General features: G+C 38.5%; 105 protein-coding genes, 3 tRNA genes and 4 pseudogenes (1 of these 112 running past the window's edge). 49 read left to right on the plus strand and 63 right to left on the minus strand.

The features are described 5' to 3' along the window. Positions 1-2,562, minus strand: a 2,562-nt coding sequence (locus B9T25_RS00005) for a CshA/CshB family fibrillar adhesin-related protein (RefSeq protein WP_213032981.1), incomplete at its 3' end; no start/stop codon positions are given. A gap of 473 nt (positions 2,563-3,035) precedes the next feature. After that, positions 3,036-3,417 (minus strand): annotated as a pseudogene (locus B9T25_RS14605) (IS5/IS1182 family transposase); the annotation flags it as partial. A 333-nt stretch (positions 3,418-3,750) separates the two neighbouring features. On the opposite strand from B9T25_RS14605, the gene mutS reads away from it, so the two are divergent. From mutS to B9T25_RS00030, 4 genes are all read left to right on the plus strand, one after another. Next, positions 3,751-6,342: a DNA mismatch repair protein MutS gene (gene mutS, locus B9T25_RS00015; RefSeq protein ID WP_086187006.1), complete on the plus strand. Its 2,592-nt coding sequence runs from the start codon at positions 3,751-3,753 to the stop codon at positions 6,340-6,342. Positions 6,343-6,547: 205 nt separating this feature from the next. Next, positions 6,548-6,871: a ferredoxin FdxA gene (gene fdxA, locus B9T25_RS00020; RefSeq protein ID WP_004651686.1), complete on the plus strand. Its 324-nt coding sequence runs from the start codon at positions 6,548-6,550 to the stop codon at positions 6,869-6,871. Positions 6,872-7,015: 144 nt separating this feature from the next. Continuing rightward, positions 7,016-7,720: a D-Ala-D-Ala carboxypeptidase family metallohydrolase gene (locus B9T25_RS00025; protein WP_086186480.1), complete on the plus strand. Its 705-nt coding sequence runs from the start codon at positions 7,016-7,018 to the stop codon at positions 7,718-7,720. A gap of 136 nt (positions 7,721-7,856) precedes the next feature. Further along, positions 7,857-8,522: an O-methyltransferase gene (locus B9T25_RS00030; RefSeq protein ID WP_086186481.1), complete on the plus strand. Its 666-nt coding sequence runs from the start codon at positions 7,857-7,859 to the stop codon at positions 8,520-8,522. A gap of 143 nt (positions 8,523-8,665) precedes the next feature. Here B9T25_RS00030 and B9T25_RS00035 read toward each other — a convergent pair whose 3' ends face one another. The 8 genes from B9T25_RS00035 to B9T25_RS00070 all read right to left on the minus strand — a co-directional run bounded on the left by B9T25_RS00035 (position 8,666) and on the right by B9T25_RS00070 (position 14,397). Continuing rightward, positions 8,666-9,508 (minus strand): universal stress protein, encoded by an 843-nt coding sequence (locus tag B9T25_RS00035; RefSeq protein WP_086186482.1) that lies wholly within the window; start codon positions 9,506-9,508, stop codon positions 8,666-8,668. Positions 9,509-9,642: 134 nt separating this feature from the next. Further along, positions 9,643-10,260: an acyltransferase gene (locus B9T25_RS00040; RefSeq protein WP_086186483.1), complete on the minus strand. Its 618-nt coding sequence runs from the start codon at positions 10,258-10,260 to the stop codon at positions 9,643-9,645. Then, entirely contained in the window at positions 10,253-10,852 is a 600-nt protein-coding gene (locus B9T25_RS00045) for an IMPACT family protein (protein ID WP_086186484.1), read from the minus strand. The genes B9T25_RS00040 and B9T25_RS00045 overlap by 8 nt, the downstream gene beginning before the upstream one ends. Positions 10,853-10,991: 139 nt before the next feature. Further along, positions 10,992-11,738: an LPS export ABC transporter ATP-binding protein gene (gene lptB / locus B9T25_RS00050; RefSeq protein WP_086186485.1), complete on the minus strand. Its 747-nt coding sequence runs from the start codon at positions 11,736-11,738 to the stop codon at positions 10,992-10,994. After that, positions 11,738-12,304: a lipopolysaccharide transport periplasmic protein LptA gene (gene lptA / locus B9T25_RS00055; protein WP_086186486.1), complete on the minus strand. Its 567-nt coding sequence runs from the start codon at positions 12,302-12,304 to the stop codon at positions 11,738-11,740. The genes lptB and lptA overlap by 1 nt, the downstream gene beginning before the upstream one ends. Next, on the minus strand, positions 12,288-12,836 hold the full coding sequence (gene lptC, locus B9T25_RS00060) for an LPS export ABC transporter periplasmic protein LptC (RefSeq protein ID WP_086186487.1): 549 nt from the start codon (positions 12,834-12,836) through the stop codon (positions 12,288-12,290). Before lptC ends, lptA begins: the two co-directional genes overlap by 17 nt. A gap of 40 nt (positions 12,837-12,876) precedes the next feature. Then, entirely contained in the window at positions 12,877-13,416 is a 540-nt protein-coding gene (locus B9T25_RS00065) for a KdsC family phosphatase (RefSeq protein WP_086186488.1), read from the minus strand. 3 nt (positions 13,417-13,419) lie between these two features. Beyond that, positions 13,420-14,397, minus strand: a complete 978-nt coding sequence (locus B9T25_RS00070) for a KpsF/GutQ family sugar-phosphate isomerase (RefSeq protein WP_086186489.1) — start codon at positions 14,395-14,397, stop codon at positions 13,420-13,422. Between the two features lie 214 nt (positions 14,398-14,611). Between B9T25_RS00070 and cysS the strand changes: the two genes are divergently transcribed. From cysS to B9T25_RS00090, 4 genes are all read left to right on the plus strand, one after another. Next, positions 14,612-16,033 (plus strand): cysteine--tRNA ligase, encoded by a 1,422-nt coding sequence (gene cysS / locus B9T25_RS00075; RefSeq protein WP_086186490.1) that lies wholly within the window; start codon positions 14,612-14,614, stop codon positions 16,031-16,033. 64 nt (positions 16,034-16,097) lie between these two features. Then, positions 16,098-16,173: transfer RNA gene (locus B9T25_RS00080), tRNA-Gly, on the plus strand. A 366-nt stretch (positions 16,174-16,539) separates the two neighbouring features. Next, positions 16,540-16,989, plus strand: coding sequence for a universal stress protein (locus B9T25_RS00085; RefSeq protein ID WP_086186491.1), 450 nt, complete (start codon positions 16,540-16,542; stop codon positions 16,987-16,989). A gap of 221 nt (positions 16,990-17,210) precedes the next feature. Continuing rightward, positions 17,211-17,597: a carboxymuconolactone decarboxylase family protein gene (locus tag B9T25_RS00090; protein ID WP_086183395.1), complete on the plus strand. Its 387-nt coding sequence runs from the start codon at positions 17,211-17,213 to the stop codon at positions 17,595-17,597. Between the two features lie 62 nt (positions 17,598-17,659). Here the strand turns inward: B9T25_RS00090 and B9T25_RS00095 are convergent, their stop codons facing one another. From B9T25_RS00095 to B9T25_RS00155, 13 genes are all read right to left on the minus strand, one after another. Then, positions 17,660-18,319, minus strand: coding sequence for an ATP-binding cassette domain-containing protein (locus B9T25_RS00095; RefSeq protein ID WP_086186492.1), 660 nt, complete (start codon positions 18,317-18,319; stop codon positions 17,660-17,662). 1 nt (position 18,320) lies between these two features. Next, positions 18,321-19,004, minus strand: coding sequence for a molybdate ABC transporter permease subunit (gene modB / locus B9T25_RS00100; protein WP_086186493.1), 684 nt, complete (start codon positions 19,002-19,004; stop codon positions 18,321-18,323). A gap of 45 nt (positions 19,005-19,049) precedes the next feature. After that, entirely contained in the window at positions 19,050-19,811 is a 762-nt protein-coding gene (gene modA / locus B9T25_RS00105; RefSeq protein WP_086187007.1) for a molybdate ABC transporter substrate-binding protein, read from the minus strand. Positions 19,812-19,824: 13 nt separating this feature from the next. After that, a complete protein-coding gene (locus B9T25_RS00110) occupies positions 19,825-21,066 on the minus strand; it encodes a molybdopterin molybdotransferase MoeA (protein ID WP_086186494.1) in 1,242 nt (413 codons plus the stop codon). Continuing rightward, complete coding sequence (gene moaCB / locus B9T25_RS00115; protein WP_086186495.1) at positions 21,063-21,986, minus strand: bifunctional molybdenum cofactor biosynthesis protein MoaC/MoaB; 924 nt, start codon at positions 21,984-21,986, stop codon at positions 21,063-21,065. The genes B9T25_RS00110 and moaCB overlap by 4 nt, the downstream gene beginning before the upstream one ends. Before the next feature lie 78 nt (positions 21,987-22,064). After that, a complete protein-coding gene (locus B9T25_RS00120) occupies positions 22,065-22,577 on the minus strand; it encodes a molybdenum cofactor biosynthesis protein MoaE (RefSeq protein ID WP_086186496.1) in 513 nt (170 codons plus the stop codon). Between the two features lie 2 nt (positions 22,578-22,579). Then, positions 22,580-22,831: a MoaD/ThiS family protein gene (locus B9T25_RS00125; RefSeq protein WP_086186497.1), complete on the minus strand. Its 252-nt coding sequence runs from the start codon at positions 22,829-22,831 to the stop codon at positions 22,580-22,582. 1 nt (position 22,832) lies between these two features. Further along, the gene (gene moaA, locus B9T25_RS00130) at positions 22,833-23,885 is read right to left on the minus strand and encodes a GTP 3',8-cyclase MoaA (RefSeq protein WP_086186498.1); all 1,053 of its coding nucleotides are present in this window, start codon (positions 23,883-23,885) and stop codon (positions 22,833-22,835) included. A 133-nt stretch (positions 23,886-24,018) separates the two neighbouring features. Further along, complete coding sequence (gene mobA, locus B9T25_RS00135) at positions 24,019-24,645, minus strand: molybdenum cofactor guanylyltransferase (protein WP_086186499.1); 627 nt, start codon at positions 24,643-24,645, stop codon at positions 24,019-24,021. Then, positions 24,642-27,422: a nitrate reductase gene (locus B9T25_RS00140; RefSeq protein WP_086186500.1), complete on the minus strand. Its 2,781-nt coding sequence runs from the start codon at positions 27,420-27,422 to the stop codon at positions 24,642-24,644. The genes mobA and B9T25_RS00140 overlap by 4 nt, the downstream gene beginning before the upstream one ends. 294 nt (positions 27,423-27,716) lie before the next feature. Further along, entirely contained in the window at positions 27,717-29,336 is a 1,620-nt protein-coding gene (gene nirD / locus B9T25_RS00145) for a nitrite reductase small subunit NirD (protein WP_086186501.1), read from the minus strand. A 26-nt stretch (positions 29,337-29,362) separates the two neighbouring features. Next, positions 29,363-31,909, minus strand: a complete 2,547-nt coding sequence (nirB, locus tag B9T25_RS00150) for a nitrite reductase large subunit NirB (RefSeq protein ID WP_086186502.1) — start codon at positions 31,907-31,909, stop codon at positions 29,363-29,365. Positions 31,910-31,944: 35 nt separating this feature from the next. Then, the gene (locus B9T25_RS00155; RefSeq protein ID WP_086186503.1) at positions 31,945-33,297 is read right to left on the minus strand and encodes an MFS transporter; all 1,353 of its coding nucleotides are present in this window, start codon (positions 33,295-33,297) and stop codon (positions 31,945-31,947) included. A gap of 451 nt (positions 33,298-33,748) precedes the next feature. On the opposite strand from B9T25_RS00155, the gene B9T25_RS00160 reads away from it, so the two are divergent. The 3 genes from B9T25_RS00160 to B9T25_RS00170 all read left to right on the plus strand — a co-directional run bounded on the left by B9T25_RS00160 (position 33,749) and on the right by B9T25_RS00170 (position 37,587). Then, on the plus strand, positions 33,749-34,336 hold the full coding sequence (locus B9T25_RS00160; protein WP_086186504.1) for an ANTAR domain-containing response regulator: 588 nt from the start codon (positions 33,749-33,751) through the stop codon (positions 34,334-34,336). 3 nt (positions 34,337-34,339) lie between these two features. Continuing rightward, a complete protein-coding gene (locus B9T25_RS00165; RefSeq protein WP_086186505.1) occupies positions 34,340-35,335 on the plus strand; it encodes an ABC transporter substrate-binding protein in 996 nt (331 codons plus the stop codon). 176 nt (positions 35,336-35,511) lie between these two features. After that, positions 35,512-37,587, plus strand: coding sequence for a TonB-dependent receptor plug domain-containing protein (locus tag B9T25_RS00170; protein ID WP_086186506.1), 2,076 nt, complete (start codon positions 35,512-35,514; stop codon positions 37,585-37,587). 244 nt (positions 37,588-37,831) lie between these two features. On the opposite strand, the gene B9T25_RS00175 is transcribed toward B9T25_RS00170, so the two are convergent. Next, positions 37,832-38,101 (minus strand): hypothetical protein, encoded by a 270-nt coding sequence (locus tag B9T25_RS00175; RefSeq protein ID WP_086186507.1) that lies wholly within the window; start codon positions 38,099-38,101, stop codon positions 37,832-37,834. Between the two features lie 570 nt (positions 38,102-38,671). Here B9T25_RS00175 and mdh point away from each other — a divergent pair. Further along, positions 38,672-39,886 carry an iron-dependent methanol dehydrogenase gene (gene mdh / locus B9T25_RS00180; protein WP_086186508.1) on the plus strand — a complete coding sequence of 405 codons (1,215 nt, stop codon included), beginning with the start codon at positions 38,672-38,674 and terminating at the stop codon, positions 39,884-39,886. A gap of 157 nt (positions 39,887-40,043) precedes the next feature. Further along, the gene (locus B9T25_RS00185; RefSeq protein ID WP_086186509.1) at positions 40,044-41,012 is read left to right on the plus strand and encodes an alpha/beta hydrolase; all 969 of its coding nucleotides are present in this window, start codon (positions 40,044-40,046) and stop codon (positions 41,010-41,012) included. A 22-nt stretch (positions 41,013-41,034) separates the two neighbouring features. On the opposite strand, the gene B9T25_RS00190 is transcribed toward B9T25_RS00185, so the two are convergent. Next, positions 41,035-42,216, minus strand: coding sequence for a transcriptional regulator (locus B9T25_RS00190; protein ID WP_086186510.1), 1,182 nt, complete (start codon positions 42,214-42,216; stop codon positions 41,035-41,037). A 203-nt stretch (positions 42,217-42,419) separates the two neighbouring features. Between B9T25_RS00190 and B9T25_RS00195 the strand changes: the two genes are divergently transcribed. From B9T25_RS00195 to B9T25_RS00205, 3 genes are all read left to right on the plus strand, one after another. Beyond that, on the plus strand, positions 42,420-43,931 hold the full coding sequence (locus B9T25_RS00195) for an aldehyde dehydrogenase family protein (RefSeq protein WP_086186511.1): 1,512 nt from the start codon (positions 42,420-42,422) through the stop codon (positions 43,929-43,931). Between the two features lie 279 nt (positions 43,932-44,210). After that, entirely contained in the window at positions 44,211-44,930 is a 720-nt protein-coding gene (locus B9T25_RS00200; protein WP_086186512.1) for a glutamine amidotransferase, read from the plus strand. A gap of 60 nt (positions 44,931-44,990) precedes the next feature. Then, positions 44,991-45,611, plus strand: a complete 621-nt coding sequence (locus tag B9T25_RS00205) for a LysE family transporter (RefSeq protein ID WP_086186513.1) — start codon at positions 44,991-44,993, stop codon at positions 45,609-45,611. Between the two features lie 67 nt (positions 45,612-45,678). Here B9T25_RS00205 and B9T25_RS00210 read toward each other — a convergent pair whose 3' ends face one another. Beyond that, entirely contained in the window at positions 45,679-46,263 is a 585-nt protein-coding gene (locus tag B9T25_RS00210) for a YceI family protein (RefSeq protein WP_086186514.1), read from the minus strand. Positions 46,264-46,588: 325 nt separating this feature from the next. Between B9T25_RS00210 and B9T25_RS00215 the strand changes: the two genes are divergently transcribed. After that, a complete protein-coding gene (locus tag B9T25_RS00215; RefSeq protein ID WP_086186515.1) occupies positions 46,589-46,996 on the plus strand; it encodes an OsmC family protein in 408 nt (135 codons plus the stop codon). 60 nt (positions 46,997-47,056) lie between these two features. Here B9T25_RS00215 and B9T25_RS00220 read toward each other — a convergent pair whose 3' ends face one another. Next, positions 47,057-47,272 carry a hypothetical protein gene (locus tag B9T25_RS00220; protein WP_004651640.1) on the minus strand — a complete coding sequence of 72 codons (216 nt, stop codon included), beginning with the start codon at positions 47,270-47,272 and terminating at the stop codon, positions 47,057-47,059. 164 nt (positions 47,273-47,436) lie between these two features. Beyond that, positions 47,437-49,425, minus strand: coding sequence for a transketolase (tkt, locus tag B9T25_RS00225; RefSeq protein WP_086186516.1), 1,989 nt, complete (start codon positions 49,423-49,425; stop codon positions 47,437-47,439). An 851-nt stretch (positions 49,426-50,276) separates the two neighbouring features. Between tkt and metK the strand changes: the two genes are divergently transcribed. Then, positions 50,277-51,443 carry a methionine adenosyltransferase gene (metK, locus tag B9T25_RS00230; protein ID WP_004651638.1) on the plus strand — a complete coding sequence of 389 codons (1,167 nt, stop codon included), beginning with the start codon at positions 50,277-50,279 and terminating at the stop codon, positions 51,441-51,443. 55 nt (positions 51,444-51,498) lie between these two features. Here the strand turns inward: metK and B9T25_RS00235 are convergent, their stop codons facing one another. Beyond that, positions 51,499-51,744, minus strand: a complete 246-nt coding sequence (locus tag B9T25_RS00235; RefSeq protein WP_086186517.1) for a hypothetical protein — start codon at positions 51,742-51,744, stop codon at positions 51,499-51,501. 321 nt (positions 51,745-52,065) lie between these two features. On the opposite strand from B9T25_RS00235, the gene B9T25_RS00240 reads away from it, so the two are divergent. Continuing rightward, a complete protein-coding gene (locus tag B9T25_RS00240; RefSeq protein WP_086187008.1) occupies positions 52,066-52,254 on the plus strand; it encodes a hypothetical protein in 189 nt (62 codons plus the stop codon). Here the strand turns inward: B9T25_RS00240 and B9T25_RS00245 are convergent. After that, positions 52,251-52,886: a LysE family transporter gene (locus B9T25_RS00245; RefSeq protein WP_086186518.1), complete on the minus strand. Its 636-nt coding sequence runs from the start codon at positions 52,884-52,886 to the stop codon at positions 52,251-52,253. The two genes, B9T25_RS00240 and B9T25_RS00245, sit on opposite strands and share 4 nt — an antisense overlap. A 145-nt stretch (positions 52,887-53,031) precedes the next feature. Beyond that, entirely contained in the window at positions 53,032-53,610 is a 579-nt protein-coding gene (locus tag B9T25_RS00250; protein WP_086186519.1) for an FxsA family protein, read from the minus strand. Between the two features lie 122 nt (positions 53,611-53,732). On the opposite strand from B9T25_RS00250, the gene ruvC reads away from it, so the two are divergent. Further along, the gene (gene ruvC / locus B9T25_RS00255; protein ID WP_086186520.1) at positions 53,733-54,278 is read left to right on the plus strand and encodes a crossover junction endodeoxyribonuclease RuvC; all 546 of its coding nucleotides are present in this window, start codon (positions 53,733-53,735) and stop codon (positions 54,276-54,278) included. Here the strand turns inward: ruvC and B9T25_RS00260 are convergent, their stop codons facing one another. Further along, positions 54,279-54,617: a hypothetical protein gene (locus B9T25_RS00260; protein ID WP_171262686.1), complete on the minus strand. Its 339-nt coding sequence runs from the start codon at positions 54,615-54,617 to the stop codon at positions 54,279-54,281. 430 nt (positions 54,618-55,047) lie between these two features. Next, on the minus strand, positions 55,048-56,538 hold the full coding sequence (locus tag B9T25_RS00265; RefSeq protein WP_086186522.1) for an NAD(P)H-hydrate dehydratase: 1,491 nt from the start codon (positions 56,536-56,538) through the stop codon (positions 55,048-55,050). Positions 56,539-56,560: 22 nt separating this feature from the next. Here B9T25_RS00265 and queG point away from each other — a divergent pair, with 22 nt between their 5' ends. After that, on the plus strand, positions 56,561-57,655 hold the full coding sequence (queG, locus tag B9T25_RS00270) for a tRNA epoxyqueuosine(34) reductase QueG (protein WP_086186523.1): 1,095 nt from the start codon (positions 56,561-56,563) through the stop codon (positions 57,653-57,655). A gap of 302 nt (positions 57,656-57,957) precedes the next feature. After that, on the plus strand, positions 57,958-58,947 hold the full coding sequence (gene bioB / locus B9T25_RS00275; RefSeq protein WP_086186524.1) for a biotin synthase BioB: 990 nt from the start codon (positions 57,958-57,960) through the stop codon (positions 58,945-58,947). A 58-nt stretch (positions 58,948-59,005) separates the two neighbouring features. On the opposite strand, the gene B9T25_RS00280 is transcribed toward bioB, so the two are convergent. The 3 genes from B9T25_RS00280 to B9T25_RS14490 all read right to left on the minus strand — a co-directional run bounded on the left by B9T25_RS00280 (position 59,006) and on the right by B9T25_RS14490 (position 60,764). After that, the gene (locus B9T25_RS00280) at positions 59,006-59,230 is read right to left on the minus strand and encodes a hypothetical protein (protein WP_086186525.1); all 225 of its coding nucleotides are present in this window, start codon (positions 59,228-59,230) and stop codon (positions 59,006-59,008) included. A gap of 952 nt (positions 59,231-60,182) precedes the next feature. Further along, positions 60,183-60,259, minus strand: a tRNA-Ile gene (locus B9T25_RS00290). Positions 60,260-60,623: 364 nt separating this feature from the next. Then, positions 60,624-60,764, minus strand: a complete 141-nt coding sequence (locus B9T25_RS14490; protein WP_171262687.1) for a hypothetical protein — start codon at positions 60,762-60,764, stop codon at positions 60,624-60,626. Between the two features lie 310 nt (positions 60,765-61,074). On the opposite strand from B9T25_RS14490, the gene B9T25_RS00295 reads away from it, so the two are divergent. Both B9T25_RS00295 and B9T25_RS00300 read left to right on the plus strand, forming a co-directional pair. After that, the gene (locus B9T25_RS00295) at positions 61,075-61,638 is read left to right on the plus strand and encodes a 1-acyl-sn-glycerol-3-phosphate acyltransferase (protein ID WP_086186527.1); all 564 of its coding nucleotides are present in this window, start codon (positions 61,075-61,077) and stop codon (positions 61,636-61,638) included. Positions 61,639-61,751: 113 nt separating this feature from the next. Continuing rightward, a complete protein-coding gene (locus B9T25_RS00300) occupies positions 61,752-62,501 on the plus strand; it encodes a YebC/PmpR family DNA-binding transcriptional regulator (protein WP_086186528.1) in 750 nt (249 codons plus the stop codon). A 117-nt stretch (positions 62,502-62,618) separates the two neighbouring features. On the opposite strand, the gene B9T25_RS00305 is transcribed toward B9T25_RS00300, so the two are convergent. Both B9T25_RS00305 and B9T25_RS00310 read right to left on the minus strand, forming a co-directional pair. Further along, entirely contained in the window at positions 62,619-63,089 is a 471-nt protein-coding gene (locus B9T25_RS00305) for an Lrp/AsnC family transcriptional regulator (RefSeq protein WP_086186529.1), read from the minus strand. Positions 63,090-63,427: 338 nt separating this feature from the next. Continuing rightward, entirely contained in the window at positions 63,428-64,192 is a 765-nt protein-coding gene (locus tag B9T25_RS00310; RefSeq protein ID WP_086186530.1) for a glutathione S-transferase family protein, read from the minus strand. 552 nt (positions 64,193-64,744) lie between these two features. Between B9T25_RS00310 and ychF the strand changes: the two genes are divergently transcribed. Further along, complete coding sequence (gene ychF / locus B9T25_RS00315) at positions 64,745-65,836, plus strand: redox-regulated ATPase YchF (protein ID WP_086186531.1); 1,092 nt, start codon at positions 64,745-64,747, stop codon at positions 65,834-65,836. A gap of 58 nt (positions 65,837-65,894) precedes the next feature. Here ychF and B9T25_RS00320 read toward each other — a convergent pair whose 3' ends face one another. Further along, positions 65,895-66,434 (minus strand): DUF962 domain-containing protein, encoded by a 540-nt coding sequence (locus B9T25_RS00320; RefSeq protein WP_086186532.1) that lies wholly within the window; start codon positions 66,432-66,434, stop codon positions 65,895-65,897. 95 nt (positions 66,435-66,529) lie between these two features. Here B9T25_RS00320 and B9T25_RS00325 point away from each other — a divergent pair, with 95 nt between their 5' ends. After that, on the plus strand, positions 66,530-67,228 hold the full coding sequence (locus tag B9T25_RS00325) for a Crp/Fnr family transcriptional regulator (RefSeq protein WP_086186533.1): 699 nt from the start codon (positions 66,530-66,532) through the stop codon (positions 67,226-67,228). 96 nt (positions 67,229-67,324) lie between these two features. Here B9T25_RS00325 and B9T25_RS00330 read toward each other — a convergent pair whose 3' ends face one another. The 3 genes from B9T25_RS00330 to B9T25_RS00340 form a co-directional block, all read right to left on the minus strand. Then, positions 67,325-69,547, minus strand: a complete 2,223-nt coding sequence (locus tag B9T25_RS00330; RefSeq protein WP_086186534.1) for a TonB-dependent receptor — start codon at positions 69,545-69,547, stop codon at positions 67,325-67,327. A gap of 351 nt (positions 69,548-69,898) precedes the next feature. Then, on the minus strand, positions 69,899-70,051 hold the full coding sequence (locus B9T25_RS14495) for a hypothetical protein (protein ID WP_171262688.1): 153 nt from the start codon (positions 70,049-70,051) through the stop codon (positions 69,899-69,901). 239 nt (positions 70,052-70,290) lie between these two features. Then, positions 70,291-70,773: a hypothetical protein gene (locus tag B9T25_RS00340; protein WP_086186536.1), complete on the minus strand. Its 483-nt coding sequence runs from the start codon at positions 70,771-70,773 to the stop codon at positions 70,291-70,293. A 97-nt stretch (positions 70,774-70,870) separates the two neighbouring features. Between B9T25_RS00340 and B9T25_RS00345 the strand changes: the two genes are divergently transcribed. From B9T25_RS00345 to dapC, 5 genes are all read left to right on the plus strand, one after another. Then, positions 70,871-71,626: an AzlC family ABC transporter permease gene (locus tag B9T25_RS00345; protein WP_086186537.1), complete on the plus strand. Its 756-nt coding sequence runs from the start codon at positions 70,871-70,873 to the stop codon at positions 71,624-71,626. Continuing rightward, entirely contained in the window at positions 71,616-71,963 is a 348-nt protein-coding gene (ygaH, locus tag B9T25_RS00350; RefSeq protein WP_086186538.1) for an L-valine transporter subunit YgaH, read from the plus strand. Before B9T25_RS00345 ends, ygaH begins: the two co-directional genes overlap by 11 nt. Positions 71,964-72,126: 163 nt before the next feature. Continuing rightward, positions 72,127-73,332: a formate-dependent phosphoribosylglycinamide formyltransferase gene (gene purT / locus B9T25_RS00355; protein ID WP_086186539.1), complete on the plus strand. Its 1,206-nt coding sequence runs from the start codon at positions 72,127-72,129 to the stop codon at positions 73,330-73,332. A gap of 29 nt (positions 73,333-73,361) precedes the next feature. Beyond that, positions 73,362-76,028, plus strand: a complete 2,667-nt coding sequence (gene glnD, locus B9T25_RS00360; protein WP_086186540.1) for a [protein-PII] uridylyltransferase — start codon at positions 73,362-73,364, stop codon at positions 76,026-76,028. A gap of 24 nt (positions 76,029-76,052) precedes the next feature. Next, on the plus strand, positions 76,053-77,222 hold the full coding sequence (gene dapC / locus B9T25_RS00365; protein WP_086186541.1) for a succinyldiaminopimelate transaminase: 1,170 nt from the start codon (positions 76,053-76,055) through the stop codon (positions 77,220-77,222). 88 nt (positions 77,223-77,310) lie between these two features. On the opposite strand, the gene B9T25_RS00370 is transcribed toward dapC, so the two are convergent. From B9T25_RS00370 to msrB, 4 genes are all read right to left on the minus strand, one after another. Further along, the gene (locus B9T25_RS00370) at positions 77,311-77,940 is read right to left on the minus strand and encodes a LysE family translocator (RefSeq protein ID WP_086186542.1); all 630 of its coding nucleotides are present in this window, start codon (positions 77,938-77,940) and stop codon (positions 77,311-77,313) included. 340 nt (positions 77,941-78,280) lie between these two features. Then, positions 78,281-79,138, minus strand: a complete 858-nt coding sequence (locus B9T25_RS00375) for an AraC family transcriptional regulator (protein WP_213032982.1) — start codon at positions 79,136-79,138, stop codon at positions 78,281-78,283. Between the two features lie 6 nt (positions 79,139-79,144). Next, complete coding sequence (locus B9T25_RS00380; protein WP_086186543.1) at positions 79,145-79,627, minus strand: glutathione peroxidase; 483 nt, start codon at positions 79,625-79,627, stop codon at positions 79,145-79,147. Next, positions 79,624-80,043: a peptide-methionine (R)-S-oxide reductase MsrB gene (gene msrB / locus B9T25_RS00385; RefSeq protein ID WP_086186544.1), complete on the minus strand. Its 420-nt coding sequence runs from the start codon at positions 80,041-80,043 to the stop codon at positions 79,624-79,626. Before msrB ends, B9T25_RS00380 begins: the two co-directional genes overlap by 4 nt. Positions 80,044-80,193: 150 nt before the next feature. On the opposite strand from msrB, the gene B9T25_RS00390 reads away from it, so the two are divergent. Together B9T25_RS00390 and B9T25_RS00395 are read left to right on the plus strand one after the other, a co-directional pair. Beyond that, a complete protein-coding gene (locus B9T25_RS00390; protein ID WP_086186545.1) occupies positions 80,194-81,429 on the plus strand; it encodes a pyridoxal phosphate-dependent aminotransferase in 1,236 nt (411 codons plus the stop codon). A 272-nt stretch (positions 81,430-81,701) separates the two neighbouring features. Next, positions 81,702-82,880 carry a YbfB/YjiJ family MFS transporter gene (locus B9T25_RS00395; RefSeq protein WP_086186546.1) on the plus strand — a complete coding sequence of 393 codons (1,179 nt, stop codon included), beginning with the start codon at positions 81,702-81,704 and terminating at the stop codon, positions 82,878-82,880. Between the two features lie 14 nt (positions 82,881-82,894). On the opposite strand, the gene B9T25_RS00400 is transcribed toward B9T25_RS00395, so the two are convergent. The 4 genes and pseudogenes from B9T25_RS00400 to icd all read right to left on the minus strand — a co-directional run bounded on the left by B9T25_RS00400 (position 82,895) and on the right by icd (position 85,664). Beyond that, complete coding sequence (locus tag B9T25_RS00400) at positions 82,895-83,455, minus strand: M23 family metallopeptidase (protein ID WP_416202343.1); 561 nt, start codon at positions 83,453-83,455, stop codon at positions 82,895-82,897. Positions 83,456-83,829: 374 nt separating this feature from the next. Further along, positions 83,830-83,988: pseudogene (locus B9T25_RS14610) on the minus strand (IS982 family transposase); the annotation flags it as partial. Between the two features lie 7 nt (positions 83,989-83,995). Further along, positions 83,996-84,289 carry a DUF4124 domain-containing protein gene (locus B9T25_RS00410; protein WP_086186547.1) on the minus strand — a complete coding sequence of 98 codons (294 nt, stop codon included), beginning with the start codon at positions 84,287-84,289 and terminating at the stop codon, positions 83,996-83,998. 121 nt (positions 84,290-84,410) lie between these two features. Continuing rightward, the gene (gene icd / locus B9T25_RS00415) at positions 84,411-85,664 is read right to left on the minus strand and encodes an NADP-dependent isocitrate dehydrogenase (protein ID WP_086186548.1); all 1,254 of its coding nucleotides are present in this window, start codon (positions 85,662-85,664) and stop codon (positions 84,411-84,413) included. 195 nt (positions 85,665-85,859) lie between these two features. Here icd and B9T25_RS00420 point away from each other — a divergent pair, with 195 nt between their 5' ends. After that, positions 85,860-86,684, plus strand: coding sequence for an rRNA large subunit pseudouridine synthase E (locus B9T25_RS00420; protein WP_086186549.1), 825 nt, complete (start codon positions 85,860-85,862; stop codon positions 86,682-86,684). Between the two features lie 98 nt (positions 86,685-86,782). On the opposite strand, the gene B9T25_RS00425 is transcribed toward B9T25_RS00420, so the two are convergent. After that, complete coding sequence (locus B9T25_RS00425; protein WP_086186550.1) at positions 86,783-89,014, minus strand: NADP-dependent isocitrate dehydrogenase; 2,232 nt, start codon at positions 89,012-89,014, stop codon at positions 86,783-86,785. A gap of 814 nt (positions 89,015-89,828) precedes the next feature. Beyond that, a complete protein-coding gene (locus tag B9T25_RS00430) occupies positions 89,829-91,532 on the minus strand; it encodes a M61 family metallopeptidase (protein WP_086186551.1) in 1,704 nt (567 codons plus the stop codon). A 181-nt stretch (positions 91,533-91,713) separates the two neighbouring features. On the opposite strand from B9T25_RS00430, the gene B9T25_RS00435 reads away from it, so the two are divergent. The 3 genes and pseudogenes from B9T25_RS00435 (at position 91,714) to slyD (ending at position 95,048) form a co-directional block, all read left to right on the plus strand. Then, positions 91,714-93,024 (plus strand): D-alanyl-D-alanine carboxypeptidase PBP6B, encoded by a 1,311-nt coding sequence (locus B9T25_RS00435; RefSeq protein WP_086186552.1) that lies wholly within the window; start codon positions 91,714-91,716, stop codon positions 93,022-93,024. Between the two features lie 120 nt (positions 93,025-93,144). Beyond that, positions 93,145-94,431 (plus strand): annotated as a pseudogene (locus B9T25_RS00440) (NAD(P)/FAD-dependent oxidoreductase). A 134-nt stretch (positions 94,432-94,565) separates the two neighbouring features. Further along, positions 94,566-95,048, plus strand: a complete 483-nt coding sequence (gene slyD / locus B9T25_RS00445) for a peptidylprolyl isomerase (protein ID WP_074943109.1) — start codon at positions 94,566-94,568, stop codon at positions 95,046-95,048. Positions 95,049-95,501: 453 nt separating this feature from the next. Here the strand turns inward: slyD and rnk are convergent, their stop codons facing one another. From rnk to B9T25_RS00460, 3 genes are all read right to left on the minus strand, one after another. Beyond that, positions 95,502-95,906, minus strand: a complete 405-nt coding sequence (gene rnk / locus B9T25_RS00450) for a nucleoside diphosphate kinase regulator (protein WP_086186553.1) — start codon at positions 95,904-95,906, stop codon at positions 95,502-95,504. Between the two features lie 165 nt (positions 95,907-96,071). Continuing rightward, positions 96,072-97,325, minus strand: coding sequence for a serine hydroxymethyltransferase (gene glyA, locus B9T25_RS00455; RefSeq protein WP_086186554.1), 1,254 nt, complete (start codon positions 97,323-97,325; stop codon positions 96,072-96,074). A gap of 153 nt (positions 97,326-97,478) precedes the next feature. Further along, complete coding sequence (locus B9T25_RS00460; protein ID WP_086186555.1) at positions 97,479-98,702, minus strand: alpha/beta fold hydrolase; 1,224 nt, start codon at positions 98,700-98,702, stop codon at positions 97,479-97,481. 646 nt (positions 98,703-99,348) lie between these two features. Here B9T25_RS00460 and B9T25_RS00465 point away from each other — a divergent pair. From B9T25_RS00465 to B9T25_RS00480, 3 genes are all read left to right on the plus strand, one after another. Next, positions 99,349-100,047 (plus strand): putative quorum-sensing-regulated virulence factor, encoded by a 699-nt coding sequence (locus B9T25_RS00465; protein WP_086186556.1) that lies wholly within the window; start codon positions 99,349-99,351, stop codon positions 100,045-100,047. Positions 100,048-100,135: 88 nt separating this feature from the next. Beyond that, on the plus strand, positions 100,136-100,774 hold the full coding sequence (locus B9T25_RS00470) for a hypothetical protein (RefSeq protein ID WP_086186557.1): 639 nt from the start codon (positions 100,136-100,138) through the stop codon (positions 100,772-100,774). A gap of 589 nt (positions 100,775-101,363) precedes the next feature. Further along, complete coding sequence (locus B9T25_RS00480; RefSeq protein ID WP_086186559.1) at positions 101,364-101,714, plus strand: hypothetical protein; 351 nt, start codon at positions 101,364-101,366, stop codon at positions 101,712-101,714. Between the two features lie 175 nt (positions 101,715-101,889). On the opposite strand, the gene B9T25_RS00485 is transcribed toward B9T25_RS00480, so the two are convergent. Both B9T25_RS00485 and B9T25_RS00490 read right to left on the minus strand, forming a co-directional pair. Beyond that, on the minus strand, positions 101,890-102,108 hold the full coding sequence (locus B9T25_RS00485) for a hypothetical protein (RefSeq protein WP_086186560.1): 219 nt from the start codon (positions 102,106-102,108) through the stop codon (positions 101,890-101,892). Between the two features lie 544 nt (positions 102,109-102,652). Further along, positions 102,653-102,728, minus strand: a tRNA-Arg gene (locus B9T25_RS00490). Between the two features lie 188 nt (positions 102,729-102,916). On the opposite strand from B9T25_RS00490, the gene B9T25_RS00495 reads away from it, so the two are divergent. The 9 genes and pseudogenes from B9T25_RS00495 (at position 102,917) to B9T25_RS00535 (ending at position 111,076) form a co-directional block, all read left to right on the plus strand. After that, positions 102,917-103,852: an ABC transporter ATP-binding protein gene (locus B9T25_RS00495; RefSeq protein WP_086164161.1), complete on the plus strand. Its 936-nt coding sequence runs from the start codon at positions 102,917-102,919 to the stop codon at positions 103,850-103,852. Then, positions 103,849-104,622: an ABC transporter permease gene (locus B9T25_RS00500; RefSeq protein ID WP_086186561.1), complete on the plus strand. Its 774-nt coding sequence runs from the start codon at positions 103,849-103,851 to the stop codon at positions 104,620-104,622. Before B9T25_RS00495 ends, B9T25_RS00500 begins: the two co-directional genes overlap by 4 nt. Then, positions 104,622-105,437, plus strand: a complete 816-nt coding sequence (gene queF, locus B9T25_RS00505) for an NADPH-dependent 7-cyano-7-deazaguanine reductase QueF (protein ID WP_086186562.1) — start codon at positions 104,622-104,624, stop codon at positions 105,435-105,437. Before B9T25_RS00500 ends, queF begins: the two co-directional genes overlap by 1 nt. A 26-nt stretch (positions 105,438-105,463) precedes the next feature. After that, complete coding sequence (locus B9T25_RS00510) at positions 105,464-106,114, plus strand: hypothetical protein (RefSeq protein ID WP_086186563.1); 651 nt, start codon at positions 105,464-105,466, stop codon at positions 106,112-106,114. A gap of 226 nt (positions 106,115-106,340) precedes the next feature. Then, positions 106,341-106,599 (plus strand): annotated as a pseudogene (locus B9T25_RS00515) (FtsW/RodA/SpoVE family cell cycle protein); the annotation flags it as partial. Between the two features lie 21 nt (positions 106,600-106,620). Further along, a complete protein-coding gene (mltB, locus tag B9T25_RS00520; protein WP_086186564.1) occupies positions 106,621-107,622 on the plus strand; it encodes a lytic murein transglycosylase B in 1,002 nt (333 codons plus the stop codon). 286 nt (positions 107,623-107,908) lie between these two features. Further along, the gene (locus B9T25_RS00525) at positions 107,909-108,517 is read left to right on the plus strand and encodes a septal ring lytic transglycosylase RlpA family protein (RefSeq protein ID WP_086186565.1); all 609 of its coding nucleotides are present in this window, start codon (positions 107,909-107,911) and stop codon (positions 108,515-108,517) included. A gap of 134 nt (positions 108,518-108,651) precedes the next feature. Beyond that, on the plus strand, positions 108,652-110,466 hold the full coding sequence (locus tag B9T25_RS00530) for an amidohydrolase (RefSeq protein WP_228146833.1): 1,815 nt from the start codon (positions 108,652-108,654) through the stop codon (positions 110,464-110,466). Between the two features lie 154 nt (positions 110,467-110,620). Then, positions 110,621-111,076, plus strand: coding sequence for a DUF962 domain-containing protein (locus tag B9T25_RS00535; protein ID WP_086186566.1), 456 nt, complete (start codon positions 110,621-110,623; stop codon positions 111,074-111,076). Between the two features lie 152 nt (positions 111,077-111,228). Here B9T25_RS00535 and B9T25_RS00540 read toward each other — a convergent pair whose 3' ends face one another. The 6 genes from B9T25_RS00540 to rpsB all read right to left on the minus strand — a co-directional run. Further along, entirely contained in the window at positions 111,229-111,546 is a 318-nt protein-coding gene (locus B9T25_RS00540) for an AzlD domain-containing protein (protein ID WP_086186567.1), read from the minus strand. 1 nt (position 111,547) lies between these two features. Beyond that, complete coding sequence (locus B9T25_RS00545; RefSeq protein ID WP_086186568.1) at positions 111,548-112,258, minus strand: AzlC family ABC transporter permease; 711 nt, start codon at positions 112,256-112,258, stop codon at positions 111,548-111,550. 96 nt (positions 112,259-112,354) lie between these two features. Next, positions 112,355-113,191 (minus strand): AraC family transcriptional regulator, encoded by an 837-nt coding sequence (locus B9T25_RS00550; protein WP_086186569.1) that lies wholly within the window; start codon positions 113,189-113,191, stop codon positions 112,355-112,357. A gap of 75 nt (positions 113,192-113,266) precedes the next feature. Continuing rightward, positions 113,267-113,797 carry a DUF3465 domain-containing protein gene (locus B9T25_RS00555; protein ID WP_086187012.1) on the minus strand — a complete coding sequence of 177 codons (531 nt, stop codon included), beginning with the start codon at positions 113,795-113,797 and terminating at the stop codon, positions 113,267-113,269. Between the two features lie 95 nt (positions 113,798-113,892). Continuing rightward, positions 113,893-114,768 carry a translation elongation factor Ts gene (gene tsf, locus B9T25_RS00560; RefSeq protein WP_086164172.1) on the minus strand — a complete coding sequence of 292 codons (876 nt, stop codon included), beginning with the start codon at positions 114,766-114,768 and terminating at the stop codon, positions 113,893-113,895. A gap of 140 nt (positions 114,769-114,908) precedes the next feature. Next, positions 114,909-115,343, minus strand: partial view of a 30S ribosomal protein S2 gene (gene rpsB, locus B9T25_RS00565; protein WP_086186570.1) — the 3' portion only. Its footprint extends 318 nt past the window's final position; 435 of the gene's 753 nt are visible here — the last part of the coding sequence; its start codon lies off the right edge, out of view; the stop codon is at positions 114,909-114,911.

The following is a 115,343-nucleotide window of genomic DNA, read 5'->3' on the forward strand; positions in this document are numbered from 1 at the left end:
CACCACGTTCACTGTGAAGTCGAGGTTGTCACCTACTTTCGCAGCCGTCGCAGTCGTGGATTTATTTACATCTACCGCTGGTTTTGTCACGGGTGTCGTGGTTGTACATGTCGTACAGCTTGGCGTATCTCCACCCGATGCCGTGACATTGTTCACCACATTGTTCACTGCATCTGCACCCACCAACGCTTTATACGTCACGCTATAGCTGCCAGGCACTTGGCCTTTTGGTGCAGTAATGCTGATTGATTTGCCTGAGCCAGTAATCGCCCAACCGCTTGGTGCTGTACCGCTCACATACGTTAAGCCTTGACCTAAAGTATCGTTCAAGGTCAGTACATCTGTGGTTTGTGAATTACTCACCACCACGTTCACTGTGAAGTCGAGGTTGTCACCTACTTTCGCAGCCGTCGCAGTCGTGGATTTATTTACATCTACCGCTGGTTTTGTCACGGGTGTCGTGGTTGTACATGTCGTACAGCTTGGCGTATCTCCACCCGATGCCGTGACATTGTTCACCACATTGTTCACTGCATCTGCACCCACCAACGCTTTATACGTCACGCTATAGCTGCCAGGCACTTGGCCTTTTGGTGCAGTAATGCTGATTGATTTGCCTGAGCCAGTAATCGCCCAACCGCTTGGTGCTGTACCGCTCACATACGTTAAGCCTTGACCTAAAGTATCGTTCAAGGTCAGTACATCAGTCGTTTGTGAATTACTCACAACCACATTCACTGTGAAGTCGAGGTTTTCACCGACTTTCGCAGTTGTCGCAGTCGTGGATTTATTGACATCTACCGCTGGTTTTTTAACAGGAACATCTACAGTCGCACAATACCCCGTAGCCACTAGACATGAGGCAGATGGTGTTTCCGGTGTATCTTTATCAGGATCACTACCACCACCTACACTGGCATAGTTCTTAAATACTGTTGTAGGATTAGTTACTGCTTCACGCGGTACATTTACTGGCAATACTATAACTGAGGCGCTTGATGGCTTTAAAACTGTACTATTTATACAAGTAATCAATTGTGTACTATTTACAGTGCATGCCCATCCATTACTGGTATGCGTATCCGTCCATTTTGCAGTTAAGCCCGTAGGTAATTGATCTAAAACAGTAATAGCACCTTCCGTATCCTCATCACCTTTATTGGTTACAGTCAGCGTATATTCTGCATCACTCTGATTAATGATCCAGCCATCTACACCAGCATTATTTGTTTTGGCAATATGAAGCTTAGGTGCACCAATAGTTAATTTACTGTCTTCAACTTCACCATCATCTGCTTTTCCTGTTGGTGACTGAGTTTCAGTAGCATTAGATGCAATACGCAAACGAATAAAAGATGCCCCAGCCTTTACATCACTTGGAATAATCCAATTTAATGTTGTTTGACTACCACTACAGGTAGATGCAGCTCTTTCTCCACTATCAAACGTTCCATTTTTATTAAAATCAATCCAGCCTGCAACCGTGCCACCACCTTTACATGAGAAAGTTGCCTGATAAGGTTTATTTTTATTTACTGTACTTATGTGTTTGTAATTACCTGATGCTTCCCAGAGTTGCCATGCATCTTCATCATTCACTCCATTTGTGTCATCACCTGTTGCATCCGGACTAAAAAGCGCACCAGGTTCAACATCTGGACCTTTAGATCCCAAATAAAGCGTATGCTCAGGAGAAAGAACAGACACATTATCTGATAGTTTAGAAGCAGATGTCAGCGGACTCCCCGTGATCATCATACTGTCTACAACATGCATAGCAACATTATAGGATGCAGGCGCATCACTGAAATCGGCATATGGTACGACCAGACCAATGGCCATTGCGGTTTTTCCGCCACCTTTGAGCTTAAAGCTCATCGTCTGAGTACCAGATAGCGTTGTAAATTTTAGAAATGTGACCGCAGACTGCTTTGCATCAGATTGAGTTGTAGTAATCTTGAGTGTTTTACCACCAGGGGATGTCGTAGTAGCTAGGCTATAACTTGAAGCCAGAGAAGCAGTGTTTACAAATTTATCAATGAGATACCACTCTCCCCGACCTGTACCTTCAAAAGACTCATTCAAAGCCATCGATTCGGCATCAGCAATAACAAAACCTTGCGCGCTAAAAGGATTTCCACCTACTGTCGACACACAAGTAACATCAAAATTAACAGCAGCACCATTATTAGTATTAACAACCCCTGAGATCAGCTGATTTGACCCAGCATTTCCAGCAATATTATACAAATAATCTAGACGATCACCTTGACTATAGGTTCCTGATTTATAGCTTGTTATTGGATTAACAACATTATTAATGGTACATATAACATCTAAATTCTGAGTAGCAGAAACAGCTATAGATGCTGAACTTCTACTTCCATTTTGGATATTTACACCAGGGGTACCATTAGCTTCACCACCCCATGTGAGCCATAATATTTCATTTTTATATTTCCCAGTTCCTCCTGTTGCATATGCAGCAGCTAAGGTTGTTTGGGATAAACCATAAAGTGTAAAAATACACAAATAAACAATAAACCTTGAGATTCTGTTCATAACTTGTTTTTTTAAGATGCAGTTGTTTTAAATGATATGCAAAAAATGTAATTAATGTGTATATATTTTGTTTTTTGTATATATTTCGTATATTAGCTAAATAATATCATTCAACAATATTTACATAATTATAGATAAACCATTTATTATTAATAAATAATTTATTTACCCCACAATAAAAACTCAAAAATATTATTTATCTTATTTAATAAAACTAAACAACAAACATTCCTGTTCAAATAATATGTAAATAGCAATACTAAAAACCACATATAAAAGAAATAATTCCGAGTAACTAATGCATAACACCATTTACGCTTATTCTACCTATTAGAATATTCGACCTTGTTGCACAAAAATTTTAACCTTACCACCTAAATTACTAAAATTTAAGATAAAACTTAATCATAAAGTCTGCCCAACTCCGTAACTTTATTCAGTACAGCAATCCGCGTATAGACCTCATTGACTTAGCTTTGAGACTTTCTCAAAGTTAATTTATTCCAATACTTTAATACAATGTATCTTAGTTTCAACCAAACTTAGTCGATGATAGCCTGACCATTTTGTCCATAAGATTCTACCTAAATGTTTAATTGTGCTGAGTAATTCATTTTGGTCTTGGGAAAGTAGTTTTAAATCCTTTCAAAGCTTTATATTTTATCTTAGAAGAAGAACAGCATAAGCCTGTCGACATATTTTATGTATCATAAGAAGTCCACCCACATAGACAGAATCAATCTGTTCATCCCGTGGAGTTTTATCAAGTAAACCGCCCAAGACACGGATCATCACCAACATTGTTTGTAGTGAGCTGAACTGCAGTATTTCAGCATCTATACCAATATTCAGTTTTATCTTTATCACCCAATTTTATTTTCTCAATCGCTTTTGCACTCAGCGCTTTTTTTTCAAGCGTATAAGTGTTTATCATGATTCTTCTCATTCTGCTTCGATAAGCATTTTGTTAATATAGGTATAGCTTATCTTTATTATGCAATTACACTCGCATAAGACCTACACTAAAGCCTATACCAACACACATAAAAGTATAGGTTTAGATAGAATCAGAATGGATTGAATCGGAACAAACTCAATCTTCCAGATTTTAAAAAATCTTTTAAACTTAAAGGCTTTATTAAATTGAACCCAGAAAATCTAACCCCTGATCTATCTACACTCACACCAATGATGCAGCAGTATTTAACGATAAAAATGCAGCATCCACACTCACTCATGTTTTATCGTATGGGTGACTTTTATGAATTATTTTTTGACGATGCACATAAAGCAGCAAAATTACTGGGTATTACCCTGACCCATCGTGGTAAAGCCAATGGCGAGCCTATTCCTATGGCAGGTGTGCCTTATCATGCTGCTGAAGGATATTTAGCACGTCTGGTAAAGAAAGGAGAAACCGTTGTTATTTGTGAACAACTTGGTGAAGTAACAGGAAAAGGCCCTGTTGAGCGTGGCGTCGTGCGAATTATCACTCCTGGCACACTGACCGACGATGCTTTATTAAATAGTCATCAATCCTCTAATTTAGTTGCGCTTTGTCTTCAACAGAATCAAATTGGTATTGCACTGCTCGATTTAAGTGCAGGTATTTTTAAAGTCCAACAACAAAATTTTCAACAAGAACAACTTGCCATTGAACTGTCTCGCTTAATGCCAAGTGAAATTTTGGTTGATGAAGATATTGTCGATCCAAACATTATTGAACAAATTAAAAAACAATTGGACTGCCCTGTTACAAAACGTCCCAATGTTGATTTCAACTTAAATAATGCGCAAAAAACATTATGTGATCAGTTTTCTGTATCTACACTTTCTGGTTTTGGAATTGATCATTTACCGCTTGCCAAAGCCTCTGCAGCAGCGCTGATTCATTATGCCAAAGAAACGCAAAAAACGGCTTTACCACACATTCGCTCAATTCAGTTAGAACAAAGCAGTGACTTTATTGCACTTGACCCAGTGACACGTCGTAATCTAGAACTGGTCGAACCTTTATTTGAACATGGCACATCACTATTCCAACTTATTAATGACTGTCAAACAGCCATGGGCAGTCGTTTGCTCAGCCGTACCATCATGCAGCCGTTACGAGATACCAAATTACTGGATGCTCGACTAGATGCCACTGCATCTATGCTCAACGGTTATCACGAATCGCCTATTCGCTTAGTGCTTAAAGACATTAGCGATATTGAACGTGTGCTTAGCCGTGTTGCCTTAGGCAGTGCGCGTCCACGTGATTTGGTACAACTACGACAAGCCTGTGCACAAATCCCGTTCTTACGCCATGCCATTCAACCCATTACGCAGGTACATCAATCTGGCTTAATTCAGCAGTTAGATCATGAATTAGGCGATTTTAAGGGACTATACCAACGCTTGATGTCCGCCATTGTTGAACATCCACCAGTATTACTTCGTGATGGCAATGTAATTGCAGAAGGATTTGATAGTGAACTCGATGAACTGCGTAAAATTCGCGATCATGCAGGTCAGTTCCTTATTGACTTAGAAATCCAAGAACGTCAAAACACAGGCGTTTCAACGCTTAAAATTGGTTACAATCGAGTTAGTGGTTACTATATTGAACTGACTCGCGCTCAGGCAGAGCAAGCACCAGACCATTACATTCGTCGCCAAACTTTAAAAAATGCTGAACGCTATATCACCCCAGAATTGAAATCTTTTGAAGATAAAGTGTTATCGAGTGAATCTCGTGCCCTTGCACGTGAAAAAATGTTGTTTGAAATGCTGTTGGATGAATTACGACAAGATATTGGCAATTTACAAATGATGAGTAGCGCAATTGCACAAATTGATATGCTGGCTAACTTTGCCCATCAAGCACGTTTACGCAATTGGTCTCGTCCTGAATTTAGCCCTGAAATTGGGGTGAAAATTATTGCGGGTCGACACCCTGTGGTGGAAGCCATAAGTAAAACTGCATTTACGCCAAACGACACCAGTTTAGATTTCAATCACCGCATGGCGATTGTGACTGGACCGAATATGGGCGGTAAATCTACCTTTATGCGCCAGACAGCACTGATTAGTTTATTGGCTTATTGCGGATGTTATGTTCCTGCCAAATCTGCAATTTTAGGTCCTATTGATCGTGTTTTCACTCGTATTGGTTCTGCCGATGATTTATCCACGGGTAAATCGACCTTTATGGTTGAAATGACTGAAACGTCTCAAATCCTACATCATGCAACCAACCAATCTTTAGTGTTAATGGATGAAGTTGGGCGTGGCACCAGTACCTATGATGGCTTATCTTTGGCATGGGCATGTGTGCTTGACCTCAGCAAACGGATTAAATGTCTGTGTTTATTTGCCACGCATTATTTTGAACTCACTGAACTTGGCAAAGAATCAGGCATTGATAACTACCATGTCACAGCCAAAGAATTAAATGGCAATTTAATTTTATTACATAAAGTTCAACATGGCCCTGCCAGTCAAAGTCATGGCTTACAAGTCGCCAAATTGGCTGGTATTCCTGCCAGTGTGATTAAAGAAGCACAAAATCGTTTAAAGATTTTAGAAAAACAGCAACACCTACAACTCAATAAAGCCGTGCAAAATGATTTATTCAGTGTCGCGGATGAACCCACTATTGAAATCATTGAACGTATAGTAGAAGTTGAGAAAGATCTGCCCGTACTCAACATCTTAAGAACTTTAGATGTCGACAGCCTTTCACCACGTGAAGCATTACAGCAAATTTATGCTTTAAAAGATGCTTTAGAAGCATAATTTAAGACTATTTTGTATATGACAAAGGCTCCCGAATAGGAGTCTTTGTCATTTACTTCTTATATTTAGTCATATATTCAGTTTTTATTAGAATAAACAGCCCTGCATATAACAAATATCAATAAAAGCAATTGTTACTTGCATGCTTTTTTGCCTAAAATACAGCAAGAGTAATTAGAACCATATATTTTAGGTAGCTGTCGCCATGACCTTTGTTGTCACTGAAAATTGTATTAAATGTAAATACCAAGACTGCGTAGAAGTTTGTCCAGTGGATTGTTTCTACGAAGGTCCAAATTTCCTCGTCATTAATCCTGATGAATGTATTGACTGCGCTTTATGCGAACCTGAATGTCCTGCTAACGCTATTTTCTCTGAAGATGAGTTACCAGAAGGTCAAGAAGTCTTTATTGAACTCAATACTGAACTTTCACAAAAATGGCCAAATATTACACAAATTGGCGACCAACCTGCTGACCGTGAAGAATGGAATGGTAAAGCTGACAAGTTACAATACTTGGAAAAATAACAGTTTTTTTAGACTAAAAAAAAGATCAGCAATTGCTGGTCTTTTTTTATACCTAAAACACACATTTGATTGCAATATTTTCAAATTTTACCCTTCAAATTAGATTAAAATAGAAGGAGTGTTTATAAATATTTGATTTCTATAATGAAGAATTTTCTAAAGGGATTACTAGGCTTAAGCTTAGTTCCACTTGTCATGATTGGATGTACCACATCTCATCAAAAAACACCCGGTGGGAAACGGATCTTCATTCCACAAGAACGTATTATTATTGAACGTCCAATTCCACCTAAAACCGTTCCTTATGCTTATAATGCATGGGTTGCTATAGGCAATAATTTACGCCAAGTACGTGAATATGAAACCTTTCTTGAACGTAATGGGGTTGGCAATATCATTCCCAGTTTTGAACTTATGCGTACCGCACGTGATTGGCAAAAATGTGCTCGTTCCCAATATATGGTTCCAAACCAAGAATTATGGAATAACCAAATTTCAACTTTGCGCGTATTTAAATATTTAGTAGCAGCAAAAGTATTAACTGAATTTGAAGTGACATCCGTTTACCGAGATTTACCACTGAATCAATGTGCTGGCGGTGCAAATTCATCACGTCACTTATTTAATTCTGCTATCGATTTTCGCATTGGTCCTGCATATCCTCAAGCTGAAGATTATGCATTTATTGAAAATACCAAATTTAAATTATGTCAATTTTGGGCACAACACGGTCAAAGTTTAAATATGGGACTTGGACTATATGCTTCAGGTCAAATCCATATTGACACCCAAGGTTATCGAACTTGGGGGCCTGACCTTTCACGTTATTCATCCATGTGTAATTACTAAAAAAGTCGACTCAAATAAAAAAGAGATATCCAAGATCTCTTTTTTATTGCTTATGTCCTAATAAATCGTAAACGAAAAATTGCACTCTGAATAGAAAAGTTTAAAATGCTTGCATCGCAACCATGGTGACAAAACTATGCAACAAATGTGGACAGAGATTGATGCCTACATCGATTCACATTTAATTCCAGAAGACCCTATTCTTCTACAAACTTTAAAAAACACTGAAGATAAAGGTTTTCCAGATCACCTTGCCGTTGCCCCGAATCAAGGCATGCTGCTGCAAATGCTCATTCAAATGAACAACTGTAAGCGCGTACTGGAACTCGGTACTTTTGCGGCTTATAGCACAATGTGGCTTGCTCGTGCCTTACCTAAAGATGGTTATATCTTAACGATTGAAGGGCGAGATACTCATGCAGCTTTGGCGCAAGAAAATATTGATCATGCGAAACTCGCACCAACCGTTGAACTTAAAGTTGGACGTGCTGCAGATATCTTAAAAGCATTGCCTGATGACTTTGAACCTTTCGATTTCATCTTTATCGATGCCGACAAGCAAAGTTACCCAGAATATTTAGAGTTAAGCTTAAACTTATCTCATTCAGGAACCATTATTGTGCTAGATAATGTGATCCGTGCAGGCGACATCATCAATTCTGACAATCACAAACCAAGTATTGAAGGTATTCGTGACATGTTTCTCGCTTTACAAAACCATCCTCGAATTTTATCTTCTACTGCCCTACAAACAGTCGGAAGTAAGGGACATGATGGCTTCGCTTTAGCAATAGTGAAATAATTTGACACACAGATCAAAAAACCATCTTCCTGTTTTTTTATTTATTTATTATAGACTTACAAACACTATCCATATAGTTATCCACAAGTTATGCGGATAACTATATGCAATTATTGGTCGCTGCCTTTAAAAGCTTATTTTATCTATTTTACGACCAACAATGGGACAGTTGAATTTCGGAATATACTGGTTGCCACACTTCCTAAAAAGAATTGACGAATTTTACTATGACTAAATGCTCCGAGTACAATCAACTGTATTCCATGTTCATTTTGATATTCAAGTATATTTTCAGACACATCGCCATAACGGTATTCCATCACCACCTCAAGCCCAGCAGCGCTTAAATATTGTGCAGGTTCATTCAATACTTCTGGATGATCCCCAACATACAGTAAATGACATTGTAACAATTTTAATAAATCACTTTGTGCTACGCGCTTCATTAAATTGACACAAGTAGGTGAATATTCATAAGCAAAAATAAAACGTGTGGGTGGTTTAAAATTTTCCCCGACGGTCATAACAGTACAGTTTACACCTCGAATGAAGTTTTCAACATTACTTCCAATAGGCTTATTCCGTTCTGCAGCACGTTCACCGACTCGACCAATAATCGCGATATCGTCTTCTTTAACCACATGAAAACTTTGCTCTAAAAAATCACCTTTTTCTTGAATATGCGAGGCAGTTATATTGTACTTTTGCTGAATCATTTCAGAAATATGATTGAGCAAATTATTGCTATAATCGAGTGCGAGTTCACTTTGTTTTTGTTCAAGTTCTGCCAGTTCTTTCAATAACATTGCATTACTTTCAAAACCAATCACCCCACTAATTTCCCCCAAATGATAACTTGCAGGGTAATAGTCTAAAACCTGTAATAACACCAATTCACGTTGTGTCTGCTTCGCAACCCATGCTGCGGCTTCAGCAACCGCATTCACGCATGGGGAAGAATCAATACATGCGATTACACGTTTCATTTTCGCCTCGCTTTTCGCCAATGAAGGCTTTAAGTCTATTTGTTATTTTTAACTTAGCATAACTATTCATGACTTTGCATGCTTTTATGTAATCAAAATGATGCTAGGTATAAATCTTAATTTTATGAAGATTTTTAATCACGATAGCGAATAAATTTTGCAGGGTTACCTGCCACAATGGCAGATTTTTCAATATTTTTGGTCACCATACTGTTCATTCCAACAACAGCATGTGCATGAATCGTCACGCCATCCTTAACTCCTACATGTGCGCCCAACCAAACATCCTGACCAATCTCGATACCTTGTGAGCGAACAGGTTGTTGATAAATGGGCTGCTCAAGTTCCATACCATGATCAAAAGCATATAAATGGCAATACGCTGCGATACGGACTTGATCATGCAGTTTAATGCCCATGCGCCCTCCATCAAGAATACAGTGATGGTTAATCGCAACTTCGTTACCGATTTCTAAAGGTCCATGCAAGGTACAGTCTGCGGCAATAAAAGTATTGTCCCCAATAATAATTTTACGTCCAGGTTCTGCAAAAATATGTGCCAGTGGTGAAATAAAACAATTCTCACCAATTTCTATCGTTTCCATTTGCATTAAATACGCTTGGTATTCTTTTTGCCATGCTTCAGCCCAACCACGATTTTTAGGTTTTAATGACCAATACAACCATGGCATATAATTCAAACGATGTTTGTGCTGTTCACGATATTTCAACAATAGATCTTGTTCAGTCATGCTGTGGCTCTTCTAGCATTTTTAATTGTTCACGACCACGTGTCACATCTTGAATTTTTAATGACAAGGGCTCAATTTGATGGATTTGTAGCATAGCTATAATGCATACACCTGTTGCGGTATAGTCTTGCTGAAATTCTATGTGTTGTTGATTCAGTTCGTATTGAAAGATTGCCCATTCATTAAACTGGCAGCTAAAGCTGACTTTTTTCTTTTCAATCAGCTCAATTTTTTCAGTCAGCAATAAACACTGTCCAGCAGAGCCGCCATAGGCCCGAACTAAGCCGCCCGTGCCCAGTTTGACGCCACCATACCAACGATTGACCAAAATCAAAATATTGCTTAATTCATTTCCTTCAATCGTTGCGAGAATGGGCCTGCCGGCAGTTCCTGATGGTTCACCATCGTCATTAAAGCGGATATTATTGCCAATTTTCCATGCCCAACATTGATGTGTGGTACTAACATCCTTGCTGATTTCTAAAAAGTCTTTGACGTCTTGTTCATTTGCTACAGGAACAGCAATGGCTTGAAAGCGACTTTTTTTAATCTCTTCTTCAAAACTAACTTGTGAGGCAATTGTAAATGGCATAAATCTTAAGTTAATAACAACAGCACGGCAGTATAGCCTGTTTTTAGCGATTTTTAGCTACAAAAAACCGCCTATGAAAAGACGGGTTTTTAAAAGTTATTTTTGTATATGAATTTACAGCATGCTTATAAGGGTTTGATTAAACAGTAAAATCATCACCCAAATAAACTTGGCGCACAGTTTCATTTTCTAAAATTTCTTGTGGTGTTCCTTCAGCAATCACGGCACCCTCACTGACAATATAAGCGCGTTCACAGATAGCCAAAGTTTCTCGTACATTATGATCGGTAATGAGAACTCCAATACCTCGATCCTTTAAGGTGCGAATGATATCTTTAATATCTCCAACAGAAATAGGATCTACCCCAGCGAAAGGTTCATCAAGCAACATAAACTTAGGATCAGCAGCCAACGCACGAGCAATTTCCGCACGGCGACGCTCACCACCAGAGACACTCATACCCAATGAATCTTTAATATGAGTAATTTTAAAATCAGCTAATAATTCATTTAAGCGTTGCTGACGCTGCTGTTTATTTAAATCTTTACGTATTTCTAAAATAGCCATAATATTTTCAGAAATGGTTAGTTTTCTAAAAATCGAGGCTTCCTGCGGTAAATAACCAATACCTTTACGGGCACGCTCATGCATGGCTAAATCAGACAAATCAAGATCATCTAAATGAATCTCGCCTTTGTCCATACGAACTAGACCAACCACCATATAGAAACTTGTGGTTTTACCTGCACCATTTGGCCCAAGTAACCCAACAATCTGCCCACTTTGCATTTGAAAAGAAACATCTTTAACCACCCATCTTTTACTATAGTTTTTTGCAAGATGTTTAATACAAAGCGTTTGTGGTTGATTGAGCAATTGATCCATTAATCACGTGCTCCTGGGAAAGATTTTGCACCCGATGGTGGAATCACAATTTGAACACGACCTGAAGATGAACCAGAGCTATTTGGCGTACCTGTAGCTTCTACATCGCCTTTATTCATACTATATTTCAACGTATTACCACGAATACTCGCACCATTTTGTTGCAACAATGCACTGCCAGATAAGGTAATAATGCCAGTTTCAGCATTATAAATAATCTTTTGTGCCTGCCCTTTGGCTAAGCCCTTATTCACATCTACTTGTTGTTGAAACTTAGCAGGACGTCCTGTCGCAGTAATCGTACTGATTTCTTTTTTTGCATTTAAATTTGCCACAATGGAATCTGCTTGTAATTTCATTGTGCCTTGTTCAATAATGACATTACCTGTGTAAGTGGTAATACCAGTTTTTTCATTATATGTTGCGCGGTCAGCGACCAATGAAATGGGTTGATTTCGGTCAGCAGGAATTGCCAATGCAGTTGCCGATGATAATACAACCAAACCGACTAAAGCTGCTTGCTTAAACAAGGTTTTAGAAAATGTAAGCTTAAGATTTTGGTTCATATTTTCCTCGAATATTAAAAAATTCGTATTGACCGTTATTAAAATTGGCTTTCAAACCTTGGCTCACAAATTCAGCTTGTGGAGATTGCACAATTACTTGTTTATTGGTTTCAATTTCTCGAGTTTTAGGATATCCCGTTAACTCTGTGGTTTTGAACTGCATTTTGCCTTGTTGCATCAGCTTAACCGCCAACACATCACCTGACAAAACAATGCGTTCATTATCGTCATAACCATTCGCAACTTTGGCATAAAAAGTGGCATCTACAGCACTATCTTTATACATTGAAGCATTCAGATTTATGAATTTTGATGTTTGTTTTTGCATGTCTTGTTCAAGACGATCGACTTGAGCACGCACATACAAATGACCATTATCATCAGTTTGAGTCAGATTAATTTTTTCAGCGGAATAGGTCATACTCCTTGCTGAATCAACCTCAAGTTTATTACCCTTACCGCTGTAATAGTAGTAACCACCACTTATAGCTGCAATTGCTATAGCAGTTACGTATAAAACTTTTGTATCCATAAGTGTGGTCTTAACTCAAATTAAATGAATTACTTAACTATTAATGTGGGACAGAGGTATATTTTTCAAGGAAAATTTCATACGCCCCTTTGGCCATCAAAATCATATCGCAAATTTCACGTACTGCACCACGACCACCCATAGCCTGAGTCACAAGGTCTGCACGACGACGTACTTCCACATGACCATTTGGAACAGTGACTTTCATGCCCGCAATCGCAAATGCTGAAAGGTCTGGCCAATCATCACCCATATATAAACAGTCTTCTGGTGCAATATTCAATTGTGCACATGCTTCGCGTAATGCGGTACCTTTGTCTTCACGACCTTGAAAAACCAAGTCCACACCTAAATCGGACATCCGCTTTTCAACAATATTACTTTTACGTCCAGTGATGATAATGACTTTAACACCTGCTTGTTGCACAAGTTTCATGCCTAAACCATCACGGATATCAAATGATTTAATTTCATCACCTGTATTGGTGAGTGTTACAAAACCATCACTTAAAATACCATCGACATCAAGAACTAAAGCTTCAACATGACGCGCTTGTTCCAATAAAATATAAGATGCCATTTATTAATTTACCCCAGCTTGAATCAAGTCATGCATACTAATTACACCAATGACCTGATTTACCTCATCAACAACAACAAATTGATTGATTTTCTTTTCATTCATGCGCTCTAAAGCTTCAACAGCACGTGCTTCTTGCGAAATCGTTAAAGGATTCTTCATCATCACTTCTGAAACAACCATATTGACATCAAAACCTTGCTGCTTATCAATTAAACGACGTAAATCTCCGTCAGTAAAAATACCCAGTAGAACATTATTTTGATCCACAATTGTGGTTAAACCTAGACGTTTATTTGAAATTTCGTATAAAACTTGGTTCATTGGTGTATCTGGAGATACTTTCGGTAATTCATCACCTGTATGCATCAAGTGTTTAACATGGAGTAACAGGCGTTTACCCAAAGCTCCCGCTGGATGTGACATCGCAAAGTCATCCGCAGTAAAACCGCGAGCATCCAGTAAAGCAACAGCCAATGCATCCCCTAAAACTAAGGTTGCAGTGGTGCTTGAGGTTGGCGCTAAACCCAGTGGACAAGCTTCTTGGATATCACCCAAAGTGAGAGCCACATCTGCATTTTGCGGCATTGGCCCTTTGTCATCACCACTAATGGTAATTAATGGTACTTCAAGATGCTTAATCAAAGGCATCAGCATCATAATTTCATCACTCTTACCTGAGTTTGAAATAGCGATTAATACATCACCGTGTACCAACATGCCTAAGTCTCCATGCCCTGCTTCACCCGGATGCATAAAGAATGATGGCGTACCTGTTGAAGCAAAAGTTGCTGCCATTTTACGACCAATATGCCCCGACTTACCCATTCCCGTAATGACTAAACGCCCTCGACAATGCAAAATAATTTCACAAGCACGGCTAAAACGTTCGTCAATTTGCGTCGCTAATATTTCTAGGGCTTTTTCTTCTATACGCAAAGTTTCTAATGCAACTTTTTGGAAGTCTATTTGGTTCGGCATATGTTTTGGGTTCAAAGTAGGTTTACCTTAACTCTATTTAAAGAGTGACTCTAATCAAGCAAAAATAATTTTCGCAATTTTATCATATCTATGCAAATCGCACGTTTCTAAATGTACAACTTTTCACAAGCCTATAAAAAAAACGCATAAAACTTTATGAAAAATAATGCTTAGGTTAAGATGAGCTATCTTTTATTTAGCATTTTGAAGACCTATGCAACCATTTGTTCTATATAACTCAGAGCAACGTAAAAAAGTTGAATTTGTTCCGCGTGTTGAAGGACATATTGATATGTATGTTTGTGGTATGACCGTGTATGACTATTGTCATATTGGACATGCTCGAGTCATGGTTGCATTTGACTACATTATTCGCTTCTTGCGCAGTCAAGGTTGGAACGTTAAATACGTTCGTAATATTACCGACATTGACGATAAAATTATTAAGCGTGCCAATGAAAATGGTGAAAGCATTACGGCATTAACTGACCGTTTTATTCAAGCAATGAATGATGATGCTGAAAACTTAGGCTGTTTAGCGCCAGATCAAGCGCCACGTGCCACTGACTATATTGATCAAATGCAAAGCATGATTGGTAATTTAGTCAATAAAGGTACGGCTTATCCTTCAAGTAATGGCGATGTTTATTTCCAAGTGGAAAAATTTGCCAAATACGGTCGTTTATCTGGTCGTAAACTTGAAGATATGCAAGCAGGCGCTTCTGAACGTGTCGATGTCGAAGTTGAAAAAAAACATCCCTTTGACTTTGTTCTTTGGAAACATGCCAAAGAAAATGAACCTTCTTGGGCTTCACCGTGGGGCAATGGTCGTCCGGGTTGGCATATTGAATGTTCTGCTATGTCAACCTGCTGCCTAGGCAACCATTTTGATATTCATGGTGGTGGTTCAGACCTGATGTTCCCACATCATGAAAATGAAATTGCGCAATCTGAAGCCTCTACAGATGAACAATATGTCAATTATTGGATGCATGTCGGCTTCATCAATTCCGATGGCGAGAAAATGTCGAAGTCTTTAGGCAATTTCTTTACCATTCGTGATGTGATGGAAAAATTCCATCCTGAAGTGATTCGTTACTTTATTGTGTCTTCACATTATCGTAGCCCTGTGAATTTTTCAGATGCAGCGTTAAAAGAAGCAAAAAATACCCTTTCTCGTTTTTATCATTCATTTAAAGCGTATCAACAAAGCTACGGTGAAAAAACCACTGAAGCTTTAGATGAAACTTTGGTTGAACGCTTTAATGCTGCTATGCGTGATGACTTTAATACATCCGAAGCCATTGCTGTATTGTTTGAAATCAACAAAGAATTGAATCGTGCAGTAAAAGATGAAAATACTGAACAGGCAACTGTTTACTATTCAACATTACGGCACCTCACCAATATTCTTGGTCTGGTTCAATACAATGTAGATGAATTCTTAAAGTCTGATATTGGTCAAGAAGCACTCGAATTAACAGCTGAGCAAATTGAAGATTTAATTCAACAACGTGTTGATGCAAAAAAAGCCAAAGAATTTGCTAAAGCCGATGAAATTCGTCAATCTTTGCTTGATCAAGGCATTGTTTTGGAAGATACCCGTCAAGGTACAATTTGGCGTCGTGCTGATTAATTAATCAATCAACTTTATAGAGAGTTGACAGCATTATAAAACCCTCTATAATGCACACCATAAAGCGGGAATAGCTCAGTTGGTAGAGCATAACCTTGCCAAGGTTGGGGTCGAGAGTTCGAGTCTCTTTTCCCGCTCCAAAATACGAAAAAGCCCTTATCATTGATAAGGGCTTTTTTTATATCAATATTTTTATAATTTTAGATCTACACGGCTCTCTATTGTTCAGCTTAAATTTCTTACATGACCAAACGGTGACTACCTAAAACTTTTAATTTAGGGCTCAGTTTGTAAATCACCTATCTTTAAAATAAATAACCTAGCGACTGAAAATATTCAAAAAATCAAAAATTTTATCCATCATCTCAAAATAAATTAGAAAATATTTATTCATACGATGAGTCTGATTAAAGCAAAAAGATATACTTTTATCCTTTTTTATCACTGCATGTTCACTATGTTAATCTTGAGATAGATAACGAATCTTGAAATAAGAGGAACGTGTCATGAATTACCAACACATTCTATTCGCTGTGGATGACTCCCCGCTTGCCATTGCGACAGCTGAACAAGTTATTATTTTAGCTAAAGCATTAAGTAGCAAAGTAACGATAGCTAGCGTTGTGGTGCTAGACCCTTTAACCAGTGTTAGTTTTTATAAAAATGTACCAGGGATAACGGATTATTATCTGGCAGCCAAAGCTCATGCCAAAAACATTTTGGCTGAGCTAAGTCAAAAATTCATTCATCACGGTATTGAAACAGATACTCAAATCCTCAGCAGCCTCTCCCCAAGTGATGGTATCTCTAAACTTGCTGATGAATTAAATATCGACTTAATCGTGGTCGGTTCACATGGTCGTACGGGTTTAAAAAAAGCGTTTATTGGCAGTGTTGCACAAGACATACTAACTTCCAGTCATGTTCCCGTACTTGTGATGAAACACACACAATAGAATGTTTTATGAGCTACTACTCAGCCCACTTTATGTGGGCTGGTTTTTTATTTTTAATCTAGAGTAACTTCAACCGACACCACTCAAAAAATATTTTATTCTTTTTAACTGTCGTTTCAAAATAATTTCAATCAAATTACGACCATAAACTAATTCACATTGAAGTCATTGAGGCATAAACTTTGATCGCTCCTTTTTATCGACATTACAAGAGTAAAAATATGTCACAACAAGATTTTGAAAATGGTTTAAAAGTTCGTACAGAAGTTATGGGTGAGTCTTTCGTGAAACGCGCACAAGATAATACAGTGCCTTTTACTCAGCCCCTACAAGACTGGATTAATGAGCATGCTTGGGGTTCGACTTGGCAACGTGAAGGTGTTCTGCCCCGTAAATACCGCTCACTCATTACCATTGCTTTTTTAACTGCACAAAAAAGCCCAACAGAACTTAAAGGTCATGTTCGTGGTGCATTAAATAACGGCGCGACAGTCGAAGAAATTCAAGAAGTACTACTTCATAGCTTGCCTTACTGCGGTGCTCCTGCAACTCAAGAAGCCTTTCGTGCTGCACTTGAAGTCATTAATGAATATCAAAAATCTGAATAATATAGTCTGAAATACATAGAAATAGTTTAAGCCTAATGCTTAGGCTATTTCCCTTGCCATAATTAAACCATTTTAAGGTTTTGCTTCCGCTGTAATTGCCCTTGATTGATTTGCAGAATATCTGCTTCTAAATATGCCAATTCTTGCTCATGATGCGTCACATAAATCATCGGCAAATCTAGCTCATCTTTAATTCGCTTTAAAAATGGTAAAATTTGTTGCTTTAGGTTTGTATCTAAACCCGTTAAAGGTTCATCAAGCAATAATAAATTCGGTGAAGATAATAAAGCACGGCCAATCGAAACACGCTGAGCCTCTCCACCTGAAAGTTGCTGCGCCTTTCTTTGAATAAGCGGGTTTAATTCAAGTAACTCAACAATTTCATCAAACTGAAATTTCCGTTCAGACTGCGGAATTAATTTTTCTGCATAACATAAATTTTGCTGCACATTCATATGCGGAAAAAGCAGCGCATTCTGAAAAATTAACGCAATTTTTCGTTGGTGCATAGGCACATGAATTTTTTGCTGACTATTGAATAAAATCTGCTGATTAAACTGAATTTCCCCATATGTTGGGTTTAATAAGCCCACAATGTTTTTTAAAAGGGTACTTTTACCGCAGCCAGATACACCGACAATTCCTAAAAGTTGCTGCTGCATTTCCAGTTCAACATTCAACATAAACTCAGCATATTGATATTGAAAATTACACTTCAACATTTCATACCCCCATTTTCCGCTGATACCGTTGTAGAATAAAATAATTCGCAATTAATGCTGAAAATGCCAAAAATAATGACAAAGTAACCAATCGCATTGCCATCTCTTCTCCATTCGGTTGTTGCAACAATGAATAAATTGCAACCGGAATGGTACGGGTTTCATCTGGAATATTGCCGACAAAAGTAATTGTTGCGCCAAACTCGCCTAAACTGCGGCTAAAACATAAAATACTGCCGATCACTATTCCGGGAATCGCCAAGGGTAAGTTAATACTCAAAAATACTTTCCACGGCGCTGCGCCTAATGAACCGGCAATTTGTTCTAATTGTTGATTCATCAACTGAAATGATAAACGGATGGGTTGTACCATCAACGGAAATGCCACAATCATGGACGCTAAAACAGCGCCTTTCCAGTTAAATGCCAGTTGAATACCCAGCGCATTTAAATATTTACCAATCAATCCCTGATTTCCAAATAGAACTAAAAGCAAATAGCCTAGAACGACGGGAGGCAAAACCATCGGTAGTTGCAATAGGGCTTCAACAATAAATTTTAACCGAAATTCATGGCGTGCGAGTAACCATGCCAATGCAACCGCAAAAGGCAAGCAAAACAATGTGGCAAAGCCTGCAACTTTGGCAGACAAATAAAGTGCACTAAGTTCCTCTGGACTGAACATGCTCACTCCCCATTCATTTACTTAGTCACGTGTTTAGTCATTTACTTAGGGTTTCACACTAAAACCATATTTTTGAAAGATCGTTTTGGCTTGAGCACTGTTTTTCACAAACTGTTCAAATTGAATGGCTTCTTTATTTTTTTCACCTTGTTTAGTCAATGCCAGCGGATAAACAATTGGACTATGTGATTGACTTGGGAAAGTTCCAATAATTTTAACTTTTTGACTAATTAAAGCATCAGTTTTATACACGATTCCGACTTCACATTCTCCTCGTTCGACAAAGGCTAGCGCTGAACGTACATCATCTGTACCGACAATTCGACCTTTTAAAGAGTCTAACCAATTCAATTTCACTAGGCTTTGTTTAGCATATTTCCCCACAGGGACGGATTCCATTTGCCCTGTACATAAATGCCCTTTAAACGATTGAGCAAAGTTAAAATTTGCCTGTGCTTTAAACGGAATATTTAAATTTTTCGGACTAATGGCAACCAGTTGATTAAATAATAAAGGACGAACTGAAGCTGAACTCACAGCGTCCTTTTGCACTAAATAATTCATCCAGTCTTGATCTGCCGAGAAGAACACATCACTACTGGCACCAGCTTGCACTTGTTTCGCCAAAGCTGAGGATGCCCCAAATACAGGAACAATTTTCGTTTGTGGGTGCTGCACTTGATAAATATTGGCAATATCGGTGATGGCATTGGTCAGACTTGCCGCAGCATATACTTTTACCGTTCCCGCTTGTGTTGCAGAAATAGAGACCATCATACACATGGATAAAAACAGGGATTTTTTCATCATCATTTCCTCATTAGCCAACAAATAGACCTTGCACAATTTGACCTTCAAGCATTGTTTGTCCCGCAGGTATTCTCACTAAGCAATTGGCTTGCATTAAATTACTGAGCATATGCGACTGTTGCTTAGATAGGCTTTTCACTTTGAGAATAGACTGGTCAAAACTCGCTGACATCCTTAAAAAGCGTTCTCGAGCATCCATTTTTACATCATGTATGAGTACTGCACTAAACCAGTTGGGTGGCTGCTTTTGTCCTTGCAAGGCAGTCAGCAAAGTCGAAGTATAAATTTGCATCCCCATATAAACAGCCGCGGGATTACCCGGTAAACCGAGTAAACAACAAGCTGAATGATCTTCTCTTTGTAAAGTGGCAAAGAAGATGGGTTTACCCGGTTTTTGTTTGACTTTCCAAAAAATTTGCTCAAAACCTAAATTTAACGTGACGGGTCGAATAAAATCATAATCTCCAACCGATACACCACCTGTGGTTAAAATAAGATCATAACTTTTAGATAATGTTTGAATTAATGCTTTAACCGCATGTTCGGTATCTGCCACATGGAAAATTTCGACCTGTTGAGACTGCTGCTGAAACCATGCTTGAATTAAAGGTGCATTGGCATCAAAAATTTTACCCGATGCAAAATCCTCCACTGAAGCCGCCACCTCATCGCCCGTAATCACCACAGCAACTTTCGGATACTTAAAAACGTTGACCTTTTGAACGCCCGCCATACTCAAAGATGCTATTGCACCTACAGAGAGTTGCTGTCCTGAACTTGCCAGTAAGTCACCCACAGCAATTTCTTCACCGATATTCCGAATATCAGCATGAGCTTTTAAACTTTCTGTAATTTCAATGTTGGATGAATCTATGATTTTGACTATTTCTTGACGCGCAACGGTCGTTGTACCAAAAGGAATTTTGGCACCGGTGAAAATCCGAACCGCCTGTCCCTGTATTAACTGCAATTCGGAGTCATGACCTGCCTGAATTTCTCCCACCAATGCAAATGAGCTATTCGGCTCAATTGTCGATTGTGCACAAATAGCATAACCATCCACTGCACTTTGGGAAAATAAAGGCAGATTAATACTTGAATAAACATCTTCTGCTAAATAGCAATTTAGAGCCTGATTTAACTTGAGGCTTTCAGTCGCTAAAACTTGAGCTTTATCTAAGATTAAATCCAAAGCCTGATCAACTGTAATCAAGCCCTGTTCTGCTCCACATGCTGACACGATGTTATTCATTGATAACCGCCTTGATGCGGAATATTTTTTTGCACATCAAATAAATGTACCAAGGCAGGAAGTATCGCAATCAAGGATTCTTGTGCGCCTTGTCGACTGCCCGGTAAAGTTATCACCAAGCTATGATCGATATAACCCGCGACCCCTCGACTTAAAGCCGCATAAGGCGTCCGTTTTTGTCCGAAACTACGTGAGGCTTCCATCAAGCCCGGAATTTCACGTTTTAATAAAGGCTGAATAGTTTCTACAGTTAAATCTTTAGGCCCTAAGCCTGTCCCCCCCACAGTTAAGATCAGAGGATAATGATTTTTTTGCTGTTCAATCAGCACCAATAATTGTTCAGGACTGTCTGGAATCACTTGGTAAGCAATATTTGAAAAATTAGCTTCTTGTAAAATTTCTAAGACATTTTGCCCTGCTGTATCTGGTTTCTTGCCTGCTGCCACAGTATCGGATAGCACAATAATAGATGCAGACATGCTGTCTTTTAATGCGCGAGTAAAGTGTGACTTTCCACCTTTTTTCTTGTGTAATTTACATTGATCCAAAGATAAATCTTCAGGTTCACAATGTGGTTTCAACATGTCATAAAGCGTTAAACCCGCAAGACTGACCGCAGTCAACGCTTCCATTTCTACGCCCGTCGGCCCAATGGTTTCTACCGTGGCAATAATTTCGACATAATTTTCAAACAGTTCAAAGTCCACATCAGCACGATAAATCGGCAATGGATGACACAGCGGAATCAGCTCATCGGTACGTTTTGCCGCTAAAATTCCCGCAATCCGTGCAGTTTTAAGTGCATCGCCTTTTTCAGTATTGCCGTTACGTAATAATTCAATGCAATGTGGCGGTGCATGCAGAATGCCTGTTGCCACTGCAGTACGATAACTCTCTGCTTTCATCCCAACATTTTTCATTGCATGTACCTATCATTCATTTTTACAGTAAAATTAAGTTTTAAAACTTCAATAAAGATTTAAGAAATCATTTTCAATTTAGTGATGACAATGTTGACCATGTTCAGTTTTTTGAACTGCATGATGATCTGAATGCGTTTCAGCCACGTCATCTTTACGAATACAACAGCCTTCTACATACTGACTACTGCCGTCCATATAAAATTCCTCTTTCCAAACAGGAACTTCATGTTTAACCCGCTCTACTGCTTCTTCACAGGCGGCAAAGGCTTCACGACGATGGGCTGCATAAGCAATCGCAATAATGGCTTTTTCACCAATATCTAAAGCACCAATTCGGTGAATCACCCGTACATAGGACACATTATATTTGGCTTGAATTTCCTGCTCTATTTGGCGAATCATTTTTTCCGACACCGGTGCATAAGCGGTATATTTCAGTGCCTTAACCGCTTTACCTTCATGATGATTACGCACCGTACCAATAAAAACACCAACACCGCCACATTTAGGAAAATGCTGAATCTGATCAAAGCTTTCTAGCGTTAAAGCAGTCTCTTGAATCCGTGAAAATTGTTTCAATGCATCCATTTTCAACCTCCTGCCACGGGTGAAAGTAGCACCAAAGTACTATCCGAATTCAGCTGAGTTTGACGTGAAATAATGTCTTCACCCACTGCACAGGCACAGCGCTCGATCATGGCAAAAGCAGCTGGATAGGCTTGCCCAACTTGAACCAAGACATCCGTGATTGTACTGTTTAGACTGCATATGATTTCTAAATTTTGCGGTAACTGTCGCTCTACCGCACCAAAGGCTTCAATTTTGATTTTGATCTGTGACATCTTAACCTCCAAGCATATGCATGCTAATTTTTCGACTGCTTTTAGCTAAGTTTTGACTGTTCAAGCGCTGTTCTATGGCGTGAAAACCTTGTTCTTTGTTCCAGATATAGCTAGATAAAGCACCATTTAAGCTCACCTCACTCAAAGGTTCAGATGAAGCAAGTGCTTTAATTTCAGATTTAAGATTCAAACCTTGAGGTGCAAATAAACAATTATAAAACTCACCCTGTGCGGTTAAGCGTACCCGATCACAAGTTCCGCAAAATGAATTGGTAATGGTGGAAATAATGCCAATCGGATGACCATTAATCAGATATTGTCGGGCTGGATTTGAAGTTGCCTGAGCTGAATCATGCGCTTGCGTGGTCACTGCAAATTCAGTGGCTAAAGTGGCTAAAATTTGTTGCTCACTGACCACATGCTCAGTTGACCATTTTCGATCACCATCGAGTGGCATAAATTCAATAAAACGTAAGATAATTTGCTGCTGAACTGACCAACGCGCCAAAGGCAAAATTTGATTATCATTTATACCGTTCATTAATACAGTATTAATTTTTATTGGTAAGCTTACCGCTTGAGCGGTACGAATTCCGTCCAGTACGGGTGCTAAATCTTTTTGAGTCAGTTGTTTAAATTGAGCAGCATCCAAACTGTCTAAGCTAATATTCAGGTCATCCAAACCTGCTTGTTTTAAGTCATGTGCATATTGTTTGAGATAATGTGCATTGGTGGTCATGGAAATACGCTTTAGCCCGAGCTTCTTTAAGCTTTGTAGTCGTGCAACAAAATGTACCACGCCCTGACGCATAAGTGGCTCGCCACCGGTAATACGAATAAACTCAATACCACGGCGCACCATAAAGTCACAAAATTGATAAAGTTCCTCAAAGCTGAGTAAATCGTGTTTTTTCATCCATTCTGGATGTTCAGGCATACAATAGACACACTTAAAATTACAGCGATCAGTCACTGAAATGCGCAGTTTGCGCTTACCGCGACCAAATTGATCGACAAATAACGCCTTGGTTTTAAGCTCTGTCATCATATTCATGTTGAACATCCATCTTCAGGCATTTTGTGGTCACTGCACATATAGTGTGCATAAGTTTTGAATCGCCCAATCTTGTTATTATTAGATTTGCAATAAGTGTTCCAACTTCGTGCCAAAGGCGAAATATTAAACTTTAATGTAGAAACTTAATCTGTTGGTGCTGTTGCAGCTCATCTGGTGAATTAATACTGTGAAAAAATAGGGCATGATTGGTAAAGTGTGCCACTTGAGCGTGCAAATCTGCAAAACAGTGCTTCAAACTGCGCTGTTTTTGCTCAAGGTGATGTGTAAAGCTAACTAAACTGCTGCGTTTAACCAAGCAAAATGGGTACAGTGCTGTGCCATTGATTTCTACATAAGCGACTTCTGCCAAACTATTTTTGGCTAAGGCCAAATGCAATTTCAATACGACTCTTGCTGGAATGTAGGTCACATCGCAGGGTACGAACAGCACATAATCTGCCTGTACATGTGACCATGCACTTTTCATCCCCATGAGTGGGCCTAAAAAGCCATTTTCATCATCCTGATAGCAATGAATGTTGGGAATCATTTTTTGATAAATTGAATCATCCCGATGGCTGTTGATCCATACTTGTGCAACATCGGTTTTAAGCTGTTGATGAATCTTGATCAGTTGAATTTGATCATCAAATTTTTGTAGTAATTTATTCAGGCCATTCATCCGCCGTGCCTGTCCGCCAGCCAAAATCACCAAGTCCGTATCGGGATAAATTGAATTTTTAACGCTATTGTTCATTCAACCGCCTCCATTTGACAGGCTTTGATCAAGCCACGAATTTCAGGTAAACATGAACCACAATTGCCCCCAGCTTTTAAACATACCGTGACTTGCTTTTCGTCAGTAATATTTTTGCTTTTAATAGTTTCAATAATACGGTTCTTACCGACTTTAAAACAACTACAAACCAATGGTCCTTCATTATTGACCATCGACATCGGCTGCCCTGCAAGTAAGGCTTTACGGTGCATGGCACTTAATCGTTCACGTTTAAATAGACTTGCCACCCAATCACGATCTGGCAATAACGCTTGAGGTGCAATATATAAACTCGCAATCAAATGACCATCTTTCAGCACCACACTATGACTGATATGTGCAGTTTGATCTTCAATATTGAGCCATTCAAAACTTTCATCCTGAAACGGTAATAATTCTTTTAAATGTTCAGTAATGTAAGGGAATTTTTTACGATCTGCCACTTCATATCGCGTGGCTTTGACGGTCATAATTTTAGTCCACCACACGGTGTCTTCAATTGAAGATTGCACAATTTTTTCAAAGCCTTGACGCACATAAAACACACCCTGCCATTGGCTATAAAATGGATGGATGATCACTGGCGTATGTTTAAACTCAGGCTCACCTGAAATGGCATCGACAACAGGATTCACCACTTTACCAATGCGGGCATCGGACGCCACTTGGTCATTCCAGTGAATTGGTGCAAAGACTTGTCCACGGCGAATATTATCACTGACTGTCGCGCGTAATACGCAATTGCCCCATTTCGATTTTACTTCAACCAATTCACCCTCTTTAACACCATATTTCAAAGCATCTTGTGGATGAATTTCACAATATGGCTCTGCACGATGGGTACTTAAATTGGCAGATAAACCAGTACGGCTCATGGTGTGCCATTGGTCACGAATCCGTCCAGTATTTAAGACCAAAGGAAATTCTTTACACACTGAATTGACGGGATTGATTGCCGTAATGGCAATAAATTTAGCTTTAGCATCAGCATGGCTAAATTGCCCCTGAGAATACAGTCGTGCCACCACGCCCTCTGGCTGCTGTTTAGTCCATACTGGCCATTGAACAGGTTTCAGTTCGTCATATTCACTTGCCGTTAAATCCGTTAAACCGTTTAAATTAAAATAACGAAAGTTCGGTGTTTCACTGCGCTGTGCTAGATCTGAATTTTGCTCTGATGATAATCGTGCATGCTCTAAGAAAATGTCATGGCTATTTTTAAAATCAAAACCATCAAACCCTAATTTTTTTGCCACCTGACTAATGGCCCACCAGTCCGCCTTAGCCTGACTTGGCTGCGCTAAAAAGGCACGTTGTCTGGAAATACGACGCTCAGAATTGGTGACTGTACCCTCTTTTTCGCCCCAACCTAGTGCAGGTAATAAGACATCAGCATATTGCGTAGTGTCGGTATCGATACAAATATCAGAGACCACCACAAATTCACATTGCTCTAAAGCACGTTTCACCTGATCAGCATCGGGTAAACTGACCACAGGGTTGGTTGCCATAATCCAAATGGCTTTAATTTTGCCACTTTCAACCGCATGAAATAAATCAACTGCTTTAAAGCCAGCTTGCTTGGCAATATGGGGACTGTGCCAAAAGTTTTGCACCAATTGTTGATGGTTTTCATTTTCCAGTTCTAAATGCGCTGCCAACATATTTGCCAGCCCACCTACTTCACGCCCGCCCATGGCATTGGGTTGTCCTGTCATCGAAAATGGTGCGGCACCCAATTTGCCTATTTTTCCAGTCAATAAATGGCAGTTGGTAATACTATTGGCTTTATTGACCCCTTGCGAAGATTGATTTACCCCCATCGAAAACAGCGTCATCACTTTTGAGGTATTGGCGAATTTTTCATAGAAAGTTTGCAATTTTTCGACAGAAATCCCTGTACGTGTCGCCACATCGTTAATACGAGACTCACTTTCACTCTGTGCCAATGCTTGCGCTAAACCTTGGGTATGTTCAGCAATAAATGCTTGATCGACATGACCATTTTTCGACAGATATTGTAATAAACCATTAAATAACGCGACATCTTGTCCCGGCAAAATGGGTAAATGTAAGTCTGCTGCTTCACAGGTACTGGTAAAACGCGGATCAACCACGACCACAAACAAGTCCCGCTGCTCTTTGGCCTTCATGATGCGTTGATACAATACGGGATGACACCATGCAGTATTTGAACCCACCAACACCACCATATCGGTATGTTCAAAATCTTCATAGCTTGCAGGGACAATATCTTCCCCAAAAGCACGTTTATGTGCCGCAACTGCCGATGACATACAAAGCCGTGAATTGGTGTCTATATTGGCTGTTCCGAGATAACCTTTGACGAATTTATTCACCACATAATAGTCTTCGGTCAACAACTGACCTGAAACATAAAAGCCAATGCTGTCACGACCATATTGATCAATACATTGTTGAAATTTATTGGCAATGCTCGAAATAGCCGTGTCCCAAGTTGCCACTTGACGATTTGCCTTGCGCCCCATCATCGGCTCAAGCACACGGGTTTCTAAACCCAAAGTATCTGCCAAATTGCTGCCTTTAATACACAACTTGCCGTAATTCGAAGGATGGTTAATATCCCCTTCAACAGTAACTTTCTGACCTAACGCTGTCTCCTGTACGGTTGCAGTCACACCGCAACCCACACCACAATAAGGACAGGTGGTATTTGTCGTTTTCGTCAATAATTCTGTGGAGCTATGCAGTTCCATTACAGGGATACTATTCATTTCTGCTTTGCTCCTAAATGATATAAATTCACTTGAATGTTACTTTTAATTGTCCAAGTTATTTAAAAATCTTTGGAATCCACGAAAACATCAACTATCTAGAGGTGGCATGGATGCCACCGTTTTACTGCGTTACAAGGATGTAACGTCAGTAAAACAAAGATTTTCTTACCTTGCGCCGTAATACGGCTCATCTTGCAAAAGTAAGGCAAATGCCTACGCAAATTCAATTAAATCATTTCGGTCATTGAGGCATTGCTAAAATTTAAGCACGCCTCAATGACCATATTTAAATCAACCTGCTTGTTTTAATGCAAAATCTTTACCAAATAACAATTTATTGCGAATCGAAGAAATAGGCGTTTTATCAGCAATTAATTCTGCATACCATGCACCATCTTCAGTATCACCAAACAGTACTGCACCAATCACTTTATCTTGTTGAATAATAATACGTTTATAAATATGACGTTTTTCATCATTCAAAATAATATCTTCATAATCATCAGCCGGTTCAAAGTTACCTGCGGAAAACACATCACAACCACTGACTTTGAGTTGTGTCGGAACGGTCGGTGCTTTAAAGGTTAAGCTACCATGTTCAGCCAAATGTGAAGCACAAATGAATGCTTGCCCCCACAGTGGTTCAACCAACCCAAAGGTTTGGTTACGATGTTCAATACATTCACCCACAGCATAAATACTTGGGTCAAAAGTTTGCATAGTGTCATTCACCATCACGCCACGGTTACAACGCAAACCAGCGCTTTGTGCCAGTGCCATATTTGGACGAATCCCGACCGCAAAAACCACCAGATCAGCTTCTAACTCCGTACCATCTTTAAGTTTGATTTGTGTTACGTGACCATCTTCGCCAATGAGTTGTTCTGTATTGGCTTGAGTAATGATCTTGATGCCCTTCGCTTCAATGCTTTGTCTTAACAAGACGCTGGCACGACTATCCAATTGACGTTCCATAATGCGATCCATCAAATGCAATACGGTGACATTCATGCCACGTTGTTTTAATCCATAAGCCGCTTCAAGCCCGAGTAATCCACCACCGATCACCACCGCATTTTTCTTGTTTTTACAGTATTCCAGCATGGTGTTGACGTCATAAATATCACGAAAACTCAGTACACCTTTTAAGTCTGAACCTTGAATCGGTGGAATAAATGGTTTAGAGCCTGTGGCAAGAATCAATCGGTCATAATCGACCACTATGCCTTTTTCTGTATAGACTTGCTTACGCGGACGGTCAATTTTCACCGCAGCATCACCTGCAATAAAGTGAATCCCTTTTTCGCTATACCATGCATGCGGATGCAGCATAATATCTTCAATGCTTTTATCACCAGACAACACTGGCGAAAGCATAATACGATTGTAGTTACCCCAAGGTTCCTCACCAATCACTGTCACTTCATAACGATCTGGCGCCATATCCAGTAAATCTTCAAGACAGCGCATCCCTGCTAAACCATTCCCAACCAAGACCAATTTCATCTTTTCTTGCGAAGTACCATTATTGGTAATATAGGTTTTTTGTGCGGTCGGGCTAACAAAAACACGACCATTTTCAATTTTGCTTGGAAATACCAACAGTTTTTGGTTTTTGTCTTCCAAACAACGCCCTGTGGCTAAACTAAAATGTTGTTTATAGATTGGAGAAGCCACCACACGCTCGCCTTGTAAATCACCCAAAATCCCACGTGACATGACAAAGGCTTGGCTGAAAGGATCTTGATTACTTAAGGCGTAAACACGTTTTTCATGACCGACACGGAACAATGCTATTTGTTGATCTTCAACAATCGCTCCAACACCTGTGTTTGGCGTAATGTCATCTAGACTACAAATTTCAATCCAGTCTAATTCCTGTGTTAAGTTCACTTCTTTTAAAATCGTCATATTTATTCTCCTTTATTCACAAATGCTTAGGCTTCAACTACAGGAATACGGATTGGATCACGTTCCACTGTGGTTTTCGGGCGAATTTGCCCACGTTCAGCAGCAAACTGAATATGCGGATCATTCTGTTGTTCAGCTTTTGCATTAATAAAGGTGATAAAACGTTTACGCACTTCAGGATCTTCAATTGCAGTACGCCATTCGTCTTGATAAGTCCCGACAACATGATCCATACGGCGTTCTAACTCAGTCGCAAGTCCTAAAGAATCTTCAACCACCACGGCTTTAAGATAGTCCAAACCACCTTCTAGATTGTCACGCCATACCGAAGTACGTTGCAGACGATCTGCTGTTTGAATATAGAGCATATAGAATCGGTCGATATAACGAATTAAAGTTTCAGTATCAAGGTCAGATGCAAGCAGTTCAGCATGACGTGGTTTCATCCCACCATTACCGCAAACATACATATTCCAGCCTTTTTCAGTGGCAATGACACCAACATCTTTGCTTTGCGCTTCGGCACATTCACGGGTACAACCAGATACCGCCATTTTGAGTTTGTGTGGAGAACGTAAACCCTTGTAGCGATTTTCAAGGAAGATGGCTAGACCCATTGAATCATCAACACCATAACGGCACCACGTGCTACCAACACACGATTTAACAGTACGTAAAGATTTACCGTAAGCATGACCCGATTCAAAACCGGCATTAATCAGTTTTTCCCAAATTTCAGGCAATTGATGCACTTGTGCACCAAATAAATCAATACGTTGCCCACCGGTGATTTTGGTATATAAACCATAATCTTTCGCAACCTGACCGATGGTGATTAAACCTTCAGGAGTAATTTCACCCCCGGCAATACGTGGCACGATCGAGTAAGAACCATCTTTTTGAATGTTGCCAAGATAATAATCATTACTGTCTTGAAGACCTGCATGACTTGGTTTGAGTACAAAATCATTCCAGCAAGAGGCCAAAATATTGGCTGCGGTTGGTTTACAGATATCACAACCTAAACCATGACCATGCTGCCCAATCAAATCATCAAACGTTTTAATTTCATTAACACGAACCAAGTGATACAGCTCTTGGCGTGAATAGGCAAAGTGCTCACATAAATGGTTGTTGACGGTTACACCTTGACGTTGTAATTCAGATTTTAGAACCTGAGTCACAAGTGCTGCACAACCACCACAAGCGGTTGCTGCTTTGGTGCATTTTTTCAGTGCGCCGAGCGATGTTGAACCATCACAAATCGCTTGGCAGATATCCGCTTTAGAGACGTTATTACATGAACAAATGGTTGCGCTGTCAGGCAATAAATCGACACCGCTGCCACCCGATTTCGCTGAAGATTGTTCAAAGCCCGGCATAATCAAGCTTTCTGGTTGTTCTGGAACAGCCAGCCCATTGAGCATCATTTGTAATAAGTCGTTATATTCTTTGGCACAACCGACCAGAACAGCACCCAATAACTTGGTTTTGTCGCTATTGACCACAATCTTTTTATAGACCATGGCCGCTTCATCTGCGTAAAAATAGCTCAGTGCATTTGGGGTCATGGCATGTGCATCACCGACCGATGCAACATCAACCCCCATCAGTTTAAGTTTGGTGCTCATATCTGCACCAGCAAACTCGTTACAGCTCTGATCCATGACATGCTTTGCAGCAATACGTGCCATGTCATAGCCTGGTGCGACTAGACCATAAATTTTATTTTGCCAAAGGGCACATTCACCAATTGCATAAATGTCTGTATTTGAAGTTTGGCAGTAATCATTAATCACGATTCCGCCACGTTCACCAATCGCCAGTCCACTTTGACGCGCCAACTCATCTCGTGGGCGAATACCCGCAGAAAATAAGACAATATCGGTTTCAAGTTCAGAGCCATCGCCAAACTTCATCACATGCGTGGTAGCACTCCCCGCTTCAATACATTGCGTAGCTTTTTGGGTATGAACTTTTACGCCTAAATTTTCGATTTTTGCGCGTAAAACCTTACCGCCCAAATCATCAATTTGAACCGCCATTAAACGGGGTGCAAATTCCACCACATGGGTTTCAAGATTTAAATCACATAACGCTTTGGCAGCTTCAAGACCCAGTAAACCACCACCAATCACCACACCCGTTTTTGCATTTAAGCTTGCAGCACGAATAGCATCTAAGTCTTCAATGGTACGATAGACAAAACAGTTTTCACGCTCATTACCCGGAATTGGAGGAACAAAAGCATATGAACCTGTCGCCAATACCAATTTGTCATAACCAATCACATCACCATGATTGGTGGTGATGGTTTTATTTAAAGTATCAACTTCAGTCGCTTTGGTATCTAAGCGTAGATCAATTCCATAAGCATCAGCAAAGTCTGAACGGCAAAGGGTGAGATCTTTGGCTGATTTCCCTGAGAAATATTCAGTTAAATGGACGCGGTCATAGGCTAAACGAGGCTCTTCCGCCAGAATGGTGATTTCAACCTCATCACCTGCATGCTCTAATACAGATTCAATGAATTTGTGCCCAACCATGCCATGACCAATCATTACCAATTTCATATATTTTCTCCTCAATTCCTTTTTAACCATTCAGCTTATTGTTGCGCTTCAGCCATACTGTTACGTTCAAATACGGCATCTTCATACAACTTTTGCTCTTTTTCTTTATGTTCCACCGAGAAACGAATCATCAGAACAAAACTCGCTGCAATCACAACCAATCCACCTAAGAACATGAGACAAGTTTGAATATCGAGCATACCTTTAAGTAAGAAACCTGCTGCGACCGCTCCCACGTTGCCACCTGCCCCAATGATGCCTGCGACACCACCTAAAGCATCACGATCAATAAATGGAACCAGTGCATATGTCGCACCACATGCCATATGGGTAAAGAGTGCGAATACGGTCATGACCAAAATTGCCAGAACTGCGGTATTCATTTGTGAGAATAAGATTAAGAACAAACCTTCCATCAGGATCATGCCGAACAGTACTTTGGTACGCCCATCTAGACCCTTTGTAGTTGCGACTTTGTCTGAGACAATTCCGCCTAAAGCACGAGCAAACAGTGCCAACAAACCAAAGATCCCTGCTGCCAAACCTGCTTCTTTTAATCCAAAACTAAAGTGTTCGACGTAGTACATCGCTACGATGTTATGAATAAAGATTTCGATGCCAAAACATGCAGCATAAGCACCAAATAAGATCCAAACACGGTAGTTCCGTGCAGCGTGCATGAGAATTGCCATACCGCCTTTTTTATCGCTACCGACCTGAATCCCTTGTGCACGAAGTTCTTTAAAGTTGCCTTGTGGACAGTCTTGAGTGAATTTCCAATACATTGCACCGACAATCAGCATCATCATGCCTGGTACAATCAGTGCAATTCTCCAGCCCATCGCTTGTTCAACACCAAACATCACCAAGGCTGCAAGCATTAACGGCATCAACGCTTGTGTTGCACCACCACCTGCATTACCCCAACCTGCTGAGGCAGCATTGGCAGTTCCCACTACATTTGGTGCAAACATAATGCTGGTGTGATATTGAGTAATCACAAAGCTGGCACCAATTGCACCAATGAGTAAGCGGAAGAATAGAAAGGACTCATAGCTGTTGGCAGACGCTACCCCAAAGACTGGAATGCTGCCGATAATCAATAAAGCAGTATAGGTTTTGCGTGGGCCATATTTATCACACAACGGTCCAACAATCAGACGAACCAAAATGGTAATTGCGACCGCTGCAATGTTAATGTTAGCAATTTGGTCTTTGGTTAAATGGAACTCACCGGCAATCACTGGCATCAGTGGCGCACAAGCAAACCATGCAAAGAAGCAGACAAAAAAAGCAAGCCAACTCATATGGAAGGCTCTCATTGCTGTGCTACTAAAATCAAAAATATTTATTTTTGTTGCTTTTCTAGCATTTAAATTTGAAGACATAGCCCTCTCCTTCCTGAACTGAACGTATTGGGTTATCTGCTATGCGGATTGCTGCATACCAGATTCGATTCAGAACGGACATCGTTGGCCGTCTTACAAATTTTTTAGAGTCTTCTTTGACTCAAAATGAATTATGCAATGACCATGCCAATATCTTTTAAAATACTTTAACCACATGTTTTTAATTTATTTTTATATTTAATCTGTCATTTTTCATCACCAACAGTCCATTCCATTTTTCATCTTAATAACAACAGATCGAATCATAAGGCTTCTTCTTGTGCTTCCTTGTGGCGCATTTTTGCATCAAGACAGTGCACAATTAAATAACACACTCATTTTATGTATGATTTTTATTGAATTATTATAATTTTTAAAACCTTGGCATTCTAATTGCTTTAGATTTTAAATAACTTTTCTTTCAGGTTTTACCTGATGATATTTGACCAATATGCCAAAACTCAAAATCGCACTCATTGATGACAATCAAGAACGTGCCAATTATATAAAAGCATCCCTGATCGAACATCATTTCGATGTGGTCGCCTGCCTCACGATCGATCATTTAAATATGTTCCGTTTAGAACAATTACATGCCGATGTGATTTTATTGGATATGGACCACCCACACCGCGACATTATAGAAAGCTGTGTCAGCCAGTTCGATTTACCCACGGTTCTATTTACCAAAAACAGCCATAAAGACACCATCAAAAGTGCCATAAATGCAGGTGTAACCGCTTATATTGTGGACGGCATTGACCCAACTAAACTAGAAAGTATTTTAGAAATTTCAATTGAACAATTTAAAAAACATAAAAAATTACTGGGTGATTTAGAAGACACCAAAAATAAATTAGCAGACCGTAAAGATATGGAAAAAGCCAAAGTTTTACTCATGCAATTGCATACTTTAACTGAAGATCAAGCATTTCAACTGTTGCGAAAAAATGCCATGAGCCATCGCATGACGATGGGCGAAATGGCACGCCGTTTATTAGATGCTCAACAACTGTTACAGAACCAACTGAAGGATTAAGCCATGACAGATTTAGAAAAAACTCAAATCCAAATCGGCTACATTCCTCTACTCGATTGTGTTGCTATTCTTTGGGCAAAGCAGCGTGGTTTTTTTGATGAAGTTGGGTTAGATGTATCTCTGGTCAAGGAAGCCTCTTGGGCAAGTTTAAGAGACCGACTGGCGTTTGGCTTTTTAGATGCTGCACATTGTCTGTCTGCCATGCTTCCTGCCGCAGCTTTGGGTGAAGACCAACTCGGCATTCCCTTACAAACCGCTTTAGTCTTAAGCCAAAATCGTGCATTTATTAGTTTGAGCCAGAAATTATGCTTTGACCTCAATATTACGACACAAGATAGTATGCAAGAATCAGCACAAAAAATAGTGTCTGCTCTACTGGAACAAAAACCCATTCAATTGGCACATGTGTTTAAACAGTCAATTCACCATTATTGCTTAAGAGAATGGTTAGCACTGGTCAATTTTGATGTCGCACAAAACATAAAATTGGTGACGCTACCACCACCCTATATGGTTGAAGCTTTAAGCAATCATGTGATTGACGGTTTCTGTGTGGGTGAACCTTGGAATACTCAAGGTGAGCTATTCGGTATTAGCCAAATTGTGGCATCTAGCCAAGAAATTATACCAAAAGTTGCAGATAAAGTTTTGGCAGTCACCGTTGATTGGGCGTTCCAGCATCCCCATACACACCGCGCATTAACCCAAGCCATTCAAAAATCACAACAAGAACTGAAATATTTAGATGACTACGCTGAAGTTTGGCAAATGCTGATTGACTTTAATATTGTTCAATTCCAATGTTCTAACACCGTTCATGTACAAAAATTCCATTCTATTCAAAATATTATCCGTAATTTTGTAGATGAATCATCAGAACCTAAAATTGAAGATTTTAAATGGCTGATTCAACAAATGGTGAAATGGGACAAACTCAGTATCAGTAAAACACATCTCGAAAAAATGAGCCAAAACTGTATTTTATCTTTTCAAGCTTAAAATTTTAGCATTACCTTAGTGCGATTAATCACCACAACGTATTGTGGGTTAAATGATTCATTTTGAGCATATTTACCCATAAAAATTACGTTTTATCTTTGGTTTCGCCATTTTCCACAAATTTTCTTCACATTTGTACGTTATCTTACGCAAAATTACATACGGAACATCGAATAATGAAACGCATACAAGCGCGTTGGAAATTAAGTGCATTAAGTTGTGCATTATTCACATTTATGTCCCCAACATGGGCTGCTGATCGTATTACAGAGACAACAACAGACAGCGTGCCCACTCAAACCCCTCCAGTACAAACATTGGCAACGTTAAAATTTGCAGCCACACCCAATACAGCGAAAGATCCCGACATCAGTGCAGTGGCGAAAACCATTGTCACACGTGAGGAAATGCTGCAATTTGGTGATCAATCAGTCAATGATGCTTTACGTCGCGCCGCGGGTTTTCAAATACCAACACCCGGACAAGGTCCACGAGGTGGCGGTGGTGCCTCAGGTATGCGTTTTCGTGGTGGCGGTGCACCGGTATTTTTAATTAATGGTGAAGCGGTTCAAGGTGGTCCACGTGGTGGAATGTCTATTATTGATAGCTTAACCCCCGACATGATTGAACGAATTGAAATTACCAAACAACCGAGCGTGGCTCAAGCCTCTGTAGCATCTTCTGCAGTGATTAATATTATTTTAAAACAACCCTTAGATAATACTCGTTTAAGCGCTAATGCCCGTGTCGGATATGGTTTAGCAAAATCAGATCAAAAAGAAGAAGAACGTAAAAATTTTAGCGTTCAACTCGATGGTCGTGATAGTCCATGGTTATATAGTCTTTCTGCCAATCAAATGTGGAATGACACCACCTCTGTCACCCAGACCCAAACCAGCACCCAAGCACGGGAACAAAAACGAATTACGGAACGTAAGTCGCAAATGTTGTCACCACGCCTTGAATATGAATTAGATGATCAACAAAAATTGGTTGCTGAATTATTCTATCGTAACAATGAAAGTGATGGTGTCCGTGGCGACCAAGTTCAAAATGATAAAAATGACAGTACTCGTTTAAACACGCGTTATGAGCGTAAAGACCAAGGTAATTCAGATAAGATCCGTCTTTCGGTCGAACAACAGAATGAAACTGAATCGACCCAATCGTCCCTATTGAACACATATACAAATGAACGCATCAATGAATACGGGATTGGCTATGATGGTGTTCGCAAGTTCAATGAAACTCGTCAACTGAAATTTGGTCTAGATACGCATGCTAATGAACTCGACAGCAATGTGAGTCAAAGTTTAGATGAACAACTCTACGCGCTCTATGCTGAAGGCAGTTGGAAGTTTACAGACCGACAAACTGTGACTTTAGGTGCTCGTCAAGAATGGATTGAGCGTTCAGGTTTAGTTGAATATAGCGACGGTCACTTAAGCCCTGTCTTGGCGCACCGTTTTGACTTTAATGATACGTGGTCGTTACAAACCAATATTAGCCAAGCCTTCCGCAGCCCTAAAACAGATCGTTTACTGCCCACCGTTTCGGTTTCTACCGATAGCGATGCGGGTAGCCTCAACAACCCCGATCGTGGCGGTAATCCTAATTTACGTCCTGAAAAAATTACCGCATTTGAGTCCACTTTGGGCTATAACCTGCCATCAGGTGGTATCAATATCACGGCATATCAACGTGAAATTGAGGATTACATTGAAAAAGTTATTCGTCAGGAAGGTTCACGTTTTGTAGAGCGCCCACAAAACCAAGATAATGCAACCACGTATGGGGTTGAAATTTCGGGTCGCTACGCCTTAAAACAAACCAAACAGGGACATTCATTGATGTTAAATGGACAACTCTCTACGGTACGCGCCAAAGTTGAAGATGAAAACCATCAACAACGTCTCGTCAGTGATGTTGCGCCCTATACTGCAAGTACAGGCTTATCTTATAACTATCAGCCTTGGCGTCTTGCAACTAGCATCAATCTAAACTATGTGCCTGAATTTACCCGTGCTTTAGATAATCAACCCTATGATCGTACCAGCAATGAGCGAGTGAATATGGATATCAGCATCACCAAACGCTTTACCGATGGTTGGGCGACCACGCTCCACACACGGAATATATTAAGTACAGATTATAAAGAGCGCTTAACCTATCAAACTGATGGCAGTCTGTATGAGTCACGAATCAATCAAGCGATTCCAAGTGTTTTAATCAGTCTAGAAAAGAAATTCTAAACATCAAAACCGGTGTGAATGCACCGGTTTTTTCTCATTAATACATGTGTATTTTTAATGCTGTTTTAAGAAGAATGGATGGTGAGATTTAATTTAAAAAACCTCAAATGAATAGGCTTCATTTTACTAAAAATAAATTGATACTTGTGTATTGGATAGAATATTTATTTAACTTAAAACATGGCTGATTAATGCAAGAAACTGATGACTTCATCTGAGATAAAATATGTATTTATTATTTCATTTACAATTTTTTAAGTAAGCTTGCAATACGTAAGGTATGTTGCTTATTGCCTTTTTGTTCCATGACTTTATGTTCTACCCACCATAAATATTCAAAAATTTCAGACTCACTTGAATGATCACGAATCATTTTAAAAATTCTTGGCAAATAATCTTCATACTCATCTCGCATTGAAGGATTGCGGCTAATGCCTAAAGGATCCCATTCATTGAGTAAAACTTTATGTATTCCATGCAATAATATTGCATCTTTATTATGTGCAACTTTCATACAACCCCTGACCAATTTAATATAAAAACCATATATATGGGATATTATTTATACTATAAATTATGCTTGATCCATTTAAAATATGTACCTATATTACATCTTCAAATTTTCTATTATCTCTAAAGCAATGATTTTTAAATCATCAATCCCTCTAAAAAATCTATTTTTATAAAATATAATTCTAGTCCCTCGTTTTTTAATCGTTCATTTTGATCAAAATTGAGTTGGTATAAGGATAACATAAAAATAAAGTGAGCTTTTAAAACAGTAATAATAAATTGATTCTTTTCTATTCTGCACTCGAAGCATGAGGTGTTTGTTTTCATTCACTTGGCATATTGATCACACTTAAAATCAATGAAAACTATCCTGATAAATAGCAACATTCATTTACAACATCAGGTTTATAAATGTGTATTTATTCACGGACTTATCATTTAAAAACATATTTAAAATCAATCTTTATTAATGGTAGGTGTTTGGTAGGTAGGATTATTTGACTGTTCATTTGATACTCAATTTACGGTGAGGGTCACCGATAACATAATGAATGGTAGAAGGAATCGCACCATGGCTTTTAAAAATATTGCAGATCAAACCAACGGTTTTTATATTCCTTGTGTTTCTCTTTTTGGTCCAGGTTGTGCCAAAGAAATTGGTGCTAAAGCACAGAATTTAGGTGCAAAAAAAGCGCTCATTGTTACAGATGCAGGGCTTTTAAAATTTGGGGTTGCTGACACCATTGCTGCCTACTTAAAAGAAGCTGGCGTTGATTGCCACATTTTCTCAGGTGCAGAACCTAACCCAACCGATATTAATGTACACAATGGTGTTCAAGCCTATAACGACAATGGTTGTGACTTTATTGTGTCTTTAGGTGGCGGTTCATCACATGACTGTGCAAAAGGTGTTGGTTTGGTTACTGCTGGTGGCGGTCATATTCGTGACTATGAAGGCATTGATAAAAGTACCGTTGCAATGACACCGCTCATTGCCATCAATACTACGGCGGGTACAGCATCTGAAATGACACGTTTCTGTATTATCACCAATACTGACACCCATGTAAAAATGGCGATAGTCGATTGGCGTTGTACTCCACTCATTGCTATTGATGATCCTAAGCTTATGGTCGCAAAACCAGCAGCACTGACAGCAGCAACAGGTATGGATGCACTGACTCATGCCGTTGAAGCCTATGTATCAACTGCTGCAACACCAATTACTGATGCTTGTGCAGAAAAAGCCATTACCATGATTAGCGAATGGCTCAGCCCTGCTGTAGCCAACGGTGAAAACCTTGAAGCACGTGATGCAATGAGCTATGCGCAATACCTGGCTGGAATGGCATTCAACAATGCATCTTTAGGTTATGTACATGCCATGGCACACCAATTAGGTGGTTTCTACAATCTGCCTCACGGCGTATGTAATGCCATTTTACTTCCGCATGTATGTGAATTTAACCTCATTGCTTGTCCTGATCGTTATGCCAAAATTGCACAACTAATGGGTGTAAACACGAAAGGATTGACCGTAACAGAAGCAGCTTATGCAGCAATTGATGCCATTCGTGAATTATCAGCATCGATTGGTATTCCTTCAAGTTTGTCGGAACTAGGCGTAAAAGAGCAAGACCTTGGTGTTATGTCTGAAAATGCACAAAAAGATGCCTGCATGCTAACCAACCCACGTAAAGCAACGCATGCTCAAGTGGTGAATATTTTTAAAGCAGCATTAAAGGCAAACGCTCAAGTGGTAGATATTTTTAAAGCTGCGGTGTAAGTTTTCTCTCATTGCTTGAGTTACACATTTAACAACCTATATTCCCTCTTTGCTCAAGCCTAAGAATATAGGTTGTTTTTCATCTTATTTTCATTTGACAAATTAAGACTCATCATGAAGGATAATAGAAAATTGATAATTCAAAATGAGCAGAATAATGACAAAACAAATTACCGAACCACTTTATCAACTTGATGTACTGGGTTCAGGTTATGAACAAGCCACCTTAAATTTCCCTGACGATTATGAAGGACAAATCACCGCAACCTTAGTCCGAAAAAAAGCAGAACAATCTACATCAAAAGCCGTTTTATATATTCATGGTTTTATCGATTATTTTTTTCAAACCGAAATGGCAGAACAATTTAACCAACACGATTTCGACTTTTACGCACTCGACTTACGTAAATACGGTCGCTCTCATCTGCCCCATCAAAAATATTATAACGTGCGTGACATTGCTGAATATAATGCCGAAATCACGCAAGCACTAGATATCATTGCTGAGGAAGGACACAATGCCGTACTGCTATGTGGGCATTCTACTGGTGGATTAACCACAACCTTATATGCAGCACATCACCCTGATCATCCATTAATTAAAGCACTTTGGGTGAATAGTCCCTTTTACGACTTCAATATGCATCCGATCAAGAAAAAATTAGGCATTCCAAATTTAAGTCGTGTGGGTAAAATTTGCCCCGATTTAAAATTTCCAAGTGAACTGAATAAATGGTATGTGGCAAGTTTGCACAAAAGTATGCATGGCGAATGGGACTTTAATCTGGAATGGAAGCAGCCGACTTATCCAATGGTTCGACTTAGTTTTGTACGGACAATTTTTGAAGCACAAAAGGAAATTCATCAGGGTGTAAAACTGAATATCCCTGCTTTGGTGATGCATTCACATCAAACCAAAAACCCGAAAAAATGGCATAAAGATGCACAAACTAGCGATGTGATTTTAAATGTAAAACACATTGAAAAATATGCCAAAAAAATTAAAGGTGATGTTACTGTCAGCAAAATACACAATGGCTTACATGACTTGGTTTTATCTGAAAAATCTGTACGTGAAAATGTTTATCAACAACTGTTTGCATGGCTAAAACAAAAAGGCCTATAAATTAAATTTGTCCTTTTAAGGGTTAATTATCTTTATATTTCAGTAAGGTTTGATGCACAGGATGCGTTTTTGGCATAAGTTCAATTAAACGCTCCACCGCATCAATCGCTTCTGGGAAACGAGCAACATGTTTAAGCAGCACATCGGTTTCATTGGCTTTAAAAATAGCATCACTTAAACGTGACTCTAAACAATCACGCCATGCACACAAAAAAGGACTTTCCGTTTTTGCCAAGAACACGCCTGTACACAGTTTTAAAGCAGAATCGATATAGCCTGCATCTAATGATTGTTCCGTAAGTAAAAAATCAGCTTCTACGTGAGCCAGTAAACGATAAGGTCTAGACCCCAGCATGCCGCCTAAAATATCGCGTAATTGTGACATTTCCGCCTTTAAAGTGCCCATACTGACTTTTCTTTCACCATACAAAGCCTGATGCAGTGTATCTAAACTTAGACCTTGAGGGCATAGCGCTAAAATCGTTAAAATTTCAATTTGACGCGGTGTTAACACCAAAACTTTACCATTAAACAATATTTGTGGCACAGCAAAAGCGCGAATAAACAATTGTTGTTTTTGATGTTCTAGTAAAGCCGATTGAATAATCGCTGCACAGCGTTCAGCAGCAAGTAAGCCCAAACTATTATGCTTTTGCCATAGCGTTGATAAATCAATCACGCCTAAAACTTGTTTCGAATAGGGATCAATAATCGGGGCGGCATAACAGACCCAATCATGAATGGAGGACATAAAATGTTCATTGGAAAATACACAGCTAGATTGCTGGGTTTTTAACGACAAAGCCAAAGCATTGGTGCCCACCAACTCTTCTCGCCATTGTCCTCCTTCAATAAAATGCACACTCTCTGCTGCACTTTGCATTTGTGGGCTTGAAGCCGTCCAAATAATGGTACTGCCAATATCCCCAACTGCCAGTACCATTGAGGACTGCTCAGCAATATGCTTTAAATCTTGGGCACAATGGCGCAGTGCATGTTCCAAAGCAGTAGGATAACTTTCTTTTTGTAAATGGATTAATGGTGCGGCGGAACGATCCTTTGGAATTTCGGCAGAGGTTGAACGTTGCCAAGAACTGACAATACTTTCTCCTAACTGTTCGGCATGCAATGGAGACAGGCTGTTACTTTGTCTAAACTGATCAATTTCCTGTCTTTTTTGCATTAAATTCTGTTTTGTCATCATTCCTTATTCTCTCAACAATTCATGATTTACATCCACTGTAATAGCTATTCTTTTATGATTGCTAAGAAAGATTGTAAACCTTCTTGTCTCCAACCTTTTTCCAACCTTGTACAGAGTATGCTAATCAAATAATGTGCAAAAGTACCTTATACCAAAGCTGTAGATGCAGCTTTAAACACTAAAATAAGCAAAGGAAGATACATATGCGTTACGTCGATCCTAATCAATCTGGTTCAAAAGTTCAATTTAAAACCCAATATGAAAACTTCATTGGCGGCCAATGGGTAGCACCAGTAAAAGGTGAATACTTTGACAATATCTCTCCTGTTGACGGTAAAGTATTTACCAAAATTCCACGCTCAAGTGTTGAAGATATTGAACTTGCACTAGATGCTGCACATAACGCCAAAGCACAATGGAACAAATCTTCTGCTACAACGCGTTCCAATATACTGTTAAAAATTGCAGATCGTTTAGAAGCCAATTTAGAACTTTTAGCTGTGGCTGAAACTTGGGACAATGGTAAACCTGTACGTGAAACCTTAGCTGCTGACATTCCTTTAGCTATTGACCATTTCCGCTACTTTGCAGGCTGTATCCGTGCACAAGAAGGCGGTATTTCAGAAATTGATGAAGATACTATTGCTTACCATTTCCACGAGCCTTTAGGTGTCGTCGGGCAAATTATTCCGTGGAACTTCCCTATTTTAATGGCGACTTGGAAACTTGCGCCAGCATTGGCTGCAGGCAACTGTGTTGTTTTAAAACCTGCTGAACAAACACCTGCCAGTATTCTTGTTCTGGTCGAACTCATTCAAGATTTACTCCCTGCTGGCGTATTAAATATCGTGAATGGTTACGGTGTTGAAGTGGGTCGTCCACTGGCAACCAATCCACGTATTGCCAAAATTGCATTTACCGGCTCAACCGCAGTTGGTCAGCAAATTATGCAATATGCGACTGAAAACATCATTCCTGTAACGCTTGAATTGGGTGGTAAATCTCCAAATATCTTCTTTGAAGATATTATGGATAAAGATGACGAATTCCTAGATAAAGCACTCGAAGGTTTTTCAATGTTCGCCTTAAACCAAGGTGAAGTTTGTACTTGCCCTTCACGTGCACTGGTTCAAGAAAGCATTGCCGATAAATTCCTTGAAATGGCGGTTGAACGGGTAAAACGCATTAAAACTGGACATCCACTGGATACCGATACCATGATTGGTGCTCAGGCTTCTCAAGAGCAACAAGAGAAAATTTTAGGTTGTATCGCAACAGGTCGTGCTGAAGGCGCTCAAGTACTTACAGGTGGTGGTGACCGTCAGGAAGTAGGTCAAGGTTTCTATATTGAACCGACCATCTTTAAAGGCGATAACAGCATGAAAATCTTCCAAGAAGAAATTTTTGGTCCTGTACTTTCAGTGGCAACCTTCAAAGATTATGATGAAGCGATTAAAATTGCCAATGACACCATTTATGGTTTAGGTGCAGGTGTTTGGTCACGTTCTACACATACTGCTTACCGTGCTGGTCGTGCAATTCAAGCTGGTCGCGTATGGACTAACTGCTACCATATTTACCCTGCTCATGCCGCATTTGGTGGTTATAAAAAATCTGGGATTGGTCGTGAAAACCACAAAATGATGCTCGATCATTACCAACAAACCAAGAACTTACTGGTGAGTTATTCAACTAAGGCAATGGGTTTCTTTTAAAATCATATTGATCAAGTGCCAAAAAGCGGACTTCGGTTCGCTTTTTTCATTTTATGACTCATCCTAAAAAGGAGGAATTTTAGCGAATGAAAGATGATCATTTAATTTTAAAAATTGGTCTTATTTTCTCTCTCCCTAACCCACCCTAGACAGAATGAACTGCTATTTTTCAGCTCAAATCTGAAACTGCAAAATATTCATCAAACTATTTACATTAAAATCTTCATTTTTCTTTTCATTCAAGTTAGATTTCTATTATTCCCAATTTTTTGAAAAATTATGACAACAACATCTCCAGACTTTCCAGACACCATTTATGCCATTCAACATCTTGTCTTTGAAGATTTAGGTGCACTTGAAGATGTCTTTTATCAATTAGGCTATCGGGTACGTTATTTTGAAGCGGGTGTAGATGACTTAACAAAAGCATTTCAGCATAAGGGCTTAACCATTATTTTAGGCGGGCCAATCGGTGTTTATGAGTCAGATGACTACCCTTTCCTGCAAAAAGAAATAGACTTACTTAAAGATCGTTTGAAGCAAAATTTACCCACGATCGGGATTTGTTTAGGTGCTCAACTGATTGCACATGCCTTGGGTGCTAAGGTTTATGCAGGACATCAAAAGGAAATTGGTTGGAGTACGCTCAAGATCTCTAATCTTGAAAACAATCTACTTTCAACATTAAGAGATACCCCAGTCCTACATTGGCACGGTGATACCTTTGATTTACCTGAAAATGCAACTTTATTAGCCAGTTCCGATCTGTATCCCAATCAGGCATTTTCTATTGGTAAAAATATTCTCGCATTACAATTTCATCTAGAAGTTGCAGCGGAAAGCTTGGAAAAATGGTTGATTGGTCATACCTGTGAATTACGACATGCCAATATCGACATTACAGCGCTTCGAGCAGATAACCAGCAGTATGCCTCTGCGTTAGAACACGTTTCAGCTAAAATCATTCAACAGTATTTAATGCAAATTTTAGCAAAATAAACTGTACAATTACCGTATTCATCTTTATAAAAGTGTCATCTACCACAATAAGACCAAACGATGACACTTTTCCTTGGTATTGCCCTTATTCATTTCTTTGCTCTGCTAAGTCCGGGGCCAGATTTTTTCTTTGTCAGCCAAAGTGCAATTCGTCAATCTAGATCACATGCTATGTTTGCAGCCTTAGGTATCTCCTTGAGCATTTTGGTCTGGGCTATTTGTGCTATTAGTGGCTTACATTTCCTGTTCCAAAAAATTGCATGGTTACAGCAAGCACTGGTGATTTTAGGTGGGCTTTACCTTTTTTATCTGGGAATACAATTATTAAAATCAGCTTTTAATCAACAACCATCGGTACAACAACTTTCAACAGCTATACCAAAATCCAAGATCACTTTATTATTACAAGGCTTTTTCACCAATATGGCGAACCCTAAAGCATTGGTCTATTTTAGTAGTGTCTTTTCCTTGGCCATTAATGCAGACATGCCTTTAACCACTCAAAGCTCATTACTTGCTTTAATCTGGCTTGAAAGCTTAATTTGGTTTGCCTTGGTCGCTTATTTATTTTCATGGCATAAAATGAATGCGGCCTACCAACGTTTAAGTAAATGGATTGACGGGATGACTGGCGGGATTTTTATTAGTTTTGGCTGTTTTTTAATTTTAAATCGTGATTAAAATATTTAGTGACTATCAAAAAGCACCATACTAATGGTGCTTTTTTATTTTTTAATACAGCTTAAGCTTATTTTGTTGCAGGAACTGAAGCTTCTGTGGTGATATTTACCGTAATTTTATCACCAACATTTGGAACATATGCACCAATACCAAATGCTGAACGATCAAATGATGTTGTTGCATTAAAACCAATGGTTGGTAATTTGCTCATTGGGTGAACGGCTTGTTTGTTTAACACAGCATCTAAAACTACAGGTTTAGTGATCCCTTTTACCGTTAAATCACCGGTGATTTTGAAGTGTTTTTTATCTTTAGTTTCTACTTTGGTACTCTTAAAGGTAATGTTTGGATATTTAGCGGCATTAAACCAAGCTTCTTGTTGAAATTCTTTATCTAAAGCTGGCACATTACTATTTATGCTACTTAAAGGAATCGTAACATTGACTGACGAATTGGCAGGTTTTTCATTATCTATGTTAATTGTACCTTGAATGTCAGTAAAGTTCGCAGATGGTGTAGAAAACCCAAAATGATTCCAAGAAAATACAGTTGCTGTATGGGTTGGATCAATTTGATATGCAACGGGTTTTGCCAACGACAAAGTTGCAACTGATGCTACAGCCAAACCTAAAGTTATTGCTTTAAAATTCATGTGTTTTTATCTCGCTTCGGAATGATTGTTAGTGTATAGGTTTCCCATCTTAATTCACTGATATAGATAAAACGATATGTTGCAAGAATAGAACAATCACTTTATTTTAGTTTTAAAAGCATAAAAATCCAAAATAAAACACAAACAAGACATTGATAATAATAGATAAATATTTTTATTATTTATTTTTTAGCGATATAGAAGCCTTATTTTTCAATCTTTTATTCATCATTTGAAAATGATTTAATACAAAAAACAAACAGTATGAACACGATATAAGGCATTGTATAACAATATCTATTTCAAAAAATAAGCTGTAATTCTAATGATCCATAGTACACAAGCTCAAAGTACAACCACACCATATCGCGTTACACTTACCGATCCATCAGGTCATCTCTGGTATGTCGATGAACCCACATCAAAAGGTGGACAAGATAGTGCCCCAAACCCAATACAACTTTTACTTTCGGCTTTAGGGGCTTGTACGACGGTCACTTTGCAAATGTATGCAGATCACAAAGACATTCAACTAGAACATGTACAGGTAGATTTGGCTTTAAATCCAAATGCAGAACAAGAAGCAGGCCAAAACAATATTGCGCGTAAAATTACCCTAAAAGGTAATTTCACTGAAGATCAACATAAACGATTATTGAAAGTTGCTGAAAATTGTCCTGTCCACAAATTATTGACTTCAAATATTCAGATTCAGACTGAATTAACTACTTAGAAATGTGCTATCTCAAATAATAAAAGCCCCTAAAGGGGCTTTTTAAAGATGCTTAATCTTTTATAACTTCTCAACCAACACACGATCAATCTGCTTAAGACCCGTATGTTTTTCATGGTTTTGTCGACGAACTTTGATGACTTTCTCTTCATCTAAGTCTTTCAACATCAACACGACTGCCATCATGGATTCAAGTGGAATGTCTTGACCAATCCACTTCTGCTCGCCAGCGTCCATTAGGGTGATTTCGTCATTAATCTGGTTATAAAGGCTCATATTTTCCTCACTTATGCTGAATAAATGCCATCTCAAAATGAATACTCAATGAATGGCATCACTATATACTGATTCGTACAAACTACTAGAACAATATCGTTAAAAATTCATCTCAATAAAAACGCTCCAATCTGGAGCGTTTTTAACAAACTCAATTTTTTCGATTAAGCAGTGATTTCTTTTACCGCTGCAACAACCGCATCAGTGGTAATACCAAAGTGTTGGTACAAGTCTTTTGCAGGTGCAGATTCGCCATATGTAGTCATACCAATCACACGACCATCAAGACCTACAAATTTCCACCAGTAATCGACATGCGCAGCTTCAACAGCAACACGCGCACGGATGTTAGCAGGAAGAACGGCTTCACGGTAAGCCGCATCTTGTTTAACAAATTCTTCAGCACACGGCATAGAAACAACACGCACACCTTCAAGCTGTGCATAAGCTTCCATCGCCAATGAAACTTCAGAACCCGTTGCAATGATGATTGCTTTTAATTCGCCTTTTTCTTTAGCCAATACATAACCACCTTTCGCTACGTTCTCAATTTGAACTTGAGTACGTGCTTGGAACGGCAAGTTTTGACGAGAGAAGATTAACGCAGTTGGACCATCAGCACGAATTAATGCAGATTTCCAAGAAATTGCAGCTTCAACTGTGTCACATGGACGCCATGTATTTAAGTTTGGCGTACCGCGTAAAGAGGCAATTTGTTCTACAGGTTGATGTGTAGGACCATCTTCACCTAGACCAATTGAGTCATGTGTATACACATGAATCACACGTTGTTTCATCAATGCAGACATACGAACTGCATTGCGCGCATATTCCATGAACATTAGGAATGTTGCTACGTAAGGAATGAAGCCACCATGAAGTGCAACACCATTGGCAATGGCAGTCATACCGAATTCACGAACACCGTAATGCACGTAGTTACCCGCAGGATTGTCCTGAACACCTACACAACCTTTCCAAAGGGTCAGGTTAGAACCAGCCAAGTCAGCAGAACCACCTAAAATTTCAGGAAGCAATGGACCAAAGGCTTGAAGTGCATTTTGACTGGCTTTACGTGTTGCAATCGTTTCAGCTTTTGCATTCACTTCAGCAATATAAGCATCTGCTTGAGCAACAAAATTAGCAGGTAAATCACCACTTACACGACGTTTAAGTTCAGCAGCTTCTGTTGGATATTTTGCAGCATAGGCAGCAAAAACATCATTCCAAGCAGCTTCAGATTTCGCACCTTTGTCTTTGGCATCCCACGCTGCATAGATATCGGCAGGAATAACAAACGCTTCTTCAGTCCAGCCTAAAGCTTGACGCGTTAATGCAATTTCGTCATTACCTAAAGGTGCACCGTGGCAGTCTTCTTTACCTTGTTTATTTGGTGAACCTAAACCAATAATCGTTTTACACATGATTAATGTTGGTTTTACAATTTCAGCTTTTGCTTCCAAAGTTGCAGCACGTAATGCATCAGCATCATGCCCATCAACTTTAAGCACTTGCCAACCGTAAGCCAAGAAACGTTGTTCTGTATCGTCAGAGAACCAACCTTCTACTTCGCCATCAATTGAAATGCCATTGTCATCATAATAAGCAACCAGTTTGCCTAGACCTAAAGTCCCTGCCAATGAACATGCTTCATGAGAAACACCTTCCATTAAACAACCATCACCCAAGAAACAGTAAGTGAAGTGGTCTACAACCTGAATGCCATCTTTGTTAAATTGAGCTGCTAAGGTTTTTTCAGCCAGCGCAAAACCAACTGCATTTGCAATACCCTGACCTAAAGGGCCAGTTGTGGTTTCAATACCTGGTGCATAACCTAATTCTGGATGACCCGGAGTTTTTGAATGCAACTGACGGAATTGTTGTAAATCTGCAATTGAAAGATCATAACCCGTTAAATGTAACAATGCATATTGAAGCATTGAGCCATGACCATTAGACAATACAAAACGGTCACGGTTCGGCCATTGTGGGTTTGTTGGATTGTGATTTAAAAAGTCACGCCATACCACATCAGCGATATCTGCCATCCCCATTGGAGCACCTGGATGTCCTGAATTTGCTTTTTGCACAGCATCCATTGCCAATACACGAATTGCATTTGCAATACGACGTTCATTAAGCGGGGTTGTCATAGGTCAGAGTCCAACTAAATCGTTTAAAGAAGATGATGAATAGGAAAATTCAAAGTTGTGCGTATTGTCTTAAAAAAACAGCAAGGGGTAAAGCCTAATAGTCAACATTTCAACATTTATTCGTGACTAGACATATTTTAATGCAGACAGAGCTCAATTTCACAACAGTTTTAAATATTTAACGGGTGAGCAAAAGCTTTGATTTATTTAATTTAAGACTGATAAATAATATTTTAACAATAAGCCACCTGATTTTTTTGTCAGTAAAAATATTGCTCAAAGCTTTTCCTCATCACAAGAATTATTTTGCACTTAGCTATTAATTAGTGAATTTTCATCAAATGCAGTCGTCAACTTAAGTTTCTCTTATGCTGGAATTGACTGATGAATACTCAAAAAGACACAAAAGCTGAATAAAATTCACTTTAGAGGAAATTAACTGAAAAACTCCATACCTTTTACTTTATCCTATCTATCTCATCTTATGGATTAGATATAATGGCTAGAATCTTTAGATAAGAACCAAACCACCTATTAAAAAACCAATAGAATCATGATATTTATCAATAAATACTAACAGCATGATTTATTAAAAATGCTCAACAAAAGTATTTATTCTAAAACAAATATTGTTTGCTGTACTTATTAAATATTTTCTTGATAAAATTTTGCGCCCCGGAATACTGGCTTTAAAATGCAATTTTTCCTGCTTATCAGTTTTTTAGATGCATATATCAATTAAAAAGTCGTGAAATTGAAATAATTTCAGTCATTTTGGTCGTGTAGAACTAGTCCAAAAGTCTAACTCGATGTAACATATCGGGTCTTTAAAATTAACTGTGATAGGACTTATGCGCGAGTACGCTGTATTTACCTCGGAATCTGTAAGCGAAGGTCATCCAGATAAAATGGCTGACCAAATCAGTGACGCTATTTTGGATGCAATCTTAACAGAAGACCCATTTGCACGGGTTGCTTGTGAAACGCTTGTCAAAACAGGTGCTGTAGTACTTGCGGGTGAAATCACAACAACAGCGAATGTTGACTTTGAAGCGATTGTACGTCAAACCGTAAATGGCATTGGCTATCATCATTCTGACCTCGGTTTTGATGGGACAACCTGTGCTGTCATCAACATGATTGGTAAACAATCTCCTGAAATTGCTCAGGGTGTTGACCGTCAAAAACCTGAAGATCAAGGTGCTGGCGACCAAGGTTTAATGTTTGGTTATGCAAGCCGTGAAACTGACGTTTTAATGCCTGCTCCTATTTCTTATGCACATCGCTTAATGGAAAAACAAGCTGAACTACGCCGTAATGGTCGTTTACCTTGGTTACGTCCAGATGCTAAAAGTCAGGTGACTTTTGCCTATGAGAATGGCATGCCTGTTCGTTTAGATGCGGTTGTATTGTCTACCCAACACGATCCTGAAATTACTCAAGCAGCTTTAAAAGAAGCAGTGATTGAAGAAATTGTGAAAAAAGTGATTCCTGCTGAAATGTTCCATGCAGGCACTAAATTCCACATCAACCCGACAGGGATGTTTGTGATTGGCGGTCCTGTAGGTGACTGCGGTTTAACGGGTCGTAAAATTATTGTCGATACTTACGGTGGTATGGCACGTCACGGTGGTGGTGCTTTCTCTGGTAAAGATCCATCTAAAGTTGACCGTTCTGCTGCCTATGCGGGTCGTTATGTTGCAAAAAATATTGTTGCAGCAGGTCTTGCTGATAAATGTGAAATTCAAGTGTCTTATGCTATTGGTGTGGCTGAGCCAACTTCAATTTCAATCAATACTTTTAATACAGCTAAGGTTTCTGAAGAACTGATTATTCAATTGGTTCGTGAACATTTTGACTTACGTCCATACGGTATTACCCGCATGTTAGACCTAATTCAACCAATGTATAAGCAAACTGCTGCCTATGGCCACTTTGGCCGCGAAGGTTCAGACACTGCATTTACTTGGGAAAAAACAGATAAAGTGGAAGCGCTTAAAGCATCTGCTGGACTGTAATTTTGCAATAAAAAAAAGCCCACATCATGTGGGCTTTTTTTTATTGCAAAAATATTCATTGCTTATTTCCCTCCCCTTCTTGTAAAACAGATAATAATGAAATTTGAACTGGTGTCTCTTGATGATCCTGTAAATAAACATGGACGACTTTAAAGACAATTACTGCTGCTAAGCAAGTTAAACTACAAAAAATCCAGAAGCCATACGGACTTCTAATATTATGTGAACCACAATTTGTACATTCTTTATCAGTGGATTCAACAACCCGATTACAACAAGCACAATGGTATTGATATAGCATAGGGGGTGCTCCTACATTACGCATTTTTGTTTTTATATTTCCATCATGATGCATGATGATATGCAATATTCATACAATATATGTGAGTCTATCTATGGATACAATACTGTTTATCCATACCCCAAATAGCCTTTGAGAATATTTTTCCAAATTTCCGATATAAACTCTTTATTTATATTAAAAAACATAGCTACATAGCAAACTTATATGACATTGTTTGTAACATAATGGAATAAATCAAAATTTAAAAATTAACGTGGTAAAACCCACATTCTCTTTATCTTTTTGGTTAAAATAACAAGCAATGAGCTTGAGTTTATAATCATGCAACTGATTAAAAAAGGTGGTTTACGCGAACGTGCAAACCGTAGCCGCAGTTACAAAGGTTCAGAAAATACTGAAACCACATTAAAACCAAATCGTTACTCTCAAGTTAAAAAGAATGAGGAAGTAGCGACGGTTACTCCCCCACCTATTCAAATAACGGATAACGCTACACAACAGAACTAGAGCAGCGCCAACACGTCATACCACAACCAAAGGGCAAAAATCAGGAATAATCCACCTGAAATAATATCGATACAATGGCCTGAGCGCTGATATGCCCGTTTAATTTTAGGCATGGATAAAATCAGCATTAACCCTGTAAACACGATAAAAGTCTGAACTGGAATAATCAGCGCCAACTGGGCTTTTAAATGACCCGATGCGGCAGAACTTAAAGCTAAAGAGAATACGCTGCTAAAATAAAGCAGTGTTTTAGGGTTAGCTAAATTGGTCATCAACCCCAACAAAAAATAATTTTTCGTATCTAATACAGTCACTTTTACGTCTTCATGAGCTAAGCTTTGCTTACGCTGTTTCAAACCACCATTTAACATTGCCCAGCCCATACGTGCCAAAAACAATCCCCCGACCAACATTAAAATTTGTTGTATCCATGGAAACTGTTCGATCAGCACAGTAAAGCCAAGCAGCGTTAAGACCACCCAAACCACAATACCGACTGAAATACCCAAAATAATTTTTAACGTAGTCGCCCTTGAAGTTGATGCTGAGCTTTTAGCAATCAATAAAATATCAGGGCCAGGGCTCAGTTGTACAATAAAATGGAGGGTGCAAATGGTCAAAAGCAAGGACATAGAAATACGGAAGAGTTTTTTAAAAGCATATTATATCGGTTGTTCAATTTTTTGCATGCCCCTACCCTAGATTCGGCCGATAAAAATAAGGACAATAAAAAAGCCGAATTATCATAATTCGGCTTATAAAAAGAGATAGATAAATTTATTTATTTACGTCTTTCATTTCAATTGTTTTAGCATCAGGTGTGATTTCACGTGCTTCACCATCAATAATGTTCGAATCCTGACGTTGTGAACCACCTTGTTGCTGCATATCTTGCATTTGGCGCATTAAGTCTGCAAATGGGCTTTGACCTTGAGCACCGCCACCCATACCATTCATATCGCCCATCATGCCACCCATCATTTTATCCATCATGGCTTGCTGACGTTTTGCCATCGTTTTCATCATGGCATTTTTAAAAATATTTTGAACACTTGGAATCAAAATTAATACAGCTAAAACATCGGTAATCAAACCGGGAATAAGCAAGAAAAATCCTGCTAAAATTTTTGGCAGATTTGAAGTTAACGTAGGATCACCTGTCATTTGTCCCATACGCATTTGCTGCATCTGAGGCATTAAACCTACCGAATATTTACGAATCAAGTTCATACCCATAAAAAAGGCAGCAATAAACCAGAAAAATACGTACCACATACTGCCGACGAGGTCACCCACGCCAATCCAGACAAATACTTCTAGAATTAAGCCAGCCAAAACAATAAGAAATAATTTCATAAAAATTAATCTAATCCCAACAAAATAAATAGGGTGCAATATTCAAGTGCTCAATCAGGATCAAGCTTTTTTGATACGCTTATGTAACAATATGGGCATTATTCTATTTTTAAAGTCTTTCTATGTCATTAATTATTGGTATCGATCCGGGTTCTCGCTTAACTGGCTACGGTATTATCGAAAAAAATGGGCAAAAATTGACTTTTGTAGATGCAGGAACCATTCGCACCGAAACACCAGAAATGCCTGAACGCTTGAAACGAATTTTTGCTGGGATTGAACGTATTGTTAAATTTCATGGTCCAACGGAAGCTGCGGTCGAACAAGTATTTATGGCACAAAATCCCGACTCTGCTCTTAAACTGGGGCAAGCTCGTGGTGCAGCCATTGCCGCTTTAGTCAATTCTGACGTGCAAGTGGCTGAATATACTGCTCGGCAAATCAAACAATCTGTTGTCGGTTATGGTGCCGCAGATAAAGACCAAGTTCAAATGATGGTGATGCGTATTTTGAATTTAAGTATTAAACCACAACAAGATGCTGCCGATGCTTTAGCCGCTGCAATTTGTCATGCGCATGCTTCAGGCAGTATGAGTAAAATGGCCGTGTTAAATGCTTTAGGCGGCATGGCACGTGGTCGCAGTCGTTCTAGTAGTAGAAGACGTTAACTAACTATTTTGAAGATAAGGCGCAAAATCTTTGCGCATTTCTCGAAGTGACGGTTGTTTGGGATAAGTAAAAGTAACCCTGCGCCCAAAGTTTCTCATATTCTTTTTCTGTTTGGGATCAATTCGGATTAAAACCAATTCATCTGGCTGATGACCATCACTCACTTCACAAATCATAATGCTTTGGCTTTTTTCAATCACCTGATATTGATTAAACTCTTTCTGCACAATTTCCTTAAAAGATATTTTGCTTGAGCTTGCATTCGCACGTTGGGTATAAATCACCAGAAAAATACAAAATACGACAACTATCGCCACGACCCAATATTTATCCATCATTTTCACCTTATATTAAACTTCTTTCGTAAGTCATTTTTTGATCAATACAAATATTTCGTAAAGCAAAATTAAAAATAAATTTTAGCAGGTATTGGATTCATGAGTGTGGCATGAATGCCACACGTTTCCCATCCTTGCACTGCATTTTAAAGCAGTGCTTAAAACCAGCTCAGGATGTCGTGTATGGGGAACAAAAGGTTTTCCTTGCGGACTCAAAATATATTTTGAGATCTTCATTTTGATCTTTCAAAAGTAGCGATAACGCCTACGCAAAGATATAAAAATTAAATTAATAAAATGAGGCCATGCTGATTTTAAATAATTAAAAATTGAACATTTTTGATTTATACAAGGTAGCTATTTTTTATAACAATTACCTTTAATACCATATCTTCAATGCGATAAAACTTAGATGATGAACTTGATGGCTTTATTCATTATCATGCCGCATATTAACCACATGATAAACGGCTTCATTCATATGATGTGCCTGCAACCCACGCATCCCTTTTGCAGCCAACCAATCACCTGCCAAAGCATGTAGCGTCACAATTTCATGTAAATGGATTTGATTACCCCATTGTGCTTTTAAGCTTGCAATCATCCCTGCCAATACATCCCCCATCCCACCTGTTCCCATCCCAGCATTGCCCGCAGTACAAATCCAGAGTTGATCTTCTAAAATAAGACTTCCCGAACCTTTCAGCACCCACTGCCCTGCATACTTTTCTTTTAATGCATGAATAGCTGCCATTCGATCATTTTCTATGTCTTGAATAGAGCAGTTTAACAACTTTGCGGCTTCACCGGGATGCGGTGTTAGATATGAATCTGCTTTTATTAATTCAGGATGATCGGCTAAAAACCAAAGTGCATCTGCATCTAATACGGCATGCAAATCGTCAGTAGCATTTATTTTCGGGAACCATTTGAAATATTGTTGTTCTGACCACGAATCACGTCCTAAACCCATACCAAAACTGACAGCATTAACATGATCAAGTAAATGCTGAATCTCAGCTTCAGTCAAAACATTAATATCACGCAGCATAATATTCGGTGTACGCGCTAAAATAGCCGTGTGATGTTTCTCATGGCAGACAATGGTCACTTTACCTGCACCTGCACTAAAGGCCGCTTCGGCAGCCATCATCACTGCACCGCCCATATCGGCATGCCCACCCACCACAAGTACATGACCATAACTGCCTTTATGACCAAAAGCCTCACGTTGCGGCAGTGTAATTGCCGTTTTAGAAAGTTGCGCGAGTGGTTTTAATGTTGCATCTGTAGGAATTAGGGAAATGACCTCCATCTGACCTGCAAACTCTTTCCCTTGCCCTGTAAACAATCCTGCTTTTAGACCCAAAACGGAATAGCAATAATCGGCTTTAATCGCACAAGGTAAGGGCTGCCCAGTATTGGCGTGTAAGCCACTCGGAATATCAACAGCTATTTTCAAGCCAGTTTGAGCATTGATGCTTTGAATAATCCGCTGCCAATCTAAGCTCAATTCACGGTTTAAACCAATACCAAATAACGCATCGATATAACAGTCATATTGTTTTTGAAATTCGAAACCAGCATAAATCTTGATTTCTGCATTTACAGCTTCTTGATAAGCCGTATGTAAATCGGTTGATGCCCCTAATTCAGCTGTATAAATTTCCACATCAAAACCAAATTGTTTTAAATATTTTGCAGTTAAATAACCATCACCCGCATTATTACCCGGCCCACAACACACAGTAATATGTTGTATTTGACGTTGTTTTAAAATAGGAAATAAACGCTGCGTAATCATCCAAGCAACTTGCTGCATCAAGGCATAAGAACTGTTTTGTTTGGCAAACCAACGTTGCTCCCATGCTTGAATACTTTGGCTATGATAAACAGGGCTATGGTAAACTTGTTGATGCATTGTTCTTCCCTTCTTATAAATTATGGCTTCATCTACAGCGTCACAAAAAATTCCTTTAGATCAAAATGATCCTGAGGCACTCAAAGTATGGATTAAAGCGCAAGCTTTGGAATTAGGCTTTAGTGATTGTGTCATTGCCAAACCAGATGCTCAAGAAGAATTGCCACGCTTTAAGGAATATTTAAAACGTGGTTATCATGGTGATATGAAATTTTTGGAAGAAAATTTAGAAAAACGTGCTGATCCAACCTTGCTGGTTCCCGGCACCAAAAGCATTATTTGCGTACGAATGAACTATTTGGTGGAAACACCTAAACCTCGCTATGTCCCAGATGAACCTAATTTAGCCATTATCGCGCGCTATGCCCGTGGTCGGGATTATCACAAAGTCATGCGTGGTCGTTTAAAAACATTAGCCAGCAAAATTCGTGAAAAAGTGGGTGATTTTGAATCACGTCCCTTTGCCGATTCGGCACCAATATTTGAAAAGTCTTTAGCAGAAAATGCAGGTATGGGCTGGACAGGTAAACACACCTTATTGATTCACAAAAAATCTGGTTCATTTTTTGTATTGGGTGAATTATTTACTTCACTTGAGCTACCTTTTGACTCCCCCACAACCAAACATTGTGGTTCTTGCACGGCTTGTATCGACATTTGCCCAACACAAGCCATTGTTGAGCCTTATATGCTTGATGCACGTAAATGTATTGCTTATTTAACCATTGAATATCAGGGCATTATTCCCGAAGAATTACGCCGTGGTATTGGTAATCGTGTATTTGGTTGTGATGACTGTCAGCTGATTTGTCCGTGGAATAGTTTTGCGAAGAAAGCCACGATTGAAGATTTTAATCCAAGACATGATTTAGATCAGAGTAATTTACTGGATTTATGGCATTGGGATGAGCCCACCTTTTTAGCCAATACTGAAGGTAGTCCACTACGACGCACGGGTTATCAAAGTTTTATGCGTAACATTGCGATTGGTTTAGGTAATGCCCCTTTTTCTAATGAAATTATTGCAACATTGCAACAAACACGTGAACAATATGATGAGATTGTGCAAGTCCATATTGATTGGGCAATTCAAGAACAATTGAGCAAATCCTGTTAAACTTAAAGCAAAATAAATGACGTTTTTTTCATTTTTGGATTTTTTAGATATTAGCAAAGTTTCAACTGTAGAAAAAAAATAGTGTCCAGTTCACAACAACTTTTCAAATAACACTAAAAAAACATTGTGACTATATTTACAATAAACAACATTACTTTGTAACTAAATTATCAATCTCATAATTTACAATATTTACAAAAACCAATCGATAGATACTATAATATTTGGTTTTTTATGCCTTTAGATTTCATATAAATTAGGTATGATAAATAATAAATAATGATGATTATGGATTTTCACCAATGAATGTACGCAATGACTGGTCACGCGAAGAAATTCAGGCTTTATATAATCAGCCCTTTTTAAATTTAATTTTTGAAGCACAGCGCATTCATCGTGAACATTTTGATCCAAATACTATTCAAGTGAGCACACTGCTTTCAATCAAAACAGGTAAATGTCCTGAAGATTGCAAATATTGCTCACAGTCAGCTCGTTACGATTCAAAACTTGAAGCTGAAAAACGTATTGCTGTAGATAAAGTTATTCAAGAAGCAAAAGAAGCATTAGCTTCTGGTTCTTCACGTTTCTGTATGGGTGCTGCTTGGCGTAATCCACACGAACGTGATATGCCTTATGTATTAGAAATGGTCAGCGAAGTTAAAGCATTGGGCTTAGAAACTTGTATGACCTTAGGCATGCTGAATCAATCACAAGCTGAACGCTTAAATGAAGCAGGACTAGATTATTACAATCACAACCTAGACACATCACGTGAATACTACTCAAACATTATCACTACACGTACTTTTGATGACCGTTTAAATACCTTAGATTTTGTCCGTCAAGCTGGTATGAAAGTGTGTAGTGGCGGAATTGTTGGTTTAGGCGAAACCCAACAAGATCGTATTGGACTATTGCATGAACTGGCAACTTTAGCCATTCATCCTGAATCTGTGCCTATCAATATGTTGGTTCCAATTGAAGGTACGCCACTTGCTGATGTTGAAAAACTGGATGTAACAGAATGGATTCGTACGATTGCTGTTGCACGTATTATTATGCCAAAAAGTTATATTCGCCTTTCTGCTGGACGTGAGTCTTTATCTGATTCTGATCAAGCCTTAGCATTTATGGCAGGTGCGAACTCTCTTTTCTCTGGTGAAAAGTTGTTAACAACTCCAAATGCAGGTGAAGGCAGAGATAAACAATTATTTGATAAATTAGGTTTAGTTGCTGAAAAAGCCAAGCCATGCCTTCAAGAATTATCTGTAGATGCAATGGCAAGTTAAGTTATTCATTTTAGCCGTTTGTAAAAAAGCCCTTTATGGGCTTTTTTATTTGCTTCAATTATTCTGCAAAGTTATGTGCCGTAATTAAAATACCATAGCTTGCATTCAAATAATCCCCCACTCGAATACCGTCGCTCCCATTGACATGATACACCACCAACTCTTGCGTAATCGCATCATAAGTGAACGAATCAAAACTATCTTGATGATGGCATAACCACATCAATGTATCTGGCAAATATTCATCTACAATATAAGTTTGCGCTTTAAAATCTTTGTTCATTGGCATCATTTCTATCTTGTTGCGGTAAGATTATTGCTTTTACGTTATAAAAGGCTTTGTTGCACAAAGTGACCATAAGCAATTTATTCAATTCTATAATTTTCAAATGACGAAGCCAACGCCTAAAACCGACCATACAATCAATTGCTGTGAGTACAATTAAGAATTTAAAAATTGTGAGAATCTGACTATTTAATTTTTTGATTCCCATAGCGACAGATATGCCAAAGCACGAGGCAAGCAAGCTCAGAAAAAGTATTCAAATGCAGCATTTCAATAATTTTAATATTTAAAATCCTAAAAACAAATAAAATAATGTTGTCCAACTAAAAATTAAAAATATTAAAGAGCAATCACATACAACCTTACTTGTTTATTATTACTATTTTTTGTTTCCTAAAAACCAGAAAGTGAGCTTAAAGCCCACTTTCTATCACTATAAATTAAAGTTATTTATTGACCCTGCTTTTTCTTCATTCCCAATGTTCCCCTATTTCTTCCATGTGCTCATGTTTATAAACATCGAAACAAAACAATCTTAGTAGTAATTGAAACATCTTCTAAATTTCCTTCTGCTTGTTTTTTAAATTATGCTTACTAAAAATACATTTCATCCTAAAATGTATCATATGATTAAAAAATCACCTTTATTTATTACCATATTTTTTAAATAACGCAAACAACCTTTACAATAATTATTATAGTAATTTGTAAAATCAAAGCGCATTTTAATACTAAAGTGTGAGTTAGTTATTATTCTACATTGGTGAGATTCGAGAAGTGATAAGATTTATGAGATAAATATTTGAGTAGATTCGTTAAAATCCATTCAGTGCAGAATGAAAAATAAAATAGTGTAAAATAAGCCAAAAACTCACACTTATATAGCACCTTATACATTCAGATATTAAAAAACCACTTACGATTAGTACACGTAAGTGGTTGTTTTATATGGTGGGCCCACCCTGACTTGAACAGGGGACCAACGGATTATGAGTCCGCTGCTCTAACCAACTGAGCTATAGGCCCTTATAAACTGAATTTGTTATATATCAACAAGTTCAAGCGAGGCAATACTAACGAAAATTACTTCAAAAAACAAGCATTTTTGTTTCCACTTGCACAGTAACACAACAATTATTTCACACTTTTATTTTGACGCTTATCTTTTAATCAAGTCTTAAGAGCATCCCCAATATTAACCTTGATATTTTTGATATTAATGCAGAAAATTCATTGTATTCAATAGATCATAAATAGCAACATATCTACCCGAATATTGAAATTAGCCGCTGACAAAGCAATTATTAATTTATACCTATAAAGTCTAAATAAAATCATTCAACGACAATGTAAAATATAATGCTTTAAAAATAAAAGTAGAAAAATAATTTTAAAATAATTTAAATTTTCGCCTGCTATAAGAAGCAAAGTTACGTGCTTTACGAGATTCCACACAAATTTCGATCAAAGACCATACAACCACCAACATAAACAGCCCCAAAGCCCATAGAAAAGCTGAAAAATACATCATTCTTTTCCTTCCTTATTAAACATATGCCAAAGTGGAACAACTTGTTCAGAAGCCCTCATCTTAGACAAAAGTCTAATAGGTATTTTTTAATCTGAATAGGCATTTTAAGTCAAAATTAGGTCTTAATTTATATCATCTTATTTATTTTAAATATTAATTAACGCCCATTTATATATAAAAACAATGAATACAGCCATTTCACCAATACATAGACAAATGTATTTATTTGTCATTTTAAGCTTATATGCTCTTGACTCTAAATCAGAACAAGCAGAAATTAGCCCACTTTGATATTATCTAATTTCTTTCTATGCTAAAAAAATTTATTGGTGAATCTGCATTTAAAATTGCAGGATGGAACTACCATATAGAGCCAGATGTGCTTGAAAATAAACAAGTGATTGTTGGTTTTGAACATACGTCTATGCTAGATGCAGTTCTGTCTCTGGCTCTGTTCCAAATTTTTGATATGAAAATTCACACCCTCATTAAAAAAGAATTATTTAAAGGGCCAATGAAACCATTATTAGAAGCGCTTGGAGGAATTGCAGTCGATCGTAAATCCAATCAAGATATTGTTGCGCTTATGGTCGAGCATTTTCAAAAAAATGAAAAATTCAACTTGGTTATTGCCCCAGAAGCCACTCGCGCAAAAGCAGGTGAAGCTCGACGTCCGATTCGTACAGGTTTTTGGCATATTGCTAAAGCAGCGGGTGTACCTATTGTTTTAATGTATGCCAATTCAAAAACCAAACAAGGTGGAATCTTAGGAAAAATATACCCAACCGAGATCAACCATGACTTAGCGTTACTAAAACAGCTTTATAAAGATAAGGTTGGTTTAGACATTATTATTCCTGAAGCTAAAAACTAAGTTCTATTTGTTTAAAAACTCAAAAGCTAGCCCTTTCTAAGAAAAAACAGCTTATGGTAGAATTTAGCACATTCGATTAGGCATAAAGCCAATCTACAAGGAGCATATTTCGCATGGCGGGTCATTCCAAGTGGGCTAACATTAAGCATCGCAAAGCAAAACAAGATGCTAGCCGTGGTAAAGTTTTTACCAAATATATTCGTGAATTAACCACAGCTGCAAAACTCGGTGGCCCAGATGCAGGAAGTAACCCTCGTCTACGTGCTGTTGTTGAAAAAGCATTATCTGTAAACATGACACGTGATGTGATTAACCGTGCCGTTCAACGCGGTGCTGGTGGTGAAGATAACGACGATTTAAAAGAAGTTACCTACGAAGGTTATGGCGTTGGTGGTGTTGCAGTATTGGTTGAAACCATGACTGATAATCTAAACCGTACTGTGCCTGATGTTCGTCACTGTTTTTCCAAAACCAATGGTAATTTAGGTACAGCGGGTTCGGTTGCATATCTATTTACTAAACGTGGTGAAATTACTTTTGAAGATGTTTCTTTAGAAGATAAAATTATGGACGTTGCCTTAGAAGCTGGTGCTGAAGATATCGAAGTCGGTGAAAATGAAATCTTAGTCATTACTACACCTGAATCTTTTGGTGATGTTCAAGATGCTTTAACTGCTGCAGGATTAAAATCTGATAATGCTGAAGTGGTAATGAGCCCGTCAACCAAAGCTGAAATCACGGACATTGATCAAGCAAAAATGATCTTAAAAATGATTGATATGTTTGAAGACCTAGATGATGTTCAGAACGTTTATACCAACGTTGAATTCTCAGATGAAGTTTTAGAACAATTGGATGCTTAATCCTAGAAGTTCATTTTAAACTGCTTATAAAAACGCACGAATACGTGCGTTTTTATATTTCATATCATATAGGACATTTAAAACCATCTAAGGTTTGTCATCCCAACCCGTTAAATTTTATAGTTTGCTTAGTAAACCACTACAGTTAAAAACTTTATATTCTTTAATCACAAAACTAGAATGTAGCGCCACAACGTGTTCAATTTTACCAATGCGTTTGAGTAAAATTTCACTGTAATTTTCCATATCTCGCGCAATCACTTCCACAATAAAGTCTGCGGACTGTCCTGTGACTAAAAAAGCACTGATCACTTCTGGAATATTTTCTAGTTCTTCCAAAAACTTGGCAAAAATATCCGTATCATGTCGGCTTAAAGAAACTTGTAATAATACATGTAGGCTAAAACCTAGCTTTTGATAATTCAAATCCCGCTTCAACCCAGACATTATATTATTTTCAATCAAGTGCTTAATTCGACGATGCACTGAACTTACAGAAAGATTAATACGTTCAGAAAGCTCATTTAGATTAAGATCTTCATGCGTTAAAATTTCAAGAATTTGTTTATCAAAACGATCCAGTTCCATCATAAGCTCCACGATGTTTATATATTTGAGATAATGGAAAATATTTTAAGTAAAAATAAACGCTTAAACTCAATATCTCGATTACATATGAGAAATTAAGGTGATTGATATCTATTTGTAATTATTTACTTGAAATTAGAAAAAATAAAGGATTTTTGAAATTATTTTTCACCTTTTATTTCCTCAGTAAAAATATTTCTAACCTATTGGAGTTTAATGTTTTTAATATTTCATATTTTTATAGATTATTAAGATAATTTTTCACACATTAGCATTGTAAGTTTTACTTATACTTATTAATAAAATACGTACCAATGTACGTATTTTATCTTGCAATGTTAAACGCCACGCCAGTCAACACGAGCATTACGCTCAGTTTGATAAATACGTAATACATATTGCCCTAAAGGTAAATTAGTCAAAAAGGTCTTATATTGTAGAAATTCATCTGACAAATTTTCACCATGTTCTTTTTCCCATGGCGTACCCGTAATTTCTAAAATTGGCGCCAACATTGAACACACTGCAATATCTGCCAAACCCAGGCGTTCACCAACAAAATAACGTCCATGATTTTCAATTAGACGCTGATTTAAAACATCAACCAAAACATCCATACGTTGTTTTGACTCAGCCACTTTATCCGAATTAAGTTGATAACCTTTTGAAAGTATTGCTTTCATAATGGGTTTTGAATATTTTTCAAATTGACGTAAATAGCCTTTTTCACCAATCATAATATCAAGCGATTCTGCACTTTCAGTTAAAGTGTGCGCTAACCCCCAACGTCGCACATGCATGCCAAGCTCTGTCGCTTGCTCATTAATCTCTAGCGCTAAATCACGCTGCTGTAAATCAGAACGTAGCAAAGAATGTTCTGGATAAATCTGATCTAAATACAATGCAATTTTGGTCGAGTCCGCAATCCAACGATCTTGGTCACGTAAAATAGGTAACCGATTTTGCCCTGTTTTTAATTGTACAAAAGCACGATGCACACCAGGGATTAAATTATGTGCAACATAGTCTAACTCTTTATGATCGAGCAACCAGCGAGCTTTCTCACAAAAATGAGATAAAGGAAACTGGTATAAAGTTCGCATAAATTCTCCGCATTTATTTTTAGTTCTGGTCGTAAATACAACCATCAACATTAGTCGAATACTTTAGTCACCCTACCCAAGAAATACAATGTACTTTTTATTCAAAAATAAACACATAGAACTCTATACTACTTTAATTATTTTTGTCTGCATGATCATCAAAGCAAATAAAACAATCTATTAAAGTGCAAATAAGAGCATCAATAAAATCAAATTATTTTGATTTTTAAATATTTAATATCGTCAGATTGATTCAAAACCTCACACTTTATATCTTAAACATCATTTTTCATAAGCCTTACAAAAGTAAGGATTTATTCAATCCAATGACTTAATACAAATTACATGAGCGGTGATTGTGACTTTAATTATTTGAGTGATATTGCTACAAATAATTGCATGCAAGCTTGCCGACCAACTAGATAAACGCAAAGTTTAAGCCCAATTGCATTTCAGTTGTTTTCAATAAACATGAAAGCCATGACCTGACTTTGTCATGGCTTTCATGTAAAATCAGCCACAATTTTTAAATCATACGTTGTGAGTCATTTCATGGGTTTTAATTGCGGTATTGTCGGCTTGCCGAACGTGGGTAAATCTACACTTTTCAATGCATTGACTAAAGCTGCCATTGCTGCAGAAAACTTCCCGTTCTGTACCATCGAACCCAATACAGGGATTGTTCCTGTACCTGATCCACGTTTAGACAAATTGACTGCGATTGTAAAACCACAACGTGTTATTCCAACATCTATGGAATTTGTTGATATTGCCGGTTTAGTTGCAGGCGCGTCTAAAGGTGAAGGCTTGGGTAACCAATTCCTTGCCAATATCCGTGAAACAGATGCTATTGCTCACGTTGTGCGTTGTTTTGAAGATGAAAACGTGATTCATGTGAATGGTAAAATTGACCCGCTAGATGACATTGCCACCATCAATACTGAACTTGCACTTGCTGACCTTGAAGCGGTTGCCAAAGCCATCACTCGTTTATCAAAATCTGCAAAAAGTGGTGACAAAGAAGCGATTGCAGTCAAAGCGATTTTGGAAAAAATCCAACCTTTACTTGACGAAGGTAAACCAGCACGTGCAGCTGACCTTGATGATGACGAACGTAAGTTGGTTCGCGGTTTTGGTTTAATGACTTTAAAACCAACCATGTACATTGCTAACGTTGCTGAAGATGGTTTTGAAAACAACCCACACTTAGATGCTGTTAAAAAATTAGCGGCTGAAGAAAATGCTATTGTGGTTCCACTTTGTAACCAGATTGAAGCCGAAATTTCTTTACTTGAAGATGAAGACCGCGCGGAGTTCCTCGAAGCAATGGGCATGGAAGAACCGGGTTTGAACGTGGTGATTCGTGCAGGTTATTCGCTCCTTGGCTTACAAACTTATTTCACTGCGGGTGTACAAGAAGTTCGCGCTTGGACAGTTAAAATCGGTGCTACTGCACCTCAAGCGGCAGGTGTAATTCACACTGACTTTGAAAAAGGCTTTATTCGTGCTGAATGTGTAGCCTATGATGATTTCATACAATACAACGGCGAAGCTGGCGCGAAAGAAGCAGGCAAATGGCGTTTAGAAGGTAAAACTTACGTAGTTCAAGACGGCGACGTTTTACACTTCCGTTTTAATGTATAAGTAGTACCTAATATAAAAAAGCCCCGATTTAAATCGGGGCTTTTTTATGGCTATTTAATTAATTCGGTGTGATGGAAATGGGTTTGCTATCCATTTCAGCACGTAGTACATGGGCATGATCTAACATACGTTGTTCTAGCTCCTTACGAAAACCTAGCATGAACACCATCTCTGCCAAAACAAATAATGGGCCGATAGCTAAACCAATAATATCATCCATAAAGGCAGGTTTTTTCTTTTCATAGAAATGTCCCACAAACTGAAATAACCAGCCCACGACAAAAATCCCAACACTTAAGCTTAACCAAGCCATCAATTCAAGATGAGCAATTTTTAAAGCCAAAGGATACGCAGCAAACAAAACAATCAACATGATAAAGGCGAAAATACGGTCTAAACTAAAATAGTAAATAGTGGTTACCACAATAAGCCCTAAAGCCAGTGTTAACTCCATACCTGATAGTACAAACCCTGCTCTTTCGGTTAAACATAAAATTGCAAATACAATTAAAGGAATACCAATAAAATGGGTCAAAATATTTTTGTGGTCTAAGTGATATGCTGCATACTGACTAAGTAACTGTTCTAATTTGGTCATGTGATTCTTCCTTGTTACACTATGCTTCCACTATATAAAAATATGAAAGATCAAGTTGTCGGCTAAATGACAACTCACAGCAAAAAGGAATTTATGTGTTTAAAGCAAAGGATATTGATCATTTAGAAAATAATGCGTGGTTTTCTCAACTACCACCTATATTCAAAGCATTTATTTTGAGCCATGCTGTTCAACAAAATTTTGACAAAGAACAAGCCATTTTCCATTCGGGCGATGCTTTTAATGGTCTTTATGCTGTTTTAGATGGCTCTGTCCGCTTAGGCTATATTGATATTGAAGGTAAAGAGTCGGTGGCTGCAATTGTGGAACCGATTATGTGGTTTGGTGAAATATCTTTAGTCGACTCCCAGCCTCGCTCGCACAATGCCATCGCCATTCAAAAAAGTTTAATTTTGCATATTCCAAGTGGCGCAATTCAAAAACTACTCAAAGAACAGCCCATTTTCTGGTATCACATTGCGCAATTAACCAGTCAAAAATTGCGTTTTGCTTTCTTAGAACTAATTTCAATTCAAACTCAAACGTTAAAGCAGCGTTTAGCCCAACGCCTGATGTTTATTTTAAATGGTTATGGTAGCCATCTCATGATTGAAAAAAACACCATTCATTTATCTCAGGAACAATTGGCGCAGATGCTGACGTGCTCTAGACAAACGGTAAATCAGGAGTTACAGACTTTGGAAAAGAAAAATATTTTACGTCTCTCTTTTCGGAAAATTGAAATCTTAAACCTTGCAGAATTGCATCGTATTGCCCATGTTGTTGCTGAATAAAATACACATTAAATATGCCTTTTAACCAAACATAAAAAGCCACCTTAATTAGTAAGATGGCCGGATGCTGATTTAAACATGCTTTAACATTGTAGCTTAAAACTCATAATTCACACGCAGTAAAGCACTTCGTGGAGTACCCGGCATTGAACTTGAACGCCAGTATTCTTTATCGGTTAAATTGGTTAAGGCTAAAGTGACATTCCAAGGATTTGCGCTATAACCAATGGCAGCATCTGCTCGGTTAAAACCTTTTAGTTTCTTGGTATTTTCTACATCACTCCATGAATCGCCAACCTTGGTCACGCCAATTTCAGCATACCATTGCTCTGTAGGTAAATAACGGACAAAAAGATTTCCTGTTTGCTTGGCTGTTTCTTTTAAACGATTGCCCACCAGCTCAGGTTTTTCTTTATTTTGTTTAACAGTCGCATCCAAGAAACCATAACCACCACGGACGTAGACATTGTCCAATACGCGACCAATAAAGCTAAACTCTGCACCGCGTGACTGATGCTCACCACCGACAGCCCAAACATCGGGTTCTTTATCCACATCTGGACGATAACGAATATTATGTTTACGAATATCATAGATCGAAAACTGCGTCGTTAAGCGTTCATCCATCCAATCACTTTTAAGCCCAATTTCATATTGGTCACTGTATTGCGGTTCAGCATCGAAGGTATTTAAATTCTGTGAAGCGCTGATAACGCTCACCCCCATTTGACCACCAAATGGTGCAAAACTTTTACTATAAGATGCATATACACTTTGTGATTCAACAGGTTGCCAAACAACTCCAACATTTGGACTGACAGATTGATCACTCACAGTACGCTTATAATCACGATCAGTTTCAGACTTTAATTTATTGCTGGTTGAATTTTTATAATGATCATAACGCAGCCCTAGCATCAATTTAACTTCTGGAATAATGGTGATTAAATCCTGTGCAAACACCCCATAACTTGTCCCTTGATTATAATTATGCTGAGTAATTAACGGATTGTCTGCCCGATTGCTAAAACGATCTCCCGTTAGCGGATTAACAAATCCATAAATTAAACTGCCATCGCTATTTTTATTGGATAGTTTTGGTTCCCGTTGCTCATAAGATGCATCTATGCCAAGCAACACTTGATGTTGAAATGATCCTGTATTAAATTTACCTTTTACATCAAATGTTGTTGATGTGGTTTTATTGCTGGTCTGTTGCCAATAATAAATTTGATCAATATATCCTTTGTAGCAACCTTTATTTGTTGCGGTGACTGGCTTATCTGCGGTACACATTTTACCTGAATAAAAATGGTCAAAATCTTGATCAGCTTGTCTATAACTAGTAGCCCAGTGTAACGTCCAGTCTGGTGCAAAGGTGTAACTCAAATCGGAACGTAGAGTCTGGGAAACATCATTTACATAATCACCGTCCTGAGCAAAACCCATGTCACGTGAAGTTCCCACTGGTAATTCAGCAAAATTAGGGCCGCGATCCGGAACACGATGTAAGCGGTCATAAGTATATTGCCCTGTCCAGAGCAAACCCTTTTGATTATTAAAGCTCACACTGGGTGACAACATCAGTTCATCACTGCTAATGCCTTTACGGAAACTATCCGTTTTATAAACATCGGTAGTTAAACGCGCAGCCCATTGATCAGAAATAACCTGATTTACATCTAAAGTCGTTCCCAGATGATTAAATGAGCCGGTATAAATTCCAACACTGCTTTTCGAGTCAAAATTGGCATATTTACTGACCATATTGATCACGCCTCCTCCTGCACTTCGCCCATACAGTACAGAAGCAGGACCTTTTAATATTTCAATACGTTCAATATTGGCTGTGCTACGTCGTACTTGCCCACTTTCACGCACACCATCACGGTAAATATCACTCATGTCTGCCTGAAAACCACGGAGCTTAATTCCGTCGCCACGCATATCATAGGACGTATCAACACCCGGTGTTCCTTGAAGCATGACGCTTAAATCATTCGATCCATAGATTTTATATTTTTGTACATCTATCGTATCAATGGTTTGTGGAATATCTTTTTTATCCAAACCATTACGCGTCACACTGGCTTGTTTGTAGTCGACATAGGTTTTTACAGGATCTTGTGCACTCATCGCTTCAATGGCAATGGTCGGAAGAACAGCTGTTGTTTTATTGGCTTCTGCCGAATCAAAATGTTCACCGGAAAAAGTGGAATGAGCACACGCTATCATTAAGCTCAGTAGACTCAACTTTAGAATTCGATCTGAATGTGCGTGTTTAAAAGCTAAATGTGGATGATCAAAAAAAGATGGCATAAGCTGGAGGCATGGTAAAATTTACCGAATACTAATATAAATGATAATTATTTTCATTACTAATTATATACAAAATCTCCATTCTTTATCCAAGTTATTCATTTTATTTAAAATTAACCCCCAATAGTTTGTTCTTTTTTTCAACAGCACATCATCTAATTAAACTTTGCTCTTATTTAAGCTGTCTATTTGGCATAGACAAAAAAAGCCTTCTCGTCAACATTATGGCTTAAAGCGGCATAATCAACGATTGAACTTTTTTGCTGAAAAGACTTATACCCAATATGAATCAGCTTTTCACATATCTGTCACCACATTAAATGCAGAACAAAAGTGTAGACCTTTTCTACTTTAAGATAACAACTGACATACATTCACCTCATCAAAACCATTACTACAAGGCGCTATATCTTGTTCGACATTTAAAGATGCGGCAGGAATCATCTGTGCTTTTCCTGTCGTAGCTGTAGTTTGAACGCTACTACATGCACTCAGAAGAATCATTATATTTATTGAAAAAAACACTTTATTAAACATATTACCCACCCTATCAATTTAATAATTTCAAAAAAATAATGATTTAATACTTATTATTATACATTAAATATCGTTTTATGATAATTTAATATATTTATTGAGTTATCACCCCACCCTATTATTCATTGTTTAAAACTATAAATAAAAATATTTCCCTCAAAAAATTCAGATCAAAAAAACGAGGCCATTGCCTCGTTCTATCTTCATCAAACCCCTTTCTTTTTAGGGTCCGTGTTTCCAAGTTCAGGGTGATCTATTGCACCTCTACATTGTGCTTTATCACGCTCATAATCGGCTTGTTTTTGTGCCACCGAATTTGTTTGATCAATACTTTCACGCGCCCAAATTTCTAAACTGGTTAATGCTTTACGGCATAACGCATATTTACCTTCAGTCACAGAATCCGTCATTTTGACATTAATGCGCCAATCGGTACTCAACTTACGGGCAGGTTTACGGACTTGATCTTCTAACAGATCCAGTTTTTGCGCATAAACCAAACCATCCACTTGATTAATAAAGTCCCAAGCGTGTTGTGCATAACTGGTCGCATCATTGGTGAGTTTAGGTGCAGACTTAATTTCGACTTTCTGCTTAGGTTGTTCTGAAGAATGACCACAAGCTTGCAATGCAAAAGTACTGCACAGTACAGAAACCATCACTATTACACGTGATTTGAACGCAAACATATCAGCTGCCTATACAAACATTTCGGTACTATGCTAGTGAATTCGAGTAGAATACTCAATCACCATTTACCCCATTGTTTAACTCTTTAGGTGTATCGTGTCTGAGCACAAAATCCCTCCAGTACAACCTGCTGGCTTTTGGCAAGGCGCTAAAGATAGTCAAGCCATTATTTTTACTTATCTTCCCGTTTCTTTTGCGTTCGGTGTTTCAGCAACACAATTTGGCTTTAGCTCTTGGGAAGCACTATTTTTATCTTGTTCGATGTATGCCGGAGCCAGTCAATTTTTAGTGGTGGCTTTACTCGGTAGCGGTACATCTATTTGGATGACAGCATTGACAGTCATTGCTTTAGATATCCGCCATGTGCTTTATGGCCCTGCCTTACAAAATTTAATTCAAGATAAATTAAACTTAAAAAAAACGGCTATTTGGTCATGGGGACTGACTGACGAAGTTTTTGCCTCGGGTATGATTAAACTATCGCAGCGTCGTCAAGAATGGTCTGAATCTTGGATGCTGGGTTTAAGTTTATTTAGTTGGATGTCTTGGGCTTTAGGCTCTTTTTTGGGTGGCTTATTTGCCGACCAAGTCAGTTCTTTACCACAGTTTTTACAAGCAGCTTTAGACTTCTTATTACCTGCACTATTCTTAAGTTTCCTGCTTGCCGCATTTGAAAAGAAACATACTTTTATTGTTGCTGTGTGTTTAATGGTTTCAGCCATCACCTGTTATTTTATTAATTTATCCGCTGCTATTTTTATTGGGATTTTATCGGGTATTTTGGCGGGCTTATTTAAACACTATATTTTAAAACAACATGATGATGAGTTTGGAGCACCACATGAATCTTGAAATCATTTTGATCGGCATTATTGTCGGGATTGCGAATTTCATCTCTCGTTTTGGTCCATTTTATGTCATGCAAAAACATCAACAGAACTCCCCAAAACGCGGTTCAGTTTGGATTAAAATTGCATTAGGCAGTATTGGCATTGCCGCAATTAGTTCAATGCTCGTAGTTGCAACGTTGCCACCCCTGATGGAAACACCCAATAAAAGCGTTGCCATGCTAGTCGGTTTTATCACTTTAGCAGGACTGTATTTAAAATTTAAGCAAATTGTCACTGCAACACTTACCGCCGCTGTGGTCTATGGTTTGGTTTATACCTACCTGCCCGTTTCATTTTAAATCCTTTATACAAGTTCCTCTTTTACAAAGAGGGATTTAGGGATATTTTAATAAAATTTATCAATAAAATTGTTAGACAATATCATTATTTTATATGAATCAGCCCTTAACAGCGAGAACAGTTCTGCTATGCTAAAAGCCCACTTTAGCAAGGACGATTTATATGAGCGTGACCATTGGGACCCCCCTTCAATCTTCTGCTTTTAAAGTTTTATTGTTAGGTTCGGGAGAATTAGGTAAAGAAGTGGTGATTTCTTTACAACGTCTAGGTGTAGAAGTCCATGCTGCTGACCGTTATGATCATGCTCCTGCCATGCAAGTTGCACATTATTCTTATACTTTAAATATGGCAGATGCCGAAGAACTCAAACAACTGATTCAACAAGTAAAACCGCATTTAATTATTCCTGAAATTGAAGCCATTGCGACACAAGTTTTAGTCGACATCGAACAACAAAATATTGCCACTGTTATTCCTTCTGCAAAAGCAGTTAACTTGACCATGAACCGTGAAGGCATTCGCCGCCTTGCTGCTGAAGAATTAGGTTTACCTACATCTGCTTACCGCTTCGCTGATACATTGGAGTCTTTCCGTGCAGCTAGTGATGATATTGGCTATCCAAACTTTGTAAAACCTGTGATGTCTTCTTCAGGTAAAGGTCAATCACGCGTTAAAAGTTTTGACGAGGTTGATGCCGCTTGGGAATATGCGCAAACAGGTGGTCGCGTAAATCAAGGTACCGTCATTGTCGAATCGCAAATTGATTTTGATTTTGAAATCACCTTACTAACAGTTCGTGCTAAAAATGCTGAAACAGGTGAAATTGAAACCCAATACTGCGATCCAATCGGACACCGTCAAGACTCAGGTGACTATGTCGAAAGTTGGCAGCCTCAAGCCATGACTCCAACGGCATTAGAAGAATCAAAACGCATTGCCAATAAAGTCACAATCGCCTTAGGCGGCTGCGGTATTTTTGGGGTTGAGCTATTTGTCAAAGGCGATAAAGTATGGTTTAGTGAAGTATCACCACGCCCGCATGACACAGGGCTTGTGACTCTTGCTTCACAATTTCAAAATGAATTTGAATTGCATGCACGTGCTATTTTAGGCTTACCTGTAAATACAACACGTCATAGTGTGGCGGCAAGTGCTGTGATTTACGCAGGTGTGGATGATCACGATCTTTCATTTTCTGGCTTAGATCTTGCTTTAGTAAATCCAAACACCGATTTACGCCTGTTTGGTAAACCCGAAGGTTTTAAACGTCGTCGCATGGGTGTTGCAACTGCACGTGCTGAAACAACCGATCAAGCACGTGAACTCGCACTACACACCGCAACTCAAGTCACTGTTCAACAAAACTAAAATGTAACCTTATTTACGGACCACTGTTCATGATCAATACCTCTCCGCTATTGAATTACGTTAAAAGTAACCATGACATTCAAGCAATTAATCAATGGCGCACAGATGTTGAAAAGCAGCTTCAAGATGGTTTTGAAAATGGACAGTCGATTCGTGAAGTCGTTTTGGGTCGATCCAATTTAATTGATGAAGCACTACAGTTTCTATGGAAACATGCTGAACTTGATCAAACGGATCTCGGTTTATTTGCAGTGGGTGGTTATGGTCGTCGGGAAATGTTGCCCTATTCAGATGTCGACATCATGATTTTATCGGAAGATGACATCACCCCAGATCAAGAACAATTGATTTCAACTTTTATTTCATCACTTTGGGACGTGGGTAATTTCAAACCTGGCATTAGCGTACGTACCATTTCACATTGTGTGGAACAAGCCACCAGTGATTTAACCGTTGCCACCGCGCTGATTGAATCGCGTTTAATTATTGGTAATCAACATTTAGCCAGATGGCCACGTCGTATCGTGTCACAAACATGGACAGATAAAACCTTTTTCGATGCTAAAATGGATGAGCAAGCCAGACGTTATGCGCAGCACAACAATACTGAAAGTAATTTAGAACCCGATATTAAAAATGCACCGGGTGGCATCCGTGACATCAACCAAATTGGCTGGATTGCAAAGCGCCATTTTCGGGTGAATCGTATTTATGATCTGGTACATTTAGGTTTTATTTCTGAGTTTGAGCTAGGTGTTTTAGAGGAAGCTGAAAGTTTTCTTTGGGAAATTCGTCATTATTTACACCGCTTAACCAAACGTGATGAAAACCGTTTATTATTCGATTATCAACGTGATATAGCAGCTCTGTTTGGCTACACTCGTGAAGAAGGTAAATCACCCAACTATCCAATCGAACAATTTATGAAGCGCTATTATCGTAGCGCACAGCAAGTTTCGACCCTCAATGAAATGCTACTGGCCTATTTTAATGAATCGGTCATTACACCGCGCTTACCCAACTACGAACGCAAAATTGAAGACATTAACGAACACTTCAAATTGGTAGATGGCAAACTTGCCGCACAACATCACAAAATTTTTTCGGAACATCCAAGCGCAATTTTAGAACTGTTCTATTTATTGGCGAATCGCCCAGACATTGAAGGGATTCGCGCACGTACTTTACGCCTGCTCATACTTGCCGCCAAACGGATTGATCAAGATTATAGAGATAATTCTGAACATCAGGCCTTATTTATGGCGATTATTCGTTCACCGCACCGCCTTTATGACACCTTGGTTGCGATGAAACGCTATAGTGTTTTAGGCAACTATATTCCTGCATTCGGACAAATTATGGGGCTCATGCAATATGACTTATTCCATATTTATACGGTAGATGCACATACCCTGTTATTGCTGCGTAATTTAAATCGCTTTAAAGACCCTGAATTTACCAAAGATTTTCCTGTGGTGAGTTCGGTATTCCAACGTCTAGCGCGTCGTGACATTGTCTATTTAGCCGCTTTATTTCACGACATTGCAAAAGGTCGTGGTGGTGACCACAGTGAACTCGGTGCAGAAGATGCAATTAACTTCTGTCGTACCCACGGCTTTACTGAACGTGAATGTAAACTAGTTGCATGGCTGATTCAAAATCATTTGCTCATGTCGATGACCGCACAGAAAAAAGATATTTCCGATCCAGACGTAGTACAAGATTTTGCTGAAAAGCTCGGTGACATGGAACATCTGGATTACCTCTATACACTGACTGTTGCTGATATTAATGCCACTAATCCAAAACTTTGGAATACATGGCGCGCATCGCTTATGCGTCAACTTTATACGCATGCCCGTGATGTGATTCGTACAGGACTTGGTCATCCAGTTGATTACCAAATGCTGATAGAGGACACTAAATTTGCAGCCAGCGAATTATTAGTCAATGACTTCTCATTGGCTGATGTCGAAAAAGTCTGGCAAGAATTGGGCGATGAATACTTTGTTAAAGAATCAGCAGATGAAATTGCATGGCATACCCGTGCAATCTTGCAACATGGCAACAACCCTGAACCTTTAGTTTTAATGCGTGCGCATCGTAAGTCGGCTCAAGATGCCGTACAGATCTTTATTTACACGCAAGATCAACCGAATTTATTTGCCACCACCGTGGCTGTGTTTGATCGGATGAATCTTGATGTTCAAGATGCTCGAATTATTACCGCAAGCACTGCCTTTAGCTTAGATACCTATGTCGTCCTTGACCGTTTTGGCACATTACTGACCGACCCTGAACGTGAAGAAACTGTGATTGATGCCTTGGTCAAAGCACTCAGCCAATCGGATAAATATCCCGACTTAATGCAACGTCGTATTCCACGCCAATTACGTCATTTCGATATTAAAAATACCGTCGACATCACTCTCAATGCCGCGCTACAACAAAATATGGTTGAAATTTCAACACTTGACCATCCCGGCTTACTTGCCAAAGTAGGCGGTTTATTTATGATGCAAGGTTTAGATATTCACTCTGCTAGAATTGCAACACTTGGTGAGCGCGCAGAAGATATTTTCTTTGTCACCAAAAAAGATGGCATTCCAATGTCCGATTCAGAAGCCAAAACTTTTGCTAATCAATTAAAATTGGCACTCGATGAAGTCTCGAATCAAGTCTCTGGTCAACATTAACTTAAATTAAGCGGTATCGATTTCATGAACTCAAGTTTGTCATTATTGCATCCGTATCCTTTTGAAAAATTAAATAAACTTTTTCAGGATATTCAACCTGCAGATTTACCACTCATTCCATTGTCGATTGGTGAACCAAAACATCCTGCACCAGAGTTTGTAAAACAAGCAATCATTGACAACTTTAAGCATTTATCGACTTACCCAAACAGTAAAGGTTTACCAGAACTGCGCCAAAGTATTGCGGATTGGCTCACTCGACGCTTTAAGCTCAATAGCATTAGCCCTGAAACCAATGTTCTTCCTGTATCAGGAACACGTGAAGCGATCTTTTCTTTTGTCCAAGCTTTAGTGAATCGTGAAGATGCACCTTATGTGGTGATGCCGAATCCTTTCTATCAAATTTATGAAGGCGCGACTTTACTTTCGGGCGCAAAACCCTACTTCATTAATTGCACCGAAGAAAACAATTATCTAGGTGACTTTGATGCTGTACCTGCTGAAGTCTGGGAAAAAACAGCATTGTTGTTTGTCTGCACTCCGGGTAATCCAACAGGTGCGGTCTTATCTAAAGAGCAGTTTAAAAAGTTAATTGCACTTTCAGACCAATATAATTTTGTTATTGCATCGGATGAATGTTATTCAGAACTTTGGTTTGATGAAGCACCCGTTGGCTTACTTGAAGTGTGTGCTGAGATTGGACGTGATGACTATAAAAACTGTGTCGTGTTCCATTCACTGTCTAAACGTTCAAACTTACCCGGTATGCGTTCGGGTTTTGTTGCGGGTGATGCAGCATTACTCAAGCCGTATTTACAATATCGTACATATCACGGTGCAGCAATGCCTGTTCAACATCAACTTGCATCGATTGCCGCTTGGGATGATGAAGCTCACGTTGAAGAAAACCGTAAACAATACCGTGCAAAATTTGAACTTTTTCAAAAAGAACTGGGTCATTTATTGCCACTTAAAAAACCTGATGCAGGTTTTTATTATTGGCTTAAAGTAGACAACGACGAAGCTTTTGCCAAAATACTGATGGAAAAAGCACACATTAAAGTGCTTCCGGGGCGTTATTTATCTCGTGATACTGAACAAGGTAATCCGGGTGAAAATCATGTTCGTTTAGCATTGGTCGCGGACATTACTCAGTGTGAAGAAGTGGTTAAACGCCTAAAAGCGATACTTTAAATTTGAATGCCAAAGCCACCGGCAGGTGGCTTTGGCTTCACTTTAATTTAAATTTTTCTATCCAAATCCAAGCTGAAATAAAGATTATTTAATTAAACTCATCCGTTAAAAATAACATCAGGGAAAATAAGATAAAACAGCCCCCTGAAATATAATATAACCATCTAGAATTTACGCTAAGCCAGTCCATCCAAACTTTATAACTTAACAATTTAACCAGTAAAATATTCCAAACCAAGACCACAGCAACCATCCATAACACCATTAAAATATGCTGAAAAACCCCAAAATCAACATACACTAATAAGACTAAACTGCTATAAAATAGAATATTTTTAGGATTTAGCACACTTGAGCGTAAGCCTTGACTCAAATAACCCACTGTACTTGATAAAGTCGGTACAGTATCCGTTTTTCCATGAGTAGTAATCACTTCATTTTTTGCATAATAAAAGCACAGTGCTGCCAAATATATTAAATACACGGCACCAATATAACGAACATAGAGCAAAATATTTTCATCAATTTTTCCAAGAAAAAACAAACAGGCATAAATCACCAGTAAAACACATGCATTTCCCAATGCGATTCCCACACAGACAAAGCGAGCCGCAGATCGACCATGACGTAATAGTGTAGTTAAAATAAGAAAAAAATCAGGTCCGGGAGAAAGTAAGGCAATAAAATGCGTGAATGCAATAATAACAAACAGTTCCATAAATCATTCCAATAGATAGCTAGAATGAGCATAGAGAACCGACACAATTCTCTCTTGTATAAAATTGCGCGATAATAAATTTAATTTAGCTTTCAGATTTTAAACAGACAAAAGTATCCATACACTTCTTTCATAAGTTATTTTTCAATCAATACAAGTAGTTCGTAAAACCCAAATTAAAGAATAAAGCTTAGCAGGTATTAGATTTATGAGTGTGGCATGAATGCCTACGCCAAGGCATAAAAACTTAATCAATTAAGTGAGGCAGTGCTGATTTTGAAGAACTAAATACTGAATATTTTGTGATTTATACAAGTCATCTAATAATAAACCAAGTACTTCATATAAACCCTTGTTGATACTGCCTAGGTGTAACCCCCGTATGTATTTTAAATACACGATGAAAATGGCTTTGATCACTAAAACCGAGTTCATAACTCATCTCACCAATATTTTTTCCATATTTAAGCAATTCTCTGGCCTGATTCACTTTTAAATTAAGCTGAAAAGCATGTGGGGTTAAACCCAGATTTGCTTTAAATAAACGAATGACTGCATAACGACTAATTCCTAACATACTTGCCAATTTTTCCAGCGGAACAATCGTATCGGCATTTTTTAAATAAACGATCAAATCCTTTAAATGATCATAAAAATAATGTGATATATCGGTTTTTTCCCATTCAAAACAAGGCAAAATAATTTGGGTGAGTACCTCAATCAAACGCTGTTCTTTTTCCCTAAAATCAATTCCAGAATTAAATAGATCTTGATTTAGCTGTGTAAATGCACGATACAATTCTGGGTTTTTGATCACGATGGGTTTTAATTGTGGGATTGATGCATCAATCTGTGCTCTTACTGTCTCTGACAATAATGCTGCGAGCCAGTCAGCATTCAAATGCATCATCTGATAACTCCATGCTTGATCGGGCATAGGATTACAAGAGTGTTCAACCTGAGCAGGAATAACCACCAAAGCGCCAGACTCAATCATTTCAACTGTACTTAAATAACTGCTAAAACGACTCAGCCCAGTATCCACAGCACCAATAGAAAAAGTAGCGTGACTATGCGCTTTATAACAAATGCGACTTTGGCATGCCCGACGTGTTTCTACATAAGGCATGCGCGAATCACGCCAGAACTGAACATTCAAATCTGGCTGACTGATCACTTTTCTTTCATTTTCCAACATGACACATCACTGCGACAATGCCACCGCTACTTCACTTTCCAATGCTTCAGGTTTAGTGGTGGGTGCAAAACGATTAAGTACTTTGCCATCTTTACCAATCAGGAACTTGGTAAAGTTCCACTTAATCCCGTTGCCCAAAACACCTTTACTGTTATTGGTTAAATAACGAAATAAAATATGGGCTTCTGGCCCCTTCACATCCACTTTGGCAAACATCGGAAAGTTCACACCATAATTTTTTTCGCAGAATGCCCCAATTTGTTCATTCGATCCTGGATCTTGCCCACCGAACTGATTACAAGGAAATCCTAAGACTTCAAAGCCTTGATCTTTGTATTTTTCATACAGCTTTTCAAGACCTGAAAATTGCGGAGTAAAACCACATTTACTAGCAGTATTTACAATTAATAAAACTTTGCCTTCATAATCAGCAAATGATTTATTTTTTCCATCTAACAACTCAGCTTCAAACTGATAAATGTTGGTCATGGATAGGTTTCCTCGTCATTTTTTTCTTGTGTTTTTAATTCTAATGAAGCTGAATTTACGCAATAGCGTAACCCTGTTGGCTGTGGACCGTCTTCAAAAACATGCCCCAAATGTGCATCACAATGATGACAAACAATCTCGGTTCTGACCATACCATGCGTCGCATCTTGATTCTCATCAACTGCACCACTGGTAATCGGTTTATAAAAACTTGGCCAACCACTACCACTATCATACTTAGTATCGGAAGTGAACAACTCGGCTCCACAACAACGGCATAAATAAGTCCCTGCCTGCTTGGTGTTCCAGTATTTCCCTGTAAAGGCTGGTTCTGTTCCCTTTTGTCGCGTAATGCGAAATTCGTCTGGTGATAACTCTCTTTGCCATTCTCGGTCTGTTTTATTGAGTTTTCCCATCACTAACTCCTTTAAATCTTTGACATTCAATGTCATGCTTCAGTACTTCATATTTACGCTAGAGCTCAACAAATATCTAGCTAAATTTCAATATAGATTGTGATATTTCAGTAATCTATTTTTTTCACACCAACATAATTGGATGGAAATATGTCCGTTTTAAGTAACACTACGCCACGCGAAATTAAAAAATCGTCTAAGCTCGAGCATGTATGCTACGACATTCGTGGACCTGTGTTACGAGCGGCCAATGAAATGGAAGAAGCCGGTCATAAAATTATTAAATTAAATATCGGTAACCCCGCCCCATTTGGCTTTGAAGCTCCACAAGAAATTATTAATGATGTCGCTTTAAATCTGCCAAATGCCGTTGGTTATACTGACTCAAAAGGGATTTTCCCTGCGCGTAAAGCCATTTGTCAGTATTACCAGCAAAAAGGCATTTTAAATATGCACGTCAATGATGTGTATATTGGCAATGGTGTGTCTGAGCTTATTGTGATGGCGATGCAAGGCTTATTGGATGATGGCGATGAAATGCTGGTTCCTATGCCTGACTATCCATTATGGACGGCTGCGGTAAACTTATCTGGCGGTACTGCAATTCACTATAAATGTGATGAAGAAAACTATTGGTATCCAGACATTGCCGACATGGAAAGAAAAATCACACCGAATACACGCGGTATTGTGATTATCAATCCAAATAATCCTACAGGTTCGGTTTATCCACGTCATGTGTTAGAACAAATTGTCGCACTTGCAAAAAAATATGACTTAATTTTATTTGCCGATGAGATCTACGACAAAGTTGTTTATGACGGTATTGAACATGTTGCTGTTGCTGCGCTTGCTGGTGATCATCTCTGTGTTTCATTTAATGGTTTATCTAAAGCATATCGCATTGCGGGTTTCCGTTCAGGCTGGATGGCAATTACAGGCGATAAATCACGTGCAATGGACTACATTGAAGGCTTAGATATGCTAGCTTCAATGCGCTTATGTGCGAATCATCAAGCCCAATATGCCATTCAAACAGCTTTAGGCGGTTATCAGTCTATTAATGACTTGATTCGTCCCGGTGGTCGTTTGTATGAACAGCGTAATATTGCTTGGGAAATGTTGAATGACATTCCAGGGGTAACCTGTGTTAAACCAGAAGGTGCGATGTACTGCTTCCCTCGTCTTGATCCTGAAATTTATCCTATTCAAGACGATGAAAAACTCATGCTCGATTTCTTACGTGCTGAAAAAGTATTATTGGTACAAGGTACTGGTTTTAACTGGCCTACACCTGATCATTTCCGTGTGGTGTTCCTACCTGCGGAAAATGAATTACGTGAAGCATTAAATCGTTTAAGTCGCTTCTTAGCCAAAATGCGTTAATTCTAGCTCTTAAAAAAACCGCGTTAAAGAACGCGGTTTTTTTACGTCGAAATCCTAATTTTTATAGCCCACTTAATTGTGCTGCTTAGAACTAAATTTTTTAAATCTTACTTTTGATACCCTAACTTTAAGTTATGTTGATATGAAGTAACCTTTCAAATATTCATATAGTCTATATAACCGTATTAAACTCATTTTAATACGAATGGTCGCCCTATAAAAATAATATAAATCATGTTATTAATTAACAATAAAGAACTGAGAGAATATGAATGTCAATAAACAATATAAGGCTCAGTATCTTTTTATGCCTCAGTATGTGCTTAGGAATTGGTATTCTACGTTTTTCCTATACCGCCCTTTTACCAGCAACACGAGAAGAATTTGCTTGGACGAGCGGATTTTCCAGTATTTTAGGCAGTGCGAATTTACTGGGTTATCTACTCGGTGCTTTTTGGGCAATGCGTTTACCGCAGAATAAAACCATGGCGTTGTACATTCAAATGGCTGCCATTGTTGGCATGCTAAGTTTGTTCTGTTGTGCATTTTCAGATTTTCCCAAAGCTTGGTATATCTTTTGGCGCATCATTTCTGGGGTAAGTGGTGCTCTATTGATGATCTTATCACCTAGCGTGGTGGCTCAATGCTGCGACATCCAAGATCGCTTTAAAATCAATTTCATCGGTTTTAGCGGAATGGGAATCGGGGTTTTATTGGCAACGCTTTTCCTACCTTATTTAGATCAAATTTCGACACAGACAGCATGGCTTATTCTGTGTGGTTTTGCACTGATCATTTGTATTTGTCTGAGTATTTTACTTCAACAATTTAAGCATCATTTATCTGCACAAACTGCACAAACATCGACAGAAATATCATTAAACACGTTGTTCTATAGTTTACTGATTGCCTATTCATGTAGTGCCTTCGCTTATATTCCACACTCACTTTTTTGGATTGACTACCTGAGCCATGAATTAAAGCTGAATTTATTTTGGATTAACTTCAATTGGATTCTCTATGGTCTAGGTAGTGCATTAGGTGCTTTTTTAGCTTATTTATTAGCAAGAAAATTTGGTAACTTTACTGCACTGAAAATTCTTTACAGTTTTTATATCATCGCTATTTTTATTGCGACACTTAGTACAATTCCAATTTTCACCTTTATATCCTCCTTTTTTACAGGAATGCTCAATCCTGCGGTGGTTTTTCTGACGTCCTACACGATTTTACAACTTTATGCTGTTGCTTATAAAAAGCTCTGGAGTATTGCAACGCTTTGTTTTGCATCTACACAACTTGTAGGTGGCTTAAGTTTTAGTACGCTGCAACATTTTGGTGTGACTTATCATCAACAGTTTGTTTTGGCTTCATTTATCTTGTTACTTGGTACTGTACAATTGGTTTGGCATACACGTTCAACTAAATACAAAACAACTGAACAAGTGTAGCAATTTTTTAATATTTAAGAAGATGGTGTTAAATATGGATAAGGGTTGACTGCTCCTTGTCCATTTAAATAAATTCCATAGTGCAAGTGTGGTGGGGTACTTTTAGCATTGCCTGTATTTCCCACATAACCAATCACCTCACCTACTTCAACCCAATCTCCCTCTTGAATCTGGTCAGCGTAATCATGCAAATGTGCATAATAATGACGGCTTAAATTTGGGCCAACAATCCAAACCACTTTCCCGCCTAAATCATCGATACCTACACGAACCACAATCCCTTGTGTTGCACTTAAGACAGGTATTCCTCGCTTAGCAAAAATATCAATACCTTCATGTTTTCTACCGCCACTCCGTGCTGTACCCCAAGTGTCTTGTATTTGCCGAGGCTTAATCTTTTCAACAGGCATTGCAAGCTGTACAGGCAACTCCATTTGTTGTAATTGTATAAATAAAATTGGGTAACGAATACCTGCGGCTTCACCTGATGGTGGTGGCTTACAACCTGTCAATGAAATGGTTATCCCTAGAAAAAAGATGGATAAACAAAATATTTTTAATTTTTTAAACATCATTTATTTGCATCTATTCTTTTAAATGAACACTTTTTAATCTTATTTATCAAATACAATTCTTAATAGGTATTTTCTGTAATCCTACTCTTTATTCAATACTCTCAAATTAAATATAAGCTTTAAAACTTTCACCACTTTCAACTTAAGCCGTCATTAACTCCCATTCAAAAACATAACAGATCTCAATTCACAAAAAATACAGAGTACATTTATAAAACCATAGGCAAAGAAATTAAACTTCTTTCAGAAATTGTTTTTTAATCAATACAAGTCGTTCATCAAACCAAAATTAAAATAAATTTTAGCAGGCGTTGAATTCATGGGATCATTGAATTGAACAGTACGAGCTAATTCTCATTAACCCAGAATCTTGTTTAAGCGAATACTTCGCTAATTTTGATCGTTGGCTTATTTTGGTGACAAAGCTGATAGGTACATAATGAGGCGTAAATACCTGCCAAATAGCCTTCAATACTTCTCTCTTTAGTCGTCACCAAATGATATTTCCCTTTCAGTAAACCAAATAAAGTTTGATTTATTTTAGCGCTCTTTTGTTATACGGTATGCATCTTGGGCAATTGCTAGACTTTTCTTTTTCCCTTCTGCTGTTTCCGCAATTTCGTTGGAAGTTCCATTTGTTGTCCGTTGCTGATAAGCGGAATTTGATTGATTTTGTATGCGTTGCTCACGCTGAAAATTAGCATCTACTGTTGCGCCAGGACATGGCTTAGACTGATATACCGTTGTACCTTTGTTATTACATTTATAAACAGTACCCGCCTGTGTTAAGAATGGTATTCCTAACAATATAAAAATCGCCCAATTGTACTTCATTATTATCCCCTTTAATTATAGTGACTAAAATATCATCATTTTTTCTAAATCACTAACTTCATGCTTATAAAAAACCCGCAATAAATACGGGCTGTCATCAGTTGAATTAAACTATATATACTTATTCCATGTTATTAATGATTGCTTGACCAAACTCTGAACAACGCAACAAAGTCGCATCAGGCATTAAACGCTCGAAGTCGTAAGTTACAGTTTTCGCAGTAATCGCACCAGCGATACCTTTGATGGTTAAATCAGCAGCTTCTACCCACCCCATGTCACGAAGCATCATTTCTGCAGAAAGGATAATAGACCCTGGATTTACTTTATCTTGCCCCGCATATTTAGGCGCCGTACCGTGAGTTTCTTCATAAACTTGGATCGCACCACCGATATTTGCACCAGGAGCGATACCAATACCACCTACTTCGGCTGCAAGCGCATCCGAAATATAGTCACCATTTAAATTGAGGGTCGCAATTACAGAGTAATCAGCTGGGCGCATCAAAATTTGCTGCAAAAATGCATCGGCAATGACATCTTTAATGATGATTTTTTTACCAGTTTTAGGATTCTTAATCGTGACCCATGGACCACCATCAAGAAGTTCACCGCCGAAACGCTCAAGTGCGACTTCATAGCCCCATTCTTTAAACGCACCTTCGGTATACTTCATAATGTTGCCTTTGTGAACTAAAGTCACGCTTGGCTTGTCATTGTCAATCGCAAACTGAATTGCTTTACGTACTAAACGCTGAGTACCTTCTTTAGAGACTGGTTTGATACCAATACCACAGTTTTCTTCAAAACGGATTTTAGTCACACCCATTTCTTCTTTAAGAAATTTGATTATTTTTTTCGCATCATCAGAGCCTGCTTTCCATTCAATACCCGCATAGATGTCTTCAGAGTTTTCACGGAAGATCACCATGTCAGTCAGTTCAGGATGATGAACTGGAGAAGGTACTCCGTCAAACCAACGCACTGGACGCACACAAACATAAAGGTCTAATTCTTGACGTAAAGCTACGTTAAGTGAACGGATACCGCCACCCACTGGAGTGGTTAATGGGCCTTTAATAGAAACAACGAATTCACGAAGAGCGTCAAAAGTTTCTTCTGGCATATAAGTACCATAGATTTTGTCTGCTTTTTCGCCGCAATAAACTTCCATCCATTCGATCGAACGTTTGCCACCGTAAGCTTTTTGAACTGCAGCACCTACCACAGCTTTCATCGCTGGTGTAATATCCACACCAATACCATCACCTTCGATAAAAGGAATGATTGGATTGTTCGGAACATTGAGTGACAAGTCTGCGTTTACGGTAATTTTGCTACCATCGATAGGAACTGTGATCTTTTGATAACCCATTGTACAACTTCTCCCTTTGTAGCTGGCAAATCTAAAAAATAATTGCCAATAAGCAATACTTTCAACTGTTCTTAACGCATAATATCCTAATCTAGATTCAGTATTTTTGAGATTTATATGAGAAATAACAATATTTCTCGATTAAATAACACTCAACGTTTCCAAATTTAATCATTAGCAAAGTAGTTATTTTCTATGAAAATCGTCATTCTTAATAAACCTTATGACGTTCTCTCCCAGTTCCGTGCCGATGAGAAACATCAAACCATGGCTGATTTTACTCAAGATCCTGACTTGCGTATTGCCGGTCGTCTTGATTTAGATTCAGAAGGCTTAATGTTTTTAACGGATCATGGTGGTTTGAACCAGTTCATTACCAATCCAGCCAGCAAAAAGTTTAAAACCTATGTGGTTCAGGTTGACGGCGACATTACTGAGGAAGCCCTAGAGCAACTTCGTAAAGGCGTTGAACTTAAAGATGGCATCACCCTTCCAGCTACAGCTCAAAAAATTGACGAGCCTGAGTGGTTGTGGGAACGTATTCCACCTGTACGCTTCCGTGCATCTGTTCCAACATCTTGGGTCGAAATTTCAATTTGTGAAGGTCGTAACCGTCAAGTACGTCGTATGACCTCTGCTGTAGGTTTTCCAACTTTACGCTTAATTCGCACTCAAATTGGTACAATTAGTATTGTAAAACTGGGCTTACAACCGGGTGAGCAAGTCGAGATTGAACCTTTACTTTACCCTGACTTTAAAGATGTTCCTGCGGATAAACCCTATACAGGTCGTGACTTTCCGAAAAAAATTGTACAGAAGAAGAAACAGCATTTCTCTGTTGCAAAAGATAAAGCACGTGAAGAAAAAGGCGAAGCACCATTTAAAGGCAAGAAAACACCAAATGGTGGTACAACCCGTATTTGGCAAATGGATGATGCTGATAAACCACGTCGTAAAACCAATGGTACAACTCGTGACAACACGAAATCACCACGTGGTCGTGGACGTAATGCTCGTTAAGATTTAGTTTAAATTAGTTGCTTTTTTAGGGAAATTTACACCTTAGAAATTGCGGATAAAAAAAGCCGGTGCATATGCACCGGCTTTTTTTATTATGCTTAAACAGTCTCAAGCACTGCATTAAGCGTAGCACTCGGACGCATCACAGCATTCACTTTAGCTGTATCAACGGCATAGTAACCACCGATGTCAACTGACTTCCCTTGCACTTCTGCAAGTTCAGCAATGATTTTATCTTCGTTTTCAGCCAATGCTTTCGCAAGCGGAGCGAACTTCGCTTTCAACTCAGCATCTTCATCCTGCGCAGCAAGCTCTTCAGCCCAATACTTCGCTAAATAGAAGTGACTACCACGGTTATCAAGCTCACCAGTACGGCGCGACGGTGACTTGTCATTATCAAGTAACTTGCCTGTTGCTTGGTCAAGCGTTTTCGCAAGCAATTTCGCACCAGCATTGTTTTCTTTAATGCCCATTTCTTCTAAAGAAACTGCAAGCGCCATGAACTCACCAAGTGAATCCCAACGCAAGTGGTTTTCTTCCACTAACTGTTGCACGTGTTTCGGAGCTGAACCACCCGCACCTGTTTCGTACATGCCACCACCGGCCATCAACGGAACGATAGATAACATTTTCGCAGACGTACCAAGCTCCATAATTGGGAACAAGTCAGTCAGGTAGTCACGTAGAATGTTACCCGTTACTGAAATCGTATCAAGACCACGTGCTACACGCTCAAGCGTATAACGCATTGCACGTACTTGTGACATGATTTGGATATCGAGACCTGATGTATCATAATCTTTCAAGTATTTTTCAACTTTTTTGATCAACTCATTCTCGTGTGGACGATATGGGTCAAGCCAGAAGATTGCAGGCATGCCAGAGTTACGTGCGCGATTTACCGCAAGTTTCACCCAGTCACGGATCGGTGCATCTTTCACCTGACACATACGCCAGATGTCGCCTTCCTCAACGTTTTGAGTCATTAACACTTCACCAGTTTCAAGATCAGTGATATTCGCGATACCCGCTTCAGTGATCTCAAAAGTCTTGTCGTGTGAACCGTATTCTTCAGCTTTTTGCGCCATCAAACCAACGTTAGGTACAGTACCCATGGTTTTCGGATCGAAGTTGCCATTCCACTTACAGAAATTAATCATTTCTTGATAGATACGTGCGAAAGTCGATTCAGGCATAACTGCTTTACAGTCGTATTGCTTGCCGTCAGCACCCCACATTTTACCGCCACCACGAATCATTGCAGGCATAGAAGCATCTACAATCACGTCGTTTGGTGAATGGAAGTTGGTAATACCTTTCGCAGAATCTACCATTGCAAGTGCAGGACGATGTTCCTGACATGCATGAAGATCTTCAATGATTTCTTCACGAAGAGAAGTAGGCAAAGTTGCGATTTTTTCGTAAAGACCCGACATACCGTTATTGACGTTGATACCTAGCTCGTCAAATAACTTACCGTGCTTCTCGAATGCTTCTTTGTAATAAATTTTCACACAGTGACCGAATACGATCGGATGTGAAACTTTCATCATTGTCGCTTTCACGTGTAACGAGAACAAGATGCCCGCTTCGCGGCAATCTTCAAGTTGCTTCTCGTAGAAGTCGCAAAGTGCTTTTTTGCTCATGAACATCGAATCGATGATTTCACCATCTTTCAACGCAACTTTCGGCTTAAGAACAACCGTTTCACCACTCTTAGTGATGAGTTCCATTTTCACATTACGCGCGCGGTCAAGCGTCATCGATTTTTCGCCATGGTAGAAGTCACCTTCTTCCATATGCGACACATGAGTCTGTGACCACTGCTTCCACTCGCTCATTGAATGCGGGTGCTTCTTCACGTAGTTCTTTACTGCAGCAGGTGCACGACGGTCAGAGTTGCCTTCGCGTAGTACTGGGTTCACAGCCGAGCCAAGACATTTGCCATAACGTGCTTTGATCGCTTTTTCTTCTTCAGTGGCTGGATTCTCTGGATAGTCAGGAATAGCATAGCCTTTAGACTGAAGCTCCTTAATACACGCCATCAATTGACCAACAGAGGCACTGATATTCGGGAGTTTGATAATGTTCGTATCTGGATCTTGCGTGAGACGACCTAGCTCTGCGAGAGTGTCAGGCACTTTCTGCTCGTCGCTTAGGAAGTCCGCGAATTCTGCGAGCACACGTACGGCCACAGAGATGTCACTTTTGACAATTTCGACGCCAGCTGGCTTAGTAAAGGTCTCAATGATCGGCAGTAGCGAGTAAGTCGCCAACAGTGGCGCCTCATCTGTCAGTGTGTAAATGATTGTTGACTTTCCACCAGCCATATATAGCCCCTTGCTTTGGATTGTGTTTGTTAGGACCAAGCTTTTGACTCAGCCCTGCGAACCGGTTTGTTTAAATAAAATATTTAAAGTATCGGCGCTCATCGCACCGCAGTCAAAACAATATCTTTTCATATTGCTTTGACTGAAAATTTATACACATCAGCGTTGTTCACTAATACTGATATTCTACTTGAAATTTCGTCTTTTTTCGAATATAGACAGTCGCAGCCGGTCTCTGCGATTGAAAAACACACCTAACTACACAAGTGATGATTTAGGGTCTAAATAATATATAATTTATATTTATCAATGCATTAATTTATTTACACCCTGCGAGATTGATTAAAATTCCAACAAATAAGTTTGCTGATTTACAAGCCAATTACTTGGGACATGTTGGGTATCATGGAAATAAATTACCCTTCAAGGAATACGATGCAAATTTTCTTCCTGATCAGCCTAAAAAGTGGTTATGGTGAAGTATGCCTCTTCAGCATTATATTACCCTCACCTTAAAGACTTTCGAGCAAAAAACGTCAGCGAGGCATCGCCTGAAAATCCAAGAACCGTTAATTTCAACACATTTAAATGAATAAGTATTCGGGATTCATTCATCCGATACTACTTAATGCCTCCCCTTACAAAGCCTCTATGACTTGTTATTGACATGCTTTGGAGTACGCTTGAGAAAATTACTGATTATTTTCTTATGTCTTTTTGAACCCAATCTATCTTTATAAATTTTCGTGGCGACTTCTAACAAAAAACCGACGCCTAAGCATCGGTTTTACATGACTTTCAAATCATTAGAACATTAAGCTTTAAGCCACTTCTCTGCTTTCGCTTGATCTTCAACTTTCAATTCAACCGTGGTTAAATCCATTGCACCACCTGAAAGCTCAAACTGCATCAACTCATCACGGCGGAAAGCATAAACCGTATAAGTACCTGCCTGTTTTGCATATTGCTCCAGAAGTTTCTCAGAGGCTTTTAGACCATCAATGGCAATAATCACATCATGGGCAGAAAGACCCATTTTCGCTGCAACACCATCACGTCGCGCACTTTGAACCAACACACCTTCAGGTTTATCGGCAACTTTTAACCCAAATGGCAAAGTCTTGTCATTTTTCAATGTATAGCTTAAACCAAACTCAGGTAGCAACTGATCAAGCGGCAATTCATCTGTAGTATTAATTAAGTGATTAATCTGCTCTGCCCAATCTTGACCTGTCAGCGCTTTACACAAATCAAAAATAGTCCGCTCACTCACTTGAATACCATTTTGTGCATTTTCATACAGCTTTCGCATTAAGGCATCTAAACTTGAACCACGTAAACGCAAGCCCAAATCAAGACACAATGCAACCAAACAACCTTTGTTGTAGTAACTGGTTCCTGCATGATTTGAATTTTCATCCTGACGGTAGAATTTCACCCACGCATCAAAACTGGACTCGGAAACAGTCTGAACAGCTCGACCGGGATTTTGCAAATAACGCTCAATCTGTGTTTTTAATAACTCAATATAGGATGCTTGATTAATCACACTGCTACGCAGCAAAATCAAATCATCATAATACGAAGTAAAACCTTCAAAAATCCACAATAAAGAGGTATAGCCTTCCTTGTTTAAATCGTAATTGACAAAGTTTTCAGGACGAATAAATTTGACCAACCATGAATGGAAATATTCATGGCTACATAAACCCAAAAAACGTTGATAATCTTTAGATGGCTCAATTGGTTCATCCGCTTTAGGCAGATCATCACGTGGCGTAATTAGACTAGTGCTGTTTGGATGTTCCAAACCACCATAACTATTGCCTGTCGCCATCGTCATAAAAGTATAGTTTTCAAATGGTGCTGAACCAAACATTGCAATTTCTGTGCTACAGATTTTTTCAATGTCTTGCTGCATGCGTTGTACGTTCATGGCATGTTTGCCTGAAACCACAAACTCATGTGCAATGCCATTCGCTTGAAAACTAAAGCGTGTCTGATCTGCTAGTTCAAATGGACTATCAATCAACTGTGCATAGTTTTTAGCTTTTAAGGTATGACGACCTTTAACCAAGCTTTTATGCGCTAAGCCCGTAGCCAATTGGAAGTGTTTCAGCTCATCTGGAAGGAAGACTTCAACCTCTACTGCATTCTCTTCCTGACCTTCAAGCCCCAAACATGCACATGCTGGATTCACATATAAACGGTTCTGGTCAACATAAGCACCACGTACCGAAAGATCATACGCGTAAACATCATATTCAACTGTAATCAGTTCAAAATCGGTATTAAATAAACGCCATTTATTTTTTTCAAATTTACTAATTTGCAGTATACGTCCATCTTCATCATAGGCTCTGACAGACTCAATATGCTTTGAAAATTCACGAATCAGATAACTTCCTGGAATCCAAGTCGGTAACGAAAGCACCTGTGTTGGAATAGCAACAAAACGTAAAGTGACATGAATTAAATGCTGACGATAATCGTCAAATTCGATTTGATAATGCAACATAATAGGCGATTCAAAAGATGAAAAAGATAACTTATCAATGAGCTTAGCATTTTTTTATAAAACAATGCGGAACTGTCGCAATTGTCTACAATTCTGACTAGCCATTCTGCAAAAAAAAGCATAGCATTCGCAAGATTTTTTGCATTTTAAAGTCAACGGATTGGCAAATAAAGGAACATCATTGAAAGCTGTTATCTACCTCATCGCATCACTTGGTTTATTGTGCTCCACAATAGTCAATGCCACATTACTCAATCTAGTTCCAGAAAGCGTTGAAGCTCAAGCTTGGACTGTGATTGATACTCAATCGGGACAAGTCATTGCTGAGCATAATAGTCATGTTCAACGTGCCCCAGCCTCGCTAACTAAAATGATGGTGGCTTACATCACGTTAAAAGAACTTCAGGCAGGTCATTTACGTAAAGATGAGGTCTTAACTGCAACACCTGTGGTTAAAACAGTGATGTGGGATGAGTCACAGATGTACCTGAAACAAGGTGAGCAAATCTCAGTCGATCAACTTCTTGCAGGCTTAGTGGTCATGTCTGCCAATGATGCTGCCGTGACTTTGGCAGAACGTATTGCTGGAGATGTTCCAAAATTCATTGAGCGGATGAATAAAGAAGCCCAAGCTTTAAGAATGAAAGATACTCACTTCCAAAATCCAGCAGGTATTAGCATGCCTGAACACTATTCAACTGCATCAGATTTAGCGCTTTTAGGGCAAGCTCTAGTTACACAAACGCCTGATTATTTAAATTACTCAAAACAACAAAGCTTTTCTTACAATAACCGTTTTCACCGTGCGACCAACATGTTGTTAAAACTTGATCCAACGGTAGATGGCTTAAAAACAGGGTTCACTAAAGCTGCTGGTTATAATCTTGCCTTAACTGCAAACCGCCCAACGATGAATCCAGACACTTCTGAACGTCGTTTAGTGGTCATTGTCTTAGGTGCAACCAGTGCGGCAAAGCGTGCCGAAGTTGCCTATAATCTCATGAATTTAGGCTACACCTATACTCGTAATGAAGTTGCAATTGAAGATAAACAACTGATTGCAGAATTACCTGTGATTAAATCTACGTTAAAAATGTTTAAATTAGAAACAACTAAACCGCAAATTATCACCACCTCTTTATATGAGCAACCTTTTGCGATTGATTTAAAAAGCTATGATACAACCAACCAACGTATTATGTTGAATACTGGCAATGGAACCATTCAAACCATAGAGCCCTTACAAGAAACGAAAACTCACCTTAACGTTGAGCTCACCGAAAAAACGCTCACAGCCCCTCTAGCGAAAGTCATGCAACTTGCTACAGTACAGGTCTATCAAAACAACCAATTGATTCGCACCATTACCATTGAAGATGATGTACAAATTGAAGAAGCTAATTTTTTCCAAAAAATTGCGATTTGGTTTAAGCAACTTTTTACATTTTTGTCTAGTGATGAAGTAAAAGTTAAAACTTATCCACTAGGCTAATGAAATGAATTTTCTTTACTTTATGTAAGTTGTATAACAATTTAAATAAAAACACTGAATTGAAGATGGCATATTAATGTCATCTTTTTTTTCATCTTCAAAATAATAAACAGGTATAAAATGAAAAAACTTCATAAAATTGTGATTATTGGTGGTGGTGCAGGTGGTCTGGAACTCGCCACACAACTAGGTCAAACACTAGGTAAAAGCCATAAAGCACACATCACCCTCGTTGATCAAAACCTCACGCATATTTGGAAACCACTTTTGCATGAAATTGCAGCAGGCACACTCAATCCACATGCCGAAGAAACCAATTATTTTGCCCATGCTTCAAAGCATCATTATGAATTTGTTTTAGGCAGCTTTATAGATATCGACCAACATTCAAAACAAGTCATTTTGGGAAAACCACCATTATCTAAACCCGATTCAACAGAAAAAAATATTCGCTTAGATTATGACAGTCTAATTATTGCAGTAGGTTCAACCTCTAATGACTTTAATACAGAAGGTGTAAAACAATACTGTCATTTCCTTGATAGTCGCAAACAAGCCGAAGTCTTTCAGCAGGATCTACTGAATTTATATTTAGAAGCACAAAATCATGAAACCCCACGCAGCTTAAATATTGCAATTATTGGTGCAGGTGCCACAGGTATTGAGCTTGCAGCTGAGCTTTTTCAAGCCAAATAAACATTCTTTAAATATGGTTTAAATAAAATTGAACCAGAAAATGTCACCATTAGTGTGATTGAAGCCGCTGAGCGTATATTGCCCGCACTCTCCGAAACCATCGCCAAGCATACCCAGCAGCAACTAGGGCAATACGGCATTACAATACTCACAAAACACCGCGTTGCACGTGTTGATGAAAACAAAATTTACTTTACAGATGGAACAACTATTGAGGCAGAACTAAAAGTCTGGGCAGCAGGAATTAAAGCACCCGCTGTTATCGAAACGTTAAAAGGCTTTAAAAAAGATCATATCAATCGCCTTAAAGTATATGCGACATTACAAACGCTTTCTGACCCAAATGTATTTGCTTTTGGCGATTGCGCTCATTGTCAACCTATAGCAAATAAATCTGTACTTGGTCCACGTGCTCAGGTGGCAAGCCAACAAGCGAGTTTCCTAGTAGAAGCCATGAAAGCTCGAATCCAAGGCACATCACAACCCATGTTCAAATTTTCCGATAAAGGATCATTGGTTTCATTAAGCCATCACAAAGCAGTAGGAGAATTACTTGGGCAAATAAATGTTCAAGGTTTTATCGCCAAATCGATGTATGTTTCTTTATATCGACTACATCAAGCAACCATTCACGGCTATACCCATGCGGGTCTTTTGACAGCTAAGGATTTTGTCACAAGAAAAATCGCTCCAAAGATAAAATTGCATTGAAATTTTAAAAACCGTCCCTATTATTAAAAAAACGCCATAAAAACGCGGAAAATGCAATTTTTTGATAAATATAGTCTACAAAATTTGCTTTTCACTTTATGATGTACCCTTAAAAAATTGAATGGATCAATGACATGACTGCTATTGCAAATGACCTCGTGGTTTCTTTCCACTACACGTTGACTAACGCAGAGGGCGAAACTCTCGACCAATCACAAGGTGAGCCACTTGCATATTTGCACGGTGCAGGTAACATCATCCCTGGTTTAGAAAATGCTTTATTAGGCAAAACTGTTGGTGAAAAATTCACAGTAAATGTTCCTGCTGCTGAAGGTTATGGCGAATACAACCCAGACCTAGTACAAGAAGTTCCTGCGCAAATGTTCCAAGGCGTAGATAACATCCAAGCGGGTATGCAATTCCAAGCTCAAACGGATGACGGTGTTCAAATCGTTACTGTTAAAGCAATCGAAGGTGACAACATTCTTGTTGATGCAAACTTCCCACTTGCTGGTCAAGATTTAACTTTTGAAGTTGAAATTGTTGAAATTCGTGAAGCATCTGCTGAAGAATTAGAACACGGTCACGTACACGGCGCTGGTGGTCATCACCACTAAGATCGGTATAGATCAAAAAAGGCAAAGTTTTTACTTTGCCTTTTTTATTGCCTTTAAAATGCCCTTTTCAACTCTTACTGCATCATTTTCATGTATTAGACTTCTTTCACAAGTCATTTTTTGATCAATAAAAATAGTCTATAAAGCCAAAATTAAAAAACAAATTTTAGCAGGTATTGGATTCATGAGTGTGGCATGGATGCCACACGTTTCCCATCCTTGCGCTGCATTTTAAAGCAGTGCCTTAAAACTGGCTCAGGACGTCGTGTATGGGGAACAAAAGGTTTTCCTTGCGGACTCAAAATATATTTTGAGTCCCTCATTTTGACCTTTCAAAAGTAGAGATAATGCCGATGCAAAGGTATAAAGATTAAATCAAGCAAATGAGGCTGTGCTAATTTTTAAAAATCAAATATTGAACATTTTTGATTTATGCAAGTTATCTATTTAAAACTATAAATAATCGCCTGCTCGTTCTGGCTGATACAACACTTTTTCAATCTTAACCTTCATTAAATGACCATCGGGCTGTGGCCATTCAATTTCTTGTCCTTCAGTCAATCCTAGAATGGCTGCACCAATGGGGGCAAGGACATTCACTTGCCCTTTTTCACCGCGAAAATCATGTGGATAAACCAAGGTAATATCCGTCGGTTCAAGCGCTGGTGCAATGGTAATACGCACTTGTGCATTCATGGTCACGACATTTTCAGGGATATCTTGTGGAGCAACAACATCCGCACGGGCAAGTTCATCTTCAAGATGTTGCATGGTCGGACTGAGTTTAGATTGATGCTCAAGCATGGTTTCTAAACGCTGAAGGTCTTGTTGTGAAATAATAATTGTTGGTTTAGCCATTTACCTGATTCCTTTGAACGAAAGATGTCATTACAGCAACAGCAAAATGATTTATATCTTTTATGAAGTATTATTCTGTTATAGCAGAAATATGATATTTGAAAAATATGACTTTTAAACATCTATAAAAAAAGCCCCCTTGAGGGGGCTTTCTCAAGTCTTTACTTATTTTGCGTAAACTGGGAATTTAGCACAAACAATTTCAACTTTCGCTCTAGTCGCGTTAATTACAGCTTCGTCGCCTTTGGCATCTAAGATGTCAGCGATCCAACCTGCCAAGTCACGAACTTCAGCTTCACCGAAACCACGAGTCGTTACAGCTGGAGTACCAATACGGATACCAGAAGTCACGAACGGAGAACGCGGGTCATTTGGTACAGCATTTTTGTTCACAGTGATGTGAGCTGCACCTAACCATGCATCTGCTTCTTTACCAGTCACATCTTGTTTAATGAGTGACAATAAGAATAAATGGTTTTCAGTACCACCAGATACAATATCGTAACCACGTGCGATTAATACTTCAGCCATTGCTTTAGCATTTACCACAACTTGTTTTTGATATTCTTTGTATTCAGGTGTCATTGCTTCTTTAAAGCAAATCGCTTTAGCCGCAATCGCATGAACCAATGGACCACCTTGGTTACCAGGGAATACTGCTGATTGTAATTTTTTCTCGATTTCTTCGTTTGCTTTCGCAAGGATTAAACCAGAACGTGGACCACGAAGTGTTTTATGCGTAGTCGTTGTTGTTACGTCAGCAATTTGTACTGGGCTTGGGTAAACACCCGCAGCAACTAAACCAGCCACGTGAGCCATATCTACAAATAGGTAAGCACCAACTTTGTCCGCGATATCACGGAAACGCTGCCAGTCAACAATTTGGCTATAAGCAGAGAAACCAGCAACGATCATACGTGGCTTGTGCTCTACAGCTAAACGTTCAACCTCTTCATAATCAATTGCACCAGTTTCAGTGTTTAAACCGTACTGAATCGCATTATATGTTTTACCAGAGAAGCTAACTTTTGCACCGTGAGTCAAGTGACCACCGTGAGCCAAGCTCATACCTAAAACGGTATCGCCTGGGTTAAGCAACGCCAAGTAAACAGCCGAATTAGCTTGTGAGCCAGCGTGTGGCTGAACGTTTGCATAATCTGCACCGAAAAGCTCTTTAGCACGGTCAATTGCCAATTGTTCGATGATGTCTACATATTCACAACCGCCATAGTAGCGTTTGCCTGGGTAGCCTTCTGCATATTTGTTGGTAAGTTTTGAACCTTGCGCTTCCATTACTGCTGGAGAACAATAGTTTTCAGATGCAATCAGTTCGATGTGCGCTTCTTGGCGAGCATCTTCCTGTGTGATTGCTTGCGCGATTTCTGGATCAAATTCAGCAATTGAGATATTGGCAAACATTAGCGAGGTCCTATAAATTAGGGCTTTTAAGCCGTGCTAAGATTGGCGCGTATTGTAGCATGAAGTTTATAAATATCGAGAATGAACTTTGTTCAGTTTTAAATAAAAAAAGCTCATGTAAATACAAAACATGAGCTTTTAAGTTAAAGCCAATTATTGAGTTGGTACTAGAGATTTAACATCCGCCACAAAATTATTGATGTTTGCTGTATAAACAGTACTGTGAGTCCAGTTTGCATTTGTTCTATATTGAATTGTCGTACCTTTAGCTTCAGCACTTGCTTTGAGCAAATCCGTTGCTGCTTTTGGTACAACTTGATCTAGTCCACCTTGATAAATAATAACAGACTGATTCAACTTCACTGTGCCTGGTTGAGAGTCCTTAAACAAAAAATTATTAATGATAGGTATAGACATAAAATTGTCCTGATTTCGCCCATAACCATTCAACGAGTTATTATTGGATGACGCATATTGCCCCATACCATAACCCAATGCATCCCCCACAATATTGCCACATTCACGCTCAGCAATAGGAGCGATCGCTGCCGTATGGCTTTTAAACACCTGAGCATAACTTACAGAAATATCATGCCCTTGCATCCCTGCGACAATCAAAGATGTAAACATATCTAATTGTGCCAATACAGGTATTTGTATGTTTGCGGGCTGACCTATTACTGAATTCTCACCCCCTTGCAATATTGCAGCAAGGTTTGATGCAGGTGCAATTGCAATTGTTCCCTTGTAGTCAAGCTGCGCTCTAGAAGCATATTGTGCCGCACCCAATGCAGCATGACCGCCCTGTGAATGCCCGACTGTCATCCACTGTGGAGCAGCTTTCTTACCTTGACGGCTAAGGTAGTCACGCGTTGCTACTACAGCATCAGTAATGGAAAAGGCTTCACTTTTTAAATTCAAGAATGGATGATTACCCTCTGCTCCCAACCCCTCATAATCTGGAGCAATCACAACATAACCTGCTGTCAATAATTGTTGCAACAGAACTTGAGTCCCTTGCAGCCCTTGCTGACTCGGTGCGCATTTGTCTGCAACACCCGTTGTACCATGTGCCCAGACCACAATCGGCCAGCCATTTGCAGGTTGTACAGTTTTCGGAACAAACACCAAACTCGTTGCTGTAACTTCTTTGTTATTAACACCTAGCATTTTATACGTCATCAGCTGACTATCTGCAGCATATCCAGACATATCATCCTTAGTGTAAGCTGTAACATTTACGACTGGATCTTTAATATTATTTTTTGGAATACCATCACCACCTGAAAAATTCCAATCACTTCCATCCCCACCTCCACACGCGGTTAAAAGCATAACCGAACTACTCATAAACACCGTAAGCAATGTTTTTTTCATGTTTGTATTTCCTTATACATTTTTGTTGTGATGATTTAAATAAAACGATTACCTTTATTCTTTGCAATTTCATACCAAATAATTATTTAAAAATAAAAACACTCCAAAACATTGATTTTTAAATTATTATCATCATGATATTTGCAAATACCCAGTAATACTAATTCAATCAAATATATTTTTCAATAGACAACTTACCTAGTTCAAAAATGTTCAAATATTTGATTTTTGAGATAAGCACAGCATGATTTACCCCATATAATTGAAGTAATTTTACATAAGCAATAATTTTACTTTTGAAGAGTTAATGAAAGCACTGCTCCGCAAAGCACAAAGCGTTATTTTGGCTAAAATCAATTGCCCATACACTAGGTTTAAAAAATTCCAGCTTAGAAAGTACAATATTTAATCATTTCAAATCGTGACTATAGATAGCATCTAATGCATAAAATAAATGAATGATGAAGTTGGATTTTATATCTATAAAAAGCCTCATTTTGAGTAATAAATCAAAACCAGACCATTTAAACATCATCTTGGGGCAGAAATAATCAGGAATAGCCAAAAGTCGGTGTTTTCAGTTTGTACCAAGGCATTTGAAAGTGTTAAATTTATTCAAACTTTCGCTACGGTTATGGACTAGGTCATGCAAGCAATTATTCTCGATACAGAAACCCATACTTTAAATGGACAGCCCATTGAGATTGCTTATGCACCTATTCAAATTAATGAAGGCAAACTCACACTAGATAAAAGCCAAATTTTCGATCAACTCTATCGTGTAGATGAACCTATTTCTTATGCGGCAATGGCTGTACACCATATTTTAGAATCCGAGCTGGTCGATCAACCACACTATACGAGCTTCAGCCTTCCACAGGACACAACCTATATTATTGGGCACAATATTGATTACGATATTCGTGCACTTGAAAAATGTGGCGTAGATACCTCAGAAATTAAAGCCATTTGTACACTTGCCCTTGCGCGTTTAGTTTGGCCAGATGCCGAGGCACATAATATTTCTGCACTCATTTATATGATTACCAAAGGCAGCGCAAAAGCCCGCGATATGATTAAAAAAGCACACCGCGCCGATATGGATATTATTTTAACGGCAAATATTTTAATGCATGAAATACATCATTTAAAAATTCAAACCATTGAAGAACTCTATACCGCATCCGAAGATGCACGTATTCCACGGACAATTAATTTTGGTAAACACCGTGGCACAGCCATTGCTGATTTACCCGCAGACTATATGCAGTGGTTACTTCGTCAAGAAGACCTCGACCCTTACTTACGTAAGGCAATAGAAAATGCCAATATATCAACTTTATAATCTTTTGATTTGTAATATTTTTTACATAATATTGTCATGATCACCCCATACAATCTGCCTTAATTTATTGTGGGGAGTAAATTAAGGCATGTCTCAATATTACAAAACTGATTTGGGCATTGAAAGTTTAAAACAGCGTTCAATGAATCTAAATGCTCGCCAGCGCAGACTATTACTGTTGATTGGTACAGATGATTTTGACCTCCTCGATGAACAATTTAAACATCGAATTGCACCGCCAGAAGTTCTTGCACAATTAATAGCCATGGAATTAATTGCTCCTGCAATCCAACACCCCATTCAAAAGCAAAAACCTACAGCGCTGCTTAATACTGAAATCAAAACCAGTCTTCCACTCCAAACAACAAACCTTATTAAAGAGAATTTGGCTGAACCCATCACCACAACGACTATCACACCACTTATTCCAGAAGTTGCTCATTCCAATTCCCCTGCAACAGAACCACAACATGAAATAGATGTGAATTTGGAAGAATTAAACTTTGATGACGTAAAACACTTGATGGCGCAACTACTACAACAAAACTGCGGTTTAATGGGCAAACAACTAACAACTCGCATTCTTAACAGCCATGATTTACGCAGTTTAAAATTATGTCAAATGCAATGGATCACAGAATTACAAGAAAGTCGTATTCGACCTCATGAATTAAATCAATGCTTAAAGCAAATCAATTTTTCACTACAAAAGCTAAATGCTTCGTAAATATTAAGCGTATTTTTCTGCTTTATAAGTCATTTTAACTCTAACTTATTAAGCTATAAATTTATTTTTCATTGAAAGAACAAGGATGTTAAATTTCTTACTCAAATATTCAATTATAAATAAATCAAATAACTCTCCACGCTAAGACCTTTGCTCAATGGTAAATACTCTCTAAAAAGTACATATATTTAGGGTCTGTTGACATTTCACAGATGCTTGCGACAGAGGATATTTTTTAGATGCTACAAGGCATGTTTTGCGAAATTTAGTCATTCTAAATGATGAGCAGTGACTAAAGCTGCGCAAGATAACGCAGTAGCGGAAAAAATATCCCTGTCCCGTAGGGTTATCACTAAAACTTCCCCAAACTTCGTTATGAAACCTGACAAGAGGGTCGGACCATTGTCTGCATTTCATGCCTTGCTTTAGTTGTTTTAGTTGTTTTAGTTGTTTTAGTTGTTTTAGTTGTTTTAGTTGTTTTAGTTGTTTTAGTTGTTTTAGTTGTTTTAGTTGTTTTAGTTGTTTTAGTGAATAACGCAATGCATGGCTGAAATGTCAACAGACCCTAGTATTTGAGAGAGAAATAAATATGCATTCTCAACATTATTTAAAATTTCATCCAGCCGACAATCCAATGTACTTAAAAAAATTAGGCAATTGGGTGATTACTTTTATCAACTCTCAAGATGAATTCACCAATATCCAACTTGCGATTACCAGTGTGTTACCCCGTCAAGTGAGTGATAACTTACAACCTACCCGAATTATTATTCATCAAACGGAATTCGATCATCGTTGGTTAATTCAACAAATTGAATGTTATGACAGCTTAGATGGCAAAGATAAACTATTAAGCTGTCATGATAAAATCGGCAAACAAATGATTCAAAATATAATGCAAGAATTTAATAAATATGATGTAGAGGTAAGCTTATTGTAAATTTTAATTCTAGGCTCACTTTGGTGGGCTTTTTATTGCCAATATATTTTTAATAGAATAGAAAAGCACCCTTCAAACCAGACTAAGAATATCCAACTTTCGAGGTGCATTATTTAAGTGAGTTTTTAGATCTAATGCTTTCATTTGAGCAAACCGCATATTTAACAACAACTATTTATTCAACAACACGATAAATATTGTCCGAATGCCGACTTTCGAAGAGTAATTCAATACTGGGCTGAATCATTTCTCCATTTACGACAATATGTTCAATTCTTTGAAAAAGGGACAGGTTATTCGCTTCAGTATTTTCAGGAATATCTCGAAGCAATGCTTGTACTTCATGAATATTGCTAAATTGGTCTTTCACCTTTAGCTCAATCATTTGAGTCATATCTTTTCTCATCTTATTTTATTCAACGGACCTTTTTATAGCACAAGTTCTTGCGTGAACATGATTTAGAGTTGTTAGATTTCTTGGCAATGTAATTTTTTATAAACAAAGAAATAAGCTTTTTTCTAGAGGCTTCAAATAAAAAACCAAGAAAACCACTTAAATACAATCCCTTTATCTATCATATTGATACACCACATTAATGCAAAAATAATTTTCTATATCACAATAAGAAAGCCCGCATTTCTGCGGGCTTTTATGTTGGAAGGCTAGTGCTGATTTCTTGTTCAACCCTAAGGTTGTAAACTCAACGAGCTGTCATTGATCCGTCCAACTACTTCGTAGCGTCTTCACGACCTACTGTAGGTTTAATATAAAACTGAAACGTGTATTAGGCAAGCGTACTCAACATTTCTACACATCAATCAAATAGAATTCCAATTGAATTAAAAAACCTTTAGGAAGTGTGCGATGTATAAAATAATAAAAATTATAAGGATGAAAATTGAATTGCTAAATTTTTTATATGTTTTAATTTAAAAATTGGTGCGCTCAGCGGGACTCGAACCCACGCCACAGGCTTCGGAGACCTGTACTCTATCCAGTTGAGCTATGAGCGCTTCTTTCGGATTGCGCACATCATAACAAAAAAAAACGTAAGGTAAAGCAACTATCTATAAGTCATCATTTTTTATGCTCACACTTTAAGCAATGTTCCAAAATTGCAACACAGAATTCCTCCTTATTGACTTGGTTTATTGACTAAGATCACTCACAATACTCATACTATTCACCATGTGAGAATTTCATGACTGATGCATTGACCTTGCGAGACGTATCTAAAACTTATCGAAATGGTTTTCAAGCACTAAAAGGGATTAACTTAAGCGTGCCTGAAGGTGAGTTTTACGCCCTCCTTGGACCCAATGGCGCAGGTAAATCAACCACCATCAGCATCATTAGTTCACTCACAAAAAAAACATCAGGTACTGTTGAAATTTTTGGGCACAATCTAGATACCCACCCTTCAGAAGCAAAACAATGCTTAGGTGTGGTGCCTCAAGAATTTAACTTTGGTCAATTTGAAAAAACATTTGATATTTTAGTCACCCAAGCAGGTTATTACGGCATTCCAAAAAAAATTGCCGAACAACGTGCTGAACAATATCTAGAAAAGCTCGGCCTCTGGGATAAACGCGCTGTTCAAGCTCGTATGCTGTCTGGCGGTATGAAACGCCGTTTAATGATTGCTCGTGCCATGATGCATCAGCCTAAACTGCTCATTTTAGATGAACCCACTGCGGGCGTAGATATTGAATTGCGTCGTTCAATGTGGGATTTCCTCACTGAAATGAATGAACAAGGCACTTCTATTATCTTGACCACTCATTATTTAGAAGAAGCTGAAATGCTCTGTCGTCGCATCGCTATTATTGACCGTGGTGTGATTAAAGAAGATACCACCATGAAATCTTTCTTAAATCAGCTCAGCGAAGAATCCTTTATTTTCGATCTGGTCGAACCGATTCAACCTATTCATATCGACATTATTGGTGTGCGTTTCAATTTAATTGATCCCGTTACCTTAGAAGTGACTATGGACAAAGCCCACACATTAAATGAACTGTTTCAACTTTTACAAGCACAAGGCATTCAAGTGGCGAGTATGCGAAATAAATCGAATCGCCTAGAGGAATTATTTGTAAAAATGGTGGAAAAAAATCTTGAAGGAGCAGCGCAATGAACTTGAATCAATTATACGTTGCGCTCTACACTCTTGTGCATAAAGAAGTGCGTCGCTTTATGCGCATTTGGCCACAAACCTTATTACCACCTGCAATCACCATGAGCCTGTATTTTGTAATTTTCGGAAATTTAGTCGGTTCTCGTATTGGTGAAATGGGTGGCTTTAGCTATATGCAGTTTATTGTGCCCGGCTTAATCATGATGGCGATCATTACCAATAGTTATGCCAATGTCTCTTCGAGTTTCTTCAGTGCTAAATTTCAAAAAAGTATTGAAGAATTGATTATGAGTCCAGTCCCGTTACATATGGTCCTTTGGGGCTATGTAATTGGTGGTGTGTGCCGTGGTGTTTTGGTCGGCATTATTGTGACTGCTATGAGCATGTTCTTTACTGACTTATATATCACCAATTGGTTTGTGACTATATATACAGTATTAATTACATCTCTCCTGTTTTCACTTGGAGGACTTATTAATGCGGTTTACGCCAAGTCTTTTGATGATATTTCAATTATTCCAACATTTGTACTCACACCACTAACTTATTTAGGTGGGGTATTCTATGCGATTAGTGCTTTAAGCCCTTTTTGGCAAAATCTCTCTTTAATTAACCCGATCGTATATATGGTGAATGCCTTCCGTTTCGGCATTTTAGGTCATAGTGATGTCAATGTTTCCGTTTCATTGACCATCATCACCTTATGCTGCGTTGCGCTTTACGGCATAGCTTACTATTTACTTTCTCGTGGCTCAGGAATGCGTGAATAATGACTGTAGAACTCTCTTTATTAGGTAAAGACACCAGCTATCCAACAGAATATCAACCCGATATTCTGTTTCCTATTGCACGTGCACCAGCGCGTGAACACTATGCTCATGTTGAAGGCATTCAACAAGGTCAGGATTGGTGGCATGTTTTTGAAATATCTTGGTTAAATGCAGTAGGCATTCCACAAGTTGCCATTGGTCGTATGGCGCTACCCGCATCATCACCAAATTTAATCGAATCAAAATCTCTAAAGCTATACTTTAATAGTATGAACTTTACTTCATTCGAATCAAAAGAAGCTTTTATTACTACGGTAGAAAAGGATTTATCTACAGCCGCAGGCGCACCAGTCACCCTTAGCCTATTCCAAGCCGATGATTTAGACATTTCTAAACCTGAGGGCATTTGTATTGATGATTTAAGCCCAGAACGCTTAGAAACGCATCCAGATGCAACTTTATTAAAGCTAGACACAGAAAATACTGAAACCGTCGACATTCAACTGTATTCACATTTACTACGCAGTAACTGCCCCGTTACAGGACAACCCGATTGGGGCACAGTTTTTATTCGATATCAGGGTAAAAAACCTTGTTATCGCAGTATTTTAGCTTATATTATTTCTTACCGTCAGCATAATGGTTTCCATGAACAATGTGTGGAACAAATTTTTGCCGATATCTGGCAAAAGTTTACACCAGAAAAACTGATGGTTTATGCAACCTATACACGTCGGGGTGGATTAGATATTAATCCTTGTCGTGTATCGGATATAACATGGATGCCTCGCCCCATTCGTTTGGCGCGACAATAAAATGAAAAATATTGAGGTTTTTTGACATGCCATTTTTTGGTTTTATTCCTTCTGTAGAATTATTAACAAGTATTCAAACAGGTCAGGAAAAGAAAAATTCGAGCGAACCGCTTTACCCTTTACGTGACAAAACAGCGCTGCTGATTAATGATGAAATCATTGATGGTATTTTGACTGAACTTGTTCGTCGCTTTCCACCTAGTGATAAACGTGATACCGCAGAAAAACTCGCAGGTTACATCAAATCAACCGTTGCTGTTTTGTTAAAACAGTTATTGGGGAAATCTTCAAACGATATTGTTAAACAATCCATTGAGTTCTCTGAAAAAAGCTTATTTAAAGATACCGAAGGAAACTTCCGTGTCGGTGAAGCTTTAGATGCAAGTTTGGTAGCGAATCTTAAAAAGAGCTATGCTGAAATTAAAGCAGGAAATGACGTCAATACAGCAGCTTTGGCTGAACTGTATAAACAATTTGCAGACGCGACCATACATCATTTTATGAATGACTTTAATAAAACGCTAGATTTAGGCATGATCAAACGCACAGCAGCTGATTTTGGTTCTACTGCCGTCACTAAAGCGGTACATATTGCAGTGAATAAAATCATTCCCAATCTGACCAAAGAAGAACTACTGGTACTTGCTGAATACCACGACACCCTTTTTCACGCTTAAGCTTTTTAAAAAATCTAAAAAACCTAGCAACAGCTAGGTTTTTTTTATTGCAATATATTGATATGCATTGTCTAAGTGTAGGTTTATGTTAGCATTGCTTTGTATTAGGCAATCTCAAAAAAGTCATGACGCCCTGCCCGAAATACAACTTTTTTAACCACATTCGATGCAATAATATAAGTACGGTAATATTGCCCTCTAGAATGGCAACATTTACATTTTATTGATCCTGATTATTTTATATTTCGTCATTATTTTTAGAACGATACAGATTGGACTGAATTGTTTGCATAAGTATGGCTACTTATTCGCTAGCAGTCTAAGTTTGTCGTTTTTTGTATGTGTATTTGTTAATGCTGGTGTGGTCAGTGGTATCTTACCTATTACAGAAATTCCGCTTCCTTTTTTGAATTATAGCGGTACTGCAATAATTATTTTTAATGGCTGCTTTTAGCGTTGTGATGTCTATCCATACACACAAATGATATTTTGGAACTTTGAGCAATATGTTAAATATCCACTTTTATAACAAAATGAAACGCCTCCCTTTACTTATTGGTGCGCTTTCCATCACCAGTTTCTGCCAAGCCAATGATTTTTACAATCACCCTAGCTATAGCAGTTTTAAACAGAAAACGATGCAAACCTATGGCTTAAGTGCAGAACAAATCGATTGGGCCATGAATGGTTCAAAAAACCTACCGAATATTATTAATATTATGAATCGCCCTGGTGAAAGTAAACCTTGGTACGAATATAAAACCAATTTTATGGCTGAAAGCACCATTCAACGTGGAGTTCAGTTCAAAAATCAATATGCCGATACATTAAACCGTGCCGAACAACAATTTGGTGTCCCACAATCGGTTATTTTAGGCATTTTAGGTGTGGAAACTGGTTTCGGCGTCAATAAAGGCAATTTCGTCACTCGTGATGCATTAGCAACCTTAGGGTTTGGTTTCGAACGACGTGCACAATATTTCCAAGATGAACTTGCGGCACTGATTGCATGGTCATACAAAGATGGCGTTCCAACTCATTCAGTGGTTGGTTCTTATGCCGGTGCCATTGGCTACCCACAATTTATGCCAAGCAACATCCCTAAACTCGGTGTGGACTACGATGGAAATGGACATATTGATCTGAGAAATTCTGCCGTAGATGCCATAGGTTCAATTGCGAACTATTTAGCCAAACATGGGTGGCAGCGCAATCAACCCATTGGCTTCTCAGCGCGCTATACAGGAAATAACCCTGAATCCATTATTACCAAAAATTTGGAACAACCGACACCCTATGGAGTCTTAAAGAATCAAGGGATTACACCAACTAATCCGATTGTAAAAATAGATGACTTAGATCTAGTCAATGTGATTCAACTTCAAGAAAGTTATGCACCGATCTACTATATTACCTATCCTAATTTCCAAGTGATTACGGCTTATAATAAGAGCCGTATGTATGCGACTGCCGTATGGCAATTAGGTACTGAAATCGCTAGTCGTTGAGACTAGCTTTTATTAAAAACAATAAAAGTCAAGATTTTATTTTACAAAATAGCGTGCAAAACACACGATTTAAATAATATGTTACAATATTGATTATTTTTTAATCAAAAAGTGATCTATTTTCACTCTTTTTGCAATTATTTCAATTAAAAAGTAGACAGCTTTAGCCCAGCATGAATATTATCCATCTCGTCAAATGTAGTTGCAAAAGAGAATTAACAGACTTGATTGCCAATATTTCAATCGTTTAGATGAAGTTAAGCACATGGTCTTTAGGAGTTTAATAATGCAGTCTTCGCTTAAGTATATTTTAGCTTTAACCACCACTTTTGCCCTGAGTCAGTCTCAAGCAGAAATGGTTCAGTCATCATTCAATACAGATAATGACAACGCTCGCCTAGCTACACGTGTCTTGAATAAAGATGCTCAAAAGTTTAACTCGCACTTTTCAAATTTAAATAGCCTTTCAATCACTGAGCGTTCTGGCGATAAAATTCGTCGTGAAACAATTGCAGCAAAAATTGAAATCCCTGAAAACGAGCCTTCAGTGATTGAAAAGTTAAACACCGTTGCATCCAATACTGTTCGTAAATTCAGTCAGACTGGTGCAGCATCGTGGTACGGTCGCCAGTTTCATGGTCGTAAAACAGCAAGTGGTGAAACATTTGATATGAATGGATTGACTGCTGCTCACCGTAGCTTGCCATTGAACTGCTTTATTCGTGTAACGAATAAAACCAATGGTAAAAGTGTTGTGGTAAAAGTAAATGATCGTGGTCCATTCCATGGCAACCGAGTTCTAGACTTATCTTACGGTGCTGCTAAACAACTTGGTATTACCAATGCTGGTACAGCCAAAGTCAATATTGAACGTGTAGATGGTCCAAATTCATAAGCACATGCAAAACTTCTAATACGTTTGACTTAAAAGCCACTTAATGTGGCTTTTTTAATGCCTGAAAAACTTTGTTTTAAGCATCAGCTTAGTGTTTAATAAATACAGCATATAAATAATGATAAGAGTTGAGGATGAACATCTTGTTGAAAATTCAAAAGCGTCATACACATAACGTAATAATCAAATGCATCGTTTCATCATTACCATTCACTTTACTTGCTGCATGTTCCAGTTTGCCTACAGCACAACAACCAGTGCTTCAAGAACAGGCTTCAAATACACTCTTGGTTTATGGCGGTCCTATTTTAACCATGGAAGGCATGCAACCCACCTATGTGGAAGCATTACTGATTCAAGCTGGTCATATCCAATTTAGTGGAAAACTTGAACAAGCACGCAAAATTGCCCCTCAAGCACAACAACTCAATTTAAAACAACGTACAGTCATCCCTGGTATCATCGACGCACATAGCCATGTCAACAGTGTCGGCTTACAGCAAACTGTTGCGAATCTTTACTCTCCCCCAGATGGAACAGTGACCGATATTAATTCGCTAATTGTTGTCATGAAAAGCTGGCAGCAGCAAAATCCCGAATTTATTCAAGCAACATCAGGCTGGATTATGGGCAACGGTTATGATGATGCCCAACTCAAAGAAAAGCGCCATCCAACAGCAACAGAACTGGATCAGATTTCTAAAGATCAACCCGTTTTGATTCTTCATCAATCTGGACATCTCGCATCGGTCAATCATAAAGCTTTAGAAATACTCAACATCAATGCAAAAACACCCAATCCATCTGGTGGTGTGATCCGTCGGATGAAGAACTCTATGGAGCCCAATGGTGTGCTTGAAGAAAGTGCTGTTTTTAGTGCCATGATGCAGGCTTTTAAAAATGTCCCACCCGATGTTATGGAAAAAATGGCACTCACAGCTATTCAAACCTATGTCCAAAATGGCTACACCACCGTTCAGGAAGGTCGTGCGGATGCAGGAACGAGTGAATTGTGGCGAAATTTAGCCAAACAAGGAAAATTACCGATTGATCTGGTGTCTTATCCCGACATCAATAACGAAAAAGAATACATGCTTAGGCATGGTACGAGTCAAAACTATGATCATCATTTTCGCATAGGCGGCGTTAAAATAAGTTTAGATGGCTCACCTCAAGGCAAAACGGCTTGGCTGACTCAACCTTATTTGATTCCACCAGAAGGAAAACCAAAGACCTATTCAGGCTACCCTGCCTTTCCTGAAAACAAAACGGTACAGGATGCGATTAATTTAGCCTTTGAACACAAATGGCAAATACTGGCCCATGCCAATGGTGATGCTGCAATTGATCAATACTTAAACAATATTGATACCGCAATCAAGCGCTATCCAAAATTAGACCGACGCAATGTCATTATCCATGCACAAACCATGCGTGAAGATCAGTTAGACAGAGCTAAGTCTCTTGAGCTAATTCCCTCTTTCTTTTCATTACATACCTATTATTGGGGCGACTGGCATAGGGACGAAACACTGGGCGTAGAAAGAGCAAATCGCATTTCACCAACGGGTTCTGCTTTACGCAAGGGAATCTTGTTTACCGAACATCATGATGCACCTGTTATTCCACCACGTAGTATGATGACCCTTGATACCACTGTAAACCGCGTCACACGCAGTGGAAAAATATTGGGTGCGGAACAACGCGTTAGCCCTTATATTGCTTTAAAATCGCTCACAGACTGGGCGGCTTATCAATATTTTGAAGAAAATAGCAAAGGAACACTAAGTAAAGGAAAACTGGCTGATTTTGTCATTCTAAGTGATAACCCTCTCACCATCCCAAGCAACAAAATTAAAGATATACAAATATTAGCCACCTACAAAGAAGGTCAGCAGATTTATCAAAACCCAAGCCTAAAAAATATGGAACTTAAAACATCACCATAAAATACGGTATTGCGAATTCTTTAAGGGGTCATTCAGCTGATTTAAAGTGAATGACTCAAATCGACTGCTAGATACTTTGACCCATGATTGCTTCTGGTTTATATTTTAAGCAGATAAAAATAAATGCATGGATCAATACCGAACAGGAGTGACAATGAAAACAATCAACCAATGGCTGGATGAATATAGCGAAAGTCATCAAAATAAAACCAACAAAGCAATTCATTGGGCTTGTGTACCCGCAATCCTTTTTTCCATTATCGGCATACTTGCACATTTCAGTGCCTTATTGACTGCCTTGCTACTGGTACTCAGCCTAGTCTTTTATGCTCGCCTTGATTTGGTCCTTGCTGTAGCGATGTCTACACTTTTAGTCGTCATGGCATGGTTAATTTACACTCTACCTGTAGGCGTTGGTTTTTATATTGGTCTTTTTGTTTTAGCTTGGATTGGTCAATTTTATGGCCATAAAGTCGAAGGTAAAAAGCCTTCATTCTTTAAAGACCTCCAATTCCTCCTGATTGGCCCAGTATGGTGCATGGACGCCTATCTAGGTAAATTGATACCTAAATGGAAAACGCGCCATAAATCGAAAATGACAGCCGTTTAAGCCATATATAGAACTCTAATAATCAAGAAGCTTATTTCTATGGATTCTGTCGCTTATTTTCAATCCATTAAGGTATCTATTAAACGAGGCAAAAATAAGACCAACAAAATATGCCATTACATTTTTAAACGAATTTAAACAGCCTCAAAATGCTACGACGGCATGAATATCGTAAGCATATAAAAGAAAACCAAACTAAAAATTATGCTGAGTAACGTTTTTTTTAACCATAAAATCATGAACACGCAAAAAATAGCACCATATAAATAAGGATTATTTGGAAATGCTCTAAATGCATCATCTTGATAAAAAATAATAGGAGCACAAATTGCAGTGAGTAAACATGGAGCCGAATACTTCAACATTTTTTCAAAAAAATGAGGAAACTTAACATCAACTCTAGGCTCTAGAAAAAAGTACCGATTAAAAAAAACAATACCTGCCAAAATAAAAATATATGTCCAAGTCATCTTATTGTCCGCCCTTCGCTTCAATACACATAGAAGTAAGCATGCCAATTACACCAGACAATACAATTGCAGCATCAATATGAAAATACTTAAATACTAATGAGGCAAACAAAGTAACCACTACACCGACAAATGCGGCCTGATTTTTTATTAAAGGAACAATAATGGCAACAAACACCGCTACAATTGAAAAATCTAAATGAAAATCAGACAGATTAGGCACGATACTCGCCAAATAAATACCCAACACACTAAAAAATACCCATGCGATATAAAAGCTTAGCCCAGCACCTAATAAATATTTTTTATTTCGATCCAACTTCGAAATAGCAACAGCGAATAACTCGTCCGTTAAAAGAAAACCCAATGGCAACCTATCTTTGAGTAATAAAGGAGCAATATTTTTGCGTAGTGTCAGTGCATAAATAAAATGCTGACTGGTAATTAAAAAAATAGTGAAAAAAATGGTCAGTGCTGAAGCACCTGACATCACCATTCCCAAACTAACCAATTGTGCTGCACCAGCAAAAACGATGGCAGACATCGCAATGGCTTGTGATACTGACAGACCTGCTTGTATTGCCACCGAGCCTGCTAAAATCCCCCAAGGTAAAACAGAAATAGACAAAGGCATCATGTCTATAACACCTTGACTGAAACTTAATGGCTTCTTTTCATTATCTACTTGTTTTTCCTGATCCATCCACACCATTGTTCAATCCGAGCGATTCACTAAATAAAGATCGAATTTAAGTGTTCTTATTTTTACATTCTTGAACAAAATTGCTTAAACAAAAGATCAAAGACACTAAGAGGGTTTAAAACTAGAAATATATTGCAAAGGCGTTACGCCGATCGCTTTCTTAAAATGTCGATTAAAATGACTTTGATCTGAAAAACCACATAGCTGTGCAGTAACCGCAATATTTTCACCTTGTTTTAAACATTGCCGAGCCTTATGTAAGCGATACTGAACCAACCACGCATGTGGAGGCAATCCTGTATATTTTTTAAACTGCCGTAAAAAATACCAAGGACTTAAATCAACCAATTGTGCCAAATCACTCAGTGAATAATCTTTTTCAGGACAACTTGCCAGTAGCTCTTTCACAGTAAGGATCTTTTTCTGTGTTTCTGGTAAATTCTGTGGTGATAAGCGACTTTTACTATATCTTGACATCAAACATGCAAGCGTTGAGATATACATACTTTCTTTAAATAACAAATTATCTTTACAAGCCAATAAATCAAATAAAAAGGACAACTGTTGAGCCAAACCGACATCATGTATGACAGCATCAGGAAACCACGGGGTAACCCCTGTAGAGTTAAAAAAGTCCCGACTCACCTCATTCAACATTTCTGGTGTGGGATAAATAGCCCGATAACGCCATCCAGACTCAGCTGCAGATGCACCTGTATGAATTTCATCTGCATTCACTAAAATAATATCGCCTTTAGGGGCAATATGTAGCTTTCCAGTACGAAAAAAAGCTTGCGCACCCTCTTCAATCACACCAATACAATAACCTTCATGCACATGCTTAGAAAATTGTTTTTGGTGATAAGAAGCTGTTAATAATTCTAAGCCACCCAATTCTTGAAGATGTTTATAGTCAACATATTCAGACTTTTGTTCATGCATAAGAGACTCACTCATTGATATTTCAACATATCAGTCCAGATTCATTGTTATAGAACAAAATTGCGCTTTTTAAAATTATTGATAGATTTGTCCTTTGTATTTTAACCAACCGTCTGCATGATGGTGCTGCGGATCACGATGCGTCCAATGAATCACACCACCCTTAGCAGAGTATTCATATTCACCATAAAATTCGATGTAATCACCCTTTTGCAAATAATCAACTCTTGGTGCTAAATCAATATTATGTGCAACCAAAACCGTTTGCCCAGTGCTCAATTCAAGAATAATTTTTTGATGTCGAGCCCCCTCGTTATCATCACGCAAAATAGCTTTAATTAACCCACGCGATTGAACTTGAATATTGCTTTTTTGTTCTTGAAATGCCTGCTGTATTCTTCCATCATCATTGTGCATTTGTACATTTGAAGACTTCGTACCTACTTGTGCTTTCTGATGCTCAGACTCCACTAAAACTTCAGTACGTGACTTTGAATCTGTCAAAGATGAATCTGAAGAATTTTGTTGTTCTAAGTCAATTCCAAAATATGCAGCTACTAACACAATAATAACTGCACCAATCCCCATATTGGTTTTACTCACCAGCACATTCCCCCTATTCCTCAAAATTTTATTATATGCATAAAAAAAGCCCCGCTAGGGGCTTTCTTTCACACAATATTCTTACTTATACAGTAAAATTATTGAGCAGCAGCTTGAGCAGCAGCAACTTCTTCAGCGAAGCTCATTTCTGCTTTTTTCTCAATACCTTCACCTACTTCGAAGCGAACGAACTGGGCTACAACAGTAGCAGTTGCTTTTAATACATCAGCAACTTTTTTATCGTTGTCAATTACGTACATTTGACGCTCAAGAACAACTTCATTCAAGTATTTTTCAACTGAACCAGTTACCATTTTTTCAACGATATTTGCTGGCTTACCAGATTCAATCGCTTTCGCTTCAGCAATTTCTTTCTCTTTAGCGATAAGATCAGCAGATACACCTTCAGCATTTACAGCAACTGGATTGAACGCAGCAACGTGCATTGCAATACCTTTACCTGTAGCAGCATCACCAGTGTAAGATACAACTACACCAATTTTTAAGCCGTGTTTGTAAACTGCAAGGTTTTCGCCTTCAACAATTTTCGCACGACGAACTTGGATGTTTTCACCGATTTTTTGAACAAGTGCAATACGCGCTTCTTCTACAGTAGTGCCATCTTCAAGTTTTAATTCAGCAATTTTAGCAGCATCAGTTTCGTTTGCAGCAAGCGCAGCAGCAGCAACTTTAGCAGAGAAACCAGCAAAGTTTTCGTCTTTAGCAACGAAGTCAGTTTGACAGTTTACTTCTAAAAGAAGCGCTTTGTTGCCTTCTTGAACGATAGTGATCGCGCCATCAGCAGCAATGTTACCAGCTTTTTTAGCTGCTTTTGCTTGACCTGATTTGCGAAGGTTATCAATCGCTAATTCAACATCACCATTAGATTCTGTTAATGCTTTTTTGCATTCCATCATTGCAAGACCAGTACGGTCGCGTAATTCTTTTACCATGCTCGCAGTAACTGCAGTCATGTTGTTCTCCTAAATACGGTAGAAAAATGAATCTGTTCAACAAAAACGGCCCAAAGTGTTCTCTGGGCCGTTCTGCTTTCTTGACGCTTAATTTGCCACCATTACATGTCGCAAAAATGACAATCTTGCGTCAAAACGCATTAAGCCTCTGGAGCTTCTTTAGCAACTTCTTCAACTTTAGCTTGAGCGTTTGCTTGTGATTGAGCGTACTCTTTACCAGCAAGAATCGCATCAGCCATAGCAGAAGCGTAAAGTGTAACCGCACGGATTGCATCGTCATTACCCGGGATAACGTAGTCTACGTTGTCTGGGTTAGAGTTTGTATCAACGATACCGATTACAGGAATACCAAGGTTTTTAGCTTCTTTAATCGCGATTGATTCGTGGTCAACGTCAATTACGAATAATGCGTCAGGTAAACCGCCCATGTTCTTAACGCCGCCTAAAGCACGTTCAAGTTTGTCCATCTCACGAGTACGCTCTAAAGCTTCACGCTTAGTAAGCTTAAGGAAAGTACCGTCTTGAGATTGAGTTTGAAGGTCTTTCAAACGGTTGATCGATTGACGAAGAGTTTT

The organism is Acinetobacter sp. ANC 4470 (genome assembly GCF_002135335.1).
Lineage (GTDB): Bacteria > Pseudomonadota > Gammaproteobacteria > Pseudomonadales > Moraxellaceae > Acinetobacter.

Bases quoted from the DNA above. Each gene is read 5' to 3' on its own strand.
- mutS (WP_086187006.1), top strand. From the start codon at position 3,751: ATGATGCAGCAGTATTTAACGATAAAAATGCAGCATCCACACTCACTC.
- fdxA (WP_004651686.1), top strand. From the start codon at position 6,548: ATGACCTTTGTTGTCACTGAAAATTGTATTAAATGTAAATACCAAGAC.
- B9T25_RS00025 (WP_086186480.1), top strand. From the start codon at position 7,016: ATGAAGAATTTTCTAAAGGGATTACTAGGCTTAAGCTTAGTTCCACTT.
- B9T25_RS00030 (WP_086186481.1), top strand. From the start codon at position 7,857: ATGCAACAAATGTGGACAGAGATTGATGCCTACATCGATTCACATTTA.
- B9T25_RS00035 (WP_086186482.1), bottom strand. From the start codon at position 9,508: ATGAAACGTGTAATCGCATGTATTGATTCTTCCCCATGCGTGAATGCG.
- B9T25_RS00040 (WP_086186483.1), bottom strand. From the start codon at position 10,260: ATGACTGAACAAGATCTATTGTTGAAATATCGTGAACAGCACAAACAT.
- B9T25_RS00045 (WP_086186484.1), bottom strand. From the start codon at position 10,852: ATGCCATTTACAATTGCCTCACAAGTTAGTTTTGAAGAAGAGATTAAA.
- lptB (WP_086186485.1), bottom strand. From the start codon at position 11,738: ATGGATCAATTGCTCAATCAACCACAAACGCTTTGTATTAAACATCTT.
- lptA (WP_086186486.1), bottom strand. From the start codon at position 12,304: ATGAACCAAAATCTTAAGCTTACATTTTCTAAAACCTTGTTTAAGCAA.
- lptC (WP_086186487.1), bottom strand. From the start codon at position 12,836: ATGGATACAAAAGTTTTATACGTAACTGCTATAGCAATTGCAGCTATA.
- B9T25_RS00065 (WP_086186488.1), bottom strand. From the start codon at position 13,416: ATGGCATCTTATATTTTATTGGAACAAGCGCGTCATGTTGAAGCTTTA.
- B9T25_RS00070 (WP_086186489.1), bottom strand. From the start codon at position 14,397: ATGCCGAACCAAATAGACTTCCAAAAAGTTGCATTAGAAACTTTGCGT.
- cysS (WP_086186490.1), top strand. From the start codon at position 14,612: ATGCAACCATTTGTTCTATATAACTCAGAGCAACGTAAAAAAGTTGAA.
- B9T25_RS00085 (WP_086186491.1), top strand. From the start codon at position 16,540: ATGAATTACCAACACATTCTATTCGCTGTGGATGACTCCCCGCTTGCC.
- B9T25_RS00090 (WP_086183395.1), top strand. From the start codon at position 17,211: ATGTCACAACAAGATTTTGAAAATGGTTTAAAAGTTCGTACAGAAGTT.
- B9T25_RS00095 (WP_086186492.1), bottom strand. From the start codon at position 18,319: ATGTTGAAGTGTAATTTTCAATATCAATATGCTGAGTTTATGTTGAAT.
- modB (WP_086186493.1), bottom strand. From the start codon at position 19,004: ATGTTCAGTCCAGAGGAACTTAGTGCACTTTATTTGTCTGCCAAAGTT.
- modA (WP_086187007.1), bottom strand. From the start codon at position 19,811: ATGAAAAAATCCCTGTTTTTATCCATGTGTATGATGGTCTCTATTTCT.
- B9T25_RS00110 (WP_086186494.1), bottom strand. From the start codon at position 21,066: ATGAATAACATCGTGTCAGCATGTGGAGCAGAACAGGGCTTGATTACA.
- moaCB (WP_086186495.1), bottom strand. From the start codon at position 21,986: ATGAAAAATGTTGGGATGAAAGCAGAGAGTTATCGTACTGCAGTGGCA.
- B9T25_RS00120 (WP_086186496.1), bottom strand. From the start codon at position 22,577: ATGGATGCATTGAAACAATTTTCACGGATTCAAGAGACTGCTTTAACG.
- B9T25_RS00125 (WP_086186497.1), bottom strand. From the start codon at position 22,831: ATGTCACAGATCAAAATCAAAATTGAAGCCTTTGGTGCGGTAGAGCGA.
- moaA (WP_086186498.1), bottom strand. From the start codon at position 23,885: ATGAATATGATGACAGAGCTTAAAACCAAGGCGTTATTTGTCGATCAA.
- mobA (WP_086186499.1), bottom strand. From the start codon at position 24,645: ATGAACAATAGCGTTAAAAATTCAATTTATCCCGATACGGACTTGGTG.
- B9T25_RS00140 (WP_086186500.1), bottom strand. From the start codon at position 27,422: ATGAATAGTATCCCTGTAATGGAACTGCATAGCTCCACAGAATTATTG.
- nirD (WP_086186501.1), bottom strand. From the start codon at position 29,336: ATGACGATTTTAAAAGAAGTGAACTTAACACAGGAATTAGACTGGATT.
- nirB (WP_086186502.1), bottom strand. From the start codon at position 31,909: ATGAAATTGGTAATGATTGGTCATGGCATGGTTGGGCACAAATTCATT.
- B9T25_RS00155 (WP_086186503.1), bottom strand. From the start codon at position 33,297: ATGTCTTCAAATTTAAATGCTAGAAAAGCAACAAAAATAAATATTTTT.
- B9T25_RS00160 (WP_086186504.1), top strand. From the start codon at position 33,749: ATGCCAAAACTCAAAATCGCACTCATTGATGACAATCAAGAACGTGCC.
- B9T25_RS00165 (WP_086186505.1), top strand. From the start codon at position 34,340: ATGACAGATTTAGAAAAAACTCAAATCCAAATCGGCTACATTCCTCTA.
- B9T25_RS00170 (WP_086186506.1), top strand. From the start codon at position 35,512: ATGAAACGCATACAAGCGCGTTGGAAATTAAGTGCATTAAGTTGTGCA.
- B9T25_RS00175 (WP_086186507.1), bottom strand. From the start codon at position 38,101: ATGAAAGTTGCACATAATAAAGATGCAATATTATTGCATGGAATACAT.
- mdh (WP_086186508.1), top strand. From the start codon at position 38,672: ATGGCTTTTAAAAATATTGCAGATCAAACCAACGGTTTTTATATTCCT.
- B9T25_RS00185 (WP_086186509.1), top strand. From the start codon at position 40,044: ATGACAAAACAAATTACCGAACCACTTTATCAACTTGATGTACTGGGT.
- B9T25_RS00190 (WP_086186510.1), bottom strand. From the start codon at position 42,216: ATGATGACAAAACAGAATTTAATGCAAAAAAGACAGGAAATTGATCAG.
- B9T25_RS00195 (WP_086186511.1), top strand. From the start codon at position 42,420: ATGCGTTACGTCGATCCTAATCAATCTGGTTCAAAAGTTCAATTTAAA.
- B9T25_RS00200 (WP_086186512.1), top strand. From the start codon at position 44,211: ATGACAACAACATCTCCAGACTTTCCAGACACCATTTATGCCATTCAA.
- B9T25_RS00205 (WP_086186513.1), top strand. From the start codon at position 44,991: ATGACACTTTTCCTTGGTATTGCCCTTATTCATTTCTTTGCTCTGCTA.
- B9T25_RS00210 (WP_086186514.1), bottom strand. From the start codon at position 46,263: ATGAATTTTAAAGCAATAACTTTAGGTTTGGCTGTAGCATCAGTTGCA.
- B9T25_RS00215 (WP_086186515.1), top strand. From the start codon at position 46,589: ATGATCCATAGTACACAAGCTCAAAGTACAACCACACCATATCGCGTT.
- B9T25_RS00220 (WP_004651640.1), bottom strand. From the start codon at position 47,272: ATGAGCCTTTATAACCAGATTAATGACGAAATCACCCTAATGGACGCT.
- tkt (WP_086186516.1), bottom strand. From the start codon at position 49,425: ATGACAACCCCGCTTAATGAACGTCGTATTGCAAATGCAATTCGTGTA.
- metK (WP_004651638.1), top strand. From the start codon at position 50,277: ATGCGCGAGTACGCTGTATTTACCTCGGAATCTGTAAGCGAAGGTCAT.
- B9T25_RS00235 (WP_086186517.1), bottom strand. From the start codon at position 51,744: ATGCTATATCAATACCATTGTGCTTGTTGTAATCGGGTTGTTGAATCC.
- B9T25_RS00245 (WP_086186518.1), bottom strand. From the start codon at position 52,886: ATGTCCTTGCTTTTGACCATTTGCACCCTCCATTTTATTGTACAACTG.
- B9T25_RS00250 (WP_086186519.1), bottom strand. From the start codon at position 53,610: ATGAAATTATTTCTTATTGTTTTGGCTGGCTTAATTCTAGAAGTATTT.
- ruvC (WP_086186520.1), top strand. From the start codon at position 53,733: ATGTCATTAATTATTGGTATCGATCCGGGTTCTCGCTTAACTGGCTAC.
- B9T25_RS00260 (WP_171262686.1), bottom strand. From the start codon at position 54,617: ATGATGGATAAATATTGGGTCGTGGCGATAGTTGTCGTATTTTGTATT.
- B9T25_RS00265 (WP_086186522.1), bottom strand. From the start codon at position 56,538: ATGCATCAACAAGTTTACCATAGCCCTGTTTATCATAGCCAAAGTATT.
- queG (WP_086186523.1), top strand. From the start codon at position 56,561: ATGGCTTCATCTACAGCGTCACAAAAAATTCCTTTAGATCAAAATGAT.
- bioB (WP_086186524.1), top strand. From the start codon at position 57,958: ATGAATGTACGCAATGACTGGTCACGCGAAGAAATTCAGGCTTTATAT.
- B9T25_RS00280 (WP_086186525.1), bottom strand. From the start codon at position 59,230: ATGAACAAAGATTTTAAAGCGCAAACTTATATTGTAGATGAATATTTG.
- B9T25_RS14490 (WP_171262687.1), bottom strand. From the start codon at position 60,764: ATGATGTATTTTTCAGCTTTTCTATGGGCTTTGGGGCTGTTTATGTTG.
- B9T25_RS00295 (WP_086186527.1), top strand. From the start codon at position 61,075: ATGCTAAAAAAATTTATTGGTGAATCTGCATTTAAAATTGCAGGATGG.
- B9T25_RS00300 (WP_086186528.1), top strand. From the start codon at position 61,752: ATGGCGGGTCATTCCAAGTGGGCTAACATTAAGCATCGCAAAGCAAAA.
- B9T25_RS00305 (WP_086186529.1), bottom strand. From the start codon at position 63,089: ATGGAACTGGATCGTTTTGATAAACAAATTCTTGAAATTTTAACGCAT.
- B9T25_RS00310 (WP_086186530.1), bottom strand. From the start codon at position 64,192: ATGCGAACTTTATACCAGTTTCCTTTATCTCATTTTTGTGAGAAAGCT.
- ychF (WP_086186531.1), top strand. From the start codon at position 64,745: ATGGGTTTTAATTGCGGTATTGTCGGCTTGCCGAACGTGGGTAAATCT.
- B9T25_RS00320 (WP_086186532.1), bottom strand. From the start codon at position 66,434: ATGACCAAATTAGAACAGTTACTTAGTCAGTATGCAGCATATCACTTA.
- B9T25_RS00330 (WP_086186534.1), bottom strand. From the start codon at position 69,547: ATGCCATCTTTTTTTGATCATCCACATTTAGCTTTTAAACACGCACAT.
- B9T25_RS14495 (WP_171262688.1), bottom strand. From the start codon at position 70,051: ATGATTCTTCTGAGTGCATGTAGTAGCGTTCAAACTACAGCTACGACA.
- B9T25_RS00340 (WP_086186536.1), bottom strand. From the start codon at position 70,773: ATGTTTGCGTTCAAATCACGTGTAATAGTGATGGTTTCTGTACTGTGC.
- ygaH (WP_086186538.1), top strand. From the start codon at position 71,616: ATGAATCTTGAAATCATTTTGATCGGCATTATTGTCGGGATTGCGAAT.
- purT (WP_086186539.1), top strand. From the start codon at position 72,127: ATGAGCGTGACCATTGGGACCCCCCTTCAATCTTCTGCTTTTAAAGTT.
- glnD (WP_086186540.1), top strand. From the start codon at position 73,362: ATGATCAATACCTCTCCGCTATTGAATTACGTTAAAAGTAACCATGAC.
- dapC (WP_086186541.1), top strand. From the start codon at position 76,053: ATGAACTCAAGTTTGTCATTATTGCATCCGTATCCTTTTGAAAAATTA.
- B9T25_RS00370 (WP_086186542.1), bottom strand. From the start codon at position 77,940: ATGGAACTGTTTGTTATTATTGCATTCACGCATTTTATTGCCTTACTT.
- B9T25_RS00375 (WP_213032982.1), bottom strand. From the start codon at position 79,138: ATGTTGGAAAATGAAAGAAAAGTGATCAGTCAGCCAGATTTGAATGTT.
- B9T25_RS00380 (WP_086186543.1), bottom strand. From the start codon at position 79,627: ATGACCAACATTTATCAGTTTGAAGCTGAGTTGTTAGATGGAAAAAAT.
- msrB (WP_086186544.1), bottom strand. From the start codon at position 80,043: ATGGGAAAACTCAATAAAACAGACCGAGAATGGCAAAGAGAGTTATCA.
- B9T25_RS00390 (WP_086186545.1), top strand. From the start codon at position 80,194: ATGTCCGTTTTAAGTAACACTACGCCACGCGAAATTAAAAAATCGTCT.
- B9T25_RS00395 (WP_086186546.1), top strand. From the start codon at position 81,702: ATGTCAATAAACAATATAAGGCTCAGTATCTTTTTATGCCTCAGTATG.
- B9T25_RS00400 (WP_416202343.1), bottom strand. From the start codon at position 83,455: ATGATGTTTAAAAAATTAAAAATATTTTGTTTATCCATCTTTTTTCTA.
- B9T25_RS00410 (WP_086186547.1), bottom strand. From the start codon at position 84,289: ATGAAGTACAATTGGGCGATTTTTATATTGTTAGGAATACCATTCTTA.
- icd (WP_086186548.1), bottom strand. From the start codon at position 85,664: ATGGGTTATCAAAAGATCACAGTTCCTATCGATGGTAGCAAAATTACC.
- B9T25_RS00420 (WP_086186549.1), top strand. From the start codon at position 85,860: ATGAAAATCGTCATTCTTAATAAACCTTATGACGTTCTCTCCCAGTTC.
- B9T25_RS00425 (WP_086186550.1), bottom strand. From the start codon at position 89,014: ATGGCTGGTGGAAAGTCAACAATCATTTACACACTGACAGATGAGGCG.
- B9T25_RS00430 (WP_086186551.1), bottom strand. From the start codon at position 91,532: ATGTTGCATTATCAAATCGAATTTGACGATTATCGTCAGCATTTAATT.
- slyD (WP_074943109.1), top strand. From the start codon at position 94,566: ATGACTGCTATTGCAAATGACCTCGTGGTTTCTTTCCACTACACGTTG.
- rnk (WP_086186553.1), bottom strand. From the start codon at position 95,906: ATGGCTAAACCAACAATTATTATTTCACAACAAGACCTTCAGCGTTTA.
- glyA (WP_086186554.1), bottom strand. From the start codon at position 97,325: ATGTTTGCCAATATCTCAATTGCTGAATTTGATCCAGAAATCGCGCAA.
- B9T25_RS00460 (WP_086186555.1), bottom strand. From the start codon at position 98,702: ATGAAAAAAACATTGCTTACGGTGTTTATGAGTAGTTCGGTTATGCTT.
- B9T25_RS00465 (WP_086186556.1), top strand. From the start codon at position 99,349: ATGCAAGCAATTATTCTCGATACAGAAACCCATACTTTAAATGGACAG.
- B9T25_RS00470 (WP_086186557.1), top strand. From the start codon at position 100,136: ATGTCTCAATATTACAAAACTGATTTGGGCATTGAAAGTTTAAAACAG.
- B9T25_RS00480 (WP_086186559.1), top strand. From the start codon at position 101,364: ATGCATTCTCAACATTATTTAAAATTTCATCCAGCCGACAATCCAATG.
- B9T25_RS00485 (WP_086186560.1), bottom strand. From the start codon at position 102,108: ATGACTCAAATGATTGAGCTAAAGGTGAAAGACCAATTTAGCAATATT.
- B9T25_RS00495 (WP_086164161.1), top strand. From the start codon at position 102,917: ATGACTGATGCATTGACCTTGCGAGACGTATCTAAAACTTATCGAAAT.
- B9T25_RS00500 (WP_086186561.1), top strand. From the start codon at position 103,849: ATGAACTTGAATCAATTATACGTTGCGCTCTACACTCTTGTGCATAAA.
- queF (WP_086186562.1), top strand. From the start codon at position 104,622: ATGACTGTAGAACTCTCTTTATTAGGTAAAGACACCAGCTATCCAACA.
- B9T25_RS00510 (WP_086186563.1), top strand. From the start codon at position 105,464: ATGCCATTTTTTGGTTTTATTCCTTCTGTAGAATTATTAACAAGTATT.
- mltB (WP_086186564.1), top strand. From the start codon at position 106,621: ATGTTAAATATCCACTTTTATAACAAAATGAAACGCCTCCCTTTACTT.
- B9T25_RS00525 (WP_086186565.1), top strand. From the start codon at position 107,909: ATGCAGTCTTCGCTTAAGTATATTTTAGCTTTAACCACCACTTTTGCC.
- B9T25_RS00530 (WP_228146833.1), top strand. From the start codon at position 108,652: ATGAACATCTTGTTGAAAATTCAAAAGCGTCATACACATAACGTAATA.
- B9T25_RS00535 (WP_086186566.1), top strand. From the start codon at position 110,621: ATGAAAACAATCAACCAATGGCTGGATGAATATAGCGAAAGTCATCAA.
- B9T25_RS00540 (WP_086186567.1), bottom strand. From the start codon at position 111,546: ATGACTTGGACATATATTTTTATTTTGGCAGGTATTGTTTTTTTTAAT.
- B9T25_RS00545 (WP_086186568.1), bottom strand. From the start codon at position 112,258: ATGGTGTGGATGGATCAGGAAAAACAAGTAGATAATGAAAAGAAGCCA.
- B9T25_RS00550 (WP_086186569.1), bottom strand. From the start codon at position 113,191: ATGCATGAACAAAAGTCTGAATATGTTGACTATAAACATCTTCAAGAA.
- tsf (WP_086164172.1), bottom strand. From the start codon at position 114,768: ATGACTGCAGTTACTGCGAGCATGGTAAAAGAATTACGCGACCGTACT.